At 30.8% G+C, this 115,343-nt stretch carries 104 protein-coding genes, 3 tRNA genes, 1 other RNA gene and 2 pseudogenes (1 of these 110 running past the window's edge); 48 read left to right on the forward strand and 62 right to left on the reverse strand.

Annotated elements, in window-relative coordinates; all coding sequences use genetic code 11:
* From P8H50_RS07980 to P8H50_RS08015, 8 genes and pseudogenes are all read left to right on the forward strand, one after another.
* Positions 1–185: pseudogene (locus P8H50_RS07980) on the forward strand (bifunctional pyr operon transcriptional regulator/uracil phosphoribosyltransferase PyrR); the annotation flags it as partial.
* A complete protein-coding gene (locus P8H50_RS07985; protein WP_300207549.1) occupies positions 182–1,120 on the forward strand; it encodes an aspartate carbamoyltransferase catalytic subunit in 939 nt (312 codons plus the stop codon). The pseudogene P8H50_RS07980 and the gene P8H50_RS07985, both read left to right, overlap by 4 nt.
* Positions 1,117–1,434 carry a hypothetical protein gene (locus P8H50_RS07990; protein WP_300207551.1) on the forward strand — a complete coding sequence of 106 codons (318 nt, stop codon included), beginning with the start codon at positions 1,117–1,119 and terminating at the stop codon, positions 1,432–1,434. The genes P8H50_RS07985 and P8H50_RS07990 overlap by 4 nt, the downstream gene beginning before the upstream one ends.
* Before the next feature lie 2 nt (positions 1,435–1,436).
* The gene (locus tag P8H50_RS07995; protein ID WP_300208237.1) at positions 1,437–2,342 is read left to right on the forward strand and encodes a ribonuclease Z; all 906 of its coding nucleotides are present in this window, start codon (positions 1,437–1,439) and stop codon (positions 2,340–2,342) included.
* Positions 2,343–2,370: 28 nt separating this feature from the next.
* On the forward strand, positions 2,371–3,021 hold the full coding sequence (pdxH, locus tag P8H50_RS08000) for a pyridoxamine 5'-phosphate oxidase (protein WP_300207553.1): 651 nt from the start codon (positions 2,371–2,373) through the stop codon (positions 3,019–3,021).
* Between the two features lies 1 nt (position 3,022).
* A complete protein-coding gene (locus P8H50_RS08005) occupies positions 3,023–3,508 on the forward strand; it encodes a histidine phosphatase family protein (RefSeq protein WP_300207555.1) in 486 nt (161 codons plus the stop codon).
* Position 3,509: 1 nt separating this feature from the next.
* Positions 3,510–5,567 (forward strand): polyphosphate kinase 1, encoded by a 2,058-nt coding sequence (ppk1, locus tag P8H50_RS08010; RefSeq protein WP_300207557.1) that lies wholly within the window; start codon positions 3,510–3,512, stop codon positions 5,565–5,567.
* Positions 5,564–6,448 carry an exopolyphosphatase gene (locus tag P8H50_RS08015; protein ID WP_300207559.1) on the forward strand — a complete coding sequence of 295 codons (885 nt, stop codon included), beginning with the start codon at positions 5,564–5,566 and terminating at the stop codon, positions 6,446–6,448. The genes ppk1 and P8H50_RS08015 overlap by 4 nt, the downstream gene beginning before the upstream one ends.
* Positions 6,449–6,537: 89 nt before the next feature.
* On the opposite strand, the gene P8H50_RS08020 is transcribed toward P8H50_RS08015, so the two are convergent.
* On the reverse strand, positions 6,538–7,089 hold the full coding sequence (locus P8H50_RS08020; RefSeq protein ID WP_300207561.1) for a hypothetical protein: 552 nt from the start codon (positions 7,087–7,089) through the stop codon (positions 6,538–6,540).
* Between the two features lie 134 nt (positions 7,090–7,223).
* Positions 7,224–8,300 carry a DNA polymerase III subunit gamma/tau gene (gene dnaX, locus P8H50_RS08025; protein ID WP_300207563.1) on the reverse strand — a complete coding sequence of 359 codons (1,077 nt, stop codon included), beginning with the start codon at positions 8,298–8,300 and terminating at the stop codon, positions 7,224–7,226.
* A gap of 84 nt (positions 8,301–8,384) precedes the next feature.
* On the opposite strand from dnaX, the gene rnpB reads away from it, so the two are divergent.
* Positions 8,385–8,681, forward strand: an RNA gene (gene rnpB / locus P8H50_RS08030) — RNase P RNA component class A.
* 22 nt (positions 8,682–8,703) lie between these two features.
* Here the strand turns inward: rnpB and P8H50_RS08035 are convergent.
* The 3 genes and pseudogenes from P8H50_RS08035 to P8H50_RS08045 form a co-directional block, all read right to left on the reverse strand.
* Positions 8,704–9,210: pseudogene (locus P8H50_RS08035) on the reverse strand (RsmD family RNA methyltransferase); the annotation flags it as partial.
* The gene (locus P8H50_RS08040; RefSeq protein ID WP_300207565.1) at positions 9,210–10,010 is read right to left on the reverse strand and encodes a DUF3822 family protein; all 801 of its coding nucleotides are present in this window, start codon (positions 10,008–10,010) and stop codon (positions 9,210–9,212) included. The pseudogene P8H50_RS08035 and the gene P8H50_RS08040, both read right to left, overlap by 1 nt.
* Positions 9,970–10,626, reverse strand: coding sequence for a hypothetical protein (locus P8H50_RS08045; RefSeq protein ID WP_366900971.1), 657 nt, complete (start codon positions 10,624–10,626; stop codon positions 9,970–9,972). Before P8H50_RS08045 ends, P8H50_RS08040 begins: the two co-directional genes overlap by 41 nt.
* An 87-nt stretch (positions 10,627–10,713) precedes the next feature.
* Between P8H50_RS08045 and P8H50_RS08050 the strand changes: the two genes are divergently transcribed.
* Positions 10,714–12,144, forward strand: a complete 1,431-nt coding sequence (locus tag P8H50_RS08050) for an AAA family ATPase (RefSeq protein WP_300207567.1) — start codon at positions 10,714–10,716, stop codon at positions 12,142–12,144.
* 41 nt (positions 12,145–12,185) lie between these two features.
* Positions 12,186–12,689: a 1-acyl-sn-glycerol-3-phosphate acyltransferase gene (locus P8H50_RS08055; protein ID WP_300207569.1), complete on the forward strand. Its 504-nt coding sequence runs from the start codon at positions 12,186–12,188 to the stop codon at positions 12,687–12,689.
* Here P8H50_RS08055 and P8H50_RS08060 read toward each other — a convergent pair whose 3' ends face one another.
* From P8H50_RS08060 to P8H50_RS08090, 7 genes are all read right to left on the reverse strand, one after another.
* Entirely contained in the window at positions 12,690–13,406 is a 717-nt protein-coding gene (locus tag P8H50_RS08060; RefSeq protein ID WP_300207571.1) for a YebC/PmpR family DNA-binding transcriptional regulator, read from the reverse strand.
* Between the two features lie 157 nt (positions 13,407–13,563).
* Positions 13,564–14,370 (reverse strand): sugar nucleotide-binding protein, encoded by an 807-nt coding sequence (locus tag P8H50_RS08065; RefSeq protein ID WP_300207573.1) that lies wholly within the window; start codon positions 14,368–14,370, stop codon positions 13,564–13,566.
* Positions 14,371–14,373: 3 nt separating this feature from the next.
* Positions 14,374–15,459 (reverse strand): glycine cleavage system aminomethyltransferase GcvT, encoded by a 1,086-nt coding sequence (gene gcvT / locus P8H50_RS08070; protein ID WP_300207575.1) that lies wholly within the window; start codon positions 15,457–15,459, stop codon positions 14,374–14,376.
* A gap of 262 nt (positions 15,460–15,721) precedes the next feature.
* Positions 15,722–17,035 carry a threonine synthase gene (gene thrC, locus P8H50_RS08075; RefSeq protein ID WP_300207577.1) on the reverse strand — a complete coding sequence of 438 codons (1,314 nt, stop codon included), beginning with the start codon at positions 17,033–17,035 and terminating at the stop codon, positions 15,722–15,724.
* Positions 17,036–17,039: 4 nt separating this feature from the next.
* On the reverse strand, positions 17,040–17,960 hold the full coding sequence (locus tag P8H50_RS08080) for a homoserine kinase (protein ID WP_300207579.1): 921 nt from the start codon (positions 17,958–17,960) through the stop codon (positions 17,040–17,042).
* Between the two features lies 1 nt (position 17,961).
* Positions 17,962–20,412 carry a bifunctional aspartate kinase/homoserine dehydrogenase I gene (gene thrA, locus P8H50_RS08085; protein ID WP_300207582.1) on the reverse strand — a complete coding sequence of 817 codons (2,451 nt, stop codon included), beginning with the start codon at positions 20,410–20,412 and terminating at the stop codon, positions 17,962–17,964.
* Positions 20,413–20,562: 150 nt separating this feature from the next.
* Entirely contained in the window at positions 20,563–23,106 is a 2,544-nt protein-coding gene (locus P8H50_RS08090) for an ATP-dependent Clp protease ATP-binding subunit (RefSeq protein ID WP_300207585.1), read from the reverse strand.
* A 214-nt stretch (positions 23,107–23,320) separates the two neighbouring features.
* Here P8H50_RS08090 and gyrA point away from each other — a divergent pair, with 214 nt between their 5' ends.
* Both gyrA and P8H50_RS08100 read left to right on the forward strand, forming a co-directional pair.
* A complete protein-coding gene (gene gyrA, locus P8H50_RS08095; protein WP_300207587.1) occupies positions 23,321–25,876 on the forward strand; it encodes a DNA gyrase subunit A in 2,556 nt (851 codons plus the stop codon).
* Positions 25,877–25,903: 27 nt separating this feature from the next.
* On the forward strand, positions 25,904–27,139 hold the full coding sequence (locus tag P8H50_RS08100) for a tetratricopeptide repeat protein (protein ID WP_300207589.1): 1,236 nt from the start codon (positions 25,904–25,906) through the stop codon (positions 27,137–27,139).
* 86 nt (positions 27,140–27,225) lie between these two features.
* On the opposite strand, the gene P8H50_RS08105 is transcribed toward P8H50_RS08100, so the two are convergent.
* The 17 genes from P8H50_RS08105 to P8H50_RS08185 all read right to left on the reverse strand — a co-directional run bounded on the left by P8H50_RS08105 (position 27,226) and on the right by P8H50_RS08185 (position 40,993).
* On the reverse strand, positions 27,226–28,530 hold the full coding sequence (locus P8H50_RS08105; protein ID WP_300207592.1) for a deoxyribodipyrimidine photo-lyase: 1,305 nt from the start codon (positions 28,528–28,530) through the stop codon (positions 27,226–27,228).
* 1 nt (position 28,531) lies between these two features.
* Positions 28,532–28,993, reverse strand: coding sequence for an SRPBCC family protein (locus P8H50_RS08110; protein WP_300207595.1), 462 nt, complete (start codon positions 28,991–28,993; stop codon positions 28,532–28,534).
* 1 nt (position 28,994) lies between these two features.
* On the reverse strand, positions 28,995–29,456 hold the full coding sequence (locus tag P8H50_RS08115; RefSeq protein ID WP_300207598.1) for a TspO/MBR family protein: 462 nt from the start codon (positions 29,454–29,456) through the stop codon (positions 28,995–28,997).
* A complete protein-coding gene (locus P8H50_RS08120; RefSeq protein ID WP_300207600.1) occupies positions 29,456–29,995 on the reverse strand; it encodes a glutathione peroxidase in 540 nt (179 codons plus the stop codon). The genes P8H50_RS08115 and P8H50_RS08120 overlap by 1 nt, the downstream gene beginning before the upstream one ends.
* A 3-nt stretch (positions 29,996–29,998) precedes the next feature.
* A complete protein-coding gene (locus P8H50_RS08125; RefSeq protein ID WP_300207603.1) occupies positions 29,999–30,682 on the reverse strand; it encodes an SDR family oxidoreductase in 684 nt (227 codons plus the stop codon).
* A 59-nt stretch (positions 30,683–30,741) separates the two neighbouring features.
* Entirely contained in the window at positions 30,742–30,963 is a 222-nt protein-coding gene (locus tag P8H50_RS08130; RefSeq protein WP_300207606.1) for a hypothetical protein, read from the reverse strand.
* Positions 30,964–30,965: 2 nt separating this feature from the next.
* Positions 30,966–31,667 (reverse strand): GTP cyclohydrolase I FolE, encoded by a 702-nt coding sequence (gene folE / locus P8H50_RS08135; RefSeq protein ID WP_300207609.1) that lies wholly within the window; start codon positions 31,665–31,667, stop codon positions 30,966–30,968.
* A gap of 8 nt (positions 31,668–31,675) precedes the next feature.
* Entirely contained in the window at positions 31,676–31,981 is a 306-nt protein-coding gene (locus P8H50_RS08140) for a TIGR03643 family protein (RefSeq protein WP_300207613.1), read from the reverse strand.
* Complete coding sequence (locus P8H50_RS08145) at positions 31,956–32,381, reverse strand: hypothetical protein (protein WP_300207615.1); 426 nt, start codon at positions 32,379–32,381, stop codon at positions 31,956–31,958. The genes P8H50_RS08140 and P8H50_RS08145 overlap by 26 nt, the downstream gene beginning before the upstream one ends.
* A gap of 101 nt (positions 32,382–32,482) precedes the next feature.
* Positions 32,483–33,970 carry an FAD-binding domain-containing protein gene (locus P8H50_RS08150; protein WP_300207618.1) on the reverse strand — a complete coding sequence of 496 codons (1,488 nt, stop codon included), beginning with the start codon at positions 33,968–33,970 and terminating at the stop codon, positions 32,483–32,485.
* A gap of 32 nt (positions 33,971–34,002) precedes the next feature.
* Positions 34,003–35,535 (reverse strand): cryptochrome/photolyase family protein, encoded by a 1,533-nt coding sequence (locus P8H50_RS08155; protein WP_300208241.1) that lies wholly within the window; start codon positions 35,533–35,535, stop codon positions 34,003–34,005.
* Between the two features lie 4 nt (positions 35,536–35,539).
* Positions 35,540–36,850, reverse strand: coding sequence for a DASH family cryptochrome (locus P8H50_RS08160; RefSeq protein WP_300207621.1), 1,311 nt, complete (start codon positions 36,848–36,850; stop codon positions 35,540–35,542).
* Positions 36,820–36,972 (reverse strand): DUF2256 domain-containing protein, encoded by a 153-nt coding sequence (locus P8H50_RS08165; RefSeq protein WP_300207623.1) that lies wholly within the window; start codon positions 36,970–36,972, stop codon positions 36,820–36,822. The genes P8H50_RS08160 and P8H50_RS08165 overlap by 31 nt, the downstream gene beginning before the upstream one ends.
* Positions 36,965–38,389 (reverse strand): SDR family oxidoreductase, encoded by a 1,425-nt coding sequence (locus tag P8H50_RS08170; RefSeq protein WP_300207625.1) that lies wholly within the window; start codon positions 38,387–38,389, stop codon positions 36,965–36,967. The genes P8H50_RS08165 and P8H50_RS08170 overlap by 8 nt, the downstream gene beginning before the upstream one ends.
* A 3-nt stretch (positions 38,390–38,392) precedes the next feature.
* Complete coding sequence (locus P8H50_RS08175) at positions 38,393–39,007, reverse strand: flavin reductase (protein ID WP_300207628.1); 615 nt, start codon at positions 39,005–39,007, stop codon at positions 38,393–38,395.
* Positions 39,008–40,318 carry an AarF/UbiB family protein gene (locus P8H50_RS08180; RefSeq protein ID WP_300207630.1) on the reverse strand — a complete coding sequence of 437 codons (1,311 nt, stop codon included), beginning with the start codon at positions 40,316–40,318 and terminating at the stop codon, positions 39,008–39,010. It lies immediately after the preceding gene.
* Between the two features lie 18 nt (positions 40,319–40,336).
* A complete protein-coding gene (locus P8H50_RS08185) occupies positions 40,337–40,993 on the reverse strand; it encodes a TetR family transcriptional regulator C-terminal domain-containing protein (RefSeq protein ID WP_300207633.1) in 657 nt (218 codons plus the stop codon).
* A gap of 335 nt (positions 40,994–41,328) precedes the next feature.
* On the opposite strand from P8H50_RS08185, the gene P8H50_RS08190 reads away from it, so the two are divergent.
* A complete protein-coding gene (locus P8H50_RS08190; RefSeq protein WP_300207635.1) occupies positions 41,329–42,276 on the forward strand; it encodes a tetratricopeptide repeat protein in 948 nt (315 codons plus the stop codon).
* Between the two features lie 19 nt (positions 42,277–42,295).
* On the opposite strand, the gene P8H50_RS08195 is transcribed toward P8H50_RS08190, so the two are convergent.
* Both P8H50_RS08195 and P8H50_RS08200 read right to left on the reverse strand, forming a co-directional pair.
* Complete coding sequence (locus tag P8H50_RS08195) at positions 42,296–43,045, reverse strand: C40 family peptidase (protein WP_300207638.1); 750 nt, start codon at positions 43,043–43,045, stop codon at positions 42,296–42,298.
* Positions 43,046–43,059: 14 nt separating this feature from the next.
* A complete protein-coding gene (locus P8H50_RS08200; protein WP_300207640.1) occupies positions 43,060–44,238 on the reverse strand; it encodes an acetyl-CoA C-acyltransferase in 1,179 nt (392 codons plus the stop codon).
* Positions 44,239–44,373: 135 nt separating this feature from the next.
* Here P8H50_RS08200 and P8H50_RS08205 point away from each other — a divergent pair, with 135 nt between their 5' ends.
* The 5 genes from P8H50_RS08205 (at position 44,374) to P8H50_RS08225 (ending at position 47,008) form a co-directional block, all read left to right on the forward strand.
* The gene (locus P8H50_RS08205) at positions 44,374–46,419 is read left to right on the forward strand and encodes an HDIG domain-containing metalloprotein (protein ID WP_300207643.1); all 2,046 of its coding nucleotides are present in this window, start codon (positions 44,374–44,376) and stop codon (positions 46,417–46,419) included.
* 95 nt (positions 46,420–46,514) lie between these two features.
* Positions 46,515–46,598, forward strand: a tRNA-Ser gene (locus tag P8H50_RS08210).
* Positions 46,599–46,619: 21 nt separating this feature from the next.
* Positions 46,620–46,694, forward strand: a tRNA-Pro gene (locus P8H50_RS08215).
* A 15-nt stretch (positions 46,695–46,709) separates the two neighbouring features.
* Positions 46,710–46,783, forward strand: a tRNA-Arg gene (locus P8H50_RS08220).
* A gap of 66 nt (positions 46,784–46,849) precedes the next feature.
* Entirely contained in the window at positions 46,850–47,008 is a 159-nt protein-coding gene (locus tag P8H50_RS08225; RefSeq protein ID WP_300207645.1) for a hypothetical protein, read from the forward strand.
* A gap of 8 nt (positions 47,009–47,016) precedes the next feature.
* Here P8H50_RS08225 and P8H50_RS08230 read toward each other — a convergent pair whose 3' ends face one another.
* The 8 genes from P8H50_RS08230 to tsaD form a co-directional block, all read right to left on the reverse strand.
* On the reverse strand, positions 47,017–48,201 hold the full coding sequence (locus P8H50_RS08230) for a class I SAM-dependent methyltransferase (RefSeq protein ID WP_300207648.1): 1,185 nt from the start codon (positions 48,199–48,201) through the stop codon (positions 47,017–47,019).
* 8 nt (positions 48,202–48,209) lie between these two features.
* Positions 48,210–49,298: an AI-2E family transporter gene (locus tag P8H50_RS08235; RefSeq protein ID WP_300207651.1), complete on the reverse strand. Its 1,089-nt coding sequence runs from the start codon at positions 49,296–49,298 to the stop codon at positions 48,210–48,212.
* Positions 49,299–49,318: 20 nt separating this feature from the next.
* The gene (locus tag P8H50_RS08240; RefSeq protein WP_300207655.1) at positions 49,319–49,819 is read right to left on the reverse strand and encodes a TrmH family RNA methyltransferase; all 501 of its coding nucleotides are present in this window, start codon (positions 49,817–49,819) and stop codon (positions 49,319–49,321) included.
* A gap of 45 nt (positions 49,820–49,864) precedes the next feature.
* Positions 49,865–50,536: a DUF4159 domain-containing protein gene (locus P8H50_RS08245; protein ID WP_300207658.1), complete on the reverse strand. Its 672-nt coding sequence runs from the start codon at positions 50,534–50,536 to the stop codon at positions 49,865–49,867.
* 619 nt (positions 50,537–51,155) lie between these two features.
* Complete coding sequence (locus tag P8H50_RS08250; RefSeq protein ID WP_300207661.1) at positions 51,156–51,686, reverse strand: GNAT family N-acetyltransferase; 531 nt, start codon at positions 51,684–51,686, stop codon at positions 51,156–51,158.
* A gap of 105 nt (positions 51,687–51,791) precedes the next feature.
* Positions 51,792–52,496 (reverse strand): 16S rRNA (uracil(1498)-N(3))-methyltransferase, encoded by a 705-nt coding sequence (locus P8H50_RS08255; RefSeq protein WP_300207664.1) that lies wholly within the window; start codon positions 52,494–52,496, stop codon positions 51,792–51,794.
* Positions 52,496–53,131 (reverse strand): peptidylprolyl isomerase, encoded by a 636-nt coding sequence (locus tag P8H50_RS08260; protein WP_300207666.1) that lies wholly within the window; start codon positions 53,129–53,131, stop codon positions 52,496–52,498. The genes P8H50_RS08255 and P8H50_RS08260 overlap by 1 nt, the downstream gene beginning before the upstream one ends.
* A gap of 497 nt (positions 53,132–53,628) precedes the next feature.
* Positions 53,629–54,651: a tRNA (adenosine(37)-N6)-threonylcarbamoyltransferase complex transferase subunit TsaD gene (gene tsaD, locus P8H50_RS08265; RefSeq protein WP_300207667.1), complete on the reverse strand. Its 1,023-nt coding sequence runs from the start codon at positions 54,649–54,651 to the stop codon at positions 53,629–53,631.
* Between the two features lie 130 nt (positions 54,652–54,781).
* Here tsaD and P8H50_RS08270 point away from each other — a divergent pair, with 130 nt between their 5' ends.
* From P8H50_RS08270 to P8H50_RS08290, 5 genes are all read left to right on the forward strand, one after another.
* Positions 54,782–59,173 (forward strand): translocation/assembly module TamB domain-containing protein, encoded by a 4,392-nt coding sequence (locus P8H50_RS08270; protein ID WP_300207668.1) that lies wholly within the window; start codon positions 54,782–54,784, stop codon positions 59,171–59,173.
* A gap of 146 nt (positions 59,174–59,319) precedes the next feature.
* Entirely contained in the window at positions 59,320–60,306 is a 987-nt protein-coding gene (pfkA, locus tag P8H50_RS08275) for a 6-phosphofructokinase (RefSeq protein ID WP_300207669.1), read from the forward strand.
* Positions 60,307–60,365: 59 nt separating this feature from the next.
* Positions 60,366–61,370 carry a type I glyceraldehyde-3-phosphate dehydrogenase gene (gene gap / locus P8H50_RS08280; RefSeq protein ID WP_300207671.1) on the forward strand — a complete coding sequence of 335 codons (1,005 nt, stop codon included), beginning with the start codon at positions 60,366–60,368 and terminating at the stop codon, positions 61,368–61,370.
* 89 nt (positions 61,371–61,459) lie between these two features.
* Positions 61,460–62,323 (forward strand): N-acetylglucosamine kinase, encoded by an 864-nt coding sequence (locus P8H50_RS08285; protein WP_300207673.1) that lies wholly within the window; start codon positions 61,460–61,462, stop codon positions 62,321–62,323.
* On the forward strand, positions 62,323–62,685 hold the full coding sequence (locus P8H50_RS08290; protein WP_300207674.1) for a methylglyoxal synthase: 363 nt from the start codon (positions 62,323–62,325) through the stop codon (positions 62,683–62,685). The genes P8H50_RS08285 and P8H50_RS08290 overlap by 1 nt, the downstream gene beginning before the upstream one ends.
* On the opposite strand, the gene P8H50_RS08295 is transcribed toward P8H50_RS08290, so the two are convergent.
* A complete protein-coding gene (locus tag P8H50_RS08295) occupies positions 62,678–63,058 on the reverse strand; it encodes a Rid family detoxifying hydrolase (protein ID WP_300207675.1) in 381 nt (126 codons plus the stop codon). The two genes, P8H50_RS08290 and P8H50_RS08295, sit on opposite strands and share 8 nt — an antisense overlap.
* 16 nt (positions 63,059–63,074) lie before the next feature.
* The gene (locus tag P8H50_RS08300; RefSeq protein WP_300207676.1) at positions 63,075–65,846 is read right to left on the reverse strand and encodes a putative LPS assembly protein LptD; all 2,772 of its coding nucleotides are present in this window, start codon (positions 65,844–65,846) and stop codon (positions 63,075–63,077) included.
* An 87-nt stretch (positions 65,847–65,933) separates the two neighbouring features.
* Between P8H50_RS08300 and P8H50_RS08305 the strand changes: the two genes are divergently transcribed.
* The 11 genes from P8H50_RS08305 to P8H50_RS08355 all read left to right on the forward strand — a co-directional run bounded on the left by P8H50_RS08305 (position 65,934) and on the right by P8H50_RS08355 (position 79,123).
* Complete coding sequence (locus P8H50_RS08305) at positions 65,934–67,043, forward strand: N-acetylmuramoyl-L-alanine amidase (RefSeq protein WP_300207677.1); 1,110 nt, start codon at positions 65,934–65,936, stop codon at positions 67,041–67,043.
* 54 nt (positions 67,044–67,097) lie between these two features.
* Entirely contained in the window at positions 67,098–68,060 is a 963-nt protein-coding gene (locus tag P8H50_RS08310; protein ID WP_300207678.1) for an MlaD family protein, read from the forward strand.
* Between the two features lie 15 nt (positions 68,061–68,075).
* The gene (locus tag P8H50_RS08315) at positions 68,076–69,389 is read left to right on the forward strand and encodes a 4Fe-4S dicluster domain-containing protein (protein ID WP_300207679.1); all 1,314 of its coding nucleotides are present in this window, start codon (positions 68,076–68,078) and stop codon (positions 69,387–69,389) included.
* A gap of 93 nt (positions 69,390–69,482) precedes the next feature.
* The gene (locus P8H50_RS08320) at positions 69,483–69,827 is read left to right on the forward strand and encodes a hypothetical protein (protein WP_300207681.1); all 345 of its coding nucleotides are present in this window, start codon (positions 69,483–69,485) and stop codon (positions 69,825–69,827) included.
* Positions 69,828–69,846: 19 nt separating this feature from the next.
* Positions 69,847–70,638 (forward strand): (Fe-S)-binding protein, encoded by a 792-nt coding sequence (locus tag P8H50_RS08325; RefSeq protein ID WP_300207683.1) that lies wholly within the window; start codon positions 69,847–69,849, stop codon positions 70,636–70,638.
* Between the two features lie 4 nt (positions 70,639–70,642).
* Positions 70,643–71,260: a hypothetical protein gene (locus P8H50_RS08330; RefSeq protein WP_300207684.1), complete on the forward strand. Its 618-nt coding sequence runs from the start codon at positions 70,643–70,645 to the stop codon at positions 71,258–71,260.
* A 222-nt stretch (positions 71,261–71,482) separates the two neighbouring features.
* Positions 71,483–71,968 carry an ABC transporter ATPase gene (locus P8H50_RS08335; protein ID WP_300207685.1) on the forward strand — a complete coding sequence of 162 codons (486 nt, stop codon included), beginning with the start codon at positions 71,483–71,485 and terminating at the stop codon, positions 71,966–71,968.
* 32 nt (positions 71,969–72,000) lie between these two features.
* Complete coding sequence (serB, locus tag P8H50_RS08340; protein ID WP_300208245.1) at positions 72,001–73,224, forward strand: phosphoserine phosphatase SerB; 1,224 nt, start codon at positions 72,001–72,003, stop codon at positions 73,222–73,224.
* 168 nt (positions 73,225–73,392) lie between these two features.
* Complete coding sequence (locus P8H50_RS08345; RefSeq protein WP_300207686.1) at positions 73,393–76,356, forward strand: glycoside hydrolase family 3 N-terminal domain-containing protein; 2,964 nt, start codon at positions 73,393–73,395, stop codon at positions 76,354–76,356.
* Positions 76,357–76,493: 137 nt separating this feature from the next.
* Positions 76,494–77,639, forward strand: a complete 1,146-nt coding sequence (gene bshA, locus P8H50_RS08350; protein ID WP_300207687.1) for an N-acetyl-alpha-D-glucosaminyl L-malate synthase BshA — start codon at positions 76,494–76,496, stop codon at positions 77,637–77,639.
* 80 nt (positions 77,640–77,719) lie between these two features.
* Positions 77,720–79,123 (forward strand): Gfo/Idh/MocA family oxidoreductase, encoded by a 1,404-nt coding sequence (locus P8H50_RS08355; RefSeq protein ID WP_300207688.1) that lies wholly within the window; start codon positions 77,720–77,722, stop codon positions 79,121–79,123.
* On the opposite strand, the gene P8H50_RS08360 is transcribed toward P8H50_RS08355, so the two are convergent.
* The 4 genes from P8H50_RS08360 to P8H50_RS08375 form a co-directional block, all read right to left on the reverse strand.
* Entirely contained in the window at positions 79,106–80,203 is a 1,098-nt protein-coding gene (locus tag P8H50_RS08360; protein WP_300207690.1) for an aminoglycoside phosphotransferase family protein, read from the reverse strand. The two genes, P8H50_RS08355 and P8H50_RS08360, sit on opposite strands and share 18 nt — an antisense overlap.
* Positions 80,197–81,090 (reverse strand): sugar phosphate nucleotidyltransferase, encoded by an 894-nt coding sequence (locus tag P8H50_RS08365; RefSeq protein WP_300207692.1) that lies wholly within the window; start codon positions 81,088–81,090, stop codon positions 80,197–80,199. The genes P8H50_RS08360 and P8H50_RS08365 overlap by 7 nt, the downstream gene beginning before the upstream one ends.
* A 79-nt stretch (positions 81,091–81,169) precedes the next feature.
* Entirely contained in the window at positions 81,170–81,688 is a 519-nt protein-coding gene (locus P8H50_RS08370) for an OmpH family outer membrane protein (RefSeq protein ID WP_300207694.1), read from the reverse strand.
* 101 nt (positions 81,689–81,789) lie between these two features.
* The gene (locus P8H50_RS08375; RefSeq protein WP_300207696.1) at positions 81,790–82,275 is read right to left on the reverse strand and encodes a hypothetical protein; all 486 of its coding nucleotides are present in this window, start codon (positions 82,273–82,275) and stop codon (positions 81,790–81,792) included.
* A 111-nt stretch (positions 82,276–82,386) separates the two neighbouring features.
* On the opposite strand from P8H50_RS08375, the gene P8H50_RS08380 reads away from it, so the two are divergent.
* Entirely contained in the window at positions 82,387–85,293 is a 2,907-nt protein-coding gene (locus tag P8H50_RS08380; protein ID WP_300207708.1) for an FAD-binding and (Fe-S)-binding domain-containing protein, read from the forward strand.
* 20 nt (positions 85,294–85,313) lie between these two features.
* On the opposite strand, the gene P8H50_RS08385 is transcribed toward P8H50_RS08380, so the two are convergent.
* Positions 85,314–86,177: a hypothetical protein gene (locus P8H50_RS08385; protein ID WP_300207710.1), complete on the reverse strand. Its 864-nt coding sequence runs from the start codon at positions 86,175–86,177 to the stop codon at positions 85,314–85,316.
* Between the two features lie 119 nt (positions 86,178–86,296).
* Here P8H50_RS08385 and aroC point away from each other — a divergent pair, with 119 nt between their 5' ends.
* The 8 genes from aroC to P8H50_RS08425 all read left to right on the forward strand — a co-directional run bounded on the left by aroC (position 86,297) and on the right by P8H50_RS08425 (position 93,425).
* The gene (gene aroC, locus P8H50_RS08390) at positions 86,297–87,355 is read left to right on the forward strand and encodes a chorismate synthase (RefSeq protein ID WP_300207713.1); all 1,059 of its coding nucleotides are present in this window, start codon (positions 86,297–86,299) and stop codon (positions 87,353–87,355) included.
* Positions 87,356–87,385: 30 nt separating this feature from the next.
* Positions 87,386–87,649 carry a hypothetical protein gene (locus tag P8H50_RS08395; RefSeq protein ID WP_300207716.1) on the forward strand — a complete coding sequence of 88 codons (264 nt, stop codon included), beginning with the start codon at positions 87,386–87,388 and terminating at the stop codon, positions 87,647–87,649.
* Positions 87,650–87,727: 78 nt separating this feature from the next.
* Positions 87,728–89,056: a dicarboxylate/amino acid:cation symporter gene (locus P8H50_RS08400; protein WP_300207719.1), complete on the forward strand. Its 1,329-nt coding sequence runs from the start codon at positions 87,728–87,730 to the stop codon at positions 89,054–89,056.
* Positions 89,057–89,116: 60 nt separating this feature from the next.
* On the forward strand, positions 89,117–90,154 hold the full coding sequence (gene gshB / locus P8H50_RS08405; RefSeq protein ID WP_300207722.1) for a glutathione synthase: 1,038 nt from the start codon (positions 89,117–89,119) through the stop codon (positions 90,152–90,154).
* Positions 90,155–90,257: 103 nt separating this feature from the next.
* Entirely contained in the window at positions 90,258–90,998 is a 741-nt protein-coding gene (locus P8H50_RS08410; protein ID WP_300207724.1) for a sulfurtransferase, read from the forward strand.
* Between the two features lie 92 nt (positions 90,999–91,090).
* Positions 91,091–91,426, forward strand: a complete 336-nt coding sequence (locus tag P8H50_RS08415; RefSeq protein WP_300207727.1) for a hypothetical protein — start codon at positions 91,091–91,093, stop codon at positions 91,424–91,426.
* Positions 91,427–91,434: 8 nt separating this feature from the next.
* Positions 91,435–92,265, forward strand: a complete 831-nt coding sequence (locus tag P8H50_RS08420; RefSeq protein ID WP_300207729.1) for an N-formylglutamate amidohydrolase — start codon at positions 91,435–91,437, stop codon at positions 92,263–92,265.
* A complete protein-coding gene (locus tag P8H50_RS08425; protein ID WP_300207731.1) occupies positions 92,265–93,425 on the forward strand; it encodes a tyrosine/phenylalanine carboxypeptidase domain-containing protein in 1,161 nt (386 codons plus the stop codon). The genes P8H50_RS08420 and P8H50_RS08425 overlap by 1 nt, the downstream gene beginning before the upstream one ends.
* A gap of 378 nt (positions 93,426–93,803) precedes the next feature.
* On the opposite strand, the gene P8H50_RS08430 is transcribed toward P8H50_RS08425, so the two are convergent.
* From P8H50_RS08430 to P8H50_RS08445, 4 genes are all read right to left on the reverse strand, one after another.
* Positions 93,804–94,235 carry a thiol-disulfide oxidoreductase DCC family protein gene (locus tag P8H50_RS08430; protein WP_300207734.1) on the reverse strand — a complete coding sequence of 144 codons (432 nt, stop codon included), beginning with the start codon at positions 94,233–94,235 and terminating at the stop codon, positions 93,804–93,806.
* Between the two features lie 172 nt (positions 94,236–94,407).
* Entirely contained in the window at positions 94,408–96,573 is a 2,166-nt protein-coding gene (locus P8H50_RS08435) for a DNA mismatch repair protein MutS (RefSeq protein WP_300207736.1), read from the reverse strand.
* A gap of 187 nt (positions 96,574–96,760) precedes the next feature.
* Entirely contained in the window at positions 96,761–97,891 is a 1,131-nt protein-coding gene (locus P8H50_RS08440; protein ID WP_300207738.1) for an FAD-dependent monooxygenase, read from the reverse strand.
* 19 nt (positions 97,892–97,910) lie between these two features.
* On the reverse strand, positions 97,911–99,404 hold the full coding sequence (locus P8H50_RS08445; RefSeq protein WP_300207741.1) for a YfcC family protein: 1,494 nt from the start codon (positions 99,402–99,404) through the stop codon (positions 97,911–97,913).
* A gap of 62 nt (positions 99,405–99,466) precedes the next feature.
* Here P8H50_RS08445 and P8H50_RS08450 point away from each other — a divergent pair, with 62 nt between their 5' ends.
* Complete coding sequence (locus tag P8H50_RS08450) at positions 99,467–100,132, forward strand: uracil-DNA glycosylase (protein ID WP_300207744.1); 666 nt, start codon at positions 99,467–99,469, stop codon at positions 100,130–100,132.
* Here the strand turns inward: P8H50_RS08450 and P8H50_RS08455 are convergent, their stop codons facing one another.
* The 6 genes from P8H50_RS08455 to P8H50_RS08480 form a co-directional block, all read right to left on the reverse strand.
* A complete protein-coding gene (locus P8H50_RS08455) occupies positions 100,133–100,729 on the reverse strand; it encodes a hypothetical protein (RefSeq protein ID WP_300207747.1) in 597 nt (198 codons plus the stop codon).
* A 54-nt stretch (positions 100,730–100,783) separates the two neighbouring features.
* Complete coding sequence (locus tag P8H50_RS08460; RefSeq protein ID WP_300207749.1) at positions 100,784–101,638, reverse strand: substrate-binding domain-containing protein; 855 nt, start codon at positions 101,636–101,638, stop codon at positions 100,784–100,786.
* Positions 101,639–101,720: 82 nt separating this feature from the next.
* The gene (locus P8H50_RS08465) at positions 101,721–102,590 is read right to left on the reverse strand and encodes a nucleoside phosphorylase (RefSeq protein WP_300207751.1); all 870 of its coding nucleotides are present in this window, start codon (positions 102,588–102,590) and stop codon (positions 101,721–101,723) included.
* Positions 102,580–103,521: a DUF1835 domain-containing protein gene (locus tag P8H50_RS08470; protein WP_300207753.1), complete on the reverse strand. Its 942-nt coding sequence runs from the start codon at positions 103,519–103,521 to the stop codon at positions 102,580–102,582. The genes P8H50_RS08465 and P8H50_RS08470 overlap by 11 nt, the downstream gene beginning before the upstream one ends.
* 5 nt (positions 103,522–103,526) lie before the next feature.
* Positions 103,527–103,853, reverse strand: coding sequence for a translation initiation factor (locus P8H50_RS08475; RefSeq protein WP_300207755.1), 327 nt, complete (start codon positions 103,851–103,853; stop codon positions 103,527–103,529).
* 53 nt (positions 103,854–103,906) lie between these two features.
* On the reverse strand, positions 103,907–104,854 hold the full coding sequence (locus P8H50_RS08480; protein ID WP_300207758.1) for a 2-oxoglutarate and iron-dependent oxygenase domain-containing protein: 948 nt from the start codon (positions 104,852–104,854) through the stop codon (positions 103,907–103,909).
* Positions 104,855–104,984: 130 nt separating this feature from the next.
* Here P8H50_RS08480 and P8H50_RS08485 point away from each other — a divergent pair, with 130 nt between their 5' ends.
* Positions 104,985–106,988 carry a dehydrogenase E1 component subunit alpha/beta gene (locus P8H50_RS08485; RefSeq protein ID WP_300207761.1) on the forward strand — a complete coding sequence of 668 codons (2,004 nt, stop codon included), beginning with the start codon at positions 104,985–104,987 and terminating at the stop codon, positions 106,986–106,988.
* Between the two features lie 93 nt (positions 106,989–107,081).
* Here the strand turns inward: P8H50_RS08485 and P8H50_RS08490 are convergent, their stop codons facing one another.
* On the reverse strand, positions 107,082–108,410 hold the full coding sequence (locus tag P8H50_RS08490) for a dipeptidase (RefSeq protein WP_300207764.1): 1,329 nt from the start codon (positions 108,408–108,410) through the stop codon (positions 107,082–107,084).
* 102 nt (positions 108,411–108,512) lie between these two features.
* Positions 108,513–108,647, reverse strand: a complete 135-nt coding sequence (locus P8H50_RS08495) for a hypothetical protein (RefSeq protein ID WP_300207767.1) — start codon at positions 108,645–108,647, stop codon at positions 108,513–108,515.
* 608 nt (positions 108,648–109,255) lie between these two features.
* On the opposite strand from P8H50_RS08495, the gene P8H50_RS08500 reads away from it, so the two are divergent.
* Both P8H50_RS08500 and P8H50_RS08505 read left to right on the forward strand, forming a co-directional pair.
* On the forward strand, positions 109,256–109,951 hold the full coding sequence (locus P8H50_RS08500; protein WP_300207771.1) for a hypothetical protein: 696 nt from the start codon (positions 109,256–109,258) through the stop codon (positions 109,949–109,951).
* 96 nt (positions 109,952–110,047) lie between these two features.
* A complete protein-coding gene (locus P8H50_RS08505) occupies positions 110,048–110,500 on the forward strand; it encodes a cold-shock protein (protein ID WP_300207774.1) in 453 nt (150 codons plus the stop codon).
* Between the two features lie 63 nt (positions 110,501–110,563).
* On the opposite strand, the gene P8H50_RS08510 is transcribed toward P8H50_RS08505, so the two are convergent.
* The 4 genes in view from P8H50_RS08510 to P8H50_RS08525 are tightly spaced (at most 3 nt apart) and all read right to left on the reverse strand, a layout consistent with a single transcriptional unit that may run on beyond the window.
* Complete coding sequence (locus P8H50_RS08510; RefSeq protein ID WP_300207777.1) at positions 110,564–111,955, reverse strand: TolC family protein; 1,392 nt, start codon at positions 111,953–111,955, stop codon at positions 110,564–110,566.
* 3 nt (positions 111,956–111,958) lie between these two features.
* Entirely contained in the window at positions 111,959–113,311 is a 1,353-nt protein-coding gene (locus tag P8H50_RS08515) for a biotin/lipoyl-binding protein (RefSeq protein ID WP_300207780.1), read from the reverse strand.
* 1 nt (position 113,312) lies between these two features.
* A complete protein-coding gene (locus P8H50_RS08520) occupies positions 113,313–114,980 on the reverse strand; it encodes an ATP-binding cassette domain-containing protein (protein ID WP_300207782.1) in 1,668 nt (555 codons plus the stop codon).
* Positions 114,981–115,343: the 3' portion of a TetR/AcrR family transcriptional regulator gene (locus P8H50_RS08525; protein ID WP_300207785.1), read on the reverse strand. It continues 315 nt past the right edge of the window; only the last 363 of its 678 coding nucleotides appear in the window; the start codon falls outside the window, past its right edge; it ends in the stop codon at positions 114,981–114,983.

The following is a 115,343-nucleotide window of genomic DNA, read 5'->3' on the forward strand; positions in this document are numbered from 1 at the left end:
CTTACGGAAGACCTAGGTCAATAGAATTATTGGTTTTAGTAGATAGAAGATTTAGCAGACATTTACCTATACAGCCAGACTATCTTGGAGCTCAAATTGACGCATTACAAGGCGATAAGGTTAAAGTTGTATGGTCTAAAAAAGAAACAGAAAATATAGTTTATCTAGAAAAGTACATTGAATGAAAGCACTAAGTGTTTCACATCTTTTGGGAATTAAATACCTTAAGATACAAGACATAAACTTGATTTTTGAGACTGCTAAACATTTTAAAGAAGTCATTAATCGGCCTATAAAAAAAGTTCCAAGTCTACGAGATATTACCATTGCAAATTTGTTTTTTGAAAACAGCACTCGTACCAAGCTATCTTTTGAATTAGCTGAAAAAAGACTGAGCGCTGATGTACTTAACTTTTCAGCTAATCAATCTTCATTAAAAAAAGGAGAAACTCTGGTCGATACAGTCAATAATATATTGGCCATGAAAGTTGATATGATTGTAATTCGACATCCAAATCCTGGTGCTGCTCATTTCCTTTCAAAACAAGTTGATTCATGTATTATAAATGCAGGAGATGGTACGCACGAGCACCCATCTCAAGCCTTATTAGATGCTTTTTCTCTCCAAGAAAAGTTTGGAGAGCTAGTTGGAAAAAGAATTGCTATTGTAGGTGATGTTTTACACTCCAGAGTTGCATTATCTAATATATATGCTTTAAAAATGTTAGGTGCTGAGGTGAGTGTGTGTGCTCCAAAATCTTTAATTCCAAAACATATTGATTCTCTTGGAGTTAAAATATCTACAGATTTATCTAAGACACTTAAATGGTGTGATGCACTAAACATATTACGTGTTCAAAATGAGCGCATGGATTTGAATTATTTTCCATCAACAAGAGAATACACTCAAAATTTTGGACTTACTTCTAAACGGTTAGAAGCAGTAAAAAAGGATATCGTGATTTTGCATCCTGGACCGATAAATAGAGGTGTAGAAATTAGTAGTGAAGTTGCTGATTCTGATCAATCTATTATTTTAGATCAAGTCGAAAATGGTGTAGCAATTAGGATGGCAATTATATACCTTCTAGCTTCCAAACTGAATATTTCTATTACATGATTTTAATTGATAAAAATGATATAGGAACTGTTTCCACAGACCAATTTATTAAGCAAAAAATGAGTTGTTTAAAGCAGCTAAATTTTGAATTAAGTTTTGATTTAATTCTTGACTGCACTAAAGCTCTCTTGCCAATTGAAGATTTGATTGAGTTACAGTCATTGTTAAAAAAAAAGTCTAGATTACTTGTATTAATTCTTCCTCACGATGAAATTGATATTTTACCAATTGAATTTAATATAGCACCAACACTTGTAGAGGCAAATGATTTTATTTCTTTCGAACGGATGCAACGCGATTTAGGCTTTCAATAATGATGAAACTTACAATTTTAGGATGTCATTCGGCTACACCAAAGGAGAACAAACATACTACATCTCAATTGCTAGAGGTAAAAGGTAAATTTTTTTTAATTGATTGTGGAGAAGGAACACAAATTCAATTAAGAAAATTGAAGATAAAATTTTCTTTAATTCAACACATTTTTATTTCTCATTTGCACGGAGATCACTTTTACGGTCTCATTGGTTTGATAAGTACATTTCGTTTACTTGGTCGTACAACTCAACTTAATATATATGGACCAAAGGGAATTAAAGAAATTATTACATTACAGCTAAAAATGTCGAATTCTTGGACAGATTATTCTTTACATTTTCACGAATTATCTTCACCAAATAGTGAAAAAATATTCGAGGACGATACTATTTGTGTTTCTACGCTGCCTTTAGATCATCGTATTTACACAAATGGTTTTCTATTTACTACTAAAACGGTCAAACGTAAAATAAATTCTAAAGCCACAGAAAGTTTGAATTTAGAACCTTTCCATTACTCTCAATTACAAAACGGTCTTGATATAGAGCTAGCGAATGGAATCTTTAAAGAAAATAAAGAGCTTACTTTAAATCCAGAACCCTCAAAAAAATATGCATATTGTAGTGACACAGCATACAATAAGAAACTGATTTCACTTATAAAGGGGGTTGACTTATTATACCATGAAGCTACATTTTTAGAAAAACATGCAGATTTAGCAAAAAAAACTAAACACAGTACAGCACTTCAAGCTGCAAAAATTGCAAATTCTGCAAATGTAAAAAAACTATTATTAGGTCATTATTCGAATCGTTATTCTGATAAAAAGGACTTTATTAAAGAAGCTTCTACAGTTTTTGAATCAATTCTTTTATCTGAAGATTTAAAAACTTATTCTATTTAAATAAAATCAATTGTAAATTGCATAATATATGGATAAAGAAGATTTAGGACAACTAAGAAAGTCATACGATAAAAGTTCATTAGACTTATCTGATGTTGGCGACGATCCTATAGGTTTTTTTAAAAAATGGTTTGATGAAGCATCTAATCATTCTGAAATTGAAGAAGCTAACGCGATGTCCCTAGCGACCCTCGGGATAGACGATTTTCCAAAGTCTAGGGTGGTTTTGCTTAAAGCTTTCACAGATAAAGGCTTTGTTTTTTATACAAACTACCAAAGTGAGAAAGGGTTAGCAATTGCTCATCATCCAAAAGTTGGATTATCTTTTTTTTGGCCTCCTCTTGAGCGTCAAGTAATTATTAAAGGATTGATTCAAAAAACACCTTCAGACCTGTCAGATGAATATTTTAATTCAAGACCAAAAGGAAGTCAATTAGGAGCTATTGTATCTGATCAAAGTAATGTAATTTCAGATAGAACAATTATAGAAGCTAAATTAAATGCTTTAGAGATTCAATATAAAAATGAAGAAATTCCTCGTCCAGATAACTGGGGTGGTTATCTGGTCATTCCTAAATCTATCGAGTTTTGGCAAGGTAGACCTAATCGATTACATGATCGAATACGTTGTCATTTACGTCAAACAGGATTGTGGGATTTAGAACGATTAGCACCATGATATGAAAAAATTAGTTTTAATACGTCATGCTAAATCTTCATGGGAATTTAATTTAGAAGATCGTGACCGACCCTTAAGTAAAAAGGGAATAAAACGAATTAAACAAATGGCAATGCATAACCCTGAAATTTTTTCATCATCTGAAATTATTTTTTCAAGTACTGCAAATAGAGCTACACACACAACATTAATCTTGGTTAATAGCTTATTAATTTCTTTTAAAACAGTTAATCTTGTTGAGGACCTTTATACCTTCGAAGCCTCTAAATTGATAAATTTTTTAAAAAAATTATCAGATAAATATGATAGTGTTATTTGTGTTGGTCATAATCCTGCATTTACTGATGCAGCGTCATATCTTAGTAATACAGAATTAGATTATTTACCAACTTCTGCGTGGGCAAAATTAGAATTTCAACAAAGTAAGTGGACTAATATAGCAGATGGAGCATTAACTTTAGGAATACCAAAAATAATTTTAAAGTAGTATGAAAAAGCAAGAAAGGTATATCAACAGAGAATTAAGTTGGTTAGACTTTAATGGCCGTGTACTTCAAGAAGCAGCCGACCCAGATGTTCCACTTTTAGAGCGCCTTCGATTTATAGGAATTTTCTCTAATAACTTAGATGAATTTTTTCAGGTCCGTTTTGCAACTGTCCAGCGGATTGCTCAATCAGAAAAATCAGGGAAAAATATTTTTGGAGGTTTGACAGCTTCAGATTTATTGAAAACTATTACTCAAAAAGTAATTAAACAACAAAAAGAAAGTACACAGATTCTTAGTTCTATTGAAGTAGAGCTAGAAAAAGAAGAGATTTATTTTATTAATGAAAGTGAAGTTTTAAAGGAACACGAGACTTTTCTAAAAGAATATTTTATTCAAAAAGTAAGCCCTTCATTAATGACGATTATTGTTTCTGAAGATGATAATCAGGATTTTTCAGATAATAATGCATTTTTAGCAGTAAAGTTAATTTTTGATGAAAAAAAAGAGATTAAGACTCAATTTGCTTTAATTGAATTGCCAACTGATTTAGATCGTTTTATTGTTTTACCAAGTATTAACAACAAGAAATACGTTATGTTTCTTGATGATTTGATACGATATCATTTTCATATAATTTTCAATTTTTTCGAATATACTCATATAGAGTCTCATATGATTAAAGTCACTCGTGATGCAGAATTAGATATGGAAGGTGATGTGTCTAAGAGTTATATAAATAAAATTGTTAAAAGTGTACGGGATCGTTTTCTTGCAGAACCTGTTCGTCTGGTTCATGATAAAGATATTTCTAAAGAAGCTATTAATATGGTTAAAAAAATTCTTGGTGTTGGCACTAACGATAGCCTTATTCCTGGAGGTCGTTATCATCATCGAAGAGATTATATGAACTTTCCACAATTAAATCGAAGTGATTTACAATATGAGCGAAAAGAAGCCCTACCAATAAATGGCCTTTCTTTGGAGAAAAGTATTTTTAAAGCAATAAAGCAAAAAGATTATCTAATATACACTCCATATCATAGTTTTTCTTTCGTTATAAAATTTTTGCGTGAAGCTGCTTTAGATCCAGAAGTAACAATTATAAAAATAACAATTTATCGTCTTTCTAGACTTTCGAATGTTGCAAGTTCTTTAATTAATGCTGCCAAGAATGGAAAAAAAGTTTTAGTTCAAATAGAGCTTCAAGCACGCTTTGATGAAACCAATAATATAATATATGCTGAACAAATGCAGGCTGCTGGGGTAGAACTTATTTTTGGTATTCCTGGTTTAAAAGTCCATTCTAAAATATGCGTAATTGAAAAGTCAACTCAAGGAAAAAAAAGACGATATGGCTTTATAAGTACTGGTAATTTTAATGAAGACACAGCAAAAGTTTATACAGATTATACCTTATTTACATCAAATCAAAAAGTACTTAAAGAAGTAAATAAAGTTTTCAACTTTTTACAAGTACATTATAAGCTTAAAGCTTATAAACACCTTATAGTATCTCCTCATCATACTCACAATGCTTTGGTTAAAATGATTAACAAGGAGATTGAAAATCATAAAATAGGACTTCCAAGTGGAATTCGTCTTAAGTTGAATGCAATTACTAATTTCTCAATAATTGAAAAACTTTATCAAGCAAGCAATGAAGGTGTAAAAATTCAAATGGTTGTCAGAGGTATTTGTTGTTTGATTCCTGGTATTAAGGGAATGAGTGAAAATATAGAGGTTTTAAGTGTTGTGGATAAATTTTTAGAGCACCCTAGGGTATATGAATTTATAAATGGTGGTTCTCTAATTACGTACATATCTTCAGCAGATTTTATGACAAGAAATATTGAAAATCGATTAGAGGTTGCAGCTCCAATATACGACCCAGAGTTACAACGTCAAATTAAAGATGTTTTTGATATTATATGGAATGACAATGTTAAAGCTAGAAGATTGAATGGTCCTATTCAAAATAATTTTGTTAAAAATAATTCAAAACCTAACCGCTCTCAGTTTAAAATTTATGAATACTATAAAAAAGAGGTAGATCAATGAAAATTAGGAAGTACGGAGCAATAGATATTGGCTCCAATGCTGTTAGATTACTTGTTTCTAATGTGATTGATTATAAAGGTCAAGTTTTTTTTCAAAAAAATGCTCTCGTAAGAGTTCCAATCCGTTTAGGGCAAGATGCCTTTACTAAAGGTGAAATTTCAAAAAAAAATATAGGACGTATTATTAAATCAATGAAGGCTTTCCGATTGCTTATGAAAGTTCATGGCGTAGAAGATTATCTTGCCTTTGCTACTTCTGCGCTTCGAGGTGCAAAAAATTGCTCACAGGTTGTAGAAAGAGTTTTTAATAAATCTAAAATTCAAATCGAAATAATTGATGGAAAAAAAGAAGCTAAAATCATTTCTAATACCAATGTTTTTGAAAATATTGATATTGAAAAGACTTTTCTCTGCATAGATGTGGGAGGTGGAAGTACTGAAATAAGTATCTTAAAAGGAGGTAAAAGACTAAATTCAAATTCTTTTAAGATTGGAACGGTTCGATTATTAAACAAGGATTTTGATCAGCGAATTTGGAATCAATTAGAAATATGGGTAAAAAAACATACTAAAATTTATTCTAAAGTTTATCTTTTAGGAACAGGTGGGAATATTAACAAGTTGCATAAAATTTCTAATGTAAAAGATAATCGTCCCATTACTTTTTTAACATTAAATCTTATTTACAATAAGTTAAATGAGTTAACTTATGAAGAGCGAATTATTGATTTGGGATTAAATCCAGATAGATCTGATGTTATCATACCAGCAACTAAACTTTTTTTAAAAATATTTGAATGGAGTGGAGCAAAAGTTATTTATGTGCCAAAAGTTGGTCTTTCCGATGGAATGATTCGAGAGTTATATAAAAATAAAAACTAAACTGATTAACCAATATATATTGATATAATAATAGATGCTAGATCTTAAAAAATAATATATTATTGTTTTTGTTGAAACGAGAAAATTTTTCAAAAATCTAAATCAAATCTGTCCCTTAGCTCTTCTAATGAAGGGTTTAGTTTTTTAAGGTATTTATATTTTTCATTAACAGAATATACTAATTCTTCTTTAGTGGCTTCTGAAATGAGAATTTCTACTTTTATACCATAATTATTTAATCTTTTTCTCAAGAAGGGAAGAAGATTATCCATTTCTTTTATCATTTCGACTTTGTTCATTTCACTAGGAACTGTTAAAGAAATTTCGTTACCCCCTTTTAAGTTAATACTACTGACTCCAAATATTGATGCTAGATTCTTCTTCCCTTTTTTTTTCAAGTTTAATATATATTCTTTCCAAAGAGATTCAAGTGTTTTAAATTCAAAATCATGTCTTGGCTTATCAAAGTCTTTTTCTTTGGAACTATTTATATTGCTTGCAGCTTTTTTAAGTGCAATGCTTGAAAGTGAAAAACCAGAAACAGGAGTTTTTAAATTTATATTTTTAGATTTAGGAAGTTCAAGATCTTTATCACTGATATTTGAAATGATTTTTTTATCGTCAAGAGCATCTACAATCAATGTTTCTTGATTCTCTTTTTCTATAGCTAAGCGAGATTTTTTATTTTCATTTAATGAATTTTTAGAGTGTGGAACTGAAAATGAAGAGCTTAAATCGGAATTTATTACTAGTCTATCATTTTCATTGGGTGTAATTATATATCCTTTTTTTTTTCTTCATTAAAATGAAGTGAGGCTAGTTGCATTAGGGTTAATTCTATGTGAATCCTTTTATTTTTGACATTTCTAAAATTTATTTCACAAGAATTAATTATTTCGATCCCGTCCATGAGATAATCATTAGAAATAGTTTGGGTAATTTCTGTATAGGATTTACGAATACTTTCTCCAACTTCAATTAAAGCCGCTGTTTTAGGGTCTTTAGCAAATATTAAATTCCTAAAATGATCTCCTAATCCTTTAATTAGTTGTATACTTTCAATCCCACGTTTAACTAATTTATCATAAGACATAAGTATCTGTGGGACTTTTCTTTGAAAAAGGAGTTCACCTAATTCAAAATAAGTTTGATGATCTAATAAATTTAAGTTGTCTGCTACTGCGGATTCTGAAAGATTTCCTTTAGTAAAACTTACCATTCGATCAAATATAGAAAGAGCATCTCTTAAAGCTCCTTCAGCCTTTTGAGCTATTAAGTAAAAAGCATTTTCTTCGAATTCTAGCTTTCTTTCTTTTGCAATTTTAACTAAAAATGACTGAATATCCTTAACCGAAATACGCTTGAAGTCATATACTTGACAGCGTGATAGAACAGTGGATATGATTTTATTTTTTTCTGTAGTTGCTAATATAAAAATCGCATGTTTTGGTGGTTCTTCAAGTGTTTTCAAAAAAGCATTAAAGGCTGCATTGGAAAGCATGTGTGCCTCATCTATGATATAAATTTTATGACTTCCTATTTGCGGAGGAATCCGAACCTGCTCATTAATCTTTCTAATATCTTCTACTGAATTATTTGAGGCGGCATCAAGTTCGAAAATATTGAAAGCAAAATCTTTAGAAGTATCGCTATTATTTGCATTAATTTGTTTGGCTAAAATTCGTGCACAAGATGTTTTTCCTACCCCTCGAGGTCCACAAAAAAGAAGTGCTTGAGGGAGCTGATTAGTTTTGAGGCTATTTCCTAAAGTCTTTGTTATACTATCTTGTCCTACTACCTCATCAAAAGATGTAGGTCTGTATTTTAATGCTGAAACTAAAAAAGATTCCATATACAAATATAAAAATCAGATTATTCTTTTGTTCTTTCCATACCATATATTCACTTTTAATTATCAACAAATGACTAGCTTTGCGAAGCAGGCCATCTTATCACTCATGCCATTTTGGTATGGGAGGAAAGTCCGGACACCGTAGAGCAGCATAGCGGGTAACACCCGCCCTTCTTTGAAGCGGACAAGTGCAACAGAAAGAAAGTACAGTTCGGCTGTAGTGAAATCAGGTAAACTCTATGTGGTGCAACGCCAAGTAAATCTACAATTAAGAGTAGCTCGTTCAATGTAGAAGGGTAGGCGGCTAGAATGTAAGAGTAATTTTACATCCAGATAAATGATAAGACTAGACAGAATCCGGCTTATAGGCCTGCTTTTTTGTATAATTAAAAAAAGAGAAGACATTATTTCCATAGACACGATCAAAAGAAAATCCTTGAATTTCTGAGAGCTTTATTTGTTTAAAATGCTCAATTATCACAATGCCTTTTTTAGAAAGGCTTTTTTTTGAAAGTAGAATAATCTTTTTATAGTCATCAATTTCAAAATTATATGGAGGATCAGCAAAAATTAAATCGTATGATATTGAGTTTTGTTCAAGAAAACGAAAACATTCTTCCTGAATCGCTATAATTTTCATTTCAAGGTCAATAGACACTTTTTTAATAAACTGAACACAACTCCTGTTTTGATCAATAGCTGAAACATGTTTAGTACCACGGGAGGAAAATTCATAACTAATACTCCCCGTCCCGGCAAAAAGATCAAGTACCTGAATGCTTTTGAAATCAAGGCGATGCTGGAGAATATTAAAAAGTCCTTCTTTAGAGCGATCAGTTGTTGGACGGACCGGTAGATTCTTTGGAGCTTGAATTCGTCTACCTTTGTGTACCCCTGATATAACTCTCATTAACTAAAATATTTGGCTAAAAAAGGGGCATGATGAACGGCGGTATCTGAAATATGATTAATGTCTTTATCAATAAAATTAATATTAGTGTGATATTGTTCTACAGCTTCATAGAATGGTGTAAAAGACTTCATTTTACCTAAAAAATTCAATTCTAAATTGTTAGTATCGATATCGAATTGTTCTACTACAAAAAAGAGATAATACAAAAAGTCATCCGTATTTGAAACTTTAAAACAATTATTGAATTTTAAGCATTTCTTTTGGAGAAGAAAGACATCCATTGCTCCGAACTGTAAGTGAATAAAAATTTTATAATCAAATTTATTTGAAGAATTTAGGCTTAGTATTTTTTTATAAAGTAGAGTGTTATAATGATGAAAACCAAAGTTAATTTTAGATTTCTTTAAAACCTTACTAATAAATTGTGGAAAGCTATATAAATTAACTTGCTTGTAATCTTCCAAAGTGTCATAAGATGCTATTTCATAATCTTTTGTTTTTTTATAAAGACATAAATAATCTTCACAGAAAGATTTATTAAAAAACGATAAGGGTACGAATGTTGAAGGGTTGTGAAAAGAAATTAAACTAAAAGCATTAAAGTTTTCCTTGCTATGATAATCCAGATATTCCGTTAAGGTTTTGTGAAAATCTTGAGGATCTTCAACTAGTGGTATGTATTCAATTTTAGATTGGGTACAGAAATAAAATCCATCCGTAAAAACGTGAATGGATAAATCTTGATTTTTAAGAATTTTATTCTTGTTTGGCATCAAAAATGGTTGGCCAGTTTCCATTTGTACTAACATTTGTTAAGGAACCAAGTATAATTTCAGGTCCATTTACTCCATCTACAGAAACAGTTTCATTCTCTTGTTTTACAAGATCTTGATCTTGATCAAACAACAATGTGTTTTTTGATACCTTTACTTCAAAAACAGGTACTTTATAACCATTTTTATTTATGATAGATGACGTTATTTTAAAAACACTGTCCTGAAGACCTTCAATTGGGATATTAGACATTTTTTTGTATCGATCAGATGTTTGAAATAAGGAATCTTTTACAGCGACAAACCCTAGGGTATCGGTTACTATAACCTCTCGAAGCATATCAATTCTATAGGTTCTATCATATTCTAAATAAGAGGAGTCGCGTTTTTCTAAAAGTGTAAAGATGCCTTCATCTATAAACTTTATTAAACTATCAAAATTATTAGCATAAACACCCTTGACATCTTTATGAGCTATTTGTGCAGTTCTAATATCCTTCATTACATTAATAACTTTGGAGTAACGTTTAATTTTTGTCTGGTTGAAAGTTATTGGACCACTTATTGAGTCATATATTTTGTAAGCAAAAAAGATTGATGCAATCCATAGAACAACTTGAATACCTAATTTCATTGTCATTTTTTATTTGATAAAAACAAATCTACAATTTTTTTTGAATCACAAAAGTATTTAAAATGATTTATATTTATCCTAATAAATCATTAAATGACTTCTGAAAAATTTCGTTTACAACTAAAAGATAACTTTCCATTTGAACCAACAGATTCCCAAAGAAACTGGTTTAATAAAGTAGCTGATTTTATTCTTTCAAATTCACCAAATACTGCTTTTCTTCTAAAGGGATACGCAGGGACAGGAAAAACAACTTTAATTGGGTATTTAATTCGTCAATTAAAATATGCTGGATATAAAGGAGTACTTATGGCTCCAACAGGTCGGGCAGCAAAAGTAATGGCTACATATTCAAAATTTTCTGCCTACACAATTCATAAACAAATATATTATCCTAAAACCGAAAGTTCAGGAAAAATAATATTTCAATTAAAACCTAATAAATATCGAAAAACAATTTTCATTATAGATGAAGCTTCTATGATAAGTGATGACAGAAAGCATTCTAAACTTTTTGAAAACGGATCTTTACTCCATGATTTAATTCAATATGTAAGTCAAGGAGATCAATGTAAGTTGATTTTTGTTGGAGATCCTGCACAATTACCGCCAGTTCATCTAAACTTGAGTCCAGCTCTTGATTTAAATGAACTAGAGCAATATCATTTTGATAATGTATATTGTGTCGAATTAGATAGTGTTGTTCGTCAATCTCTTGGTTCAGGAATATTAAATAATGCAACTCAATTAAGGTTTCAGCTTAATGAGGAGAATTATGATCAGTTTCAATTTGATGTCGATGGGGTTAAAGACATACATTACTCCAATAGTGGCATGGATCTTTTTGATTCTTTATCTAATGCTTTTGATAAAGGTGGAATTGATCAAACGATTTTTATAGTTAGATCAAACAAAAGAGCAAATTTATTCAATGAACACATTCGTAATCGTATTCTAGGGTGGGAGGATGAATTATGTGTCGGTGATCAATTGATGGTTGTAAAAAACAACTATTTTTGGCTTGCTTCTGACTCCAAGCCTGGTTTTATTGCAAATGGAGATGTAATTGAAGTCCTTGCAATTCATGCTAGAAAAAATATTTATGATTTTTCTTTTGCTGAGGTTCGTGCTCGCCTGGTGGATTATTCCGATGAGGATCCCTTTGATACAGTAGTTTTATTAGATACTTTAAAATCAGAAACTCCCTCCTTATCTTTTGAAGAAGGAAATCGACTTTATCAAAAGGTAGTTGAAGATTATTCATCAGAGAAATCAAAGTATAAAAAGTTCTTAAAAGTTAAAAAAAATCCTTTCTTTAATTCATTACAGGTTAAGTATTCTTATGCAATTACCTGTCATAAGTCACAAGGTGGTCAGTGGGAAAATGTTTTTGTTGAAAAACCGTATTTAAAAGAAGGACCTAATAAAGAATATTTTAGGTGGCTATATACAGCTATTACAAGAGCAAAAAAATCCTTATATCTTATAGGGTTTCCAAATGAAGATTTTAAATCAATTCACTAATTATGTTTCGCTTTCTTTCAAAAAATATTTATTTCAACTTAATGAATTGGTCAATAGTTGGGACTTTCCCTTCAATTCCAAAGTACATTGTAGCTGTGGTTCCTCACACAAGTTGGTTAGATATTTTCATAGGCTTATTGGTTCGAAGTATTTTAGGAGAATCGATAAATTTTGTTGGGAAAAAGGAATTATTCACCCCCTTAACAGGCTGGTTTTTTAGAACTTTAGGAGGTGCTCCAATTGATCGTTCTGGGAATAAAGACTCAGTAGAGTCAATAGCAGCTGTATTTGAAGCCCATGAAAAATTTAGATTAGCATTGGCGCCTGAAGGAACTCGTGGAAAGGTAGATAAACTCCGAACAGGATACTACTATATCGCCAAACGTTTAAAAATACCTATTATACCTGTTTCTTTTGATTATGAAAATAAAAAAGTTATTGTCCATTCAAATTTCTATACATCAAGTGATGAACAAAAAGATTTAAAAACACTGGAGACTTTATTTAAAGGAGTTTGTGGTTACTCTAAAGAGAAAAGTTTTTGATTAATTTTTAATTTCCATTGAGTGGTATACGTTTTGGACATCTTCGTCGTCTTCAATTTTTTCGATTAGTTGTAATACTTCTTTTTGCTTATCTATACTCAATCGTTTAATTACCTGAGGTATCCTTTCAAAATCTGAAGAAAGTATTTCAAAGTTTCTTTTTTCCAACTCTTTCTGGATTATGCCATAGTATTCGAAAGGAGCATATAAAACAATACCATCTTCATCTTTAAAAACTTCCTCTACTCCATAATCAATGAATTCTAATTCAATCTCATCTACTTCATGATCATTTGGATTTATTCTAAAATTACAGCTGTGATCAAACATAAATTCTACAGATCCAGTTGTTCCTAAACTCCCATTTAACTTATTAAAATAGGAACGAATATTTGCAACAGTTCTGTTGTTATTATCAGTAGCAGTTTCTACCAAAACAGCAATACCATGAGGCGCATAACCTTCAAAAAGTACTTCTTTAAAATCACCCGTATTTTTATCTGAAGCCTTTTTAATAGCACGTTCTACATTTTCTTTAGGCATGTTAGCAGCCTTGGCATTTTGAATTACAGCACGTAGTCTAGAATTATTATTTGGATCTGAACCTCCTTCCTTTACGCTCATGACGATGTCCTTTCCAATACGTGTAAAGGTTTTGGCCATAGCTGACCAGCGTTTCATTTTACGGGCTTTTCTAAATTCAAATGCTCTTCCCACACATATATGTTATGAATTTATAAAGATAAAAAACTTTCAGATTTTGAAGGGACTACATTTTTAAGTAATAATAAATAATATTGTTAATTCAGTTTGACTGTTAAGTAAAAGTAAAATCAATAAGTATTTACTTTTACTTAACAAAAGAGATTTATTACTAACTCAATTCGTCTAAGATGTCATTATATGAAGGTTGAATATACTGAGGTAACTTATTTTCTTTTGGAAGGGTAGCTAAATATCTAATATTATTAGTACTAAACACATGTTTATACTTACCAATCTTTGAATGTCTTTTTTCGACTAATGTTTTAATAAAGTCAAAATGAGAAATTAAATCTGTACTTCCTAGGTGAAAAATACCTGTTTTTTTATGATTTATGATATAATGAATCTGTTGACTTAATCGGACGTCACTATTAACATTGATTATAGTATTTGGAAAAACTTCTATTGCTTTATTTTCAATTATTGCCTTATCGATATCTTGAGTTCTAGGCGCATTTATTCCAAAAATCATTGGTAATCTAATAATAATGAATTTACCAATTGGAAGATTCATCAGTTGATTTTCTATCTTTATTTTAAAATGACCGTAAATGCTCTCAGAGAGAGTTTTGTCATATTCATATGACGGATAATGCCTAAAAGAATCAAAGACATTAGCTGAAGACAAAAACATAACTCTACAGTTATTAAATTTTACATATTCAATAATACAGGAATGTGAATCTAGTTGAGCATTAAATCTTCCTCTTAAAGCTGATATTATAAGTTTGGGTTTTACCTCGTTTAGAATGTCATTAAGTCCTCCTTTTTCAATATCATATTGAAAAAAATGTTTATTATCCCTAAATTTTAAATTATTATTAAAGGTCCCAAAAGTATTAAAATAGGGCCCTAATTCTTTGTATAGGGCATTGCCAATGAATCCACTCCCTCCTAAAATTAGTATGGATTTCAAAGATTAAGTTTTTATAAATGGTAGTTTTACAACATGTGCAGGACAGTTTTTCTCACGAATTAAAATCCCAATTTTAGTACCAACCTTCGAATAAGATTTTGAAATATAACCAAGTCCTATGCCAATCGATAGTGTAGGAGATTGAGTACCGGAAGTGACAACTCCAATTTGATCACCATGAATATTAACAATCTTATATCCACTTCTTGGAATTGCTCTTGCATCCATAATAAAACCAATTATTTTTTGATGGGATCCGGTGACTTTCTCCTGATTGATATTTTCTGAATTAATAAATTTAGTTTCATTTTTACTAATCCAGCTTAATCCTGCTGAAATTGGTGATGTGTTTTCGTCAATTTCATTTCCATATAGAGAGTATCCCATTTCTGTTCTAAGAGTATCTCTTGCGGCAAGTCCGGCTGGAATAATTCCATGTTCGGCTCCAGCTTTTAGGATATTACTCCATATGTGTTCTGAGTAGTTTGAAGGAAAATAAATTTCTATACCACCAGCACCTGTATATCCTGTAGTCGCAATTAAGATATTTTCAATACCTGAAAAATCAGCAGTCGTATGAGAATAGAAGGGAAGAGTTTCCAGAGGATAGCTAGTTAATTTTTTCATTGCAATTATCGCTTTAGGGCCCTGAATTGCAAATAAGCCAGTATTTTCAGAAACATCTTCCAGTTTAGCCTTGAATTCATGATTGTGTTTTTGAATCCAACTCCAATCTTTATTAATATTTGAGGCATTAACCACCAGAAGATATCTTTCTTCCTCCAATCTGTAAACAATAAGGTCGTCTACAATTCCACCTGTTTCATTTGGAAGATAGTTGTATTGTGCTTTTCCGGTAGTTATTTTTGAGATATCATTACTACATATATATTGAAGTAGATTCAATGAATTCGGTCCAGAAACATAAAATTCCCCCATATGCGAAACATCAAAAACTCCGAGCTTCTCCCTTACTGCTAGATGTTCATTTTTAACACCTGTATATTGAACGGGCATCTCATATCCACCAAAAGCAGTCATTTTTGCATTTAGATTTAAATGAGTATTGTAAAGTGTTGTTTTTTTCATAAGCACACAAATAAATTATTTACAACGCTATATATAAAAACGTATATTTCCTACCTATATGTATTTTACGTTTTTACAAATAATTAAATCTAAAGATAATGTATAAAAGGCAAAAATTTCTATTGATTTTAACAGGAATAAGGGAATAGAATTAAGAAAAAATATAAATCTTATTTAGTATTATTATTTCATGGATTGGAAATAAATTTATCAAGAGACAAATTTTAATAAACGGTGTAGTTTAGAATACCCCATTAAAAATTTATTTATTTCTTGAGAGGAGTAAAGATTTAAGTTCTGAATACTTACTTAAAGGAGAACGTATTTTTTTGAGGTTTAAAATACCCCTAAGACGAGTAGGTGTCTCAATCTTTGTTTTAAGAATATTCTCCACTGTGTTTTTAAATTTTATTGGATGGGCTGTTTCTAAAAAAATGCCTTGATATGCTTCTTCATTTTTTAGAGAAGCCATATATTGTTTTAATCCTAAAAATCCAATTGCACCATGAGGATCAGCTATATATCCATTTATTTTGAAAATTTCTTTTAGTGCTTTTTCTGTAAGCTTATCAGTGTATCCAAAACCACTCAAGACTTTCTTGAGTTTGAAAAAATCATTATTAAAGATTTTCTGAATCCTAATGAAATTACTTGGATTACCAACATCCATTGCGTTTGAAATAGTTTGAATGGATTTTTTAGGAGTATAGCTACCTGATTTCAAAAATTCTGGAACTGTATCATTGATATTAGTGCTTGCAATAAAATGATCAATTGGAAGCCCCATCTGTTTAGCAATTATTCCAGCACAGATATTACCAAAGTTTCCGCTTGGAACAGAAAATATAATTTTTTTGTCTGGATTTGGACGATTTTTATAAGCTATAAAATAATAAAACATTTGAGACAACCATCTAGCAATATTTATTGAATTTGCGGATGTTAACTTTATGTTTTCTTTTAACTCCGGATCAACAAAAGCACTTTTAACCATTTCTTGGCAGTCATCAAATGTACCATCAACTTCTAAAGGAATTATGTTTTCTCCAAGAGTTGTCAATTGACGCTCTTGAATATCACTTACCTTTCCTTTTGGATAGAGAATAATCACATCAATACCTTTTACTTTATAGAATCCATCTGCGACTGCTCCACCAGTATCTCCTGAAGTAGCGACAAGTATGGTTAAGTCCCCCTCTTTTTTTATATCGTTATTATAGGATAAACATCGAGCCATAAATCGGGCACCAACATCTTTAAATGCCAAAGTAGGACCATGAAATAATTCAAGTAAGGCAATTTTATCAGTTATTTCTATGATTGGAAAATTAAAGCTTAAAGTATCCTGAATAATTTTTTTTAAGTCATTGCTGTAGATGTCGTCTCCTACATATTGCTGTATAACTTCATATGCGATTTCGTGATCTGAATACTGATCAAGATTATTTATAAAATCGTGCTCTAATTTTGGGATTTGCTTCGGAAAATATAATCCACGATCTGGAGCAAGACCTTTTGTAACAGCCTCTAAAAAACCTACATCCCTTGCATTATAATTTAAACTGAAATATTTCACTTATTTATAAGATCTTTATACCTTCATTATTAATGCGTGAGTAGTGAACTTCATAATCAAGTCCAATTTCATCATAATATGTTCTTATAGCTTGACCTACTTTTTTGGCTTTAGCTTCTCCTTTTGACAATGAGTAAACAGATGGACCTGATCCAGAGATGCCACTTCCTAGTGCTCCAGCATCAATTGCTGCATGTTTTATATCATTAAATTTAGGAATTAACATAGCTCTTATTGGTTCAATTATCTTGTCTTCCATGCTTCGTGAAAGCAATCCATAGTCATTCGTGTAAAGCGCACTTATAAATGCTCCTAAATTCCCCCATTGTTCAACCGCTTTTTTCAGTGGAATTTCATTTTTAAGAATAGCTCTGGAATGAATTGTTTTTAATTCAATTTTTGGATGTATTATTGTAGCAACTAAATCTTTAGGAGAAGGAAGTTTAATTATGTCTAGAGTCTTATTACTTCGAACTAATGTAAAGCCACCCAGTAAAACTGGGGCAAGATTGTCTGCGTGAGCAGCACCGCTAGCAAGTGATTCACCAGCCATTGCAAATTTTACTAATCCATTTCTTGAATAGGGCCTCCCCAATAATTCATTAATAGCAAAAACAGCTCCAGCTGCACTTGCTGCACTACTTCCAATTCCGCTTCCAGGCTTAATTCTTTTTTCAATATCAATACGGAAGCCATTATTTGATGAGTGAGCTTTTAAAAGTGAAGAAGCTGCAACACTTGCTACGTTCTTTAAAGGATCTTTGGGTAATTCCTGTCCTGTAACAGCTCCTATAGTTACACCTGGATTCTCGGTTTTAGACACCTTCATTATATCTCCAACTGTATCTAGGCAAAAACCTAATACATCAAAACCACATGAGACGTTTGCAACACTAGCAGGTGTAAAAATCTTAATCTGATCCATTTTATTGTTTTCCAATTCTAATAATATCCCCAAAAATCCCTCCAGCGGTTACATCTGCTCCAGCACCAGCTCCTTTTACGATCAAAGGTTGGTTTTTGTATCTACTTGTGTAAAATAAAATTATATTATCGCTTCCTTCCAAATTATAAAAATCATGACTTGATTCAATTTCTTGAAGTCCAACAGAAGCCTTTCCTTGCTCCAATTGAGCCACATATTTTAATCTTGCTCCCTTTTCTTCAGCATTTTTTAATATGTTTTGAAAATGAACTTCATTTTTATCAATTGCATTATAAAATTCTTCATTAGATAAACTATCCAATACTTCTAACGGTAAAAAGTTTCTATTAACAATATCTTTCAACTCTAATTTAAAACCGCTTTCACGAGCTAAGATTAATATTTTTCGTGCTACATCTACACCGCTTAGATCGATCTTAGGATCAGGTTCGGTAAACCCTTCATTTTGTGCACTTTGAACTACTTTTTTAAAAGTTGTTTTTGAATTAAATTTATTAAAAATATAATTTAAACTCCCCGACAATATGGCTTGAATTTTATGAATTTTATCTCCTGATGCGATTAGATTATTTAAAGTATCAATTACTGGTAGTCCCGCACCTACATTCGTTTCAAAAAGGAAAGGTGTATTATATCGCCTAGAGATTTTTTTTAAATCTAAGTAGTTTTTGAATGAGCCTGCACAAGCAATTTTGTTGCAAGTTACGACACCTATATTGCTTGCTAGATAACGCACATATTCTTCTGAAATAAATTCACTTGCGGTGTTATCGATGAAAATACTATTCCTTAAATTCAACTTTTTCACATGATCAAAGAAAACATCTCTATCAGCTTTAGTTTTACTTGTGACCAACTGTTTTTTCCAATTATTCAAGTCAATAGGGCTATCACTTAAAAACATTTTTTTTGAATTTGAAATTGCAATAACACGTATTTTTAAGCGCAAGTTTTCCAAAAGATATTTGAATTGTCTATGAATTTGCTCCAAAAGTTTACTTCCTACATTACCTACACCGGTTATGAAAAGATTCAACTCTTTAGTCTGAGCTTCAAAAAAACTTTCGTGTATTGAGTTTAGTGCTTTTTGAGTATTTTTTTTATCTATAACAATAGAAATATTTCTTTCTGAGGCTCCCTGAGCTATAGCACGTATATTTATATTATTTGCACCTAAACTACTAAATAGCTTACCACTAATGCCTTGATGATCCTTCATTCTATCTCCAACAACAGCAATATTTGACATATTAGATTCTATTTTGGCAGCGGTAACTTTTTGGACACTTATTTCAAACGTAAAATGATTGTCGATAGTTTTTTTTGCTAGAGTAGCATCTTCTGAACGGACACCTATGCAAATTGAATGTTCTGAGGAAGCTTGAGTAATCATTATAATATTAATATGTTTTTGAGATAAACACTCAAAAAAACGTTTTGAAAAACCTGGAATACCAATCATGCCACTTCCCTCTAGACTAATTAACACAACATCATCTATGTGACTTATTCCTTTAACAATTGAACCTTCTCCTTTTGGGTTACCTTTAGCATTAATTAGGGTACCCTGAGCCTCTTTCTCAAAAGTATTTTTAATTATTACAGGAATATTTTTATCAATTAACGGTTGTAGAGTAGGAGGATAGATTACTTTGGCTCCGAAATGGGAAAGCTCCATTGCCTCGTGGTATGAAAGTTTTGAAATAGGAATTGCTTGACTTACAAGTTTTGGATGGGCTGTATACATACCGCTTACATCTGTCCAAATCTCTAAGTGTGATGCATTACTATAATTTGCTATTAAGGATGCAGTAAAATCAGATCCTCCACGACCTAAAGTTGATGTATTTCCCTCTTCGTCTTGAGCAATAAATCCAGGTATTAATATAATTTTAGAATTATTTCTTTTTAAGAATGCCTTTGTCGCTTTTTCACTTTGTTTTTGATTTACAATCTCTCTATCATCAATTGAATACGTAAAAATCAATTCTCTTGAATCTTTTAATACTGCATCACATGCTTTATACTTGAGAATATTATAAATAATAGTACTTGAAAGAATCTCACCGTAACTTAAAATTTTAGCAAGGCTTTTAGAGGTAAGTTCGTTTAAGGTAAATAATGATTCAACGACCTCTTCAAGTTCATTTAGTTGAGATTTTAAAAAACTAATTATTTCACTTTGATGTGTTAATGGGATGAAATATTCAATGGGGTTTAAGTGGCGATTCTCAAGTGTTTCAAGGTGTTCTTTATAATTATTTTGGCCCATACTAGCCCGTTCTGACATTTCAACAAGTAAGTCGGTTATCCCACCTAAAGCAGAAACTACTACTACTACTTGATCTTTAGATTGAGTAATAATATCTATAACATTGATCAAACTTTTAGCATTAGCTACAGACGTACCACCAAATTTTAAAACTTTCATATAAATTTAACACCAACATGCCCGAAAATGGCACATACTTAATAATTAAACAAGCGCAAAAATAACACTTATTGGATGGCTATGAACTATTTTTTTGGAAAAAAAGATTTAAGAATCTATATGTTAAGAAACCTTTTTAATCTGGTAATTTTATGAATTTTCAATTTCTTGACTAAGTTTTAGATTTAAAGAGTCATCATCTCTATTTTTGTCTATCGTGATTTTGTCTCCTTCTTTTATAGAATTATTTACTACATTCTCAGCCAATAAATCTTCTAAATGCTTTTGAATGGCTCTATTTAAGGGTCTTGCGCCATACTTACTATCATAGCCTTTTTCAGACAGAAAGTCCTTCGCTGATTCTGATATTTCTATTTCATATCCCAATTGCTTAACCCGTTTAACAAGGTGTACCAATTCAATGTCTACAATTTTCCTAATATCATTTTTTTCAAGATTATTAAATACCACTATATCATCAATTCTATTTAAAAACTCTGGAGAAAATGTCTTTTTTAACTCTTTTTGGATAACTCCTTTTTCAATTTCTTTTGACTGAGATTTTTGTGATGCAGTTTCAAAACCTAATCCTCTTCCAAAATCTTTAACTTGTCTTGCACCAATATTAGAAGTCATAATTATTATAGTATTTTGGAAGTTAATTTTTCTTCCTAAGCTGTCTGTTAAGAAACCATCATCAAGTATCTGAAGCATCATGTTGAAGATGTCTGGATGAGCCTTTTCAACTTCGTCAAGTAAAATAACTGAATAGGGTCGTCTTCTAACTTTTTCCGTCAATTGTCCGCCTTCTTCATATCCAACATAACCTGGAGGTGCACCGACTAATCTTGACACAGCAAATTTTTCCATGTATTCACTCATATCTATCCTAATCAAATTCTCCTCTGAATCAAAAATCTCAGAAGCTAAAATTTTTGCTAGTTGAGTTTTTCCTACACCTGTTTGTCCTAAAAAAATGAAGGAACCAATTGGTTTATCAGGAGCTTTTAATCCAGCGCGATTACGTTGAATTGCCTTAACTACTTTTTCTACTGCCTCATTTTGTCCAATAAGCTTAGAGTTAATGACTTTAGCTAATTTTGATAGCTTATTTTTTTCAGATTTAATAATTTTATTAACAGGAATGTTAGTCATCATGGAAACTACATCAGCAATATCATTTTCATTCACAGTTACTCGATTGAGTTTTGATTCCTCCTGCCAACGCTCTTGAGCTTCAATTAAAAGGCGCTCTACTCTTTTTTCATCATCTCGAAGTTTAGCAGCTTCTTCGTATTTTTGCTTTTTTACAACAGAGTTTTTTGATTCTCTAACTTTATCGAGTTGTGCCTCAAGATCAACCACTTCTTTAGGAACACTCATATTATTAATATGGACTCTAGAACCAGCTTCGTCCAACGCGTCAATAGCTTTGTCAGGTAAAAAACGATCTGACATGTAACGATTGGTTAAATCTACGCATGCACTTAATGCATCCTCAGAATAATTGACATTATGATGATTTTCATAACGCTCTTTTATATTTTTTAAAATTTCGAGCGTCTCAACAGTATTAGTTTGCTCAACTAAAACTTTTTGAAAACGCCTTTCTAAAGCACCGTCTTTTTCTATATTTTGACGATACTCATCTAATGTTGTAGCTCCTATGCATTGGATTTCACCACGAGCTAGAGCAGGCTTGAACATATTAGATGCGTCTAGGCTTCCAGTAGCACCTCCTGCACCAACTATAGTATGAATTTCATCAATAAAAAGAATTATATCATCATTCTTTTCTAATTCGTTCATCATTGCTTTCATTCGTTCTTCAAACTGCCCTCTATACTTAGTTCCAGCAACAAGGCTTGCTAAATCTAAACTAACTACACGCTTATTGTAAAGCACTCGTGAAACCCTTTTTTGAATAATACGAAGTGCTAATCCTTCAGCGATTGCAGATTTTCCAACACCCGGTTCTCCAATTAATAATGGGTTATTTTTCTTTCTTCGACTAAGTACTTGAGAAACCCTTTCAATCTCTTTTTCTCTTCCAACTACAGGGTCTAATTTTTCTTGTTCAGCTAATGCAGTGATATCTCGACCAAAATTGTCCAAAACTGGAGTTTTAGATTTTTTAGATGTTTTTGAGTCAGAAGTAGGTATAAATGGATTTTCTTTTGCTTCGCCTTCGTTGTCTTTTTCTTCAGCGAAGGATGATGATGGGAGTTCTTCGTAAGAATTCGAATCGTTTGCCAGCATGAGTTTAAATTGTTCTTTTACGATATCGTAATCTACATTTAGTCTTGTAAGTAATTTAGTAGTAGGATCATTTTCGTTTCGAAGAATACAAAGTAGTAAGTGGGCAGTATTAATTAAATCACTTTGGAATAATTTTGCCTCTAAAAATGTAGTTTTGAGTGCACGTTCAGCTTGTCGGGTTAAATGTAGGTTTTTTTTGTCATTTAATGTTTGATCACCATCAATCATAGCAGGATTTAATATTTCAACTTTGCGTCTTAATTCTTCGAGATTTACTTCAATTGCATTTAAAATCGCCATAGCTTTTCCACCCCCGTCCCTTAAGATTCCAAGCATTAAATGTTCAGTGCCAATAAAATTATGTCCCAACCTAAGGGCTTCCTCCTTACTAAAAGAAATTACATCTTTTACTCGAGGTGAAAAATTATCATCCATAGATTTTTTAAAATAAGTTTTTGCAAAAAACAGACCATAGTTTTAAGCTCAATGCTAATAGACAAAAAAATATTAATATTTCAAAAGATGGGATGTAATTATTTACCACCAAAACAGCTTATAATTCTGTTAATAATTTTAAAAATTATGACTTAATAATTATTTAATATTGTGCACTGATTGTCTATTTTAGCTACTAATATAAAATTAAGCCATGAACGAAGGAGACAAGCTCATTCCTATAAAAATTGAAGACGAAATGAAATCGGCTTACATTGATTATTCAATGTCAGTTATTGTATCACGTGCTTTACCAGACGTAAGAGATGGTTTAAAACCAGTACACAGACGTGTACTTTATGGTATGCATGAACTTGGTGTTAGAGCAAATAGTGCTCATAAAAAGTCTGCAAGAATAGTTGGTGAGGTTTTAGGTAAGTATCATCCACATGGTGACACCTCTGTTTACGACGCTATGGTTCGTATGGCTCAAGAATGGAGTTTACGTTATATGCTTGTAGATGGGCAAGGTAACTTTGGATCTGTAGATGGTGATAGTCCAGCAGCAATGCGTTATACAGAGGCTAGAATGCGAAAAATATCTGAAGACATGTTGGCAGATATTGATAAAGAAACTGTAGATCATAAATTAAACTTTGATGATACGCTTGAAGAACCAACCGTTTTACCAACACGTATTCCAGGTTTACTCGTTAATGGTGCTTCTGGTATTGCTGTAGGTATGGCAACAAATATGCCTCCTCACAATTTAACAGAAGTTGTAAATGGTACCATTGCTTTTATCGATAATAATGATATTGAGATTGATGAGCTTATTACACATATTAAAGCGCCAGATTTTCCAACAGGTGGAACTATTTATGGATATGATGGTGTAAAAGAAGCTTTTCATACAGGACGTGGACGAATTGTTATGCGTGCCAATGCAAATATTGAAGAAGTTCAAGGTAGAGAATGTATAATCGTAACAGAGATTCCATACCAAGTGAATAAGGCAGATATGATTAAAAAAACTGCCGATTTAATTAATGATAAAAAATTAGAAGGCATATCTACCATTAGAGATGAGTCTGATAGAAACGGAATGCGTATTGTTTACGTTTTAAAGCGTGATGCAATACCTAACATTGTTTTAAATAAATTATATAAGTACACTGCTTTACAATCATCATTTAGTGTCAACAACATTGCCTTAGTTAATGGACGTCCACAATTATTAAATTTAAAAGAATTAATTCACTATTTCGTAGAGCATAGACATGATGTGGTTGTAAGGCGCACAACATATGAATTACGAAAAGCAGAAGAACGTGCTCATATTTTAGAAGGGCTAATAATAGCCTCAGATAATATAGATGAAGTTATTAAAATTATTAGAGCTTCGGCAAATGGAGATGAAGCACGAACTAATTTAATAGAGCGTTTTAAACTTTCAGAAATTCAAGCCAAAGCAATAGTCGAAATGCGTCTACGTCAATTAACTGGACTAGAGCAGGATAAACTTCGCAGCGAATATGAAGACATCATGAAAACTATTGAAGACTTGAAGAGTATTCTTGATAGTAAAGAGCGCAGAATGTCAATAATTAAAGAAGAGTTAGTTGTTATTCGTGACAAATATGGAGATGAGCGTCGTTCTGTAATAGAATATGCAGGTGGCGATTTAAGTATTGAAGACATGATTCCTGATGCTCAAGTTGTTATTACAATTTCGCATGCTGGTTATATTAAAAGAACGTTATTAAGCGAATACAAAACTCAACATAGAGGAGGTGTAGGCCAAAAAGCGTCAACTACTCGTAATGAAGATTTCTTAGAACATTTATTTGTAGGTACTAACCACCAATACATGTTATTTTTTACTCAAAAAGGAAAATGTTTCTGGATGCGTGTTTACGAAATTCCAGAAGGTAGCAAAACCTCTAAAGGAAGAGCCATCCAAAACCTTATAAACATTGAACAAGATGATAAGGTAATGGCGTTTATTTGTACTCAAGATTTAAAAGATGAAGACTACATTAACAGTCATTATGTTATTATGGCCACTAAACAAGGGCAAGTAAAAAAGACCTCTTTAGAGCAGTATTCTAGACCAAGAACTAATGGAATTAATGCCATTACTATTAAAGAAGATGATGTTTTATTAGAAGCTAAATTAACAACAGGCGAAAGCCAAGTCATGCTAGCATTAAAATCTGGTAAAGCCATTAGATTTGAAGAAGCTAAAACAAGACCAATGGGACGTAACGCTTCTGGTGTTAGAGGTATTCGTTTGCAAGACGAAAAAACCGATGAAGTTATTGGTATGATTGCAGTAGATGATATGGATAGTAACATCTTAGTCGTTTCAGAAAATGGTTATGGTAAGCGTTCTAGCTTAGAAGATTACCGCATTACGAATAGAGGAGGAAAAGGTGTTAAAACAATTTCTATTACCGAAAAAACTGGAAATTTAGTTTCTATCAAAAACGTAACAGATGAAGATGATTTAATGATTATAAATAAATCTGGTATAGCTATTAGAATGGCAGTTGCAGATCTTCGTGTAATGGGTAGAGCAACACAAGGTGTTAAATTAATTAATTTAAAAGGTAAAGACTCTATTGCAGCAGTAGCTAAAGTGATGCGTGAGGACGATGAAGACACAGTAGAACTAGATGAAGAAGGAAATGTAAAACTTCCAGAAACCGCTGAGGAAACTACTGATTCAGACAATGGCATGACTCTTGATTCTAACGAAGAAGAATAAATTTTAAAAATTAAAACTTAAAAACTAATGAAAAAACAACTAATCCTAGCCTTAGCTTTATTTGTTTCAGTTCTTTCTTTTGCTCAAAAAAAAGAATTGAAGACTTTAGAAAAAGCTATTAAAAATAACAATTTTGCTGAAGCTAAAGCTACTGCAACACAACTAGAATCTATGCTTGATAGTATGGATGATAAAATGAAATCTAAATTCTATTTTAATAGAGCAAAAGCACTTTACGCAAATGGAGCAGGTAGTTTTACCGATTTTGATACTGCTTTTAACGACTTAACAAAAGTAGATAGTAAATATGTTAGTGAACTAAATGATACAAAACAATTTGTAAGAAACGAATTATTACAAAAAGCCAATAATTTTTACAAAAACGAAAAGTATAAAGAAGCCTCAGGTTTATTTACAATGCTATTTAAATTGGTTCCAGAAGATCAATTTTATTTATATTTTGCTGCTGTTAGTGCCATACAAGGTGAAGATTTAGAAACGGCTTTAAAACATTACATAGCTTTAAAAGATTTAGGTTATACAGGTGTTGAAAAAGAATATTTTGCCATAAATAAAGAAACTGGTAAAGAAGAGACTTATGATAAAGCAACACGTGATTTATATGTTAAAGCTAAAACACATATTAAACCAGGTGAAAGAATGTCTGAGTCTAAAGCACCAGATATAGCTGTCAAAATTGCATTAATTTATGATAATCTTGGTAGAAATGAAGAAGCATTAGTAGCCTTTAAAGAAGCAAGAGCAATTGATCCTTCAAACTCAGAATTAATTGTGTCTGAAGGTAATGTACAATTAAGGTTAGGAAATACTGAAGAGTATGAAAAGCTAATTAAACAAGCTATTGCTAACGATCCTAATAATGTTGAATTATTATTCAATTTAGGTGTTATGTCTGCAAAAGCGGGAAATATAACTGAAGCAAAAAAATATTATGATAAAGTTATCGGTTTAGATTCAAATCATATAAACGCATCTACTAATATGGCTGCTATGATTTTAAAAGAGGATAAAGAAATTTTGAAAAAAATGAATTCATTATCAAATTCGAATGCTGATACTGTTATATATAATAAATTACAAGACGATAGAAAGTTAGTTTATAAAAGAGCAATCCCATACTTAGAAAATGTAATAAATAGTGGTAAGGCAGATGCAGACATCGCAAAAACACTTTCAAGTCTTTACAGTGCGATAGACGAAAACGAAAAAGCTAAAGAATTGAAAGCTAAATTTGGTCTATAAATTTTATTTTATACAATTAAAAAAACCACTTCTTTAAGTGGTTTTTTTTGTTTTAAATATTAAAGTATACTTATAATTACAAGCAATTAAGAAACGGCTGTTTTGTAAACCTTCAAACAACGTTCTCTAGCAGTTTTATGGTCGACAATTGGAGTAGGATACGTCAATTCTTGGTAATCTGGAACCCATTTTTTTATATAGTTGTGTTGCTTATCAAATTTATCTATTTGAGTCGTAGGATTAAATATTCTAAAATATGGAGCAGCATCTACACCACAACCAGCAACCCATTGCCAGTTACCAATGTTACTAGACATTTCATAGTCATGTAATTTTAAAGCAAAGTAAGCTTCTCCTAAACGCCAATCTATTAATAAATGTTTGCATAAAAAACTACCTACTAACATGCGTATACGATTGTGCATAAAACCTGTTTGGTTTAATTGTCGCATTCCAGCATCTACCAATGGATAACCGGTTTTTCCTTCACACCAAGCTTTAAATTCGGTTTCGTTGTTACGCCATTCTATTCTTTCATATTTTGGTTTAAAGCTCTCTTCGGCAGTGTGTGGAAAGTGCCATAATATTTGCATAAAAAACTCTCTCCAAATTAGTTCTTTTAAAAAAGTAATATTTTGTTGTTTTGAGGCTTCGTTTACCATTTTTCGAACACTTACAGTTCCAAAACGTAAATGTGGTCCTAATTTTGAGGTGTTATCTTGAGCAGGAAAGTTTCTTGTGGCTTCATAGTCTGCAATTAAAGTAGGTGTTACTGTATAAGGTGCAATTTTAACTTTAGCTTCCTTAAAACCAATATCTTCTAAAGTTAGATTTTGTAATTCAGAAGATTTAAAGGTGTTATTAAGTCGTTCTTCCGAAGGATAATAAGTAATCCCATTTCTTTTGTATTCATCTAACCAAACACGAGAAAAAGGTGTATATACTTTATAAGCCGATCCATCTTTTTTTACAATCTCATTACGCTCAAAAACAACTTGATCTTTAAAGGCTTTAAATGTTATACCTTCTGACTCTAGTAACGTTTTTATTTTTTTATCTCTAGATATTGCATAAGGTTCGTAATCACTGTTTGTATATACAGTATCAATTGTATAATTTTCAATTAACGCTTTGTAAATATTTTCTGGTGTACCATGATATATAGCAATAACAGAGTTGTATTTGATTTCAAGAACCTCTCGCATTTCTTGTAAACTTTCATGAATAAAAGTTACACGTGCATCATCCTTTGGAAGTTTGCTTAATATGGTATTATCAAAAATAAAAATAGGCAATACTGGTTTGTCACTTTTTAAAGCTTCAAAAAAACCATGATTGTCCTCCAAACGTAAATCTCTTCTAAACCAGAATATGTTAATAGTTTGTTTCATTTTAATATTTACCAAATAGTTCTTCTAACTTCTGTGTGCGATAATTAAAAATCTCTTCTAATTTTGGCTTTACTAGAATAGGATGCACTAGCTGACCTAAAATGCCCAATGGTACTTTATAATCTATAATATCTTCCATTTCAACACCTCCATCAATTTCGTTAATAAAGTGTTTATGATGCCATAAAGCATATGGTCCAAAACGTTGCTCATCCACAAAATATTTACCTTCTTCAACATGTGTTATTTCTGTAACCCATTTGGTTTTAATACCTAAAATTGGAGTGACAATGTATTGAATAATCTGTCCTGAAAACATTGGTCTATCTGCACCAGAGAGAATATTAAATCCCATGTAATCTGGTGTGATGGTTTTTAGATTTTTAGGACTAGATAAGAATTCCCAAGCTTTTTCTTTAGTTATTGGTAAATTCTGTTTTTTATGTAATGTATAAATTTTCATTTTAATTATTAAATAATATAAAAGCGTTTAAAGACGTAGCAATTAGTAGCCAAATCATGTATGGTAATATTAGGTAGCTTTTCGTTTTTATGCTTTTAAAATTGCTAAAGAAAAAAGTAAAAAGAACAATTGTTAATGCAGAGATAATAACTAAACCAAAGGCAACTAAATGTTGATTGAAAAAAACATAATTCCAAGATACATTTAATACAACTTGTAAGGCAAAAGCTAACTTAAGTTTTGTACTGTCTACTTTTATAAATAAGTGTGCTAAATAGATAGAAAAGCATATCATTATTAATGTCCATGCTGCACCAAAAACCCAACCTGGTGGTGTCCAAGGTGCTTTATTAAGATTTATGTACCAACTAGTTTGTGGTCCATTATTCATTAATAAATTACCAATATATAAACCTCCAAAATTTATAATTAAAAAAAATAAGAAGTGTTTAAAAAGCTTCATTATACTTTTAAGTATTTTGTTATTTTAGAGCTTGTAGGTTTAGTTGTAGAAAAAAAATAATCTATTAGTTCTCCGTTGGTATTTACTAAATACTTTTGAAAATTCCATTTAACAGTCGAGCTTGAAACACCATTTTTACTTTTTTGAGTTAACCACTTATATAGAGGATGCGCATTACTGCCTTTCACATCTAATTTTTCTGAAATTAAAAAAGTTACACCATAATTTACTTCACAAAAAGACTCAATATCTTTAGCATTACCTGGTTCTTGTTTACCAAATTGATTACAAGGTAATCCAATGATTACAAGATTATCCTTATATTTATCATGTAATTCTTGAAGGTCTTTGTATTGCGGTGTAAAACCACATTTTGAGGCTACATTAACAAATAAAAGGTGTTTTCCTCTAAATTCTGAAAGAATAATAGGCTTTCCATTTAAACCGTTGAGCTTTATATCATATAAGGGTTTAGGATTGATTGGATCGTTATTTTTTTTTGAAAACAAGGTTTGAGCAAATATTTTAAATGGGTTCATTTTTTATATTTTAAAACTTACAATACCACAATCCATTTCGAATATTTGACCAGAGATAGAGGCTGCATTTTCTGAAGTTAAAAATACTGCCATATTGGCTACTTCTTCAGGATTTAAGAATTTTTTTAGAGGATGACGTTCTTTTATATTCTCAACCATCTTATCGTTCCTTAATAACTTAGCAGCTAATGTGGTGTCTGTAACGGTTGGAGCAATGGCATTTACACGAATGGTTGGTGCTAATTCTGCTCCTAGAGATTTTGTTAATCCTTCTATAGCAGATTTTGAAGCTGCAACACTTGCATGATAAGGCATTCCTAATTTTGAGGCTACAGTACTAAATAGTAGGATAGAAGGTGCGTTTCCTTTTTTTAATTTTGGTAGATACTGTTGTATTGTTTTAACAGCACCAATAACATTAATTTCGAAGTCCTCTCTGAAGTCTTCAAGAGATAATCTTGAGATTGGTTTTAAATTAATACTTCCAGGACAGTATATTAAAGTATCTATAGCTTCAATTTCTGGCAAATCGTCTGTTAATACATTACAAGAGTAGTGTATTAAGTTTTGATGTGAATTTTCCGGAGAAGTTCTACTAATGTTAAAGACTCTGTTTTCTGAAACAAGACTACAAACAATAGCACTACCAATGCCTTTGCTTCCGCCTATAACTACAATGTTTTTCATTTTTTATTAATGATTTTTTTAAGAGAATAGACACAATATTAGCCAAAGGCAAGTCTATTCTATGATGATGGACGACCTTTTAGTCGTTTTTCAATTTTTTGTTTAATAACAGTAAGGCGCTTCATGACTTCCATTAATTCAGGATCCTTACTTTCTTTATAAATTTGATTTAAACCAAGTATTATTTCCTTAGCTTTTCTTGAAGCTACTATTCGTTCGTTTGTAGATTTGAAAGATGTTCCTTGTTGTTCGAACTCTAGTGCTTCTTTTAAAATATCCATTTTTAATCTTTTAGGTAATTCTGCAATTCAGTTATTTTAGCTTGTTTTTTAAACGCGCCTCCATAATAAGAAGTTACAGTTGCAGAGGTTTCGTCTTTAATTCCTCGAGACGAAACACATAAATGTTTTGCATCTATTATAACAGCTATATCTTCAGTATTTAGAATTGTTTTTAATTCGTTTGCTATTTGGTTTGTTAAACGTTCTTGTACTTGTGGTCGTTTTGCGAAATAATGTACTATTCTGTTTAACTTTGATAGACCAATAACCTTGCCAGAAGAAATGTATGCCACATGTGCTTTACCTATTATTGGAACAAAGTGGTGTTCGCAATTAGAATAAAACGTGATATTCTTTTCTACAAGCATCTGGTTGTATTGATACTTATTGTCAAATAAAGCAATTTTTGGCTTATTTTCAGGGTTTAATCCAGAAAATATTTCTTCAATGTACATTTTCGCAACTCTTTTGGGAGTTCCCTTGAGAGAATCGTCTGTTAAGTCTAGACCTAAAACATCCATTATTTCTTCAAATAGAATGGCTATTTTTTCTTTCTTTTCGGTGTCTGAGAGATTAAAAGCATCTGGTTTCATTGGCGTTTCTAATCCTGTAAATAGGTGGTCGTCACCAATGTCTTGTACTGAGTAACCATTTAAATTCATTTTGTTTTCTTGTGTAAGTAATTCTAAATTAGTCTTTTTCATAGCAATATTTATCTTTTACTTATTTTGTTGTGTGTAATTTGTTTTTGTCTTGAACATTTAAAGCGTCCTTCTTCAAAATTTCTATTTTTAGAATGTTTCGTTTTTCTGCCTTGAACTCTAGCTCTCCACATTCTAAAACTGCTAGGTTTCATTTCTTTTCTCATGAGCTCTATAACTTCTTGTTCTTTAATGTTGAACTGAAAGGTAATAGCATCAAAAGGAGTTCTATCTTCCCAAGCCATTTCTATTATTCTGTCGATATCTTCGGTAGTGAAGTTATCTGGTTTGTTAGGTTTGGAAATGATATTGCTCATCAAATTTTATTTTTTCATTTAAAAGTTTATCAAAAAACAACTTATTCTCTTTAAACATTCTATTGTTTTTAAAATGAATAAATTTACCTTGTGCATGAATACTAGAAGCATTTGTTCTATATATTACCAATTGGTAATATGGTATTGCCCAAGTAAAGTTTTGTAGGCCTTTTATTATATGAATTAAAACGCCCTTTGGTCTAAGTTCTAAGTTAGCATAATTAATATCTGAAACTGTGTTGAGATATTGTTTTAAATTAGGACTCACATTATCTATTACCATTCGTTTAGAACCAATTCCTTTTAATTTAATACTTTCTATGAAACCATAAGATTTACCAACAAATTCGTTGATTGATTCTTTATTTTCTTTGCTTGAATGTGTTGTATTAAATATCATTAAAAAAATGTTTATTTCTAAACTTATATTCAAATCTACAAAATGTTTAACGTCTAAAACAAAATGATAAACAAAATTAACAAAATATTACAGTTTTGGTATTAATTATTGTTCATCAAACTATTTCTATTGCTTAATGTATGACGTTTAAGAATGCGTTTTGACTCACTTTTTACCATTTTATTGTCTTTTAAATCCCACAATATAGTACTTGCTGTTTTTCTTGATAATTTTTCATTAACAATCGGAAATGGATAGTCTTTGCCAAGTTCGAAGCCTGTTAACTGTTGGTCGAAGTAAGACATTGTTTGTGGTTCGTGTATATATGGTGCTTGTAGTTTTTGTAATTCTGGAACCCATTTTTTTATAAAAGTACCATTAGAATCATGATCAATACTATTTTTTATAGGATTATATATACGAAGCATGTTAATACCAGTTTCTCCAGCTTGCATTTGTATTTGAGGATAATGTATTCCTGGTTCAAAATCTAAAAACATGGAAGCTAAATGTTCACTCATATCTTGCCAAGGCTGCCATAGATTATGAACAAAGAAAGAAACCACCATTGCTCGCATTCTAAAATTTAGATATCCAGTTTCGTTTAAACAGCGCATGCAAGCATCTATTAAAGGATAGCCCGTTTGTCCAGTCTTCCATGCGTTTTGAAATTCTATATTTAAAGGTTTATTTAAATCATGATAGCCTTTATTTATACTTTTAAATTCCATAGTATGTTCCATTTCAAATTTTTGAATGAAATGTGCTTGCCATCTTAATCTGGAGATAAAAGCATTTAAATGTCTTTTATGTTTGCCTTTATTTCTAACCTCTGCAGCAACATTAATAACTTGTCTAACAGAGAGATTTCCCCAAGAAATATAGGGAGAAAGACGACTACAGCCTGTTCTTGATTCTAATGGTTTACTAATATGAAACATGTAATTTGGATAACGTTCTATAAAAAAGGAACGCATATATTTTAATCCAGTAGTAGTACCTCCTTTTTGAAAAAGTTTGTTATCTGAAGTTTTTAGATCTACTATTTTAAAGTGTTTTTCTAATGTGTTAATTTTAGATGTATGTAATAATTGGTTTTTTTTAGGATTAAAGACGTGGTCGTTTTGCATCATATAAGTATTCCAATCATTAAACCAAGTATTTCTATTTTTTAAGCCACGAATAATGGCATTATTAATATTTTCCTTCCAAATTATACTGTGTTGTTTACAAAACGAAGCAAATTTAAGATCGCGTTTATACGTAGAAAGTATTCCTGTTTCTTGATGAGAATAAATATGAGTAATAGAGTAGTGCAGCTGTAATGTTTTAATAACAACTTCTATGGTATGGTTTACAACAAGCACTTTAGAATTAAAAGCTTTTAAGTTGTTGTTAATATCTTCGAGAGACTGTTTTATAAAGTCCCAATGTCTTTTGTTATAGTGCTTGTCTTGAAAAAGAAAATCTTCAAATACATAAAGTAAAAGTACTTGTTTGTTAGATTTTAGAGCATGTTCAATGGCTTCATTATCTTTTAAACGAAGGTCTCTTTTAAACCATACGATTTGTAGTTCTTCTTTTGGCATTATTAACAATGGAAGACTTAAGATTTCAATTTTTAAAAAAGATTAGGATTCTCTATAATAGTTTGTGCTCTTAATTTAATATTGTGCAAATCTTCTGGTTTCATTTTGTTAAGTAAACTGTACATCATCTTCATTCTAAAATTATCGCTTAACTGTTTTCTTTTATCATCTAAAAAATTCCAATATAAACTGTTAAATGGACAGGCTTTATCTCCAATTTTTTCTTTTTTATTATAAAAACAACCATCACAATAATTACTCATTTTACTAATGTAGCTTCCACTAGAAACATAGGGTTTTGTAGCTATTTTTCCACCATCTGCAAATTGACTCATGCCTCTAGTGTTAGGTAATTGAACCCATTCTACAGCATCTATGTATATACCAAGGTACCATGCATCTACTTCGTCTGGATTTATTTGCGTTAATAAGGCAAAGTTTCCAGTAATCATTAAACGTTGAATGTGGTGCGCATAACCATTGTCTAAAGAGTTGTTAATTGTCTTTTTTAGGCAATTCATTTTTGTATTACCTGTCCAAAAGAAATCTGGTAATGTGTTAGAGTTCTCTAAATAGTTTAATGTTTTGTATTCTGGCATTAATGCCCAATACATGCCACGCATATACTCTCGCCAACCAATAATTTGCCTTATGAAGCCTTCAACTTGAGAAATATCAATGGTTTCGCCATGTGTTCTCCAATAGTTTAAAACAGTTGTTACAATGGCTTTTGGTGAAATTATTTTGCAATTCATCGCAAAAGAAAGACGTGAATGAAAAAGGTAAGCTTGTTCTGTATGCATTGCATCTTGGTAATCACCAAAATGAATTAATAAATGCTCACAAAAATATTTTAATTGATCAAGTGCTTGTTCTCTGTTAATAGGATACTCCAGATATTTAGTATCAAAATGACCAATGGTGTTAATGTTTTGAGAATTTAAGAGTGCAACAATTTCTGAAACCTCATTTTTGTAAGCTCTGTATTTTGGAATCCTGTCTTTTTCTTTCCATTTATTCCTATTGCTTTTGTCGTAATTCCATTTACCACCTTCAGGTTGGTTGGCAACCATTAAGATATTGTGCTTTTTGCGCATATCTCGATAAAAACTCTCCATTATCCATTGCTTTTTGTCTTTGAAAAAACGAGATAAGTCTTGTCGATCTGTGTAAAAGTGTTCAGTAGAAAATATTTTTGTTTCAATATTAAGCGTATTACTAAAATTAGAGAGTTGCTTATCTAATCTATACTCGTCTGGTTCTTGATATTCAAACCTTTTTATCCCTAGTTTTTTAATTAACTGCTCAAGGTTATCTGTAAGGTTTTGCGTGTTCTCTTTTGTATCTAATTGATAATAGATAACCTCACAATTTTGAGATTCTAATGTTTTTGCAAACGAGCGCATAGCAGCAAAAAAACTTATAATTTTTTGAATGTGATGCTTGACATAATTGGTTTCTTGTTGCATCTCGAATAAACAGTATACGTAGTTGTCTTGATTGCCTTTATACCAAGAATGTTTACTGTTAAGTTGGTCTCCTAAAATTAATCTAAGTGTTTTCAAAATATTAAAATAAGGTGTCTTGAAGCCATAAACGTTGATACTTTCTATCAGCATCATATCGTTGAGCTTGTAATTTTACATTAAACGTTCTATCTCTTGGATCGTTACCAACTCCTGAAACATACATCCAGTTTCCATAGTTACTATGCACATCGTAATCTATAAGTAAAGACTCAAAATAGGCAGCACCAATACGCCAATCTAGCATTAAATTTTTCGAAAAATAACTAGCAACATTTTGTCTACCACGATTACTCATCCATCCTGTTTTTTTAAGTTCTAACATATTTGCATTTACAAAAGGTTCTTTGGTCTCCCCATTTATCCATTTATTAATGTCTTTTTGATGTGTGTTCCATTGGTAGTCCTTTTTTAATATACCTCCAATTTTAAAAATATTATTTTTATGTTTTAAGGAAACATATTTAAAATAATCTCTCCATATAAGTTCAAAAATAAGCCAATAAGTCGATTGGTTTTTAAAGTGAAGTGCTTCAAACTCTTTTACTTTCCAATAGATTGTTCTGGGACTTAAGCTGCCATTTGCTAACCATGGAGAAAATTTTGAACTAAAATCTATTCCTATTAATCCGTTTCTAGTTTTTTTATAAAAGCCGAGTTTTTTAGTTTCAAAAAAATAATAATTCAAGTGTTTTAAAGCTTCCGTTTCACCACCTTTTAGTGGAAAGGCAGAGTTTTTATGTGGTTCGAAACTATTAAAACCCAAGTTTTCTAGGCTTGGTATTGTAGTATTATTTTTTACAAGATGCGTTTTTGTTAAATATTTATCTGCTTGTAGTTTTCTTATTTCACTTTGCTTTTCTAATTGTTTTCTAAAGTTTGTAAATACGTTTGGTAATTCTTCTATATTAAAAGATATATCTTCTGGATGGTATAAAAACTGATCGTATTCTTTATAAATTGGAAACCCTTTATTCCTGATATTACATACTTGCTTGTAAATAGTTTCTTCTTCGCTAGTCCATTCGTTTTGAAGATAAAGCGCATCAAAATTAAATATAGAATTTAAAGTAGCGATGCTTTTTTCAGTATAGTCATTATAAACAAATAGCGGAATACCAATATTTTCTAATTGTTTTTTTAAATCAGTAACTGTCTCTATTAGAAACTGAGCTCTATATTTTTCAGTCTTTTTAAATCCAAAACAATCTTTTTCAAACTCCCTAACATCAAAACAATAGACAGCAATTACAGTCTCACTATTATTTATTGCATTAGTTAGTGTTTTGTTATCGTGGATTCTTAAGTTATTTTTAAACCAAATTAAGCTGGTTTTGTTTTGTTTCTTCTGCATTTTTCGCTGCAATATTTTATGTGTTGCCAATTTTTTGACCACTTCTTTCGCCAAGTAAAGCTTAAGTTACAAGTTTCACATTGTTTAGAAGGTAAATTTTCTTTTTTAACGCCTTTAGGCATTTGCGAGTTTATTAATCATGCCTTTAAAAATAAAACCATGAAATGGTAAAACACTATACCAATATAGTCTTCCAGCTAAGCCTTTGGGTCTAAAAACAGCACGCTGATATACTTTCCCTTTTGCAACTCTAAATTCTAGCCAAGCTTCTCCTGGTAATCTCATTTCGGCAAAAAGCAATAAGCGTTTCTCTTTTTTATCTACTAAAAGTACACGCCAAAAATCTAATGCATCACCTGTTTTAATATCGTTTTTATTTGTTCTACCTCGTCTTAAACCAATACCTCCAACTAGTTTATCCATAAACCCACGAATTTTCCATAGAGTGGTCCCATAATACCAACCATTATCTCCACCTATGGCACAGATTTTTGCAAATGTGCGTGTTTCGTCTTTTACTTTACGTTCTTTAACATCTTTAAAACAGCCGTATTTTGGAACATTAATATATTTTGCAGATATACGTTTTTTTTGTCTGCTACTTGCAAAAGAATCTTTCCAACTAGATATTATACTATTCTGCTTGATTTTTACAAAGGCTAATTCTAGAGCTTTATCATAACTCATAGGTTTAACATGTAGTAAAGTATTAATATTACTAGGTTTTCCAATAATTTCAACTCCCATACTATTTACAAGTGTTCTTGCTAATTTGTATGATGTAGACGTTACAAAATACAGCCAGTAGCTTGATAACTGTGGAGTCATTAAAGGAAAAGTAATAATGTATCGCTTTAAATGTCTTGATTTAGCAAAACGAAGTAAAAGTTCTTTGTAGGTTAGTATTTCTGGACCAAAGATATCGTAAGATGTATTGTATAAATCTTTATTTCCTAAACTGCGTGTTAAAAAAGTTAATACATCTCTAATCGCAATAGGTTGTGTTTTAGTGTTTAACCATTTAGGTGCTACCATTACTGGTAATTTTTCTACAAGATCTCTAATAATTTCAAAAGAGCTACTTCCCGAACCTACAATAATTCCAGCTTTAAAAACCGTTAATGCATACTTAGTAGATGCCAAAATATTTTCTACATTCTTTCTAGACAATAGGTGTTTAGATAGTTTAGTGTCATTAGTAATGCCGCTTAAATAGATAACTTGCTCGCAGTTGGTTTTCTCTATTGCTTGTTTAAAATTAATTGCACAATCGTTTTCCATTTGCTGAAAACTAGAAATGGAATTTGACATTGAGTGTATTAGGTAAAACGCAGCATCTATATCTTTAGGTATGTTTTTTAGGGTGTCTTTGTTTAAAAAATCGACTTCAATTACTTTAACATTAGCTTCTTCAATGTATCGTTTTTCAGTTCTTAATTTACCTCTTAAAGCACATATAACAGTGTGTCCTTGCTCTAAAAGTAAAGGAATAATTCGCTTTCCAATATAGCCTGTGGCACCTGTAACTAATATTTTCATAATTTATTTTGGTCTTTGGTAAGCTAATCTTTCTTTTAATTTAGGAAAAGCATAACCATCTAATCCATTAATAGTTGCAACATTAGCATCCGAAAGATTGATAAAACCATCTTCAGTTAAAATATCTTGATTTATGTACAATCCTTGAATTTCACCTAAAACTAAAATAGTATCATTTTCTTTAATTTGGTATTCTCCAAGATACTTCATTTCTAATTGAATTGGAGCATCTTTTACAAAAGGCGCAAAGCTATCGTTTTTGTATTCTGATTGTAATTGTGTTTTATCAAACTCAGAAATAATGGAATTGTATTTAGCAGATGTATGATGCGCTTCTTTAAAATTTGACTCTTGAATATGGTTTATAGTGTAAAATCCTGTCTCTTTAATATTTGTATAGGTGTCTCTTGTAACCTTTGTTGGCCTACAAAAAAAGCCTAAAATTGGTGGATTTGAACCTACATGAGTAACAGAACTAAACACAGCAACGTTTTCTATACCATCTTTGGATTTTGTACCAATTAGGTTTGCAGACTTAAATCCCGAACAACTATTAATAAGATTAATTTTGTATAAATGCTTAAGGTTATTAATGTCTTCTAGGCTAAAATAATGCATTTATAAAGTATTAAAATTGTTGATTTTTATATCTTTCGCGTTTAAATCGAACATTAAATTATACAATCCAAAAAACGTACGATTAATATAAATAAAGTGTTTAGAACCTCTATTTCCATTCATTTTTCGCAATTCGGTACTTTTACTATATTTTTGCCCAAGTTCGGTTATTTTACCAAAAAATTCTTTGTTAGAAAAGTCGAACGTTTCTACATGAAAAGGTTGTGTAAATAAACTTAGCATTTCATGAAACATTTCAGAAAAGAATTCTAATTCCTCAGGAGAATCGTCTGTTCTTAATATTTCTAATTCATACATTTTTTCTCTAAAAGTAATAGGATTGTTTATACTTTCAGCCTTTGCTAATTCAAAGTAAGGCACATAAAACTCGTTTGGAATAGTCTTCATACAACCAAAATCTAAAGCTATTAACTCAGTCTCTTTGGAAATTAGAAAATTACCTGGATGAGGATCTGCATGTACTTTTTTAAGCACATGCATTTGAAACATATAAAAATCCCAAAGTGCTTGTCCTATTTTATTAGCTTTTGCTTGATCTTTGTTGTGCGAAGTAAATTCAGAAAGGTGTTCACCTTCCATCCAATCCATAGTAATGATGCGTTCAGACGATAATTCTTCATAGTATTCAGGAAATTTTAGATGAGGAATATGTTTACATGCAGCAACTATTTCATTACTTTGTGCAACTTCAAGTATGTAATTTGTTTCTTCAACAAGTTTATCTTCAACTTCTTGAAAATATTTGTCTTTATCTTTTCCTTTAATATTAAACATTTGAATAGCAATAGGTTTAACCATTGCTAAATCACTAGAAATACTATCTGCCACACCTGGATATTGAATTTTCACAGCAAGTTTTTTCCCATCTTTTTCTGCTAAATGTACTTGCCCAATACTGGCAGCATTTGTAGAAGTAGAGTTAAAGGTGTCGAAGATCTCAGTTGGTAATTTACCAAAGTATTTTTTAAATGTTTTTGTTACTAAAGGCGCAGAAAGTGGTGGTACTGAAAATTGCGATAAAGAAAATTTTTCCACGTATGCTTGTGGTAAAATACTTTTTTCCATACTTAGCATTTGTGCTACTTTTAGCGCACTACCTTTTAGTTTTTTAAGGCCATCGTAAATATCTTCAGCGTTATTCTCGTTTAAACGCGATTTTGCCTCGACTTCTGTTTTTGTTAATTTATCTCCATAATATTTAAGATAATTAACACCAACTTTAGCACCAGTTTGGACTAATTTTGAAGCACGCTGAATCTTTGATGTTGGTATTCTGTCTATGGTTTTCAATAGTTCTCTATTTTATTTTTAATTCATCTTAATTTTTTCTTTGAAAATGAATTTCCCAAAGTCTATTAAGCTTTTTAATGGTGCAATGTTTAAAACATCGAAACTTGTATTTACAGATTTTTCAATAAAAATATCTGTTTTTTCGAAGCTTGAAGAGGTATCATCTATCCAAAATTTCATGATCAATAAAAGTTGCAGCCAAGCTGTTTCTTGTAAGCCACGATTTTGAATTTTGTCTAAACGGTCTTCTTTAATATCTATTAATTCTATACCTAATTCTGAGATATAATGCGTAAAACTAGATTTTAAAGCCGCTAATGCTTTAAAAGATTTTAAATTGTTTTTATGTTTGTTTAAAGCATAAACAACATAACTTCTGTTAGCGGTAAGGTTTTCAAAAAAAGTAAAATAATAGCTTAAAAGTTTATCTCTAGGTTCAAATTCTGGATAGTCTTCACTTTTATGTAGAGTAGCTGTAGAATTATCATGAAATGCCTTGAAGACATGCTTTTCTACTGCTTCAAAGGTTCCAAAGTATTCGTAAAATTTTGTTTCTTCAAAGTTGTTATGTTTTGCAAAACTGTAAACCGATTTTGGTTGTTGGTCGTGCTCTAAAACATAATCCATGTAAAATGAAATGATATCATTTTGAGTAATGTTTTTCTTTTTTGCCATTGTATTAGATTTATAGTATAAAATTACAAAATGTTTAACTAATTAATAGTATTGTTAAACAAAATTAACATGAGATTGTGATATTAAATATTTTAAAAAAGAAAAATTTGTAGTCATTAAAAGTTTTTGTTTAAAATTTACTCTTAATCAATTGTTATAATCTAGTGGCTCAAACAAGGACAGTAGAAATTGATTTTAATTATTGTAGTGTAAAAACCTACTTTCAAGGAAAACAGTATTTAAAAAACTATTGAACAGGTGAAAACTTTATTAAAGTATTAGAGTTAGAAAGCAAACACCAAATTTATAAATACACAAAAGAAGTTAAACCTCTTTTGGAAACAATAGTAAGTGAATTAGTTGATAATGCAATTTCAGCTCAAAAAGGAAAAGCCTACAAGAGCGCTTCAGAAATTTTATATATTGCTTATCAGGTACAACCAGAAAACCTTGACTTTTTATATTTTGCTGCATCAAATTCTATTACAGCAAAAGACTATATTAAAGCTCTAAAACATTATGAAGAATTAAAAACTTTAAATTATACTGGTGTAAGAACTAAGTACTTTGCTACAAATAAAGCTAATGGAGAAAAAGAGCCTTTTGCAGATAAAACAATAAGGGATTTGTCTATAAAATCTGGTACTCATTCAAGTCCAGTTGAAATAAATACAGAATCTAAACTTCCCGAAATCACTAAAAATATTTCTTGGATTTACACAAATATAATTGGTGATTACAATAAAGCATTAATCGCTACAAATGAAGCTATAAAAGCTAATCCTGATGATGCTTCTCTTTTATTAACGAAAGGAAATATTTATTACAAACTAGGAAATTATGATAAATTTAAAGAGATGATGCAGGAAATTATATCTATTAATCCTAACGATGTAGATTCTTACTATAATATTGGAGTAATTAGTGCAGAACATGGAGAAATAATTGAGGCAAGAAAAGCTTATAAAAAAGTTTTAGAATTAGATTCTACTTATGTAAATGCAGCAATAAACCTATCTAAAACATATATAGATGAAGCTTCTCAAATTGCAGATAAAATGAACGCACTAGGAACTACAATTGAAGATAATTCAAAGTTTGAAGCTTACCAAAAGCAACAAGCTGACTTATATAAACAGTCTTCTATTATTTTAGAGGAAATACTTATTAGTACACCTAACAATATTAGTATTTTAAAGCAACTAAAAGGATTATACTCTTTTTTGCAAGAAGATGTGAAATTTAATATTATTAACGCTAAACTTATTGAGTTAGGTCAATAAAAAAGTTTATTAAGAAGGTCTAAACAATTTTCTTAATCACACGAAGTTTATGTGTATGCATGCATTTATCAACGTTATAAATACCAGAATGGTCTAATCTATCAATACGTACTTTGCCATGCGCATGAATAATGTAGTTGTCTTTCATAATTATTCCTACGTGTACAATATTACCTTCTGCATTATCGAAAAACGCTAAATCTCCTGGTTCACTTTCTTCAATAAAACTTAATGCCTCACCTTGTGTGGCTTGTTGAGATGCATCACGCAGTAATTTATAACCATTCAGTTTGTAAACCATTTGTGTAAACCCAGAACAATCTATCCCAAAAGGTGTTTTTCCTCCCCAAAGATAAGGCGAATTAAGATAATTAAAAGCTGTAGTAACTAATTGGTTTTTAGGCTTTTTGTCTTGAGTAATTAAGCCATCAAAATGGTGTTCTAGAATAGATAATCCGTTGAGTTGTGAACCTAAAGGAATAGCGTAGAGTTGTTGGTTTTTATCTTGAATAAACTCTATTAAATCTGAAGATAATTTTGGTTTTTCATGCCTTAAATCATCATACATTTCTTTGCTTATTTCAAAATACTGTTTGGTATCTATCCAGCCTTCGTATTTATCGAAAGCCAAACGAATTTTACACCAAGACTTTCGCATTTCAATAATTTTAAACACATCTCCATACAAAACTTGCGATACCATTTCACTGGTATCACTAGCTTCAAGTCTTAAAGGGACAATGCTTAAATTACAAATGCCGTATTGCATTAATTGTAGTTAAATTAATTTCTTTCTAAAATTAATGCCGAAGCACCACCACCACCATTGCAAATAGCAGCTGCACCAATTTTAGCATCATTTTGTTCTAAAACGTTTAATAATGTAATTAATATTCTAACACCAGAGCATCCTAATGGATGACCTAATGAAACAGCACCTCCATTTACGTTTACATTACTATCATTTAATCCTAATATTTTCATATTTGCTAATCCAACAACAGAAAAAGCTTCGTTAAACTCAAAGAAATCTACATCTTTTAAATCAACACCAGCACGTTTTAATGCTTTAGGCAAAGCTTTTGCTGGAGCTGTTGTAAACCATTTAGGTTCGTGAGCCGCATCTGCATAACCTTTAATAGTTGCTAAAGGTTTAAGACCTAACTCTAATGCTTTTTCCTTGCTCATTAAAACCATAGCACCTGCACCATCATTAATAGTAGAGGCATTAGCTGCGGTAACAGTTCCATCTTTAGAGAAAGCAGCGCGTAATGTTGGAATTTTATCCATTCTTACGTTTTTGTATTCTTCGTCTTCCGATACTATAATATCATCACCACGTCTCTGCGGTACAGCAACTGGTACAACTTCGTTATTAAATTTTCCAGTTTCCCAAGCAGCTGCAGAGCGCTTGTAAGACTTTATTGCATAAGCATCTTGATCTTCACGAGAAAAAGTGTATTCTGTAGCACAAGCATCTGCGCAAACACCCATAGCTTCTTGGCTGTAAACATCTACTAAGCCATCTTTTTGCATACCATCTATTAAACTTGCAGGTCCAAATTTAGTAGCACTTCTTGCATGAAAATAATGAGGTATTAAGCTCATATTTTCCATTCCTCCAGCAACAATAATGTCTGCATCTCCAAGCGCAATGGCTTGAGCAGCTTGCATTACGGTTTTCATTCCAGAAGCACAAACTTTATTAATTGTAGTACATGGTACTGTATCTGGAATACCAGCAAATATTGCAGCTTGTCTTGCTGGAGCTTGTCCTGTACCAGCTTGTACAACATTTCCCATTAAAACTTCCTGAACCAACTCTGGCTTTAAATTTATTTTATCTAATGCGCCTTTTATAGCTATTGCTCCTAACTTTGGAGCAGATACAGTTGATAAAGCACCTAAAAAACTTCCAATTGGTGTTCTTGCTGCCGATACAATTACTACTTCTTTATTCATTTTATGAGTCTTAAATTTTACGTGATGCAAAAATAATCAATTTTTAGGAAAAATAAGAGTGATATACCTATTATAAGCGATATTGAATTCATAATTTATTACATTTGAACTTAAAGAATAAATCTAACTTTAATAATGAAGGACTTAGTAAATAAATTTTATAAAAATCATGCTTTAGTTTACAAGGTGCTTCTGTTTATTGTTACAACTTTTTTAATTGTTTATTTGTTTCCTAAAAGCGGAAAATTTAAATATGATTTTGAAAAAGGCAAACCTTGGCAATCTGAAACTTTATACGCACCTTTTGACTTTGCTATTCAAAAAACATCTGAAGAATTAGCTTTAGAAAAAGAAGAAATTGAAAAAACCGCAACTAAGTATTTTAGTATTGATACTACTATTAAATCAAATGTTTTAAAAGCCTACAACAAAAATTTTAATAATTCATTTCCAGATTCTATTTATACATCTAAAGATGAAATTAAAAAATTTGGTTTAACACTTCTTCAAAAACTTTACGAATATGGTATTACAAATGAAGATGAATTAAATGAAAATAAATCAGTCGTTGTTATTTTAAAAGATAGAGTAGAAGTTAGCAAAACAGATTTTTCTAATATCTACAAGCAATCTCAAGTAAAACCAAATATTGATGAAGAGTTAAAAAAGCAGAATCTTGAACAATATGCTAAGCCATTATCTATATTGTTTTTTAATATTGTTGAACCTAATTTAGAATTTAACAAAACCCTTTCAGATAGAGCTCTTGAAGAGCGTTTAAACTCCATTTCTTACAATAGAGGAAGTATTGAAAAAGAAACACTAATTATTTCTAAGGGAGAAGTAGTAGAAGGAAATAAGTTTTTAATACTTAAGTCTTTAGAATCAGAATATGAATCTCAAGTTTGGAACGAATCTAATTACAACTTAATAATATTCGCTTATACTTTGCTAGTAGCTTTAGCGCTTTTAATGCTATTACTTTTTTTAAGAAAATACAGATTAGATGTCTTTAATAACAACACTAAAGTCACCTTTATATTTTTTAATGTTTTTTTAATGGTTTTATTAACAACTCTAATTGTTAACTACAATTCAAAATACATTTATATTGTGCCAATAGCAATATTACCATTAGTTTTAAAGGCGTTTTTCGATGCACGCTTAGGCCTATTTTCACATGTAATTACAGTTTTACTTTTAGGTTTTATTGTTCCTAATAGTTATGAATATATGTTTTTACAAATTATTGCAGGAATAGTAACTATATTAACAGTTTCAGAGCTATATAAACGCGCAAATTTATTCATATCTGTTGGACAAATTACACTTATTTATATCATTGCATATTTTGCTTTTTTCTTAATACATGAAGGGAGTATTGATACTTTAAAATGGGACACTTTTGGACTTTTTGTATTATGTGGTTTGGCTACTCTTTTTGTACAACCATTAATATATATATATGAAAAACTCTTTGGATTAGTTTCGGACGTGTCGTTATTAGAATTATCAGACACTAACACAAAGCTTTTAAAACAATTGTCTAATGAAGCGCCAGGAACTTTTCATCATTCGCTTAACGTTGCTAATTTAGCTGAAGCTGCTGCCAACGAAATTGGTGCAAATGCTATGTTAATTAGGGTTGGAGCACTCTATCATGATATTGGTAAAATGAAAAACCCAACTTATTTCACCGAAAACCAATCTTCAGGACTAAATCCTCACGATGAGTTATCACCAAAAGAAAGCGCAAAAGTAATAGTTGATCATGTTATAAACGGAATAGAAATAGCAAAGAAAAACAATTTACCAGATCGTGTAATCGATTTTATTAGAACGCATCATGGAGACAGTAGTGTTTATTATTTCTATATGAAAGAGAAAGCTTTAAATGAGGATATAAACATTTCAGATTTCTCTTATCCAGGACCAAAGCCATTTAGTAAAGAAACTGCAATTTTAATGATGTGTGATAGTGTCGAAGCTGCATCAAAAAGTTTAAAAGAACCAACATCCACAAAAATAGATAAATTTGTAGAAAACATATTAAATAAACAAATGGATGATGGTCAATTTCTAAATGCTAACATAACTTTTAAGGAAATTCAAGCCATAAAAAAAGTGCTAAAACGCAAGCTTGCAAATATTTACCATTTAAGAATAGAATATCCAGAATAATTATTAGAAAAAATTAATTAAAATTGTTGTGTTATATAGGATGTTATCTTACATTTGCATCCGCAATTTATTGCTAAGTTCTTGTATAATTAATTGGAGAGGTGCCAGAGTGGTAATGGAGCAGATTGCTAATCTGTCGACGGGTAACTGTCGCCAGGGTTCGAGTCCCTGTCTCTCCGCAATTATTAGATAATTATTTTCGGGGTGTAGCGTAGCCCGGTTATCGCGCCACGTTTGGGACGTGGAGGCCGCAGGTTCGAATCCTGCCACCCCGACTTTTTAAATGCTACGGGCTCGTAGCTCAGCTGGATAGAGCACCTCCCTTCTAAGGAGGCGGTCACAGGTTCGAATCCTGTCGGGCTCACAGAATCCTTTTCATTTAGTTGAGAAGGATTTCTTGTTTTTAATAGTCTCAAAATATAAATTTTCTATGGCAAAATTGGGTAGTGCAAAAAATACAAAAAATAAGGCAAAGCATTCTAAGCTCATGGATAAGAAGAAAATTAAACTTCGTCAAGAAAAAATAGCTAGAAAAGAGCGATTAAAGACTATAATTGCACTTTCCAAAAAAGATTCAGAAAATAAGTAGAAAAGAGATTATAGTACTTTTTTACAAACGATTACAATTTTTATATTATTACAATTTGTTGTAAAAAACAAATAATTACTTCCGCCATCTTTTAAATTTAGTTTTTTACGGATTTGCTGAACAGTCTCAGGAAAATTTCTTGTAGTTACATTGGCTTTTTCGGCTGTAAACTCTCGCTTAAACTTTTTTTTATTGTATTCTATTATGTTAACTATTTTTAAACTACGACCAGGAAACTCTATAAGTTCACTAGAGGTGTATAAATGTGAATGCTTATGTAATTTAAAGAGATTAAGTTTTTTTGCAAGTATTTTAAAAGCCCCAGATTTTAAAATAGCTGAGTTTGGCTCGTAGATATAGGCTAATGCATTACCAATTAAAGCATTTGCTGTTGATTCATCTTTTAAATTAAAATTAAAAACCTGTTTGGTTTGTTTGGAAATATTAATTGTTTTTATTTCTATTTCACCTTTAAAATCAGCCTCTAAAATCCAAAGCAACTCTTTAACTTCATTATCTACTGCAACACAATGTATAGTTTTAACATGTTTTAACTCTGAAATACCAGATGTTATATCTAGCAAAGGAGATGTTTTTATCATTATATTTTTAGAATGCATAAAAAGCAATTCTAAGTGCTCTGGAACACTAGGTAGGCAATCTTTAAGTAAGAATACTTTTCCTTTAATATCGTCGCGCCTGGAAGCATCAATATATATCCAATTGTAAAGTTTGTTTTCTTGTTGTAAGATTTTTATTCCGTTTTCTGGAATACAGCTAATATTTTCTACTTTTAGTTGTAGGTAATTATGCCTTACAATTTGTGATAAATTTTCGTTAATCTCACAATGATAAACTTGTTTAATACGTTTTGAGAAGTAAAAACAATCTACACCAAAACCTCCAGTTAAATCGATTAATGTTTCTCCAGAAACTAATTCTGCTTTATACTGTGCAGTAATTTCTGAAGATGTTTGCTCTATATTTAGCTTGTTTGGATAGTATATATTATGTGTAGAAAACCAAATAGGTAATTTTTTTTCACAACGTTTTTTAGCTTCAATTTGTTCTATTAACTCTATACTACTTGCTGTAGCAGTTGCGATGCCTTTTAATAAAAACTCACTACTATTAAAATTTAAATAGTTTTTTATAATAGTTTGATTTTCAATATTTAAAATAGTATTATTCAAACTAATACTTAAATGTGTTTAGTGAGTTTTTTAACAACTTTATTTTCAGATAAAAACTCTTTTAAAATCACTTTTATAGCAGTGTAAGCTGGAACTGCTACTATTAAACCAACAATTCCAAATAAAACTCCAGCTATTAAAATAACCAAGAAAATCTCTAATGGATGTGCTTTTGTTGCTGTTGAAAATATTTTAGGCTGACTTATAAAATTATCAATTAATTGCCCAATAACAAAACCAACTACAGCCCAAATTGTAGCAGGCAACATAACCTCATTAAAATTTTCTCCAAGATTACTAGTCATACTTAATACTATTATTAATACACCACTTATTACTGGTCCTACGTAAGGTATTAAATTAAGTAAGGCACATAAAAAGGCAATAATTATAGCGTTTTCTGTTCCAGAAATAAGTAAGAAGATGGTATAGATAATAAATAAAATAAGGATTTGAAAAATTAAACCAACAAAGTATCTAGAGAGTAGGTTCTTTATTTTTTCTGATGATTTCTTTAAACGTAACTCATTATTATCTGGGATAAAAGTCATGATTCCGTTTTCAAATAATTTACTGTCTTTTAAAAAGAAAAATGAAATAAACAAAACCGAAAACAAACCTATACTAAAGCTTCCAAAACCACTTATTAGTGAGTTTAAAAAATTAGGAATCACAGAATAATCTATCATACCTAACAAATTTGAGTCTTTTATAGATTGTTCTACATAAATGTGTTTAAGGTCGAAATACGCCACAATCTCCTTGTATAAGCCTTCAACATTACTTTGTAATTCATTAATATTTAATAGCGATAAGTTTTGACCTTGCTCTAATATTAAGGGAATAAATAATAAAATTAAACCTATCAACAAACCAATAAGAATTACCATTGTAACAATTACAGCGATTGTGTTTCTAAATTTTAACCTACGTCTTAAAAACAGCACAATAGGCCTACCTATTAAAGATATTACTGCTGCAATAGAAATGTAAACGATAATAGATTGAATTTTATATAGGAAAAATAGTAGTAAAAAAATACCAAGAATAATACCTAGAGATTTTAAAATACCATTAGAAATTGTATTCGAGTTCATTTAGTAAATATATAAACAATTTATAAAATTTGCTTAGTTATTTCGTAAAGTGCAATATTTGTGGCTTGTACAACATTCATACTACTGTTTTGTCCAAACATATTTATATGAATAGTATGATCGCAAGCTTTTAATGTGTGCTCCGAAACTCCAAAATTCTCATCACCAATAAGTAGTGCTATTGGTTTTTTAGCTGAAAATCTAAATGTATGAATAGGCTCACTATCTTCAGTTATTTCTAAAGCAATACATTGGTAATCTAATGCTTTTAAGCCTGAAACCACATCTGAAACTTTACAATTAACGTCGTGTTTTACTACTTTTTCTGTAGCACGAGACGTTTTAGTCATTTTTCTGCCTAACGTAATATTATCACCACAAAATATTATTTTTTCTACTCCAAAGGCATCTGCAATCCGAAATAAACTGCCAATATTTGGAGCATTAGTTACGTTCTCGCAAACTAAAGTGATTGGGAATTTTTTTTTGTTAAAGTTAGTGGTGTAGTGGGTGAGTTGCATTTTTTCAACTATCGGTTATTAGCAATTATTGATAATTGATTACTGCTAATTTTCAAAAGCATATTTAACAATATTTGCGCCCATTTGTAATGCTTTTAGTCTTGTTTCTTCTGGATCGTTGTGTACTTCTTGGTCTTCCCAACCATCGCCTAAATCGCTTTCTACTGTAAACACAAGTACTAATCTGTTTTCATAAAACAAGCCTAAAGCTTGTGGTCTTTTACCATCGTGTTCATGAATTTTTGGTAATCCTTTTGGGAACGCAAATGCAGTTTTAAAAATCTCGTGGCTTGAAGGCAATTCTTTTAACTCCTGATTTGGAAACACTTTTTTCAATTCTTTTACTACATATTGTTTCATGCCATAGTTATCATCAATATGTAAAAAACCTCCTGAAATTAAGTAATTACGTAAATTCTGGGCTTCATCGTCACTAAAAAACACATTGCCATGACCTGTCATGTGCAACAAAGGATATTGAAAAATATCTGTACTGCCAACTTCTACTGTTTCTGGCTTTTCGTTCATTTTTGTAGCAATAGTTTCGTTACAAAATTTAATAAGGTTAGGTAAAGCAGTTGGGTTAGAATACCAATCGCCTCCACCTTTATACTTTAAAATGGCTAAATCTTGAGCTACAGTAAACTGTATACAAAAAATAGCTAAAGCAATTGGTGTTAGAAAAAAAGTATTTGATTTTTTTAAGCTAAATATCATATTTCAAAAATATAAAACAAACCAATGCAAATGGTATTTATCTTGCTATTTATATGCTTTGCTTTTCCAATCTTATCCGTAAGCCTTTCTTAAAGTTATTGGTTGAATATTTATAAATCATAGTTAATGATAATATCATATTCACAATCCAAATAATCAAGCCTACAAATAGTAATTGCTCTGTTTTATTATTAAATTCAGCGAATTCATTGAATTCCGAAATTAAAGCTCCAAGGAAATACAAATTGATTAAAAAGAAAAGAATTCCTAATGATATTCCTGAAATCTTGTTTTTAAAAATAATTTGGAGAGTAAAGATTCCTGCAATTACAATAAAAATAGGATTAATTTAAAATGGTGGTGAATATCCAGCTAAAATGGCTAAAACTATTAAGTAGTATTCAGGTAATTTAAATAATATTTTTTTCATTCTTTTTCAATTATGATTACGTTCCGCAATGAAATGGCACATCATTGGTTAGTGTATTAAAAGCAAGTAATTTTGGAGCACTTAACTTTCGGTTAAGCCCAAATTTATACTAGCCAAAAGCCTTAATTTCACTACTGTTTCTCCTATTTTTCATATACATTGTCAGCGGTTCGTACTTTTTTATAATCCTCATTTGTTTTTATTACTAATATTTAGTCGAAATAAAATCAACTTTGAATTTGTCTCATCAACACTATCCATTCTCTTAAATTTCAATTTTTTAATAAAATTGATTGAACTTTCATTGTCCTTGTGTGTATAAGCATCAATTGTTTTGAGTCCAAGCGTTTGATTTGAATATTTAATTATTTTATTCGCTGCCTCTGTCATAATTCCTTTTCCTTGATATTCCCTTAAAAGTTCATATCCAATTTCACACTTTTTTTGTTCTTCTGAAACATCAAAAAGACAAATTGTACCTACAAGTTTTTCATTTTCTTTTCGTGTAATTGCCCAATAAGTAAGGCTATTGTTTTTTATATTCTCAATAAATCCCAATGCGTCTTTCAGTGTTTTACTGGGCTGTCTGTCAAGATATTTGTTTATTAAAGTGTTAGAACGGAGAAGAAATATTTCCTGAACATAGCTGTCCAACAATTGTCGGAGAGTCAACCTTTCTGTCGTCAATATAGGGAACATTTTTAAATTTCTGTGTTCCATAAAATCGTATAATAATTTATGATATGTCTGATTTTTGTCACACGTCTTACCACTAAATAGTAAATAAATTTTTAATATACTATTCTCCAAAAAATAATAACAACACTACTCATTAACAAAAGCAACAGAGTGGCAAGCTACTATAGCAGCAGTTTCTGTACGTAAACGTGTGTTTCCTAAAGTTACAGGAATGTAATTATTTTCTAATGCTAATGCTATTTCTTTACTACTAAAATCGCCTTCAGGACCTATTAAAATCGTGGTGTCTTGGTTTAGTTTTAAAGCTTGTTTTAAAGCTGTTCTATTGTTTTCTTCGCAATGCGCAATAAACAAATCGCTTTTAAAATCATGAGTTATAAAGTTATTAAATGCAATAGCTTGGTTTAATTTAGGCAAATAACAACTTAAAGACTGTTTCATTGCAGATTGCAAAATCTTCTCGAAACGCTCTGGCTTAATAACTTTACGTTCACTATGGTCGCAAATTATTGGTGTAATTTCTTGAATACCAATTTCTGTTGCTTTCTCCAGAAACCACTCATAACGATCATTCATTTTTGTTGGTGCCACAGCCAAATGCAAATGGTATTTTGGTTGGTCTTGAAATTCCTTATTTGTAACTTGTGCAACACAGTTTTTTATATTATCGCTACTAATTTTGGCAGAAAACAACCAACCTTTACCATTAGTAATGTGCATAGTGTCTCCAACTTTTTTACGCAATACTTTTATAATATGTTTGCTTTCTTCTTTTGAGAAAGAAAATTGTGAGGTGTTTTCGTTAATTTCAGAATTATAAAATAATTGCATTAGTCTATTGTTTCTTGCACTTTTAAGACATAAACTTCTTTAATAATTTTTAGTCTGTGTGTTTTTTTAACAATGTAAAAACCATTGTCGTCTGTTATACCAACATCGAAAATAGCGTCTAGTTCATGTTTTAAATCGTTGGCCTCTTCTTCAATTTCTATTGGTAATTGTCCATCTTTTACCCAACCAGAATCGCCTCCTTTTCTGGCATTAGTTGCCATAGAGTATTTTTTTGCAAGGTCACCAAAATCGACACCTCTATTGTATTTTGCCATAATGGTTTTGCGCAGTTCGTAAATTTCGCTAACAGGCATTTTGTTACCATCAAAAAAGATATAGCTTATTCTGTAATGCGGCTCGTTTTCTTTTTTTACAATTTTATAGTGTGTTTTTTTAAACTGCGTCCTATCGGTTTTTGTGAAACCTACAGGCATTTCTAAAAGCTCTTTTGCCAGTGAAGTTTGGTGTTTTTCGGTATTAAAAACTAATATTTTTTTCTTTCTAGTTTGCTTTTCGCCTATGTAGTCTTGTGCTTGCTCTAGTGTTTCTATAGCCTTAAGTTCTTTTTTAACATTGGTTTGCGCTAATGCAGCACAGGATACACAGAGATAAAGTAAGACTAATAACTTATTCATTTTGAAGAGATATTTATTTTAAATACAAAAAAACAAAAAAATAACGTGCTTATTGTAATTGATGATAAGGTTATTAACAAGGATTTTAACAAGACAATTTTTAAAACAACTCAAGTCTAACTATAAAAAGCTCATATTTAACTTATTATAAATAGAACACTAATAGAAAGAATAGAAAACATTGATATTTATTAAGAAATTAGTGCCTTTCAAAGAGACGCTATTACTAACTTCTAATCCACTTAATTCCAATATTAAATAATAAACAGATTAAGAAAATTGCAATTAATAACAAAAAAATATTATTTAGAACAAAATCCAGAGCAAAAGCATCTAGGTTGTCTATTTTATAAAAAATAGTATTGATTTTTTTTGGCATTTGAGAAATAATACCCAATAAAATAGCTAAAGCAACAATAATAAAGATTATACCAAATGTTTTTTTTAACACGATACTTTCGTAATTAAATTAGGGCACATAAAATATTTACTAGTCATTATATTTTTAGTCGAGAAGATGCCATAACATTATTCTTCGAAAAATCGCTTTCTAAATACTTTAAATAGCCAACAATACCAATCATTGCAGCATTATCTGTGGTGTATTCAAATTTAGGAACATAGGTTGTCCATCCAAACTTATGTTCTCCATCTTTTAAAGCTTTTCGAATTCCAGAATTTGCCGATACACCACCACCAATTGCTATTTGTGTTATTCCAGTTTCTTTAGTTGCTGTTTTTAATTTATCTATTAAAATACCAATAATGGTATATTGAATAGAAGCACAGATATCGTTTAAATTTTCGGCTATAAAATTAGGGTTCATTTTTACTTCTTTTTGTATAAAATACAAAACAGCAGTTTTAAATCCAGAAAAACTAAAATTTAAACCTTCAACTTTAGGCTTGGTAAACTGGAATGCTTTTGGGTTTCCTAATTGTGCACGTTTATCTATTTCTGGTCCAGCAGGATAACCTAATCCTAAAATTTTTCCGCTTTTATCGTAAGCTTCACCAACAGCATCATCTATAGTTTCGCCAATAACTTCCATATTAAAGTAGCTCTCAACTTTTACAATTTGAGTATGACCTCCAGAGATAGTCATGCCTAAAAACGGAAATGTTGGCTTTTTAAAACCTTCTTCTGTAATAAAATGGGCAAGTATATGAGCTTGCATATGGTTTACATCTATTAGTGGAATATTTAAACCATAAGCAAAAGATTTAGCAAAACTAGTACCAACTAAAAGCGAACCCATTAATCCTGGTCCTCTTGTAAAGGCAATAGCATGTAATTGCTCTTTTCTAATATTTGCTTTTTTTAGTGCTTGATGCACAACAGGTACAATATTTTGTTGGTGTGCACGAGAGGCTAATTCTGGTACAACTCCACCAAATTCTTCATGTATTTTTTGGTTAGCAACAATATTACTTAAAACAGTGTCGTTGCACAGTATAGCAGCAGAAGTATCGTCGCAAGAAGACTCAATAGCTAGTATATAAATATTTTGTGATGACATATGTGAATATTCGGCATTATAATTGTTAATTTTGATTTGAAAATAAATCAATAAACAAAGGTAGTTTTTTAAACTTAATTTTCTCATTAAGAAATTTCTAAAAATAGCAGGAAAACTAATAGCAATATTATTGCTACTCTTCATCATTTTGGTGCTGGTTTTATCTATTCCTGCAATTCAAACAAAATTAGGAACGTTTGCTACTGACTTTATTAATGAAGACTATGAAACTGATATTACCATTGGAAAAGTAGGTCTTCAATTTAATGGTGATGTAGAGCTAAAAGACATATTAATTTTAGACTTTAAAAAAGATACTCTAATTAGCGCATCAGAACTTAACACTTCAGTCATAAATTTTAGAAATCTTATTGATGGAACACTTAATTTTGGAGATATAGATATTGAAGATCTTATTTTTAATGTTGTAACCTACAAAGGAGAAACAGATACTAATCTTGATTACTTTGTAGCCAGATTTGATGAAGAGAATCCAAGTTTAGAAAAAAGTACTTTTCTATTGTCATCTAGTGATGTATCTATATACAGTGGTTTGTTTAGATTAATTGATGAGAACAAAGAAACACCAAAAATTATAGAATTCGATAAATTAGATATTAATGCCACTAACTTTCTTATAAATGGAAGCGATGTAAGTGCACGAATAAATACCTTATCCTTTTTAGATAGTCGAGGACTAATTATACAAAACATGTCTACCAATTTTGAGTACACACTCGAAAACATGGTGTTTAATAATTTAAATTTAAAAACAAAAAACTCAGCACTAAAAGGAAATGTTACTTTTAATTACAACAGAGAAGATTTTAAAGATTTTGAAAATAAAGTTCAAATAGTAGCACATTTTAACGATGCAAATATAGCTTTAGACGAGTTAAATGTTTTTTACAACGAGTTTGGTGTAAACCAACGTGCACGTTTTAATACTGATGTATCTGGTACTTTAAACGATTTAAAACTTTCAAATCTAAAATTAAACACCAGTACGCGCACTAAAATTTATGGTGACATTACTTTTAAAAACCTTCTTAATAGCGAAGAGAATAATTTTGCCATGTTTGGCACTTTTTCAAACTTAACCTCTAACTACAAAGATTTAAAACGCTTACTACCCAATGTGCTAGGAGCATCAATTCCTTCTATTTTCGATACGCTTGGTGACTTTACCATACAAGGAACAACAAACATAACACCTTCAAAAATTAATGCAGATTTAAAAATTAATACTTCATTAGGATTTGTAAAATCTAATTTAAGTTTAACAGATGTAGATGATATTGATCTTGCAACCTATAAAGGCAATGTAATTTTCGATCAATTTAATATTGGTGCTTTTTTAGAAGACCCAAATTTGGGTGAGATTTCTTCAAACTTAAACGTAGATGGATTTGGTTTTAAAAAAGAAAACTTAACTTCCGCTATAAAAGGCGATGTTTATGCAATAAATTATAATAACTATAATTACCAAAACATTAAAGTTAACGGTTTATATAAGCAAAGTGTTTTTAATGGAAATCTACTTGTAGACGATAAAAACTTGAAGTTAGAATTTAATGGTCTAGCAGATTTGTCGACAACAATAAATACGTTCGATTTTTCAGCAAATGTAGCATATGCAGATTTAAACAAAATAAACCTTTACAAAAGAGATTCCTTATCTATTTTTAAAGGTTTTGTAGAAATGAAAATTAAAGGAACTAACGTAGATGATACCTATGGAAATATCAATTTTAAAAAAACAAGTTATAAAAATCAAACAAGCGATTATTATTTTGAGGATTTCAGTATAGCATCAAGTTTTGAAGGTAAAGAGCATATAATAAACATAAACTCACCAGATATTGTAGAAGGTACAATGCGAGGTGAATTTTTATTTAAAGATGTCCCAGATTTATTCGAAAACTCTATTAAAAGTATCTATACAAATCAATCACCAAACACTATAGAAACAGATCAGTTTATAAATTTTAATTTTAAAATTTATAACAAAATTGTAGAAGTATTTTTTCCAGATTTAAAATTAGGAACGAACACTTTTATTAGAGGTCGTGTAGAAACCGATGAAAACGAATTTAACTTAACCTTTAAATCGCCAAAAATCGAATGGTTAGATTATTTTGCAAACAAGATAGAAGTACAAGTAGATAATAAAAATCCATTATATAATACCTATGTTGAAATAGATAGTTTAAACACTAATTTTTATAATATTTCAAAATTTAACCTTATTAATGTAACCTTGAATGACACGTTGTATATGCAAAGTGAATTTAAAGGAGGAAGTGGCAATACAGACGATTATAGTCTTAGTTTTTACCATACTATTAACGAGAGAAAAAACTCTGTAGTTGGTTTTAAAACTAGCGAAGTAACCTTTAAAGATAATCTTTGGAAACTTAATGAAGCATCAGACAGGTTCAATAAAATTGAGATTGCTAACGGTTTTAGCGATTTTAATATTGAAAAATTTGTTTTGAGTCATAAAAATGAAGAAATAAGGCTAAATGGTATAGTAAAAGACTCTTCTTATAAAGACATAAAACTTAACTTTAAGGATGTAGACCTAGCTAAAATAACACCAAGAATAGATAGTTTAAGTTTGGTTGGTAATGTAAATGGTAAGTTAGATTTATTGCAAAAAAATGGAAGTTATCTACCAAGTTCTTCTATTACCATAGACGATTTAGAAATAAACAACACCTATTTTGGTTCTTTTGATGCTAATATAAAAGGAAATCAATCACTTACTAACTATAGTGTTAAAGCTAAAATTAAAAATGACGATAAAAACGCTTTTGAAGCTGTTGGAGATATTGATGTTTCAGAGAAAAACGCAGCAATTGCTATAGACTTACGTTTTAACGATTTTAATATTAATATTCTTTCACCATTATTAGAACCAGTACTTAGTAATATAAGAGGAGAAGTTACCGGAAAAATAGCAGTTGTTGGAGATTTAAAACAACCAGATTTTAAAGGTGCTTTAAAAGTAAATAAAGGAGGTCTTAAAGTACCATATCTAAATGTAGATTATGACTTTGCAGAGAACTCATCTGTTACATTAGATAATCAGAATTTTAATTTTAATGATATTAGTTTAACAGATGTTAAATATGGAACAAAAGCACTTTTAGATGGTATTGTAAGTCATGTTAATTTTGGAAATTGGAGATTAAATTTAGGTATTGAAACAGATAGACTTTTAGTTCTTGACACCAAAATGGCAGAGGAGTCTTTATATTATGGCACAGGATTTATAGCAGGAAATGCTAATATTTTTGGACCAACAGAAGCACTTAGAATTACAGCTGAAGCAGAAACAAAGCCAGGAACAGAATTTTATATTCCTTTAAGCGATGTAGAATCTTTTGGTGATAATTCGTTTATTCGTTGGTTAACGCCAGAAGAAAAACTCGCAAAATCTGAAGGTAAAATAATTGAAACCGAAATTATTTCTGGCTTAGAACTCTTTTTCGATCTTAACGTAACAGACGATGCTATTATTGAAATCGTAATGGATAGAGAGTCTGGAAGTACCATTCGAGGACGAGGAAATGGAAGTTTGCTATTTAACATTAATACAAACGACAAATTTCAAATGTTTGGGGATTTTATTGTACATGAAGGTGTATACAACTTCCTGTATGGTGGAATAATAGAAAAAAAATTCACGGTAAAACCTTATGAAAGTATAATAGAATGGAATGGTAACCCTTTAGATGCAGAACTTGATATTCAAGCCATTTACAAAACAAGAACAAATCCGTCTCCATTATTAGATAATCCTATTAATAGAACTATTCCTGTTGAATTAATGATTAATTTATCTGGTAAATTAGAAAGACCAGAACCTGTTTTTGAATTCGAATTTCCTAACGCAAGTTCAACCATAAAATCTGAGTTAAATTACAGACTTGACTCTAAAGACGTAAGAGACAATCAAGCACTTTATTTACTAACAACAGGAGGCTTTAACAGACAATTACAAGATATTAATTTTACTGGTACTATTGCAGAACGTATAAACGGTCTTATTAATGGTATTTTTACAGATTCTGATAATAAAATTAAAATAGGTTTAAATTACGAAGCAGGACAACGTCGTCCAGATTATAACACAGACGATCGTGTAGGTTTTACTTTACAGACTAAAATTACAGATCGTGTATTAATTAATGGTAAAGTAGGAGTACCAGTTGGTGGTGCATCAGACTCTGTAATTGCAGGTGATGTTCAAATAGATTTTTTATTAAATGAAGAAGGCACTTTAACAGCAACAGTTTTTAATAGAGAAAATAGCATTAGAAATTTTGGTGAAGAGATTGGTTATACTCAAGGTCTTGGTATAGCATATTCTGTTGATTTTGATACGTTTGGTGAATTACTTAGGAAAATTTTCAGTAAAAAAGAAGCAGACGATAAAAAAGAGCAAACAGCACCTAAAACTGAAGAAAAAGAAACACCATTACCATCTGGTTTCGAACTAAAAAAGAAAGATTAAAACACTCCAAAACTAAAAATTAAAGCATCTTTTCAACAATCTTACTAACTAAAACGTTATAGTGAAACTGTGCTTGTTAAATTTTGTGAAATCCTTGTTATTATATAGAAATACTTTACTAGTTTAGCTAGAAACAAGGGAATTATATGTCTAAAAAAATACAAAAAATTGGAGTTATGACCTCTGGAGGAGACTCTCCAGGAATGAATGCTGCAATTAGATCTGTAGCTAGAACTTGCGCCTTTCATAATATAGAATGTGTAGGGATTTATCGTGGCTATGAAGGCATGATTGAAGGAGATTTTACAGATTTAACGGCTAGAAATGTAAAAGGAATTGTTAATAAAGGTGGTACAATACTAAAATCTGCTCGTTCTAATGCATTTAGAACTCCTGAAGGGAGAAAAAAAGCGCATAAAGCATTAGTAGAAAAAGGTATAGACGGTCTAGTTACAATAGGAGGAGATGGTACTTTTAACGGAGCTCTTATATTTAATAAAGAGTATAACTTTCCAGTTATGGGAATTCCAGGAACTATAGATAACGATATTTATGGAACCTCACACACACTAGGTTACGATACTGCTTTAAATACAGTTGTAGATTGTATAGATAAAATTAGAGACACTGCCAGTTCACATAACAGACTGTTTTTTGTAGAAGTTATGGGAAGAGATGCTGGACATATAGCTTTAAATGTAGGGATTGGAGCAGGAGCAGAAGAAATCCTAATTCCAGAAGAAGACCTAGGTTTAGATCGCTTATTAGAGTCTTTAAGACGTAGTAAAAAATCAGGAAAATCTTCCAGTATTGTAGTCGTATCTGAAGGTGATAAAATTGGCAAAAACGTTTTCGAACTAAAAGATTATGTTGAAGAAAACATGATAGAATATGAAGTTCGAGTTTCAGTTCTTGGGCACATGCAACGTGGTGGATCACCATCGTGTTTCGACCGTGTTTTAGCAAGTAGAATGGGAGTAAAAGCAGTGGAAAGCTTAATGGAAGGACAATCAAATTTCATGGTTGGATTACTTAGCGATAAAATTGCATTAACACCTTTAGAGAAAGCCGTAAAAGGTAAATCTAAAATAAACAAAGAATTAATACGTGTGTCTGATATAATGACCACATAATATAAAAAATAATAGTATTTCCGTTCTTTCGGAAACCAATAAAAAACAAATATAAAATTATGTCAAAATTAAAATTAGGAATTAACGGATTTGGTAGAATAGGTCGTATTGTATTTAGAGCGACAGTAAAACGTGATAACGTTGATGTAGTAGCAATAAACGATTTATTAGATGTAGAACATTTAGCGTATTTATTAAAATATGATTCTGTTCATGGAAAGTTTGATGGTACTATTGAAGTAAAAGATGGAAATCTTGTAGTTGATGGTAAAACCATTAGAGTGACTGCAGAAAGAGATCCAAAAAACCTGAAATGGGATGAAGCAGGAGCAGAGGTTGTTGCAGATTGTACAGGGATTTTTACAACTTTAGAAACAGCAAACTACCATATAATAGGTGGCGCAAAAAAAGTAGTCATTTCTGCACCAAGTGCAGATGCACCAATGTTTGTAATGGGTGTAAATGACCAGAAATTAAAAGCATCAGATACAATTGTATCTAACGCCTCTTGCACCACTAACTGCCTGGCGCCTTTAGCTAAAGTTCTTGAAGATAATTTTGGTATAGAAGAAGCATTAATGACTACAGTTCATGCAACAACAGCGACTCAATTAACAGTAGATGGTCCTTCTAAAAAAGATTGGAGAGGTGGACGTAGTGCTTTATTAAATATTATTCCAGCGTCTACTGGTGCTGCAAAAGCAGTAGGCAAAGTTATTCCAGAACTTAACGGGAAATTAACTGGTATGGCCTTTAGAGTTCCTACAGCTAACGTTTCTGTAGTAGATTTAACAGTTAAAACTAAAAAAGAAACATCTTTAGCAGAAATTAAAGCTGCATTTAAAAAAGCGTCTGAAGGCGCAATGCAAGGTGTTTTAGGATATACTGATGAGTTGATGGTTTCTCAAGATTTTGTAAGTGATGATCGTACTAGTATTTTTGATGCTGCAGCTGCAATAGAACTAAATTCTACATTTTTTAAATTAGTATCTTGGTATGATAATGAATTTGGTTATTCTAATAAATTAGTTGATTTAGCAGAAAAAATAAACAATTTACAATAGTCTTTTTCTATTCTAAAAGCGCATTAGAATTTTCTTTCAAAAGTTTTACTGCGCTTTTTTTATTTAAATAATTAAACTAAATTTAAATCATGATATTAATTGTTGATAGTGGTTCCACAAAATGCGATTGGATTGCAATAGATAAAAATGGCAACCAATTACTTGAGAAAATTAGAACTAAAGGCTTAAATCCTGCTATACTTTCTGAAAAAAAACTTAGAAAAACCATAAATAAAAGTAAAGAACTAACAGCTAATAAAGATGTAGTTACTAATGTCTATTTCTATGGAGCAGGTTGCGGTACAGAAAACCCAAGAATAGCATTAAAAATTGTATTGCAACAGTTTTTTCCAAATGCATTAGTAGAAGTTAGTGAAGATACTATGGCTGCTGTTTATGCAACAATAAATACGCCTAACGAAGCTGCTGTAGTTTGTATTTTAGGAACAGGATCTAACTGTAGTTATTACAATGGTAAAACCTTAGAGCAACGTGTAGACTCATTAGGTTATACATTAATGGATGATGCCTCAGGAAACTATTTTGGAAAACAACTTATTCGCGATTATTATTTTAATCATATGCCAGAGAATATAAAGATTGCTTTTGAAGATAAATATAATCTAGATGCAGATTATATTAAACATAATCTTTACAAACAACCAAATCCTAATGCATACCTAGCAAATTTTGCTGAATTCATGATTTTGAATAAAGATTCTGAATATATTCGAGAATTAATAAAAAATGGAATTCGCCTATTTTCTAAGAATATGATTCTTCAATTTAAAGAAGAAATAAAAACAGTTCCTGTACATTTTGCTGGCTCTATTGCTTATTTCTGTAAAGATGAAATTAAGCAAGTAGCTAAAGAATTGGGATATAAAACTGGTAATTTTGAACGCAGACCTATAGAAGGTTTAGTGTCATTTCATACTAAACAACATAATTAATGGAAATAGCAATTATTGCTCATGACGGAAAGAAAGCAGAAATGGTTCAGTTCTTAAATGAGCATAAATCTATTTTACATCAAAAAAATATAACTTTAATATCTACAGGAACAACTGGCGAAAAAGTTAAAAAAGCAGGATTTCAAGTCCTTAAAATGCTATCAGGACCATTAGGAGGTGATGCGCAAATTGCTGCTAGAGTAGCCGAAGGCAAATGTAATATGGTTATATTTTTTAGAGACCCATTAGAAAAGCATCCTCATGAACCAGATGTTTTAATGCTTATGAGACTATGCGATTTACATGAAGTACCATTAGCAACAAATGCATCTAGCGCTGCACTTTTTATGAAAGCTATTTAATAGCAATCATACTAATCTCTACATTTACAAACTTTGGTAAATTTGCAACCTCCACGGTTTCTCGCGCAGGAGCTGTAGCTTCATTAAAATAACTTGCATAAACTTTATTAATAGCGTTAAAGTTATGCATATTACTAATAAAGATAGAGCTTTTAACTACGTTTTCAAAAGTCATATCTGCAGCCTCCAAAACAGCTTTCATATTTTCCATAACTTGTTTTGTTTCCCTAGTTATATCATCAAGAACTAATGCTCCAGTTTCTGGATGTAAGGCAATTTGTCCAGAAGTATATAAAGTGTTCCCACTTAAAACTGCTTGATTGTATGGTCCTATTGGAGCAGGAGCATGTATTGTTTTAATTATTTTTTTCATGAAAAAAGAGTCTAAATTAAAGTCTTTGGTCTGGTTGTAAACGTTGCTCGTATTTTAAATCTTTTAATACATTGGCTTTAATACCAATAAAGAAATTCCAAGAACTTCTAGGACTAAATGGAATCCAACTAAAATTCATGCGCCAGCTTAGTAAATCTCGTGCAAAACGTAATTGAGTATATGAGAAACCTTTGTTTTTAAAATCGTATCCAGAAGATGCGCCAACACTCCAACGTGGAGAAACTTCAATATCTCCAGAAAACATTAAAGAATGTGAAGATATTTCATTTTGTCGTTGTGCATTAGAATAATTAACAGCATATGCCAAGCGCAAATTCCATGGAATTGAATAATTGTATAAATCTCCTACTTCTTCTTCTTCATCGTCGTCTTCTGTAAAACGTTGGTCTGCAAAATCTTGAGATCTACCAAATAAATCATCATCACGTCCTCCACTATCTAGAGTTTCAGTTCTACTTCTATCACTAGTTTTAGAATTTCTATCATTACCTTTACTATTTAAGCTATAACCTATTGTTAGGTTTGCACTTGTCATTCTAAATAAGCTTCCTCCATTTTTAATATTAAACTCATCTATTTTTCTATTATTATTATCTAAGGCATAAGGATCTAGAGTTGCACCAAAATTCACATTCATTTTATTATCGAATAATTGTGTGCCACCACTCATTCTAACAGGACTTATACGTAGGGAATCACCTGCAAGATTGTATGAAGTAGAGAAATTTAAATTATTTAATAATATAATTTTTTTTGGTTCTATTTTTGTACTGTCTTTGTCTCTTACTTTAGCTTCAATATTATTACTGAGTCCTATACCTATAGAGCTAGAATAATTTTGGTTTGGAGACCCAAATAGGCTGCCTTCAAAACGAGAAAACTCATTTTCACTAATGCTATTTCCGTTTATATCTGTTACTTCATAAGTGTCATAATACCTATCAAAAGCAGGATTAACATTGTAACTTATGCTAGGTCGCATGACATGCCTAATGGCTTTAATTTTTTTATCTTCACCTTCATCTTCAAAATTAAAATTACCATAGACTGTTGTACCAATACTTGATGAAAAGTTATATGTTCTGTAAGAATCGAAGCCTTTTATGTCTTCTGTTACTGTAGTATTATTAGCACTGTCATAAAAACGATCGATAGTATTTAACGTCCAAGTTTCATCAAAATTTGCATTAGCACTTACACTAAAATAATTAAAGATTTTAAAGTTGGTGGTTATAGGAATAGAGTGTTTCATTCCTATTTTAGCATCATCAAACATTTCACTTTTAAAGAATAAAGAATCTGTAGTTTGGATTCTGTTTTCTGCTCTAACATTATATTGTAAGTTTATATTCTGAATAATTCCTTTTTTAGAACCTACTTTAGGAGCAAAAGGAAAAACACGACCAACACTAGCTTGAAAGGTTGGTAGAGTTAGGTTTATTTGCTCGGTTTGGGTGTTTTGAGAATGTGTAGCTGTTAAACTCATATTCACTTGAGGCTCACCTTGAAACGTTTTAGAATAAGAGACAGAAGATGCTAAAGTATTATTTAAAAAACTAGCCGTGTTTACTTGGTTTAGCGATTGCTGGTAATAGTTACTACTTCCTAAGTTTACAGAAGCAGAAAATCTTGAACTTGGATTTGATTTTGTATCCTGATTGTGAGACCAACGCAAATTGTAGATTGTAGTTTTAGAATAGTCTGGAAAACCACGTTCGCTATTTATTAAATTCTCGTATCTAAATCCTAATCGACCATTAAATTTATAGCGTTTTTTGTAGTTATTTTCTAAACGCAGTCCATAACTTCCATTAGTATAATAGTCTCCTAACACAGCTAAATCTACATAATCATTTATAGCAAAATAATAACCTCCATTTTGCAAAAAATAGCCTCTGTCATTTTGCTCACCAAAACTTGGAAAAATCACTCCTGAAGTTTGTTTTTTATTTAGAGGAAAATAAGCGAAAGGGACAACAAGTGGAGTAGGCACATCGTAAATAAACATTTGAGCGCTACTGGCAATTATTTTTTTGTTGGGTACCAATTTTGCTTTATTAACATCAAACCAATACTCAGGATCCTCTTCGTTTTTAGACGTCGTTATTCGCATATTACCTAAATAATAAACAGAATCGTTTTCTTTTTTTGAGTATTTAGATAAAACTTTCATTTCACCTTGTTCGGTTCTAGAATTAAAAATTAAAGCTTTTTTATTCTTAAAATTAAAAATAATGGAATCTGGCTCAACAATATTTTCGCCTTGCTTAAATACAGGTCTTTGAGAATATACACCAGCTGTATCTTTTAATCTTCCTGCATATACTAGATTTTTACTGTAATCTATAACAATAGTACCTGCAGTGATTTCCATATCTAGGTAGTTTACTTGGGCTTCATTGTATAGGTATGCCTTTTTCTCTCGTCTATCAAAAGCATTATAATCTTTTGCTCTAGATGTTACTGTGCCTTGTAAAAGTGCTGGTTTAGGTTTTATAGAATCTGTAGCTGTAGAGTCAGATTCTTTAAGAGTCATAGCTTTTTCAATTGGCAAAACAATAGTATCATTAACTATTGGTTTAGCAACAGTTTCTTTTTCTAAACTTGGAGTTATTTCTATACTTTCGCTTTTAGGGTCTACTTGGGCAAAGCTAAAAGTGTTGATAAACACTGTAAAACTTAAAACAAAAAGTATATGGATTCTATTTGTATGCAACGCTTTTGTATGTATTTTTGCTAAAGTATGGCTCGGTTTTTGAATTCCCAAAATTACATATATTTTTTATGATTAATTTATCAATTTAACATAATTTATAAATCCATACTAAACACCATTAAAATCGCTTATATCACTATGCAAACGAGATTAAAAACACTTTTCGTATCAATTATAATAACATTAACAGTAGCGCTTTCTGCAAATGCTCAAAAAAAAGCAGAACAATTTATTGTTGTTCTTGATGCTGGACATGGAGGAAAAGATCCTGGCAACCTAGGAAATGGGTATGAAGAAAAAACAATCGCATTAAATATAATATTAAAAATTGGTGCTGCTTTAGAGAAAATGCCAGATTTTAAAGTTATATATACTAGAAAAACAGATGTATTTATAGAGTTAATTGAAAGAGCAGCAATAGCAAATAGAGCAGATGCAGATTTGTTTGTTTCTGTACATTGCGATTCTTACACCAACCAAGCGCATGGAGCAGGAACCTTTGTTATGAGTTTGAGCAAAAGCTCACAAAACTTAAATACCGCAAAAAAAGAGAATGAAGTCATTTATCTAGAAGATAATTATGAAGAAAAATACTCTGGATTTAATCCAAACAAGCCAGAATCTTTAATTGGAATAAGTGCAATAGCTGAAGAAAACTTAGACAATAGTATTTTACTTGCAAATATTATTCAAGAAAACATGGTGAATTTAAATCGTAAAAACAGAAAAGTAAAACAAGATGTTTTTTGGGTATTACACAACACCTATATGCCAAGTGTTTTAGTAGAGACAGGATTTTTAACCTACAAAAAAGAAGGAGCGTATTTAAACTCTAAAAAAGGGCAAACAGAAATGGCTAAAGCCATTAAAGATGGTATTGTAAGCTATAAAAATCAAATATTTGGTAACATTGTAGACAGCAATTTTATTATTCCTAACAAAGAAGAAGTTAACCAAACAGTTAGTGAAGACAAAATAATACCTAATACTATCTTTAAAGTTCAAATTGCAGCATCTTCAAAAAAACTAGAGCCAAAACCTTTTAATTTTAAAGGCCTGAAAGAGATTTCTAGAGAGAAAGAAGGTGATTTGTATAAATATTTTTATGGATATTCATCAAATATTAACAAAATACAAACAATGCAAAACGAAGCTAGGCAAAAAGGCTTTAAAAGTGCATTTATAGTTGCTTACAAAGAAGGGAAGCGTATTAGTTTACAAAAAGCCCTAAATAGTGTAAGTAATTAGACCTATTCTAAGTATATTTATTTTATTTTTGTTACCAAATCAAACACTTTTATTTTGAAAATATCCAGAGAAGTCAAAACTGCTATACTTGCCATTTTAGGAATTGTACTATTTATTTTTGGTTTTAGTTATTTAAAAGGCAATAATCTTTTAGAAGACTCCATGATTGTATATTCTAAATATAACAATGTTGAAGGGTTAAAGCCATCTACACCAGTTACCATTAATGGTTATGCCATTGGTAAAGTTTTAGATATTTATTTCGAAGATGAAAACTCTGGAGTACTAGTAGTTAAAATGAGTGTAGATACAGGTTTTAAATTCTCTAAAAATAGTAAAGCCGAGTTATTTCAAAATGGATTTATAGGTGGAAAAGAAATACAAATTATTCCAGCTTTTGATAATGCTCCAAATGCTAAAAATGGAGATTATTTAGAAAGCGCAACAAAAGAAGGTATTGTAGAGTTGGTAAACGAGAGATTAACACCATTACAAGAAAAAATAGAGAAAGTAATGAGTGAAACCGATACACTTTTAGTTAGTTTTAACACCATTTTTGATGCAAAGGCGCAATCCGATTTAAAAAACAGTATAGCTAGTCTTAATACTACAGTACAAAGTTTTAATGCTACAGCAAAATCCATAAATAGCTTAATAGATGCTAACAAAGCAAAATTAGACAATACACTTGCTAATTTCGAAACAACATCTGGCAATTTAACTACAATGACTAATAATATGGCAGAAGTAGATATTGCAAAAACAGTTAAAGAATTACAAGAAACCATAAAAAAATTCGATAATGTAATGGCAAGTATAGAAAATGGAGAAGGTTCTATAGGTATGCTATTAAAAGACGAAAAACTATACCAAAATCTTGCAGGTGCTTCAAAGCAAATGGAAGAATTACTTGAGGATATGAAACTTAATCCTAAACGTTATGTGCATTTTTCATTATTTGGAAAAAAAGCAAAACGTTATGATGCTGAAGGTAATGAGATAAAAGAAAAGAATTAAAACACAACTATTAACATGAACTATTTACCAAACATACTATTTGCTATTATTCTAATTGCTGGCATTGGTTACTTTGCTAGAAATGTAAAAAAACTTTTTCGTAACATAAAGCTAGGAAAAGACAAAGACATAAACGATAATAAATCACAACGCTGGAAAAATATGGCCATGATTGCTTTAGGACAAAGTAAAATGGTAAAACGTCCAGTATCAGGTTTTTTTCATATTATAGTATATGTAGGCTTTGTAATCATAAACATAGAGGTATTAGAAATTATAATCGATGGTCTTTTCGGAACACATAGAATAGGTTTGAGCATACTACCAGAATCGCTTTATGGATTTTTAATAGGAACCTTCGAAGTGTTAGCTGCTTTAGTGTTTATAGCAGTAATTATATTCTGGATTCGTAGAAACGTTATTAAACTAAAACGTTTTATGAGTAGTGAAATGTCAGGCTGGCCAAAAAACGATGGGAATATTATTCTTTATTTTGAAATGGTATTAATGACCTTGTTTTTGGTTATGAATGCAACAGACACATCATTTCAAGCCTTAGACTCTGGTAATATAATCAGTCAATATATAGCACCATTATTCTCAGGACTTTCAGAAAACAGTTTACACCTTGTAGAAAGAAGCTCTTGGTGGTTGCATATTGTAGGTATTTTAATCTTTTTGAATTACCTATATTATTCTAAGCATTTACACATATTATTGGCATTCCCAAACACCTATTATGGCAAACTAACACCTAAAGGACAATTTCCAAATAACGATGCCGTAACCAAAGAAGTTAAATTAATGATGGATCCAGATGCAGATCCTTATGCAGTACCAGCTGAAGATGAAGCAGATGTGCCACCAGCAAAATTTGGAGCCAGTGATGTGCAAGATTTAAGTTGGTTAAACTTACTTAATGCCTATTCTTGTACAGAATGTGGACGTTGTACTAGCGAATGTCCAGCAAATTTAACAGGTAAAAAATTATCTCCTCGTAAAATCATGATGGACACCAGAGACCGTCTAGAAGAGGTAGGTAAAAATATAGATGCTAACAATGGCGTATTTGTAGACGATGGTAAGCAGTTATTAAACGACTATATCACTACCGAAGAACTTTGGGCTTGTACTAGTTGTAATGCCTGTGTAGAAGCTTGCCCAATAAGTATCGATCCATTAAATATTATCATGGAAATGCGAAACTATCTAGTAATGGAACAAAGTGCAGCACCAATGGAATTGAATAACATGATGACAAATATTGAAAATAATGGAGCACCATGGCCATATAACCAAATGGATAGACTAAACTGGAAAGACGAATAAAAATATAATTTGGGCATTACCTAAAGGTCGCGCTCTCTGCAAGGAGCTTCAACAAATGCCTCAATCGCTAATGCAAACCAGAAATAAATAAAAATGAAAAGTAAAACAGCAACATACGAGCTAACTATTATACTTATTATGCTATGCGCTTTTCAAAACATTTCGGCACAAGATTATAGAAAAGACTCCTTGCAAATAAAAGTCTATACAGAAATAGATTATAAAGCAGGAAAACCAATAGACATTACACTAAAAAAAGTGTTTTGTGATTACTGTTCTAAAAACCAATTAAAGTTGCTAGGTGAAGATGCTATTAGACGAACAGAGAACGAAAAAAACGACCCTAAAAACCAATTAATAGATGGCAAAAAGAAAATTGCTGTTTACATTAGAATAGCAAAAAAAGACTTTGCAGGAATAAAAGAAAAAGAGAAATAACTCATATAAAATAAACAACATGAGCGAACAACTTATTGTGCCAACAATGGCAGAACTTATAGCAGAAGGCAAAACACCAGATATTCTATTTTGGGTAGGTTCAGCTGGAAGTTACGACGATAGAGCAAAAAAAATAACAAAAGCATTTGTGAAAATTCTAAACAAAGCAAAAGTAAATTTTGCAGTTTTAGGAACCGAAGAAAGCGCAACTGGTGACCTTGCAAAAAGAGCAGGAAATGAATTCTTGTTTCAAATGCAAGCCGTTATGAATATTGAAGTGTTAAACGCATACAATGTAAAACGTATTGTAACCTGCGATCCACATTCTTTTAACTGTATAAAAAACGAATATCCTGGTTTAGGTGGAACTTACGAAGTTTTACATCATACCCAATTTATTAAAGAGTTAATTACAACTAATAAATTAAAAATAAACGAAAGTAGTTTTAAAGATAAACGCATTACATTTCACGACCCATGCTATTTAGGTAGAGCAAATTCAGAATACAATGCACCTAGGGATGTATTAAAAACGTTAAATGCAACGTTGTTAGAAATGAAGCGTAATAAGGCTACAGCACTATGTTGTGGAGCTGGAGGAGCACAAATGTTTAAGGAGCCAGAAAAAGGAGATAAAGACATTAATGAGTTGCGAACAGAAGATGCATTAGAAACCAAACCAGATATTATAGCCACAGGTTGTCCTTATTGTATGACCATGATGTCTGATGGAGTAAAAGTTAAAGAAAAAGAAAACGAAATTAAAGTTATGGATGTTGCAGAGTTAATTGCAAGTTCGCAAAATTTATAAAAAAATGATAAAAAATATTTTCACTTGTATTTGCATTCTAAGTTTCAGTGGTTTATTTGCTCAAATAGATTCTAAAGAAGCTTTATTAGAAGTAATAGCAAAAGAAACTTGCGACTGTATCTCTAGTAAAATTGAAGATGTCATGGAAGCCGGTGCAGCAAAAGTAGAGCTAGAATTTGGATTGTGTATAATGGAAAGCTATTCTAAACACAAGAAAAATGCAGATAAATATCTTAATATATCATTTTCTAACGATGCTTCTTTAGAAAAATTTGGAGAAGAAATAGGAATTACAATGGTTGGTTATTGTCCAAATGTATTTATGGCATTTGCAGGAAACCTTGAAGATGAAGAAACTATCATAGAAAGTTTTGACATCTATGGAGAGTTTTCAAAAATAAAAACTGAGCAATTTAATCTCGTGTACTTTAAAGATAACAATAATCGCGAACAAAAAATGTTATGGTTTGGTTATTTTGAAGGTTCAAATTTGCTAAACGATACTTCAGCGCTTAAAGGTCAAAAATTACATGTTATCTATGAAGAGATAGAGTTGTACGATCCTAATATAACAGATTATCGAAATTTTAAAGTTCTAAAAAAGATAGAAAAAGTAGAGTAGCAATGTCTTTAAGTAAAAACACAAAAGCAAAAATACTATTTAGTCTACTTGCAGGTTTATTTTTTGCAGGTTGCATGTATCTATTGGATGTATATAATAATAAACCATTTAACTTAAATACTTTTATTTTTAACTTTTTGATTTTTAGTACGCTTTTAGGTGCAAAAGAAATTTACCTTTTTTATAAAAGGAAGAAAAATAACAACAATAAGGAAAAATAAAATGTTAGTAGAATTCAATACACTTCCAGAACATTCTAAAGTTTGGATATATCAAGCCAACCGTTCGTTTTCAGAAAACGAATTAGAAGCGATAAAAGAAAAATTAAACATCTTTATTACGAATTGGACAGCTCATGGTAGTGACTTAAATGCAGGTTTCGATATAAGATACAAGCGTTTTATTATTCTAGCAATAGATCAAGATTCTCAGGCTGCTACAGGATGTAGTATTGACGCTTCAGTACATTTTATTCAACAACTAGAAAAGGAGTATAATGTGGATTTAATGGATAAAATGAATGTATCCTACAAACAAGGAGAATTTGTGGCTCATAAAACCTTAACAGACTTTAGAACCATGGCAAAACAAAAAGCAGTCTCTAAAAACACCATCGTTTTTAATAATTTAGTAACTAATATTGTAGAGTTAAACGAAAATTGGGAGGTTCCTGCTAGCGAGAGTTGGCACAATAGATTTCTTAGTTAATAGTTAGGTTTCAAAAATTTTCAATTTAAATGATGAAGAACGAAATCTTCTTATTAAACATTTCAGGACAAGATAAACCAGGTTTAACCTCAAGTATAACAAACGTTTTAGCATCATATGGTGCTAAAATTTTAGATATTGGACAAGCTAATATTCATGATACTTTGTCGTTAGGTATGTTATTCGAAATAGAATCAGGTGCTAGTGCTTCACCTGTTTTAAAAGATATCTTATTTAAAGCCTATGAATTAGGAATACAAGCAAAATTTACACCAATTACATTAGAAAATTACGAAAAATGGGTAACGCTTCAAGGTAAAGACCGTTACATTATTACTATTCTAGGAGAACGATTAACTGCAGAACAAATTTCTATGGTAACTCATGTTATTTCAGAAAAAAACCTAAATATAGATGCCATAAAACGTTTAACAGGACGTACTTCTCTTGTTGAAAAAGAAGAATACCCAAGAGCATCAATAGAACTATCTATAAGAGGCAAAATAGATAATAAAGCAGAGTTTACAGAAAAATTCATGCAAATTTCTAAAGACCTAAATGTAGATATTGCTTTTCAAGAAGATAATATCTATAGACGTAATCGACGTTTGGTTTGTTTCGATATGGATTCTACATTAATTCAAACCGAAGTTATAGACGAACTTGCAGAATTAGCAGGAGTTGGAGTTGAAGTTAGAGCAATAACAGAATCTGCAATGCAAGGAGAAATTGACTTTAATGAGAGTTTTAAAAAACGAATGAAACTTTTAAAAGGTTTAAAAGAAGAAGTGCTTCAAGATGTTGCTAAAAACTTACCAATAACAAAAGGTGCAAGACGCTTAATAGACACTTTAAAAAAATATGGTTTTAAAACAGCAATTTTATCTGGAGGTTTTACATACTTTGGTAACTATCTCCAGAAAGAATTAGGTATAGATTATGTTTATGCTAATGAATTAGAAATTATTGATGGTGAATTAACAGGTCATTATCTTGGTGACATTGTAGATGGCAATAAAAAAGCAGAATACCTTAAAGAAATAGCAAATAAAGAAGGTTTAAACATTAGCCAAACCATTGCTATTGGTGATGGAGCAAACGATTTAGCAATGTTAAATCTTGCTGGTTTAGGTATAGCCTTTCATGCAAAACCAAAAGTAAAAGATAACGCTCAAAGTGCTATTTCCAGTATAGGATTGGATGGTGTATTGTATTTGCTAGGATATCATGATAAACATATAGATTTATTAGAATAGAAATTGCATTCTATTATTAAATAAAAGTATAGTAAATAGTGAACATTAAAAGTGTACATTATTTCTTCATAAAACTATATTAAAATCTTTAATAAGAGCACTAAAAATAATAACTTGGCATAGTTTTTAGTTGTAGTTTACTATAGCAACTTTTATCCTTATAATTATATGCGCAAATTATTCTTATTACTTACTTTAAGTCTTATTTCATCTGCTTTTTATGCACAAGAGATTACTAATCCATTACTAACCAATAATGTTGAGGGACAAAAAAAATGGGTAGATAGCGTTTATAATTCATTATCATTAAAGGAGAAAATTGCACAATTATATATGGTGCAAGTTTTTTCTAGCCAAAACGAAGATGAAAAGGCTAAAGTTCTAAATCAAATAAAAAATAATAAAATTGGTGGTATTATTTATTCTAAAGGTGGTCCATATCGTCAAGCAAAACTAAATAACGAATTGCAAGCTGCTTCTCAAACACCAATGCTAATTGGTATGGATGCTGAATGGGGATTAAACATGCGTTTAGATTCTACTTATGCTTTTCCTTGGAACATGACGCTTGGTGCTATAAAAGATAATACTTTAATAGAAAGAACAGGAAAGCAGTTAGGAGAGCACTGTAAACGTTTAGGAGTTCATTTTAATTTTGCTCCAGTAGTGGACATTAATACAAATCCAAATAATCCTATTATAGGTAATCGTTCTTTTGGCGAAGATAGAGATAACGTTACCAAAAAAGCCGCTGCTTTCATGAAAGGTATGCAAAGTGCAGGTGTTTTAGCAAACGCGAAACATTTTCCAGGACATGGTGATACTGAGACCGATTCTCATGAAACTTTGCCAACTGTAGCATTCAGTTCTAAACGTATAGATTCTGTTGAGTTATATCCTTACAAAGCATTAATTAAAGAAGGATTATCTAGTGTTATGGTTGCACATTTAAACATCCCGAGTTTAGAACCAAAACAAGATTATCCATCTTCTATTTCAAAAAATATAGTCACTACTATTTTAAAAGAAAGATTAGGTTTTAAGGGTCTTATTTTTACAGATGCTTTAACCATGAAAGGTGCAGCAGACTTTGTTTTCGAAGGAGTAGACGGTAACACCGAAGATTCTAAAAACACCATAGGTAATATAGACTTAGCAGCTTTTTTAGCTGGAAATGATGTTATGCTAATGTCTGTAGATGTAGCCTCTGGAATTTCAAAACTAGAGTATGCATACAATAACGGAATTATCACAGAAGAACGTTTAGCGCATTCAGTTAAAAAAGTATTACAAGCAAAATATAAAGTTGGTTTAAATAATTATAAACCCATTTCACTTCTAAATCTAAGTGAAGATTTAAATCGATTAAATGACGACATGTTATATGAAGAATTAATGGAGCAATCTATTACTATTGCTCGTGATACTTCAAATATACTACCATTACGTCATTTAGAAACAAAAAAAATAGCTTATGTAAAATTAGGTGATGATGATGGCTCAACATTTTTAAATACTTTAAAAAAATATACACAAATACATGAAGTTAAAGCAGATGTGTTAAGCGATTTAATAGTAAAACTTCAAAACTACAATACTGTTATTGTTGGCTTTCATAAATCTAATGAGAGTCCATGGAAACCTTATCAGTTCTCAGACCAAGAACTAACATGGCTCTATGAAATAGCAAGAACAAATACCGTTATATTAGATGTATTTGCTAAGCCATATGCCTTATTAGACTTACAAACAGTTGCTAATATAGAAAGTGTTGTTGTTAGCTATCAAAATAGTGACATAGCTCAAGAGACTTCAGCCGAAATTATTTTTGGAGCGCTTCCTGCAAAAGGAACATTACCAGTATCTGCAGGACCAAATTTTAGGCTTGGTAAAGGTGTGCAAACAAATTCACTAAAACGTTTAGGCTATAGTATTCCTGAGCGTGTAGGAATAAATTCAGACAAATTAAAAAAAATAGATTCTATTGCTAATCATGCTGTTAATGCTGGAATGACACCAGGTATACAACTTATAGTGGCAAGAAAAGGCAGCATAATATATAATAAAAATTTTGGTCACCATACCTACGATAAAGATGCTGAGGTTGTTAAAGGAGATGATATTTATGATGTTGCATCTCTAACTAAAATTGTAGCCACATTACCATTATTAATGGAATTAGAGGAGCAAGGTATCGTGTCTTTAGATACTAAGTTATCTACTATTTTACCTTATTATAAAAAATCTAATAAAAAGAATATTACCCTTAAGAAAATGTTGTCGCATTATGCTCAATTAAAACCATGGATTCCTTTTTATTACGAAACCTTAGATTCGGTTACAAAACAACCTTCTCCAAAATATTACAGTAAAACACCAACAGGTAAATTCAATATTAAGATCGCTAACAACTTATACATGCGTGAAGACTACCAAGACTCTATTCCTAAAATTATTAAGGAAACAGATTTGTTGTCAACCTTGCGTTATCGTTATAGCGATTTACCATATTATATTCTAAAACAATACATTGAAGGTCATTATAACAAACCGTTGGACGAGTTAGCACAAGATCATTTTTATAAATCATTAGGTGCAAATAATACGCATTACAATCCATATAAAACCATTAGTAATTCGCGGATTCCTCCAACAGAGGAAGACGATTATTATCGTTTTCAAAAAGTACAAGGCTATGTAAACGATATGGGAGCAGCAATGCAAAATGGTGTAGGAGGTCATGCTGGCGTATTTAGCAATGCAAATGATATTGCTAAAATTATGCAAATGTATCTACAAAAAGGCTATTATGGAGGTGTACGCTATTTAAAACCAGAGACATTAGATAAGTTTAATACATGTTACTATTGCGATAAAAAAGTAAGACGAGGGATTGGTTTTGATAAACCACAACTAGCAGATTCTGGACCAACTTGTGGTTGTGTGTCTATGACAAGTTTTGGGCATTCAGGATTTACAGGAACCTACACTTGGGCAGATCCTGATGAGGAATTGGTATATGTGTTTATGGCAAATAGAACCTATCCAACTTCTAAAGGAAAAAATATGTTGCTTCGTGAAGATATTAGAACCAACATACAAGAAGCTATTTATGAGGCTATTATTAGATAAGTATTTAAAAGTTGAAATATATTGTAAGTATTCATACTTTTTACAACTAACATAAAAGTAAAATAAAGTCTTACAGTTTTAGGTTTGAGTTATTGACTCTAAATACTTATTACTTTAGACACTTTAAAACTAAAAAAATGAAAATAGGCATTGTTTGTTATCCTACATTTGGAGGAAGTGGAGTAGTAGCTACAGAATTAGGTTTAGAGCTTTCTAAACGTGGTCATACTATTCATTTTATAACCTATAATCAGCCTGTTCGCTTAGAACTTTTAGGAAATAATATTCATTATCATGAAGTTAATGTTCCTGAATATCCTTTATTTCATTATCAACCATACGAATTAGCCTTATCTAGTAAATTGGTAGATATGGTGAAGCTTCACGAAATAGAAATATTTCATGTACATTATGCAATACCTCATGCATATGCAGCGTATATGGCTCAAAAAATATTATTAGAAGATAATATTTATTTGCCAATAGTAACCACGCTTCATGGCACAGATATTACCTTAGTTGGTAACCATCCATTTTACAAGCCAGCTGTTACGTTTAGTATTAACAAATCTGATGCTGTAACAGCAGTTTCCCAGAGTTTAAAAGACGATACATTACGTTTATTTAATATTAAAAAAGACATAAGTGTAGTTACTAATTTTATAGACTTAAGTAAGTTTAATCATGGATTTACAGACTGTCAGCGTGCAATGATGGCAAACGACCATGAGAAAATTATAACTCATATTAGTAATTTTAGAGAGGTAAAACGTATTCCAGATGTTATCAATATTTTCTATAACGTTCAAAAAGAGCTTCCAGCAAAATTAATGATGGTTGGTGAAGGTCCTGAACGTGAACCTGCGGAGCAATTATGTAGAAAACTAGGTATAAGTGACAAAGTGGTTTTCTTTGGTAACAGTAATGAAATTGATAGAATTTTATGCTTTAGCGACTTATTTTTGCTTCCAAGTGAAACAGAAAGTTTTGGTTTATCTGCTTTAGAAGCTATGGCATCTGGAGTTCCAGTAATATCCAGTAATACAGGAGGAATTCCTGAAGTAAACGAAGATCATTTTTCTGGTTTTTTAAGTAATGTTGGAGATGTAGAAGCTATGAGTAAAAATGCTATTAAACTTTTAAAAGACGAATCACTTTTAGATAAATTCAAATTAAATGCTAGAGCGCAAGCTGAAAAATTTGATATTCATAATATAGTACCACAATATGAAGCTATTTATGAAGAAACACTCAAGAGCTGTATGCATACTCAAAAGGCCTAAAGTCTTTAAATATAAAAATTTAATAATTTATCCATTTAAAATTTATTTTTTAACTTTCTGTTCTAATTAACCAAAATATTATGAATAGAAAATCCTTTCTCAATCTTACTGCTAGAGCTGGCTTATTTTTAGGTGTAACACCTTCTTTAATTGCCTGTGCAAACGATGAAAAATCAGAAAAAGAAATCCTTGAAGAATTACTAAAAACTGAAAAAGTGCTTGGCAATGCAGTAAACTTAACAACAGAAGCCATAAGTAAAGTTCGTGTTGGTATTATTGGAATGGGAAATAGAGGTAGTGTGCTTATTCAAATGTTTGAGTATTTAATTAAAAATAATCATGCTGAAATTGTTGCATTATCAGATTTAAGAGAAGAAAAACTTCAGAAAAATCAAGACTACTTAAAAACGATTCAAGATAAAGAAGCAACCTTATATTTTAAAGATAAAGACGATTGGAAAAACCTCGCCAAACGTGATGATATCGATTTAATTTTAATTGCTACACCTTGGGAATACCACACAGAGATGTCTGTTTTTGGGATGGAAAACGGAAAACATGTAGCTTGCGAGCAACCAATGGCGATGACTTTAAAAGATTGTTGGAAGCTCATTGAAGTTGCAGAACGTACAAAGAGGCATTGTATGTATATGGAAAACTGCTGTTTTAATGGTGAAGAACTATGGGTTTTAAATATGATAGATCAAGGTGTTTTTGGCGATATAAATCATGCAGAAGGCGCTTACATTCACGATTTACGAAAACACATGATGCATGAAACGTATTACGAAGACCAATGGCGCATAAAACACCATGAAACTACAAATGCAAACTTATACACAGGACATGGTTTAGGACCTGTAAGTATGTATATGGATATTGGTAGAGGTGATAATTACGACCACTTAGTGAGTATGAGTTCTCGAGAACAAAGCCTAAGTTATGGTGCTAAAAAGGAGAATTTTAAAACACAAGAATTTGTTTGTGGAGATATGAATACCACATTAATAAGAACTAAAAAAGGAAAAACCATTATGCTACAGTTCGATACGCATACTGGAAGGCCATATTCGCGTTTAAATACTGTAACTGGAACAAAGGCTGTGCATCAAGGTTATCCATCACGTTTGTATGTTGGTCATGACGATTTACAATGGTCTCATGGCTGGTTAAAAGACGACGATTATAAAACGTATCGTGAAAAATACGATCCTCCGCTTTGGAAAAAACTAAAAGCGCAAATAGATGCTAATGCAGTTGGTCATGGAGGAATGGATTTTGTAATGGTTTACAGACTCATTCGTTGTTTAAACAAAGGTTTGCCATTGGATATTAATTTGTACGATAGTGTTATGTGGAGCGCAATTACGCCATTGTCTGAATTATCTGTAGCAAACCAAAGTGCAAGCATTAAAATACCAGATTTTACTGGAGGAACATGGGATAAACAACGTAAAGCTGAAGTCTTAAGAGATATCCTCTAGACCAAAAGCATTATTGGTTATTGCTGTAATTTCACTATAATTTTTAATAACACTATTTACTAATGCAAATTGGTTTTTTGCACGCACAAGGTTGTGAGTAGCATATTTGGTTTTATAGTATTTATCATTGTTTAGAAAATCGGTTAAAAAGCGTAAACCCATTATATATATAATCGTTTTTACTCCTAGAGGTAGATACTTGATTTCGGTTTTACTCAATAGCTTTTTAGTTGATTTTGCGTAACCTTTACAATACGCTTTATAATAGTCTAACTGAATTTCTAAAGACTCAAAATCATCATTGTCTTCTTCTGCATTAGAACAGATAGAGCGTACAGAATCTCCAAAATCGAAATGAACAATTCCAGGCATAACAGTATCTAAGTCTATAACAGCAAGACCCTTATTGCATTTGTCGAACAAAATATTAGACAATTTTGTGTCGTTATGTGTAATTCTTATTGGAAATGTATTTGCATTTTTTAAAGCGTCAATTTTACTCATCTCCAATTGATGCTCTAAAACAAAATCAATTTCTTTTTGCGCTTCTTCTTTTCGTGCTTGGGAGGCATTTTCTAGAGCCTCTTTAAACTGTTCAAGTCTAAATGGCACGCTATGAAAATCTTTCAGAGTTTCTTTGATTTCTAGAGCAGTCGCATTATTAGTTAATGCTATAAAACTACCATATAATTTGCCAGCTTCGAAAACAACTTCAGTATTTGGTACTTTATCAAAAGTAATTGCATTCGGAATATAATTTTGAAGGTTCCAGTATTCGTTATCATCACCTTTTACATAGAAATTACCGTTTTTAGCTTTGTAAAATTGAGTGCTTAATATATTTAAATGCTTAGATTCAATGTTTTTGCTAATGAGTTGAGCTACTTTTATTTTATTATCAATTAACCCAATAACATCTTTAAAGACATAGCTGTTTAGTTTTTGTAATACAAAACTATCACTAGTGTTTGTTGTTACTAAATAAGTGTCATTTATATGTCCAGATTGCAACGTCCTTATGCTTTTAATAGTAGCGTTTATGCAAAACTGATTTGCGATTGCTTCAAGTTTTTCTACCATAATTGCTCAGGATAAATAGTATTTTTGGTTAAAGTACGTATTGCATTTTTAACATCTAATGCATCTTCATTATATGTAATACCAAACCATTGAGAATCTGTTAGTAATACTTTAAAATACTGAGAAGTATTATTTGTACAGGTGTTTACTATTGTGGTAATATAAAATTCTTTGGTGTTATCGTTTCCGTGATTTTCTAAAAAAGCAATAAACTCATTTTCTGCAATATCAAATATTTTAGGTGTGAAACCCCAAAAATTCATAGATACAATTGTGTCTTCACTTATTTTAATTTCAGTATTACTTTCAACTTTATAATACAATGCTTTGTCTTTTTGGTAAATATGTGTTCTCTCTATAATATCTCTCAAATTATTTTCAGTATCCAAAAAACATTCACCTCTGGACACATACCCATTTTTAGATAAAGTATTTTTTAGTTTATAGCCAATACAATAGTTTTTCTGTCCTGGTGCATTAAACAAATTAGTATACATAAGTTTAAAAGTAGCGCGTCCATAAAAATCGTCTGCATTTATAAGCGCAAAATTTCCTTCAATGTGATTTTTTAATTTTAATAATGCATGTCCTGTACCATATGGCTTCTGCCTTTTTGGATATTTTAGAATGAGTTCTGGAGAATGTTGTACTACGAATTCTAAGCTAATATTTTGAGGTAATTTACCTAAATAACGCTCTTGAAAGACACTAAGTGTTTGAGAACTCACTATAATAACAATGCTATTAAAACCTGCTGAAATAGCATCAAAAATAGAATAATCCATTATTGAGTTATTGTTATTATTTATAGCATACAATTGTTTTAAACTTCCAAAACGAGAGCCTAAACCTGCAGCCATTATTGCAAGAGTTCTTTTTTTTGTCATTGAAAATAGATATTACAAAAACTAAATAAACAAAAAAACACCTCAATTGAGGTATTTTTAATAAAAATTATAAAAACGCTTACTTTTTAGCTTCAGCAATAACAAGGTCACTAATATCTGTTTTTTCTTCAGCATAGAGTATTACACTATTACCATCAATTTGAGAATTAATAACATGTGTATAACTATTTTGCTTTGCAACAACTTTAATTAAAACTCCAATTCTTTCATATATAGGTTTTAAAAGTTCATCTTTTTTAATGTTAATGGCAGTTTGAATATCAGCTTCAAAGCCCTGAATACCTCTTTCTATTTGTAATAACTTAACTTCTGTTTCTTTTTTCTTTTCTGGAGCCAAACTTGCTACATTTTTTTCATAGGCTTTTAATTGTGCATTATAATCTACAACCAAAGAATCTCTTGTTTTAACTAATTTATCTTTTACAATATCTAGATCTGCTTGCGCTTTAACGGTTTCAGGCATATTTCCTAAAATATATTCAATATCAGCATAACCAACTTTAAGGTTTGTTTGTCCAAAAGCTGTAAAAGCCATCATATTAAATAAAAAAATCGAAAGTATTAATTTTTGTTTCATTGTGTTTTAATTTATTTTTAAATGTAAAAGCAACAATCTTGCCGCAATAAAAAAAAATTCCAAGATTAGTTTGAAATGGTTTGTAAAAATAGTGTTTTTTTTTAAAATCTATATCTCAATCCTAATGCTAAGTCAAAATCTAAATCGTTTCTAAAATCTCCAAAACCAATCTCTGGTCTAACATCTAAAGAGAGCTGAATAGGAATATCAAAATTATACTCTATACCTACGTTTCCAGCTGCAAATAAGAATGTTTCACTTTCGTCTTTTAAAGGAGTAGGAAGCTCGTAGCTATAATTTCCTATTCCTCCACCAGCTCCAGCATAACAGTTAAAATCACCTTCTAATTGCCAAACCCACTGGTATAAACCAGTTAGTTTAAATCCATCATAATTGTTGCCAGATCTAATACCTAAATCTAATTCTAGTCGGTTATTTTTACCAAGAGCTCTTTGGAAAGAGATCTCTCCTCCAAAACCATCGTTATCTCCAATTCTTAATCCTATTGCATTTTTAGAAATTTCTTGAGCAGCAACATTTAATCCAAATCCAAGAGTAACTACTAATAATAAAAATTTATTTTTCATCTTTTTATGTTTTTATATCTTTTCGATTTACAATTATTGTAATTTTCTACTAAAATAATTGTACTAATGTATGGTTAAAAGTTATTAATAAATTATAAATTTAGCTTAATAATGAATGATAAAAAAGAAGCATTAAAAAATTTAGAAAAAAACATTGAAGGCGAATTGCATTATAGCGATTTAATGAAACGTCTTTATGCTACAGATGCTTCTGTATATAGACTTTTACCATTAGCCGTCGCTTTCCCTAAGTCTAAAAATGACATTAAGAGGCTTTTAGATTTTGCATTCAAAAACAGTACTTCTTTAATTCCTAGAACTGCAGGAACCTCTTTAGCAGGACAATGTGTAGGAAGTGGTATTGTTGTAGATGTTTCTAAATATTTTACAAAAATTTTAAATATAAACGAAAGCAATCAAACCGTTACAGTGCAACCAGGAGTGGTTAGAGACGAACTTAATAATTACCTTAAACCTTTTGGCTTGTTTTTTGGCCCAAATACGTCAACTTCTAATCGTTGCATGATTGGTGGTATGGTTGGTAATAATTCCTCAGGAACTACTTCTATTAAGTATGGAGTAACAAGAGATAAGGTTATTGAACTTAAAACTATTTTAAGCGATGGAAGTGAAGCTGTTTTTGGTGAATTGTCTGCAGTGGAACTTCAAAATAAAACCAAATTAAATACTTTAGAAGGTACTATTTATAAAACTATTTTAAGTGAATTGTCCTCTAATGAAGTAAAAAACGAAATCATCAACAACTTTCCAAAACCAGAAATACATAGAAGAAATACTGGTTATGCTATAGATGAGCTTATTAACACAACCGAAGCTTTTAACCTCTGTAAACTTTTAGCAGGCAGTGAAGGCACTTTGGCATTTACTACAGAAATAACGCTTAAATTAGATAAGTTGCCACCTCCTCAAAGTATTATGGTTGCTGCACATTTTAAGTCTATTAACGATTGTTTAATGGCAGTTACACCAGTAATGAAGCATAATTTGTTTACTTGTGAGATGATGGATAAAACCATTCTAGACTGTACAAAAAATAATAAAACCCAAACCGAAAATAGGCAATTTATTTCTGGCGATCCTAAAGCTATTTTAATGTGCGAAGTTAAAAGTCACACCATAGAAGATGTGAAAATACAAGCCAATAGCCTTATAAAAACACTTGAGAATAAAAGCTTGAGCTATGCAAATATTAGTCTAGAAAACGAAGCCATAGAAAAAGCCAACACATTAAGAAAAGCAGGATTAGGCTTATTGGGAAACATTATTGGAGATAAAAAAGCAGTGGCATGTATAGAAGATACAGCAGTCGCACTACCAGATTTAGCAAGTTATATCTCAGAATTCTCAGTTTTAATGGAAGGCTACAAACAAGACGCAGTGTATTATGCACATGCAGGAGCTGGAGAAATTCATTTAAGACCTATTTTAAATCTTAAAAAGAAAGAGGACGTTATTTTGTTTAGAAAAATCACAACAGATGTTGCTGCTTTAGTTAAAAAGTATAAAGGCTCTTTTAGTGGTGAACATGGTGATGGTATTGTTAGAGCAGAGTTTATAAAATATATGATTGGTGATTTTAATTACCAACTATTAAAACGCATTAAAACAGTATTTGACCCTCATAACATTTTTAATCCAGGAAAGATTGTAGATGCATTACCAATGGATGAAAATTTACGCTATCAAGTTGATAGAATAGAGCCAGAAATAGAAACATTTTTAGATTTTTCAGCTTCTGAAGGTATTTTAAGAGAGGCTGAAAAATGTAATGGCTCTGGAGATTGTAGAAAATTGCCAGAATTTGGTGGTACAATGTGCCCAAGTTATAGAGCCACTAGAGACGAAAAAGATACAACAAGAGCTCGTGCAAATGCTTTACGAGAATATTTAACACATTCTGATAAAGCGAATGCTTTTAATCATGAAGAATTAAAACAAGTTTTCGATTTATGCTTAAGTTGTAAAGCTTGCGCAAGCGAATGTCCAAGCAGTGTGGATGTTGCAAGTTTAAAAGCAGAATTTCAATACCAATACCAAAAAGAAAATGGTGTTAGTTTAAGAACAAAATTATTTGCTTACAACAACAAACTAAATACTGTTGGAAGTCATTTTCCACGACTATCAAACTTATTATTTTCTAATGTCTTTACAGCTTCAATACTTAAAAAAACACTTAAAGTTGCCAAAGAAAGAAACTTACCTTTAATTTCAAGTAAAAGTTTAAAAAAAGAGTTTCAAATAATTAAAAATGATATAGTTGAAAGAAATTTTATTAAAACAGTTTATTTATTTAATGATGAGTTTACAAATCATTTAGACACTGTAATTGGAATAGATACAATTACACTTTTACAAGCGTTAAACTATAATGTTAAGATGCTAAACAATAGCGAATCTGGTCGTGCTTTTTTATCTAAAGGACTATTAGAACAAGCCAAAAAAGTTGCTAATAAAAATGTAGAAATTTATAAAGATATCATTTCAATTAAAACTCCACTTATTGGCATCGAACCTTCAGCGATTTTGACTTTTAAAGATGAATATTTGAAATTAGCAGACGACAAAACATCAGCTAAAAACATTTCTAATAACACTTATTTAATTGAGGAATTCTTAAGTAATGAGATAGCTATTGGAAATATTAACGCTTCTCAATTTACATCTAAAGCAAAAACAATTAAATTTCATGGCCATTGCCACCAAAAAGCACAAAGCAATCAAATCTATAGTTTTAATGTATTAAACTTACCCAAAAACTATAAAGTAACTATAATACCTAGTGGTTGCTGTGGTATGGCAGGAAGTTTTGGTTACGAAATAGAGCACTATAAAATAAGTATGCAAATAGGAGAACAAACCTTATTTCCGGCAATTAGAAAGGCAGATAAAAGCACGATAATTTCCGCAAATGGTACCAGTTGTAGGCATCAAATAAAAGATGGCACAAATAGAGTAGCTTTACATCCTGTTAGCATATTAAAGGAAGCTTTAATATAATTACTCTTAAAAGTTATGATTTATTCAGCAAGAGAATAGTCTGCTAATGCTTGCAAAACAGAAGTAGAACCACTTGCGGGAATTGGTAAATTAACTCCTGCTGCTTCTAGTGCTGTAATAGCTGTAGCACTAATTTGGTAATTGGTATTCGAGTCTGCCTGAACCAAACCAATATCTTCTACATAATAATTTGTAGAAACTAAAATATCCTGTGCATTTAAAATAGATAAAGGAAAAGAAATACCTGCCACAGTTATAGTTGTTGAAACACTAAGATTTAAAGTCATTTTAGAAGAAACCACATTAGAAAAAGATGTTCCATTAAGGTTTAAGTTTTCAGAATGACCTAAGGCAGTAGACTTTAGTTGATAGGCTATGGTTAAAGGAAAACCATTAAAATCCTGTGTAATAGAATTAGAATTTGAAGCTAATTGGGTATTATTGTTTGCTTCTATGTTGTATAGTATAAAATTATTTAATGCAATATCAAAATCGATTAAATCTGTGATTTCTGCAGGTAATTCTAATGCACCATCTACAGCTAAAGTAGTATCAGATTTTGTTAAAGTTCCGCTAGCAAGCAATCCAATTATTGGTCCATTTGCAGCCAAACCATCATTTACATCTAGCATTGCAGTTGTTACAGTTTCTGCCACAACATACAAACTATCCAGACTAACAATATTTTGGTTGGTTGTATTATCTGTACTTGTTACATCGTACTTCCAATAATTATTTACTGTAGAAGGAAAATAATTACCTTCAATTATATTACCTCCATTGTTGTTGTTATTGTTTGTATTACTATCATTATTATCCTCAGAACATGAAACAATAAAAAGCATTGCAATTAATGGCAGAATGATGTGTTTTAAGTTTTTCATTGGGTTGGGTTTATTTTATCATTTGTAAAAGTAAAATTTTAAAGAAGAATACCTAATAAAGTATTATACAATTTTTGTTTCTGTGATATAACTTTTACATTAGCATAAATTAAATTTATATGGCAGGAAATACCTTTGGTAAACTTTTTAATATTACAACATTTGGCGAGTCTCATGGAGTTGCCATTGGTGGTGTAATAGATGGTTGTCCACCAAATATAGTTTTAGATTTTGAGGCTATTCAAAAGGAGATGAATCGACGTAAGCCAGGTCAATCTGCAATAGTAACACAGCGTAAAGAACCAGACGAAGTTAAATTTTTATCTGGAATTTTTGAAGGCAAAACAACCGGAACTCCAATAGGTTTTGTAATAGAAAATGCAAACCAGAAATCCAAAGATTATTCTCACATAAAAGAGTCTTATAGACCAAGTCATGCCGATTATGTGTACGATAAAAAGTATGGTCATCGCGATTATCGTGGAGGAGGAAGAAGTTCTGCCAGAGAAACAGCAAGTAGAGTAGTTGCAGGAGCAATAGCCAAGCAATTATTAAAAAATATTAAAATTAATGCATTTACCTCTTCAGTTGGAGAGATTTTTATTAATAAGCCCTATCAAGATTTAGATTTCTCTAAAATTGAATCTAACGACATTAGATGTCCAGATCAAGACGCAGCAGATAAAATGATTGCTCGTATTAAAGAAATACGTAAAGAAGGAGACACCATAGGTGGAACTATTACTTGCGTTATTCAAAATGTACCTGTCGGCTTGGGAGAACCTGTTTTTGATAAATTACATGCAGATTTAGGCAAAGCCATGTTATCTATTAATGCCGTAAAAGGCTTTGAATATGGAAGTGGTTTTTGTGGTGCCAAAATGAAAGGGAGCGAACATAACGATTTGTATAATAAAGATGGTACTACTAAAACTAATTTATCTGGTGGTATTCAAGGCGGAATAAGCAATGGTATGGATATCTATTTTAGAGTAGCCTTTAAGCCGGTTGCTACAATAATGCAAAAGCAAGAGACTATAGATAAAGATGGTAATAGTGTTGAAATGCAAGGTAAAGGACGTCATGATCCTTGTGTTGTTCCAAGAGCAGTCCCAATTGTAGAAGCAATGGCAGCATTGGTCTTAGCAGATTTCTGGTTGTTGAATAAAATGTATTAGATATTCTTGCGATAGCAGAAATTTCATAGATTGACAGAAGCAGAAAGAAATTTAGAAAATCGTAAAATTAAACCTTTATCAAAAAGTGAGTGGTTGACTTATTTCTTTTTTCCTTTAAAAAGTGAAAGTTATATTGGCTCTAAAACAAAATCGTTTAATGAGATTGAATATGAACGATTTAAAAAATTTAGTTTTGATAAAAAGCAGAAAGAGTCAGCTAATGCACAAGGTTGTGGATGTCTTTTTTACTTGTTTATTTTTCTAACACTTATCATTATTAAAATAATATACTAACATTTAATTCCTCCGAAAGTAGGAATTCACTATAAAAACTAACTAACAACAAGCTTCTCGCTTTCTTGAGAAAAACGTATGAAAAAACTAGCATTACACTGGAAAATAATTATTGGAATGGTATTAGGTATCCTCTTTGGCTTTGCTATGAATAGCATTGGTGCAGATGGAAGATTATTTGTTTCCAATTGGATTGCACCTTTTGGGACCATATTTATCAACCTTTTAAAGTTAATAGCTGTACCATTAATTTTAGCATCTTTAATTAAAGGAATTTCAGACTTAAAAGATATTTCTAAGATAAAAAGCATGGGTTTACGCACCATATTAATCTATGTTGGCACTACCTTAATTGCTATTATTATTGGTTTATCTATAGTTAATATAATAAAACCAGGTGCAGGAATGTCTCAAGACACTATTGAGAATATTAAGCTAAAATACGAAAATGATGCTGGTGTTACAGATAAATTAGCAAAAGCATCTGCACAAAATGATGCAGGTCCATTACAAGCTTTAGTTGATATATTTCCAAGCAATATTTTTACTGCTTTAGGCGAAGCAAAAATGCTTCAGGTAATTTTCTTTGCACTATTTGTTGGTATTTGTTTGCTATTAATTCCTGAGAAAAAAGCTAAGCCATTGATTAAGTTTTTCGATTCGCTTAACGAAGTTGTTATGAAGATGGTAGATTTAATAATGCTTTTTGCACCTTATGCAGTGTTTGCTTTGATGGCAAATGTAATTATTGCTTTCGATGATACAGAGATATTAATAAAGCTATTGGCATATGCTGGTTGTGTTGTTTTAGGTTTAGCTTTAATGATTGGTTTCTATTTAATTTTAATAAAAGTGTACACTAAAAAATCACCATTATGGTTTTTAAAAGAAATTAGTCCTGCTCAATTACTAGCGTTCTCAACAAGTTCAAGTGCTGCTACTTTACCAGTAACTATGGAACGTGTAGAAGAACATTTAGGTGTAGATAAAGAAGTTTCTGGATTTGTATTACCTGTTGGAGCTACAGTAAATATGGATGGAACCAGTTTGTATCAAGGTATTGCAGCTGTATTTATTATGCAAGTTATTTGGCCAGAAGGCTTAACATTTACAAATCAATTAGTAATTATTGCAACTGCTTTATTAGCCTCTATAGGAAGTGCAGCTGTACCAAGTGCTGGAATGGTTATGTTAGTTATAGTTTTAGAGTCTATTGGTTTTCCTGCAGAATTATTACCTATTGGTTTGGCATTAATATTCGCGGTAGATAGACCTTTAGATATGTGTAGAACAGTTGTAAATGTAACTGGAGATGCTACTGTTTCTATGATGGTTGCAAAATCTTTAGATAAATTACACGAACCAAAACCTAAAGAATGGGATGATAATTATGAAGCTGTTAAATAAATTTTATCTAACCAATTATTATCAATAAATTTATAAAAACCAATAATCAAAAATAAAATTATGAATATTTGCTTTATAATGTATCCTTGGAAAGAGATAGATCCAGAAAACGATACCAGTCTCGCACTTATTAAAGAATGTGTTAAAAGAGGTCATGGTGTTGCTATGTGTACTCCTGCAAACTTAACTATTAGAGATAGTGTTACCAATGCTTTTTGCAGAGTAATTAATAGAATGGAAAAAGTACCATCAACCCTAAAAAGCTTTTACGCAAAAGCAACTTTAAGAGAAGAAATGTTACCTCTTGCAGGTTTTGATGCCATTTTTTTTAGAGCAAATCCACCTTTAGATCCTATTATGCTTAATTTTTTAGACTCGGTAAAAGACGATGTTTTTATTATTAACTCGCTTCAAGGTATGCGAGAAGCAAATAACAAATTATATACAGCAGCTTTTGGTGATGCGCATAGTAACATTATACCAAATACGCATGTATCTAAAAATAAAGACTATTTAGTAAGACAGATAAAGGAATCTAAAGCAGATAAAATGATTATTAAGCCACTAAATGGTTTTGGTGGTTCTGGAGTTATTTTAATAGAAAAATCCGCTATGAATAACATCAATTCTTTATTAGATTTTTACATAAACAGTAGTGATGGTAGTTCAAATTACGTTATTCTACAAGATTATATAGAAGGTGCAGATCAAGGTGATGTAAGAATTTTAATGCTTAATGGAGAAGCTATTGGTGCCATGAAACGCGTACCAGGATCTGATGATCATCGCTCGAATGTTTCAGCTGGTGGTAGTATTGCAAAACACACGCTAACTAAAACGGAAAAAGCATTGTGCAAGCAAATTGGTCCTAAATTAGTTAAAGATGGCCTGTATTTTGTAGGTATAGATGTTATAGGTGGAAAATTGGTAGAAGTAAATGTTATGTCTCCAGGTGGTATAACTTACATGAATAAAGTATACAAAAACAAAGTAAAAATACAAGAGAAGGTTATTGATTTTCTAGAAAGTAAAGTTGTTGATAATTTACAGGCATTCGATAGACGTTCTAGATTACGTAAAAGAGTAGAAGATGCTTAATTATTGTTATATTTAATATCAATTATATATTAAATCTTGCACCTTGTTTTACAAGAAAACATGTCCTGATTTTTTTAAACATAAATTAAGAACCATATTAAAAATGTCTGAAATCACAGAAATAGACAATATAGTTTCTGTAGAATGGTTATACAATCATATACAAGATACAAACCTCTTAGTGTTTGACGCTACAATCTCTAAGGTTATAGGGGGCGTTTCGGCTTTAGAAACAATGAAATTGCCTGGTGCTCAGTTTTTCGACATTAAAAATAAGTTTAGCAATAGGAATGCAACTTTTCCAAACACAATCCCTAGTACTCAACAATTTGAAACTGCTGCTCAAGAATTAGGTATTAATAATAATTCTACTATTGTTATTTACGATAGTCATGGTATTTATTCTAGTGCTAGAGCTTGGTGGTTATTAAAAACCTTTGGTTTAAAAAATGCAGCAATTTTAGATGGAGGTTTACCAGAATGGAAAACTAAAGGCTATCCTTTAGAAGAAAAAACAACTAATAACAGTGTTAAAAAAGGCGATTTTAAAGCGCACTATAATTCTGATCAAGTTGTATATATTGATTCTCTTGACGCTATTACAAAAGATAAAAAATTTAAAATTATTGATGCAAGATCAAGCGATAGATTTAATTGTATAGTAGCAGAACCAAGAACAGGTTTAAGAAGTGGAACCATACCTTCGTCTGTAAACTTACCATTTAATCACGTTTTAAATGGTAATAAACTAAAGTCTAAAGAAGAGTTACATGCTGTTTTTAGTGCATTGGCACAACATAATCAACATTTAGTATTTACTTGTGGCTCTGGAATTACTGCTTAAGTTTTAGCTTTGGCTGCAACCGTTGCAGGATTTCGTAATAGCGTTTACGATGGCTCATGGACAGAATACGGAACTTTAAAAATCTCATAACTATGAATACTCCCAATCAATGGACTAAAAAAGAATTGGTCGCTTATATTTTATTGTTTATTTCAAATTCAGATTTACAGCAGTCTGTTGAGGAAACAAATTATATTCGCTCTAGAGTAGATAAAAAGACTTACACGAATGTTTACAAGCAGTTTAATAAAGATAATGATTACCAATGCATACAAAATATAATTAAAGCTGTTAAAACACATAATTATTACGAAAATGATTATGCCGAGTTATTTGCTGATATTAAATTAATGATTTATGCAGATGGCGAATCTAATGAAATGGAAGAAGCAACATTATCGTTTATCCGAAAAATTTTAAAAGAATAATCAAATAGATGGAAAGGCTAACAATCCAACAGATACTAGATAAAATAAATGCTGAAGAAACCTTTCATGCTGTTTCAAGCGATTATTCTTTTACTTTAAAAATAGATAGTTATGTACACTACGTTTGTGGTGCAGTACATGATGGACATCAATTTAGAAAAGATCTATGGGACAATTGTTTACATACCGAATATGAACGTTGGTATGAGGAAGATCCAGAAACTAAAAACATGGTTATTTCTCATCCTATTCTTATTGCTGGAATGGACTCACGTTTTGAATACGACTTAAATCGTGCTCCCGAAACTGCAATTTACGTTGATGCTTGGGGAAAACAATTATGGAAAAAACCACTACCAGACCAGGAGAGGCAAAAATCTTTAAATAAACATCATGCTTTTTATAAGGTTGTTAACGCTTTGATTTCTAAAATTGAAGAGAAATTTGGAATATGTGTGGTATACGATATGCATAGCTATAACTGGAAACGTTGGGATAGAGCAGTGCCAACATGGAATTTAGGAACAAGTAATGTAGACCAAACTCGATTTAATGAAGATATAAATTCTTGGAGTGAGAGCTTAGGTAAATTACAATTACCTGGTGGAATACAATCGACTTCTAAAATTAATGACACCTTTCAAGGTAATGGTTATTTCTTGAAATTCATTTCTCAGAACTTTCAAAACACTTTGGTTTTAGCAACCGAAATCGCAAAAGTATATTGCGATGAGTACGATTATATTATGTATCCTGAAGTTGTAGCATCGGTAGAAAAACAATTGAGAACGCGTTTAGTAGATCATGCAAATTCATTTTATAACAGACATAAAAAATAATGGTGACAGAAAAGCTAATAAAATCTTACCAAAACCTATTTGATATCGATTCTAATTTAGATCGTTTGGTAAAAAAAATTGAATTACTAAACTATATCAATCCATTAAATATCGAAAGTGAAAAAAAACATTTTTTCTCTTCAAAGTTTAATTATGAGCCCAATTTTAAGTACCCAAAAATTAGGTTTAATGGTTATAAGTTGCACAGACTCTTTTTTTCTCAACGTTTAGAACGCATAAAAGATGAAGACATTCGTAATTTATATAAAGATATAATTTATGAATACTCTGGTTTAATAGAGTGCATAGAAACCATAGGTCAAGGCAAAAAATTCTACTATAATAGTCTTAAAAGTTTTGGAACACCAACAGAGCGTGATATTGAAAACGCAAAATTTATACTGCGTTTCGATAATAGTGATTTTGAAGAAGACTTACTACCATTATACAATGTTGATGATGCTATTGACTATTTTGAAGCGTTTAGAACACGTTACGATTTTGACTTTACCATTAAAAAATCGACCAATATTGCAGCAGCAGCAATGGTTCAAAACAATACAAAAACCTTGCTTTTAAGAAAAAACCATAAGTTTAGTAAAAACCAACTTAAAGTTTTAGCAAACCATGAAATTGGTGTGCATTTAGTCACTACTTTTAATAGTATAAATCAACCATTAAAGATTTTTTCTAATGGTTTTCCTAACAATGTTGAAACACAAGAAGGCTTAGCTGTATATTCAGAATATAAATCTGGTTGCTTAACTATTACTAGACTTAAAGAATTGGCTTATCGTGTTATTGCTACAGATTCTTTGGCTAAAGGTTATAATTTCTCTGATACTTTTCATTTATTACATAATCAATACAAAGTTAACAGAGATAAAGCATTCTCGATTACTATAAGAGTGCATAGAGGAGGAGGCTTTACAAAAGACCATTTGTATTTAACAGGCTTAAAAAAGGTGTATAGATACGCTAAAGATGAAAACGATCTTGATGTGTTACTTACTGGAAAAGTAACCTTAGAATATAAAGAAGTGATTACAAAGTTGCAATCTTTAGGTCTTGCTAATACTTCTAAATATTACACAGATGCTTATTTAAATACAGATGCTTCAGAAAAAAATTTCGATTTTATATTAAACAGTTTAAAGTAGCTTTATATATTCAATTTTAGAAAAATTAAAAGTTTATGTTCTAAAGTCACTTACCTAAACACAGTTTAAAAAATAAAGTCTCAAAGTAAACACATATTCTGTTCAGTAACCATTAACTGAAGCTTCTAAAGCCTAGACTAAAAACTGTAAAAGAGCCTACTCGTTCTTAATTCACAGGAATTAAGGTAAACTAACTGTGTTATACTTTAAGACTTTAGTAATCTCTGCTTACATAAAAGTAAAAGCAATTTGGCTTGATATAAAACTACAATGAGTAAACAGCACTTTTTAATGCGTGAATGCAGTAATTATAATAGTTAACGCAATTTGTAACAGTATATTTTAATGTATATAAAGCTATAAAAAGAATGTGCTTGGCTAATTTAATTTGCCAATAAACTTAGCTTTTAATTCAGGTGTTGGTATCCAACACGACTCCTTCTTTCCATACCATTTATAACGGTTTTTTGCTATAAAATCGTAAACCCAATTACGAATAAAAGTAGGAATAATTAAAAATATAGAGAGGAGTTGTAATGGAAAATCTAAACTTTTTGCAGCATGTAATGCAGCAGTAGATTTTATTTTTAACGTCTCGTTTTGTGGTGAATAAAGTAAAATAGAATCTGTTTTTGAAGGATCTACATTAAAATGCTTTATTACTTGTTTACCAACGTCACTTTGTAAAGCAGCAAACATAAAAACATTGTTTTTATCATGATTAATAACATATTGGACAGATGAGCTGCATAGGTTGCAAACACCATCAAAAAGTATTAATTTTTTATGTTTTGGTATATCATTTATCACAATACAAAAATACGGATTTTGTTAGAATTTTAAGCATATAAGTGTGAGTTCGAAAGAAATTCTTCTTTAAATTTTGTTATTGAGATCTTTATAAAAAGTTTAAAGTAATTTACTTAGGTTTCGGAATCAATATAAGACGCGAGCTTACTAACACATAAGGAATTAATAAAAACTACTTAACTGCTTCAACCAACTCTAATAAATCAATATTAACATTGGTAGTAAACATACCATAATTAACAATTGCTTTACCTTTTTCTAATGCATCTATAGTTCCAATAGCTCTACCATCGTGCATTCTTACACGATCGCCTATTTTAAGAATAGGTTTTGGTTTCTCTATTGGAATAGCTTTTTTCTTAGCTTCTTTTTTCTTTTTTCTAATAACTTCAACCTTTTGTTCTGCTTCTTTTTTAATTTGAACTTCTTTAACTTTTTCGGCTTTAGCTTGTTTAGCAGATACTTTTTTACGTTTAGAATTCTCTATTTGTACAATACGAAACAACTCTGCCATAAGTTCACGTTTCTTATTATCTTTAAAAAATTTTTCAGAAATATCATTTACCTTTTGCCCTAAGTATATTAAGCGCTGATTACTATCATACAATTCTTGATAGCTCTCCAGTTTTTTTTGAATCTTTGTATTTATTTCTTCTAATTTATAGGCTTCAGATTGTTTTTTTTGTTCGTTCTTCTTTAAAGATTCACCAGTTTTTTCAAGTCTTGCACGTTCTTTTTGAAGTTTAGCAATGGTCGCATCAAAACGCACTTTTGAACGTTCTATCTTCTTTTTAGAACGGTTAATTAAACTGTAAGGGATTCCGTTTTTTTGTGCCACTTCAAATGTAAACGAAGAACCTGCTTGACCTAAAGCCAGTTTGTATAATGGTTCTAGTGTACGCTCGTCAAACATCATATTAGCGTTAATCATTTCTGGTTTCTCGTTGGCCAACATTTTTAAATTTGCATAATGTGTGGTTATAATCCCAAAAGCATTTCTGGCATAAAATTCTTCTAAAAACGTTTCAGCTAATGCACCACCAAGTTCAGGATCAGATCCTGTACCAAATTCATCAATTAAAAACAGCGTGTTTTTGTTTACTTTCTTTAAAAAGTAATTCATCTGTTTTAATCTATAACTGTAAGTACTTAATTGGTTTTCAATAGATTGATTGTCTCCAATATCTGTTAAAATGCGATCAAATAAAGTTACTTTACTACGTTCATGAACAGGAATTAGCATGCCACTTTGCAACATTAATTGCAATAAACCAACCGTTTTTAAGGTGATACTTTTTCCTCCTGCATTAGGTCCAGAAATAACAATAATACGTTTGTCATTATTAAGAGTGATGGTTTGTGGAAATGTTTTTTCTTTCTTTTCTTTATTGCTTAAATAGAGAAGTGGATGGTAGGCATCGCGTAAAAACAGCTCTCTATTCTCACTTATTTCTGGCAAAATACCATCCATAGATCTAGCATATTTTGCTTTGGCAGATATAACATCAATATCTATTAAGAATTTTTGGTATTGCGTTATTAAAGGTAAAAACTCACGTAAAAAATTAGTGACTTCTTTTAATATTCTAACCACTTCTTCACCTTCTTCGTACTGCAAGTTATTGAGCTCTCTGCTATATTGTAAGGTAGTTTCAGGTTCAATATAAACAATACTTCCGGTTTTACTTCCACCCATTATGGCTCCTTTAACCTTACGTCTATACATAGCTTTAACAGCTAGTACTCGTTTATTTTCGACAACCGACTCTCTAATATCGTCAAGGTAGTCTAGATTATGGTATTGGTTTAATGCTGAACTAAAACTAGAATTAATTTTACCTTTAAGTTTATTTATAGTTTGTCGAATCTCCTGAAGCAATGTAGATGCATTGTCTTTTACATCTCCAAATCTATCTACAACACTGTCAATTTTTTCTATAAGCACTGTAGTTACCTCTACACGTTTTGAAAACCTATTTAAGTTTGGGTAATATTCTTCAAACTTGATTAAAAATTTAACAATTTCGTTTGCTGTTAGCGAAATCGAGATAATTTTTTTTAAACTATGAGTTTCTAAATAGGTGTTTTCTATGCGCAGTAATTGTAATTCTTTGGTAATGGCATCGAAACCATGGTTTGGTATACGATTATCGTTATAAAACGAAGACACATACTCATTAGTTAATAATAAAGCATTAAGTAAGGTCTCTTTATCCTGAAAAGGCTCTATTTCAGATGCTTTTTGGTTGCCTAAACTTGTAACGCAGTACTTGCTTAATTGCTCTAAAACGGTAGCGAATTCTAGATCTTGTAATGTTTTTTTATGGATGTTAATCATGGTGTTTCCCAAAATATTGGGAATAATATAAAATGGTTCTTTTTCTTAGCAGAACAAAGTTAAGGAATAGAAGTGAGATTAGGAATTTTTTGCATTAATCGTCTAACCTAATTTAACCATTTAAAAACGAACCTAATATTTTAGAAATAAAGATTTTAACAATAAATATTAATTCCTAAAAGATTTTTTATTCATTTAAATCATAAACAGAATACATGTTTTTGTCAATTAGTCTTTTAGGAATTGCTCTAAAAACAGCATTTCTAATGTTCGCTCCTGTTTTTAAATTAGCAATTTTTCCGGTTAACCACGATTGTCTGACTATGCTATTTACACGCTTAAAGCGTTTTTTTTCAAATTTATTGAAAATATTTTCGTTTGGATATTTTGTAATTAACTTACCTAAATAATAAGCATCTTCAATAGCTTGCGCACCACCTTGTCCCATATTTGGAGTTGTAGAATGTGCAGCATCTCCAATTAAACAGATATTGCCTTTTTGCCAATGTTTCATTGGTTTTAAATCTGTAATATCATTTCTAATAATATCTTGAATTTCTGTAGTGTTTATGAGCTCTTGAACTAATGGATGAAAGTTTTTAAACATTTTCAAGAGTTCTTGTTTTAAAATAGTTTTATCGTCTTTTTGAAACGCTTTACTATTTTTTACAGCAAACCAAGACGTTTCATGTGCTGATAGTTGTGATAAACCAAACCGAACGCCCTTTCCCCACATTTCGATGCCTCGATCTTTAAACTCTTTAGGCAAAGCCTTTTTCATGACTCCTCTCCAACAGGTTTGACCAGAATAACGTATTTGAGATTTTGGAAATAGTTGAGAGCGCACTTTAGAGTTTATACCATCTGCACCAATAAGGTATTGACTTTGCATTTGTGTACCATCTGTAAAAGTAATTGTAACAGAATCTTTTGATTGTTTGAAAGATTTTATTGCTTTGTTCCAATGAATTTTCTCCTTTGGTATGGCTTCAATTAACGTTAATTGCAATTTAGCGCGATGTATTGCTAATGTGGAAAAACCATATTTTTCTTTTGCTGGTAATTGGCTACTATCTGCTAATGGTGCTAACTTCTCGTTGGATAACGTAATACGATTGATAACATTCCCAACTTTAAAAACAGGATTTAAAACACTTGTAAATTCTAAAACTTGCAAAGCATTTGGTGCTAACCAAATTCCTGCTCCCAAAGCACTTGGTGCTTTTGTTTTTTCGAATAGTTGATACTCAATATTTAATTTCTCGAAGACTATAGCAGTGGTTAGACCACCAATTCCTGCGCCAATAATGGTGTACATTTATAGTGAAAATTATGTGCTATAAATATACTGAAAGCGTCATAACTAATAGTGTAAATACTACCAAAATAAGAAACAAAGGCATAATAAATTTTAGCCATTTATTAAAGCCAACCTTTACAATTGCTAAAGATGCTAAAATTAATCCTGTTGGGTTTATTAAGTAAAATAATCCCATTCCATATTGGTATGCATTAACCACAATTTCTCTACCTACACCAACACCATCTGCTAAAGGAGACATAATTGGCATAGTTAGTACAGCCATTCCTGATGAACTTGGAATAAAAAATGAAAGGACTGCGTAAATTCCAGTCATTGCACTAGCAAATAAACCTTTATTCATTCCGTTTGTTACACCACTTGCATAATGTAACATGGTATCACTAATTAAACCATCTGCCATAATAACTGTAATTCCTCTGGCGATACCAATAATTAATGCAACGCCTAACAAGTCTCCAGCACCTTTTACAAAAGTGTCTACAAAGTTAGATTCTTTAATGCCAGTAATAAAGCCAATTAAAATGGCTCCTACTAAAAAAGTTGCTGTCATTTCTACAAACCACCATTCTAGAAATACCACACCATAAATCATAATTGCAAAACACATAGCAAAAACAAATAATGCCAACCTTAAACGCGTTGTGAATTTTACAATTTCTGTCGAGTTACCAGAAAAAAGTGCTGCTATTTGCTGCTGTTGATCGTAGATAATAGATTGTGTTGGATCTTTTTTAACGCGGTTTGCATAGCGTAAAATGTAAATAATACAAATCGTTAAACATGCCATTAACATTCCAAATCTTCCCCAAACACCTGTAGTCCAACTCATTCCTGCGGCATCACTTGCAATAATACTACTAAACGGATTTATAGTCGAACACATAGTACCGATAGACGACCCTATAAAAATACAAGCGACACCAACCAAAGCATCATATTTTGCAGCTAAAAACACTGGAATTAAAATAGGAAAGAAGGCTATAGTTTCTTCAGCAAAACCAAAAGTAGTTCCACCAGCTGCAACTAATAATGTTACTAAAATTATTAAAATAAACTCATAACCTTTTAATGCACTTGCCAACCAACCTATACCAGCGTCAAAAGCTCCTGTGCTATTTATTATTCCTATAAGACCTCCAATTATTAAAACCAAGAAAATAATATCAGCAGCTTCAATTATACCTTTTATTGGCGATTTTATAAATTCCAGAATGCCTTGAGGTTTAGCTTCTAACTTTTTGTAGGTGTTGGGAATATTAATGGCTTTATAAATATCACCATTGGTAAATTTATTTAATGGGAGTTTTATTGATAAAGCATTTAAAGTTTCTTGAGTCGCTGGAAGGCTCTTAACATCATCGTTTGTTGTTTGAGTAAATACTTTAGTGTCTTTATTATATGCTAATGTAGCATACTTTCCTGCAGGAACAATCCATGTTAGAAGCGTAACTAAAGCCGCAATAATTAATAAAATGGTTTGAGCTGAAGGGAATTTTAGGTTTTTCAAACTGAATAATTTTTATAGCATTAAAGATAGTATTATTTTTATTCTGAAATACAAAAACAACAATGGCCTTAAATATTCACAAAAGTTGGGAACCACATTTGCAAGAGCAATTTAAAAAACCATATTATAAGTCGTTAATGCTATTTGTTGATTCTGAATTCAAAAGCACGCAATGCTTTCCACCAAAATCAGAAATTTTTAATGCTTTTGAAACTTGCACCTTTGAAGCTTTAAAAGTGGTTATTATTGGTCAGGATCCTTACCATAACTATAATCAAGCCAATGGTTTGTGTTTTAGTGTTAGTAATGGAACTGTACACCCTCCTTCATTAATTAATATTCTTAAAGAGATTGAAACCGATTTAGGTATTGCATACCCAAAAAGCGGGAATTTAGAACGATGGGCAAAACAAGGTGTGTTTTTGTTAAATGCTACATTAACTGTTCGTGCACATGTAGCAGGAAGTCATCAAAAAAAAGGATGGGAAACGTTTACAGACGCTGTTATAAAAAGTATAAGTGATAATAAAGAAGGTGTTATATTCCTACTTTGGGGAAGTTTTGCGAAAAAGAAAGCCAAACTTATAGATGAAGAAAAACACTGTATTTTAACTTCAGGACATCCTTCTCCTTTAAGTGCAAATAGAGGTTACTGGTTTGGTAATAAGCATTTTAGTAAAACAAATGCTATTTTAAAATCTAAAAATTTAAAAGTTATTGAATGGTAATTAATTAACAAAAAACTCAAAACCGCCTTCACTATTTGCGTTTACAATTGTTGAATTAATATTTACAAAAGCAAATTCTGAGACACCACCATCTATATCTAACTGTCCATCGTTATTTTGAAGGAAACGTAATCCTGCTAAATAAAACGTTCCTGTTTCTGCTAAGGTTATACTTACTGTATTTGTGTAACTTTCTCCATTAAAAAAGGCTTCAACAAAAAGCGATCCATTAACTATCGTAGTATTTCCTTCTAATGGTGTAATGTTAGATTCCATTAAAGGTATCATAGAAATACTTCCAAATTCGTTTAACTTGTATAAAGTAATATAATAACGGTAAGCAGATTTTGGTTCTGAATAATCGTAATCTGAGAGAGATATAGTCTCACCGCTGGAAGTTGTTTGATTTAATGAAATATTAGTTTCAATAATTATTTCATCTCCAACACTATAAGTATTTTGATTGTCTTGAATTTGAACACTTGTATTATTTTGAATTGTTATTTGATTTGGAAAATCGTCATCTTCATCACATTGTGTATTTAAAAAGCATAATGATATAACAACAAAAAAACTTAAAGGTTTTAAAAATTTCATAAAAGCTATTTTTTCTGTAGATGAAGAAATGTTTAAAAGGTTGCGTTATAATTATTACAATTTTTCAACTAACTCATTATAATCCCATTTTTCAGGAATTATATCTAAAGCAAATAATTCGTCTTGAACTTTTGCAACAGTATCCTTAGAAATATTTTCTTGAGACCATTCTGTTAAGCTTAACCATTCTTGTACGTCTTCAATTTCTTGTTCATAACGATTCGCAATCATTCTGTCTATGCTAGGTATATCTTTAAATTCAGAAGTTGTTGCATTAACTATATTTAAAATCGTTTTTACATCTTCTTTGTTGGTCTTTAAAAAATCTTCACGAACTGCAATAACAAAACATGGCCAAGGAGAAGGACAATTACCAATTCTTCTAAATGTACTATTATCTACTAAGGGTTTAGTTGTAAATTTTTCCCACATAAAGTAATCTGCTTTGCCTTCTGTTAAGCCTTTTACAGCGCCATCAAGGTTTTTAATAACTTCAAAATCAAGATCTTCTTTTAAATCCCAACCATTATTTTGAGCATTTATATAGGCCATTAAATGTGATCCAGAGCCATAACGACTAATAGCTGCTTTTGTTCCTTTTATATCTTTTATGGTTTTATAATTTGAATCGTGAGATACATGAATTCCCCAAATAAGAGGAGACTCGACAAAAACCTGAACAATTTTAGATTTATTACCAGCAATAATATCTTTAATAATACCTTCTGTTAAAATAACTGCCATATCTATATCTCCATCACGAAGTCCTTTACACATAGCTCCTGTACCTCCAAAATAATCTTTCCAACGTAAATTAATACCTGAGTTTTTATATTCTGCGTTTTTAAGGCCTAAATACCATGCCAAATTAAAATGTTCTGGAACTCCTCCAATATTTATTGTCTTCATACTACTTGCCGCAAAAGCGTTAATCTTACTATTATTATTTGCTAAGAATAATCAAAATTTAATCTTCTAATTTCGAAACGTTTTATTCTACTAATTTGTCTAAGGTATATTGTATTAAATTTTCAACTACTTTTTTTGGATACTTACTAAACGTTCCATTCGCTCTATTAGCAATTATTGCGTTTAATGATAATGCATTGTGACCTAATAATTTTGAAAGACCATAGATTGCAGAGGTTTCCATTTCAAAATTAACTATTCTAAAGTCTTTATAGCAAAATGAATCCATTTTTTTATTTAATGAATCATCAAATAAAGGCAAACGTAAAACACGACCTTGAGGTCCATAAAAACCACCAGCTGTTGCAGTCATTCCTTTATGCACAATTGATTCATCGAAACGCTTCTCTAAAGCCTTGCTGTTATTTATAACAATAGGCCTTGCTTTATTGGTATCCCAATTAGTGAATTCTATAAATGCTTTTTCAACAGCTTCATTATTAATACCATCAGTTTTATAGAAGTGAAGCATACCGTTTAAATCTAAACCATGCGTGCTTAATACAAACGAGTTTACAGGAATATCTTTTTGTAAAGACCCAGAAGTACCCACTCTAACAATATTTAAAGATGTTAATGTTTTCTTGGGTTTTCTGGTTTTTAAATCGATATTAACAAGTGCGTCTAATTCGTTTAAGACAATGTCAATATTGTCTGGACCAATTCCTGTTGATAAAACAGTTAGTCTTTTTCCTTTATAAATACCAGTTTGAGTTTTAAATTCGCGTTTTTGTGTTGTAAATTCAATACTATCAAAATGCTTGGTAATTTTCTCTACACGATCTTGATCACCAACAAAAATAATGGTGTCTGAAATGTTTTCTGGTTTTAAATTAAGATGATATACACTTCCATCTGGATTTAAAATTAATTCTGATTCTTTAATTGGCATTCACTGTATTTTTAATCAATTTATTTGCTTTTTTATTAAACTGAAACTCTTGTTTATTTGCACCTCCAAAAACAAAATTACAATTTAGCTCTTTTCTAAAGTTTTTTTGATGCTCTAAGGCTAAATGTCCATCTCGATTTAAGGTTAAAGTATCCTCTGTTTCAGTATATAATATTTCAAGTTTGTCTATTAGTCTCACTATTTGCATATCTCCAAAGCCATAATAACCTTGATAGTGTAATACATAACCAACTAAATGACGACGTGACTTTATTGTATACTCTTTAATTAATTTCAAGATATTATACTCTAAAGTACTTAAACCACTTCGCATATCTGGAAAACGTTTTAAATGTGCTTTTAGACAAATGCTTAAATATTTAAAGTTTGAAGGCCTTGTAATTAAAGGTTTTAGTAGATTATGATCGTTTTCACAATAAATACGCCAAGCTTTTTGAGCTGTAGCAACATCATCTATTGTTAATTCTATTCGATTTTGATAATGTTCTTTAAGTTGTTTAGGAGTTAATTCTGCTAATCCTTTGAGTCCTTTTTCATTTTCAATACGTCCACTACAAACTAAAAACATTGGAACTCTTATTCCTTTTTGTTTTAACAAGCTAATTGCTGCAATAAGATTGATATGGCAAAACAAATCGTACTCAAACCAAAGGATCACTTCTTTATAATCGTTTACACTATTAAGTTTATTTATTTCTGACTTTATCTTAAATTCATCATATTCAACATTATAAACAGATTCTAAAAAGGCTTTGCGTTTTTCAAAAAAAGTAGGAGTATCTATTTCTTTTTCAGTTGGGCCTTCACACAACATTTCATGCCAAGTTAACATTTCACCCTCATAATTCTCTTTTTTAAGATAATTAGTAAGGCTTGTACCATTAGTAATATGGAGTGTTTGCTTAGACATAAAAATTAACCGCCAACACGTTTTACATTAAAGCCTTTTTCTTTGAGCATAATCATTATTTTATCGCGATAATCGCCTTGAATAATAATTTTATCGTCTTTAAAACTACCTCCAACACTTAGTTTTTGCTTTAATTCTTTAGCTAAAGCTTTGAAATCTTCAGTAGCACCTGTATAACCTTCTAAAACAGTAATAGGTTTTCCTTTTCGTTTTTCGTATTTACAAATAATTGGGTCGTCTTGTAACCAAAGTGTGTTAGCTTCTCCATTGGTTTCAACGTCTTTTTCTTCGTGTTCAGGAAAGAGATTTTTTAATTGATCTTTTAAATCCATCTTTTTAAGTATTCAATATTTAGATTGCGTTACGGTTGTAAACTGAATATTGCTTACTTTTTTAAACCAAGCTCAATTAAACGTTGGTCTAAAAATTCGCCTGCTGTAATATCATCAAATTGTTTTGGATTGTTTTCATCTATACAACTCTCTAAAACATCTAATTTCATTTCACTTATTGGGTGCATAAAAAACGGAATAGAGTAGCGGCTGGTTCCCCAAAGCTCTTTTGGAGGATTAATAACACGATGTATTGTAGATTTTAATTTGTTGTTTGTGTGCCTGGACAGCATATCTCCAACATTAATCATTAACTCATCTGGTTCAGCAATAGCATCAAGCCATTCTCCTTCATGGTTTTGAACTTGTAAACCACGACCTTGAGCTCCCATTAGCAAAGTAATTAAATTAATATCACCATGCGCTGCAGCACGTTCTGCTGCTTTAGGTTCTTCTTTTATTGGTGGATAATGAATTGGTCTTAAAATAGAATTACCATTGTGTATATAATTATTGAAGTATGTTTCTTCTAAATTTAAATGTAAAGCTAAAGCTCTTAAAACATACTTAGCTGTTTTCTCTAACATTTGGTAGGTTTCTTTGCCAACAGCATTAAAAGCTGGCAATTCTTTTACTTCAACATTTTCTGGATATTCTTTAGCGCGTTCGGGATCATCTTCTACATACTGTCCAAAATGCCAAAACTCTTTTAAATCACCTTCTTTTTTACCTTTTGCACTTTCTTTCCCAAAAGACACGTAACCACGTTGTCCACCTATTCCTGGAATTTCATATTTACGTTTTTCATCAACTGACATCGCGAAAAAATTCTTGATTTCAGAATATAATCTCTCCACTAGTTTTTCATCTAAAAAATGGCCTTTTAAAGCCACAAAACCTATGTCTTGGTAGGCTTTACCAATTTCGTCTATAAATTTTTGTTTTCTCTTTGGATCTTCAGAAAGAAAATCTTCTAAATTAACACTTGGAATGCTTGTCATTTATACTATTATTAAATATTCATCTATATACAAATGTAAAGAAAAGATTGGAGAATTAATAATCAATAATTTTTAGTAACCATAATCTATTTTTATCCAATATTGTTATATTTGGCAAACCTTATTAGTGATGTCAAAGACGCTTATGAAACCAAACATAAAGTATAAAACAACCAACTTATCATCAGAAACAAAAATTGAGCTTTATAAAGCAATGTTAAAGCCTCGCTTAATAGAAGAAAAAATGCTTATTCTATTGCGTCAGGGCAAGATTAGTAAATGGTTTTCTGGTATTGGGCAAGAAGCTATATCTATTGGTGTTACATTGGCTATGCAAAAGGAAGAATATATTTTACCAATGCACAGAAATCTTGGTGTTTTTACAAGCCGTGACATTCCTTTATACAGGCTTTTTAGTCAGTGGCAAGGCAAGGCCAATGGTTTTACAAAAGGTAGAGATCGTTCGTTTCACTTTGGTACTCAAGAGTTTAATATTGTTGGTATGATTTCTCATTTAGGTCCTCAATTTGGCGTAGCAGATGGTATAGCGTTAGCTAGTAAATTAAAAAACAAAAACCTAGTTACAGCTGTATTTACTGGAGATGGAGGCACTAGTGAAGGTGATATTCATGAAGCGTTAAACGTTGCTTCGGTTTGGCAATTACCTGTTTTATTTTGTATTGAAAATAATGGTTACGGATTATCTACACCTACAACAGAACAATACAATTGTAAAGATCTAGCAGATAGAGCTATTGGTTATGGCATGGAATCGCACATTATAGATGGAAATAATATTTTAGAAGTCTACACTAAAATTTCTCAAATTACTAAAGACATGAGAAGCAATCCTAAACCCGTTTTAATTGAATTTAAAACGTTTAGAATGCGCGGACATGAAGAGGCAAGTGGTACAAAATATGTACCTCAAGACTTAATGGATGCTTGGGAGAAAAAAGACCCAGTAGATAATTTTAGAGCGTACTTAATTGCTGAAAATATATTAACAGAAAAGCAAGACGACATTTTTAAAGCTGAAATTAAAGCTGAAATAGATACGCATTTAGACAAAACTAATGACGAAGAAAAATTAACTTCCTCTGTTAGTAACGAATTAAATGATGTGTACCAAGAATTTAATTATCAACAAGTTGAAGAAAATATAAATACTAAAGAACTTCGTTTAATTGATGCCATTTCTGAAGGTTTAAAACAAGCAATGGAAAAGCACGACGATTTAGTAATAATGGGACAAGATGTTGCCGAATATGGTGGTGTTTTTAAAATTACAGATGGTTTTGTAGAGCAGTTTGGAAAAGACAGAGTTCGTAACACGCCTATTTGCGAGTCTGCAATTATTGAAACAGCAATGGGATTGAGCATTTCTGGAATTAAAAGTGTTGTAGAATTACAGTTCAGCGACTTTATAACTTCTGGTTTTAATCCTGTGGTTAACTATTTAGCAAAATCACATTATCGCTGGAACCAGAATGCAGACGTTGTATTACGTATGCCATGTGGAGCAGGAGTTGCTGCAGGACCATTTCATAGTCAAACCAACGAGGCTTGGTTTACAAAAACTCCAGGTTTAAAAGTAGTTTATCCTGCATTTCCAAAAGACGCTAAAGGTTTATTAGCAACTGCAATTAACGATCCTAATCCTGTGTTGTTTTTTGAGCACAAAGCCTTATATAGAAGTATTCGCCAGGAAGTACCAACAGATTATTTCACTATTCCTTTTGGAAAAGCAGCGATGTTAAGAACTGGAGAACAAATAACCGTTATTGCTTACGGTCAAGCTGTTCATTGGGCATTAAACACTTTAGACAAACATCCAAGTATTGATGCAGATTTAATTGATTTACGTTCTCTACAACCTTTAGATATTGATGCCATTTATACATCAGCAAAAAAGACAGGAAAAGTAATTATTCTACAAGAAGATTCTCTGTTTGGTGGTATTGCTAGTGATATTTCGGCATTAATTATGGAAAACTGTTTCGAGTTTTTAGATGCACCAGTAAAACGTGTAGCCAGTTTAGACACTCCAATTCCTTTTATAAATCAATTAGAAGACCAATATTTATCGCGTGATAAGTTTGAAGGTGAGTTATTAGAGCTGGTTGCTTATTAAGCTATTAAATAATTTATATCAAAGTGAACTTATAGAGTATTCAAAAATCAAATCTTAAATTGAAAAGATAAAAAACATGATTAAACAGTTGAATTAATTTTCTTTCTTAATCTTCTTAGCCACAGCTTCGACTTCGTCTAAAACTCTTAACAAGTTTCCACTCCATAGTTGTTCTATATCGCTTTCTGTATAGCCTCTTTTAACAAGTTCTAACGTTACATTAAAGGTCTCGCTAGCATCTTTCCAGCCTTCAATACCACCACCTCCATCAAAATCGCTACTAATACCAACATGGTCAATTCCCATTTTTTCTACTAAATAATCGATGTGGTCTACTAAATCTTTAACACTTACTTTTTTAGGAAAGTCAGGATTTGCTTTAGATTTCTTTTCGAATATATCTAGAAGAATATTTAATGTTTTATTATTATTAATATCCTGTTTTTCTTGGTCTGTAAGCTTAACCCAATTGTCTTCTTTATACCATTGTTTAACAAAAAATGCATCTCCAGCTTCATGTAAAGAATCACCAATTTTTTCTAGTAATTCTTTTCTAGCTTTGTGATACATATCGTTTTTTTCGGTATTTAAATAACTCGTAAATGCTACAGTTTGCACAACTCCACCATTTTCTTTTAACCATCCTAATTGCTCATCGTCTAAATTTCGACTATGATTACACAATGCTCTAGCAGAAGAATGTGAAGCTATAATTGGTGCTTTACTCAACTCAATCATTTGTTTCATAGACTCTTTAGAAGGATGCGATACATCTATCATCATGCCAAGTCTATTCATTTCTATTATTACTGCTTTGCCTAAATCGCTTAAACCTTCATGAAGCCATTCGTCTTTCTCTTCACCTGTATTACTATCGCATAATTGGCTGTGACCATTATGAGATAAGGACATATAGCGAGCACCAAGATTATAAAATTTTTCTACATTTTTAATATCTAATCCTATTGGGTAACCGTTTTCTATACCAATCATAGCTACTTTTTTGCCAGATTTAATTATGCGTTCTACATCTCTAGAACTCACGGCTAATTCAATGTCGTTTGGAGCAATATCTTTAGTGAGTTTATGTATGGCATCAAACTTAGATATAGCATTATCATATGCTTTTTTATAGCCTTCCGTTGTTAAGCTATCTTGTCCTGTATAGACAATTAACCAAGCCACATCAAGTCCTCCAGAGTTCATTTTAGGCAAGGTGATTTGTGTTTCTAGATCTTGAGTATAGTTTAAAGAATCTGTAAAGTTTTTTACATTAATATCGCAATGCGTATCTAAAGTAATCACACGTTCATGTATAGCTTTTGCACGCTCCAAAAGCTCTGCTTCGGTTTCTGGTTTTATTTCTCTTTTACAAGAGAATAGGAGTGTAGCAATACAAAAACTTAATAGTAGTGATTTCATGTTTAGTAGTTTTGTTAACCTTGTGAAGTTACAAAAACTAGAATATAAAAAAGCCAGCAATGTAATATGCTGGCTTTCTTGTAAAAATTATTAAAGTAAAAATTAATGCGCATAACGTTTAACGCCATTCCATAATCCATCTTTTGAGTTACTGAATTTAAAGATTTCTCTACTAACATGTAAACGTTCTTCAGTAATACAATTTGTTTTTCTTAAGGTATTAATAATTGCTTTCATGTGTTTATTTTTATTTTATTTATATGACACATGCTGTTTGCTATTAATCATTTGCATAAATGATTGATATTTTTTGCATGCTCGATTCATAATCTTTGTTTTCTGTTACTGTAAGTCTTCAGTAATAATTGATTATTTTTAAAACTATCTATAACGCCTTCTTGAATTCCAAGTGTTACTTTTAGTACCTTCTAATGTTCCTGTTAATTGATTGTTGTTTAAAGTTCTCATGACTATTGGTTTTGATTTGATTGATGATTCTAAATTATCTAAAACGTCTTCTTGAATTCCAAGTGTTACTTTTAGTACCTTCTAATGTTCCTGTTAATTGATTGTTGTTTAAAGTTCTCATGACTATTGGTTTTAAATGTTGATTAAAATTATTCTGTTATACTTAAAAGACGACAAGAATTCAATTTTGTTACAGTACTATGTAAAACAAAGTACTATTTTAACACATTTTAACTAATTATTGGTTTTGAAAACATATAAGTTCTATAATAAAACAGTTTTATACTTTTGAAAATTATATATTTTTAAAGGATTATGAGAATTTTAATATTTAGGTATAGTTTTTGTTTTATTTTTGAAAATAGATTTATATATACATGAAACTTAACTTGTTTTTTCTTTTTACACTCTTTTTAGTGCTTACTTCAAACGCTCAAATTGATAGTGATAACAAATCTATAGCTATTCCTGCGGTAGAAGCAGAAGACCCTAAAGAAGACAATGAACTTATAATACAGCCTATAGAAAAAAATAATATAGAGCCAGAAGAAGCGGAAGAAAACAAAATTGTTTTACCAAAAAAAGAAGTACTTCCCGTAGCTAAACGTAAAGATTTTTCTATGATTAAAGAGAATAAGTTTAGAAATCCTGCAGAATTATACCAGAAGCAATTAAAAAACGCTTTGAAATTGAGACCTGATAATGAAATAAGTAATAACGGTAGATCTACAACACAGTTTTTTGGCGAATACAAAACCAATTCAAAAAGCTTAAACATTATATACAGAGATCATGGTGCTCAAGATGGAGATTTAATTAGATGTTATTTAAATGGTTATGTAGAAAAAGAAAGAGTTCTATTAGAAAGACAGTTTAAAAGTTATTTTACTACATTAAAACCTGGTGACAACGTAATTGAATTTGAAGCTTTGAATCAAGGCAGTAGTGGACCAAACACTGCTGAATTTAAAGTATATGATAAAGATGGTGTTTTAATTTTAGAGAGTCAATGGAACCTTTTAACAGGAGTAAGAGGAACCTTTACTGTTATATATACACCAGAAGAGGAATAGCAAACTTTATTATTTTCTTTAAATTACCAATAGAAAAACGTATTTTTACAAAAATTTAGCAATCCAGCTAACAATTAACATTACACAAAAAAAAGAATGGCAAAGTCGCAACAGACATTTAACAAATTAGAAAAAGAGAAAAAGCGTCTTAAAAAGCGTGAAGACAAAAGAAAGAAAATGGAGGCCAGAAAGGCTGAAAGGGAAGAAAATGGAACAGATGGTATCCAGTTTGCTTACGTAGATTTTAATGGAAATCTTGTAGATACTCCACCAGATCCTGAAGATAAAATTAAAGTAAAAGCAGATAATATTGTATTAGGAGTACCTAAAAAAGAAGATTTACCTGAGGTAGATCCTATTAGAAAAGGAAAAGTCTCTTTTTACGATTCTTCTAAAGGTTTTGGTTTTATTATTGATTCCGAAGATCAAGAGAAGTACTTCTGTCACGTTAGTGGTTTATTAGACGAAATTACAGAAAACGACAAAGTACAGTTTGAACTAGAAAAAGGCATGAAAGGCTTAAACGCTGTACGTGTAAAGAAAATATAACATGACTTTTAACGTGTAATCTCTATAAAAGCCTTGATTTAAATCAAGGCTTTTTTTATAGTGCTAATTCAATACTGTACCTAAGCTATTAAATAATTTGGCCTTAGTGTGGTAGAACTTGTTTCTTAATTTAAGCTGTTTTAATTGCGCGTCTATTAAGCTCGATTCTCTGTAATTTATTAAGAAAACAGAACTTTCGCCAAAGCTAAATTTTCGCTCTTCGGCTTCTAAAAGTGTTTCGTAATCTTTAACTACTTCTGCAATAATTTCATTTTGAGTAATGTAAGACTCAAGCTCTCTTTTTAAAGCTTCAACCTTGTTCTTTAAACTTAAAGAGGTATTTGTACGTTCAAACTTTGTTGCTTCAATTTTAATTTTTGCTAATTTTAAATCACCACGCTCTTTTCTTAAAAACAACGGAAAGGCAACGTTTAAACCCGCTTTATAATTTGATGTGTTAAAGCTATTGCCAATATCTGGATCTTGTGTAATAAAATTATATTGCACATCTACTTTTGGTAGTAACTTGTTAGCTTTTAGTCTTTTATCAACTGTTAAACCACTAATCTTACTATCTAAAGCTATTAATTTAGGATGCGCTTCGGCATTAAACTCTACTAATTCTTCCAATTGCAAAACACTGTCAACCTCAGATTTTTCAAGTGGTTTTGGATTTACATTTGGATTTATTTCCAGTGGCACATCGTTGTCTAACCAAAGAAAGTTAGAAACCATTAATGTGTTTTTCATTAACTTAACTTTAGATTGTTCTAAAGCTAAAGCTCTATTATTAATATTTATATTGGCTTCTAAACTGTCTATTCCTGCTTTGTCTCCAGCTAATACGCTCTCTCGAACGCCTTCAAAACGAATTTTTGCATTAGATAGAAAACGTTTATACATTTCTGTTTCGTTAAATGCTTGTACCCAATCAAAATAAGCCAAAGCTGCCTCATAAACAATGTTATTAGCCATTAAATCGCGTTCTGCTTTGGTTTGATTGTTAAAAAACCGAGCTTTCTTTAATGTAGCCATGCGCTCATTAATAAATAAGCCTTGACCTAAAGAAGCAGAAACTCCTGCAGTAAATAACCCATTATTGGGTACACTATTTTGTGGATTTAAAAAGTCTCCACTATTTTCTTCAAAATTAGCCTTAAAGTCAATACCATACCAAGTTGGCACTTTAAAAGTAGCATTAAATAAATTGTAATAATCTTTACTTTTAAAGTCTTTTCTATTATAATCTACTTCTAGTTTGGGATCAAAACCTCCACGCGCTTTCATTAAATTAGCTTGGCCTTCTTCAATTTTTAGATTAGCTTGTTTTGCTATAGGATGAAATAGTTTAACAAATCCCAAATATTCCTCGAACGAAAGTTCTTCTGGATTATCTAACTGTCCATATGTTGAATAGGAGAGTATGAAACAAAATAGTAATAGATATTTTTTCATGTATTAATACTTTTTTGCAGATTCTTTAGATGATATTGGCTGATAATAATTAGGAGGGAAGCCATTTAATTGTCTCCACAATTCGAACCAAATAGGCACATCTTCTAATAAACCAATAGCTTTAACACCAGAACCTATACGAATTGCACTTGGCCAATCATAATCCTCTTTATCTGGTGCTAATAAAATTCTGAATTTTCCGTTTTCACTAATAAAACTTTCCATTGCAACTACTTTAGCTCCATAGGTACCATAAGACACGTTTGGCCATCCACTAAATACAATTGCTGGCCAACCATCAAACTGAATTCTGAACGATTCACCAATATGAACCAAAGGCAAATCTATTGGATCTATATACGTTTCCACAGCCATATCGTAATTAGCAGGCATAATACCTACCAAACGTTCTCCTTCTTTAAAACTTTCTCCAATACCAGTTTTTATTGCTTTGTTTATAAAGCCATCTAAAGGTGCTTTTATATAGTACATGTTATTTCTAATTTCATAATTAGAACGATTATTTTCTAATTTTGAAACCTGTGCAACAGCATCAAATTGGTTTGATTCTGCAGTAAACTTATCGCTTTGAGCTTTAGAAATTTTTTCAATATATTCTGCTTTAACACGAGTTATTTCAACTTGAGCATTTAACACTTCGTTTTGTGCTGCTAAATATTTGTTTTCTTGAGATATAAGTTTGGCTTGTGTTTCTTGTAACTTCAAGCGTTTTTCTTCTACATCTGTTAACGACTTTAAACCTTCTTTTTCTAAGGATTCTGCACGTAAAAATTGTTTTTCTGCTATATTAAGGTTGGTTTTAGCAGCCTCAAAATCTATACTATCACTTTTTACTTTAAGCTTACTTTGTAATAATTTGTTTTCTGCTTGTTTAAGTTTTAAACTACGTTCATTACTTAAGGCTCCAATTTGATTATTTAAGGCATTAACTTTATAATCGTAACTTTTTACAGATGCATTTTTAGCATCTATTTGTTGTCCTGTTCTTTGAACTAAATCAGGATCAAAATAATCGCTTTTTACTTCAGATATAAAAAGAATGGTATCTCCTTTCTTAACAAAATCTCCTTCTCTAACATACCATTTCTCTATTCTTCCTGGAATTGGAGATTGAATACTTTGTGGTCTTTGAGCAGGAGTAAGAGTAGTAACCGCTCCTGTAGCTGTTATATTCTGTGTCCAAGGGAAGAATAATATAATAAAACATATTATTGCAGATATAATTAGCAATCTGTTAAACTGCTTGTAATGTCGTTTTTCAAAAGCTTTTTTAGAAGACTTAAATCCAGAAATATCAACCGTTGTATTTAATTTATTATGCGAAATATTTAACATACTATTTTGTGTTAATTATTTTACCATTACTAAGTGTAATCGTTTTGTTTGCTTTTGCTTTCCATAAATCACTCTGACTTACCACAACTAGAGTCCAATTATGTCTTGGGTCTGTTAAAAAGTCTATAATAATTTTTGCTTCTTCTGCCTCAAATTGATCTAAAGGTTCTTTTAAAAGTAACATTTTAGGTTGTTTAACTATGCTTCTAGCTAGCATTATCTTTTTAGAAATTGTAAACGAAATGCCTTTTCCTTCTGGATACATAATAGTTTTTAAACCCAACGGTAAAGATTTTACAAAATCTTTTAAGCCAACAACTTTAATAGCTGCATTAACTTGATCTGTTGTAACTGAAAGATCACCAAAAGTAATATTCTCTAAAAGTGTACCTTCAAAAGGTGTTTCTTCTGTTTGAGTTTGACCAAGATACGCTCTATAAGAATTTAAATTAATACCAATTAACGATTTATTATTAGCATAAATTTTTCCTTTTGTAGGAGAAATTAAGCCTGCAATTAACTTTAACAAACTCGATTTACCAGAACCACTTTCTCCATTAATTAATAAGGTTTGCTTAGGTTCTAATTTTAGCGAAATATCTTCTAATATAGGATTATCTCTATCTGAAACTTTAAAAGTTACGTCTTCTAGCTCTACAATAAACGCTTCATCATTAATATCTAATAATTCTCCACCTTGAGATTCTAAAGGTTTGTCTACAATTTTTGCAAGTTTTTCTATAGCTGTTAAAACATCATACATTGTTTCTAATCCTAGAATCAGTTTTTCAACAGAGGCAATAACTAATAAAATAATAATTTCTGCTGCAACAAATTGTCCAATATTCATTTGCTGATTTAATACAAGCAAACCACCAATAATCAATAATCCAGCAGTAACTAGTACTTTAAAACCTATTAATTGTATGAACTGTACTACTAATACTCTAAAGTGATTTTCTCTAGCTTCTAAATAATCTGAAACTAGCCTGTCATTTTTGTCCATTGCTAGAGTTGTTTTTCCAGATAGTTTAAAACTTAAAATTGAACGTGCTATTTCTTGTAACCAGTGTACTACTTTATATTTATTATCCGATTCATCTAAACTTGTTTCTAAACCTTTTTGTGCAGTAAACTTAAATACTATGTACACTAATATTAATAGAAAAAAACCATAGATAATAAAGAATGGGTGGTAAAAAGAAAGTAATAATAAACCAAAAATAATTTGCATCAGTGCAGCTGGAAAATCTATTAAAAGTTTAGATAATCCCTTTTGAACGGTTAAGGTATCAAAAAACCGATTCACTAATTCTGGTGGATAATAGCCTCTTAAACCATCCATTTTCATTTTTGGAAAACGGTAAGCAAATTCAAAAGAAGATCTTGTAAATATTTTTTGCTGTACGTTCTCAATAATACGTATTTGCATTAATTGAAGCACACCAACAAATATAACACCTAAAGTAACTAAACCTACTAATACCATCCATGAGGTGCTTATTTGTGCACTTTGTAAAAGGTTAATAATAGCTTGAATACCCAAAGGAAGCGATAGACTTACCAATCCTGCAAAAATAGCATAGAAAATAATTTGCTTGATGTCTTTTTTATCTAATTTTAAAAGTCCAACAAAACGCTGCCATGCGTTAATAACATTCTTAGCCATCTATTTATGAGTTAAAATATTAAACACTAAATCTTTAAAGAAATCAGTAGGCTGTAAACCTTGACTACATTCTGTAATAGATTGGAAGTGATTTTTTAAAAAGTGTTGATGCATTGCACCTTCAATTACTGTACTTGCCAAAGTTAAAGGGTATTTATAGGAAACATCTACATCTACAATCATATCTTTTAATCTATTTACCAATCGCTTGTAAACAGCAAAGTAGCCTTCCTTATTTTCATTATCTACCTCTTTGGTTAAATAAGATTTAGAATACTCGTTAATTACAATTTGTTTTAAAATAACCTCGTCTATATGACTAAAAGCAGAGTCTATTGTAGTAGTTTGCGTAAGCACTGCAAT

It is taken from the genome of Lacinutrix sp. (assembly GCF_029238095.1).
GTDB lineage: Bacteria > Bacteroidota > Bacteroidia > Flavobacteriales > Flavobacteriaceae > Lacinutrix.

Bases quoted from the DNA above. Each gene is read 5' to 3' on its own strand.
- P8H50_RS07985 (WP_300207549.1), top strand. From the start codon at position 182: ATGAAAGCACTAAGTGTTTCACATCTTTTGGGAATTAAATACCTTAAG.
- P8H50_RS07990 (WP_300207551.1), top strand. From the start codon at position 1,117: ATGATTTTAATTGATAAAAATGATATAGGAACTGTTTCCACAGACCAA.
- P8H50_RS07995 (WP_300208237.1), top strand. From the start codon at position 1,437: ATGAAACTTACAATTTTAGGATGTCATTCGGCTACACCAAAGGAGAAC.
- pdxH (WP_300207553.1), top strand. From the start codon at position 2,371: ATGGATAAAGAAGATTTAGGACAACTAAGAAAGTCATACGATAAAAGT.
- P8H50_RS08005 (WP_300207555.1), top strand. From the start codon at position 3,023: ATGAAAAAATTAGTTTTAATACGTCATGCTAAATCTTCATGGGAATTT.
- ppk1 (WP_300207557.1), top strand. From the start codon at position 3,510: ATGAAAAAGCAAGAAAGGTATATCAACAGAGAATTAAGTTGGTTAGAC.
- P8H50_RS08015 (WP_300207559.1), top strand. From the start codon at position 5,564: ATGAAAATTAGGAAGTACGGAGCAATAGATATTGGCTCCAATGCTGTT.
- dnaX (WP_300207563.1), bottom strand. From the start codon at position 8,300: ATGGAATCTTTTTTAGTTTCAGCATTAAAATACAGACCTACATCTTTT.
- P8H50_RS08040 (WP_300207565.1), bottom strand. From the start codon at position 10,010: ATGGAAACTGGCCAACCATTTTTGATGCCAAACAAGAATAAAATTCTT.
- P8H50_RS08045 (WP_366900971.1), bottom strand. From the start codon at position 10,626: ATGACAATGAAATTAGGTATTCAAGTTGTTCTATGGATTGCATCAATC.
- P8H50_RS08050 (WP_300207567.1), top strand. From the start codon at position 10,714: ATGACTTCTGAAAAATTTCGTTTACAACTAAAAGATAACTTTCCATTT.
- P8H50_RS08055 (WP_300207569.1), top strand. From the start codon at position 12,186: ATGAATTGGTCAATAGTTGGGACTTTCCCTTCAATTCCAAAGTACATT.
- gcvT (WP_300207575.1), bottom strand. From the start codon at position 15,459: ATGAAAAAAACAACACTTTACAATACTCATTTAAATCTAAATGCAAAA.
- P8H50_RS08080 (WP_300207579.1), bottom strand. From the start codon at position 17,960: ATGGATCAGATTAAGATTTTTACACCTGCTAGTGTTGCAAACGTCTCA.
- thrA (WP_300207582.1), bottom strand. From the start codon at position 20,412: ATGAAAGTTTTAAAATTTGGTGGTACGTCTGTAGCTAATGCTAAAAGT.
- P8H50_RS08090 (WP_300207585.1), bottom strand. From the start codon at position 23,106: ATGGATGATAATTTTTCACCTCGAGTAAAAGATGTAATTTCTTTTAGT.
- gyrA (WP_300207587.1), top strand. From the start codon at position 23,321: ATGAACGAAGGAGACAAGCTCATTCCTATAAAAATTGAAGACGAAATG.
- P8H50_RS08100 (WP_300207589.1), top strand. From the start codon at position 25,904: ATGAAAAAACAACTAATCCTAGCCTTAGCTTTATTTGTTTCAGTTCTT.
- P8H50_RS08105 (WP_300207592.1), bottom strand. From the start codon at position 28,530: ATGAAACAAACTATTAACATATTCTGGTTTAGAAGAGATTTACGTTTG.
- P8H50_RS08110 (WP_300207595.1), bottom strand. From the start codon at position 28,993: ATGAAAATTTATACATTACATAAAAAACAGAATTTACCAATAACTAAA.
- P8H50_RS08115 (WP_300207598.1), bottom strand. From the start codon at position 29,456: ATGAAGCTTTTTAAACACTTCTTATTTTTTTTAATTATAAATTTTGGA.
- P8H50_RS08120 (WP_300207600.1), bottom strand. From the start codon at position 29,995: ATGAACCCATTTAAAATATTTGCTCAAACCTTGTTTTCAAAAAAAAAT.
- P8H50_RS08125 (WP_300207603.1), bottom strand. From the start codon at position 30,682: ATGAAAAACATTGTAGTTATAGGCGGAAGCAAAGGCATTGGTAGTGCT.
- P8H50_RS08130 (WP_300207606.1), bottom strand. From the start codon at position 30,963: ATGGATATTTTAAAAGAAGCACTAGAGTTCGAACAACAAGGAACATCT.
- folE (WP_300207609.1), bottom strand. From the start codon at position 31,667: ATGAAAAAGACTAATTTAGAATTACTTACACAAGAAAACAAAATGAAT.
- P8H50_RS08140 (WP_300207613.1), bottom strand. From the start codon at position 31,981: ATGAGCAATATCATTTCCAAACCTAACAAACCAGATAACTTCACTACC.
- P8H50_RS08145 (WP_300207615.1), bottom strand. From the start codon at position 32,381: ATGATATTTAATACAACACATTCAAGCAAAGAAAATAAAGAATCAATC.
- P8H50_RS08150 (WP_300207618.1), bottom strand. From the start codon at position 33,970: ATGCCAAAAGAAGAACTACAAATCGTATGGTTTAAAAGAGACCTTCGT.
- P8H50_RS08160 (WP_300207621.1), bottom strand. From the start codon at position 36,850: ATGCAGAAGAAACAAAACAAAACCAGCTTAATTTGGTTTAAAAATAAC.
- P8H50_RS08165 (WP_300207623.1), bottom strand. From the start codon at position 36,972: ATGCCTAAAGGCGTTAAAAAAGAAAATTTACCTTCTAAACAATGTGAA.
- P8H50_RS08170 (WP_300207625.1), bottom strand. From the start codon at position 38,389: ATGAAAATATTAGTTACAGGTGCCACAGGCTATATTGGAAAGCGAATT.
- P8H50_RS08175 (WP_300207628.1), bottom strand. From the start codon at position 39,007: ATGCATTATTTTAGCCTAGAAGACATTAATAACCTTAAGCATTTATAC.
- P8H50_RS08185 (WP_300207633.1), bottom strand. From the start codon at position 40,993: ATGGCAAAAAAGAAAAACATTACTCAAAATGATATCATTTCATTTTAC.
- P8H50_RS08195 (WP_300207638.1), bottom strand. From the start codon at position 43,045: ATGCAATACGGCATTTGTAATTTAAGCATTGTCCCTTTAAGACTTGAA.
- P8H50_RS08200 (WP_300207640.1), bottom strand. From the start codon at position 44,238: ATGAATAAAGAAGTAGTAATTGTATCGGCAGCAAGAACACCAATTGGA.
- P8H50_RS08205 (WP_300207643.1), top strand. From the start codon at position 44,374: ATGAAGGACTTAGTAAATAAATTTTATAAAAATCATGCTTTAGTTTAC.
- P8H50_RS08225 (WP_300207645.1), top strand. From the start codon at position 46,850: ATGGCAAAATTGGGTAGTGCAAAAAATACAAAAAATAAGGCAAAGCAT.
- P8H50_RS08235 (WP_300207651.1), bottom strand. From the start codon at position 49,298: ATGAACTCGAATACAATTTCTAATGGTATTTTAAAATCTCTAGGTATT.
- P8H50_RS08240 (WP_300207655.1), bottom strand. From the start codon at position 49,819: ATGCAACTCACCCACTACACCACTAACTTTAACAAAAAAAAATTCCCA.
- P8H50_RS08245 (WP_300207658.1), bottom strand. From the start codon at position 50,536: ATGATATTTAGCTTAAAAAAATCAAATACTTTTTTTCTAACACCAATT.
- P8H50_RS08250 (WP_300207661.1), bottom strand. From the start codon at position 51,686: ATGGAACACAGAAATTTAAAAATGTTCCCTATATTGACGACAGAAAGG.
- P8H50_RS08255 (WP_300207664.1), bottom strand. From the start codon at position 52,496: ATGCAATTATTTTATAATTCTGAAATTAACGAAAACACCTCACAATTT.
- P8H50_RS08260 (WP_300207666.1), bottom strand. From the start codon at position 53,131: ATGAATAAGTTATTAGTCTTACTTTATCTCTGTGTATCCTGTGCTGCA.
- tsaD (WP_300207667.1), bottom strand. From the start codon at position 54,651: ATGTCATCACAAAATATTTATATACTAGCTATTGAGTCTTCTTGCGAC.
- pfkA (WP_300207669.1), top strand. From the start codon at position 59,320: ATGTCTAAAAAAATACAAAAAATTGGAGTTATGACCTCTGGAGGAGAC.
- gap (WP_300207671.1), top strand. From the start codon at position 60,366: ATGTCAAAATTAAAATTAGGAATTAACGGATTTGGTAGAATAGGTCGT.
- P8H50_RS08285 (WP_300207673.1), top strand. From the start codon at position 61,460: ATGATATTAATTGTTGATAGTGGTTCCACAAAATGCGATTGGATTGCA.
- P8H50_RS08290 (WP_300207674.1), top strand. From the start codon at position 62,323: ATGGAAATAGCAATTATTGCTCATGACGGAAAGAAAGCAGAAATGGTT.
- P8H50_RS08295 (WP_300207675.1), bottom strand. From the start codon at position 63,058: ATGAAAAAAATAATTAAAACAATACATGCTCCTGCTCCAATAGGACCA.
- P8H50_RS08305 (WP_300207677.1), top strand. From the start codon at position 65,934: ATGCAAACGAGATTAAAAACACTTTTCGTATCAATTATAATAACATTA.
- P8H50_RS08315 (WP_300207679.1), top strand. From the start codon at position 68,076: ATGAACTATTTACCAAACATACTATTTGCTATTATTCTAATTGCTGGC.
- P8H50_RS08320 (WP_300207681.1), top strand. From the start codon at position 69,483: ATGAAAAGTAAAACAGCAACATACGAGCTAACTATTATACTTATTATG.
- P8H50_RS08325 (WP_300207683.1), top strand. From the start codon at position 69,847: ATGAGCGAACAACTTATTGTGCCAACAATGGCAGAACTTATAGCAGAA.
- P8H50_RS08330 (WP_300207684.1), top strand. From the start codon at position 70,643: ATGATAAAAAATATTTTCACTTGTATTTGCATTCTAAGTTTCAGTGGT.
- P8H50_RS08335 (WP_300207685.1), top strand. From the start codon at position 71,483: ATGTTAGTAGAATTCAATACACTTCCAGAACATTCTAAAGTTTGGATA.
- serB (WP_300208245.1), top strand. From the start codon at position 72,001: ATGAAGAACGAAATCTTCTTATTAAACATTTCAGGACAAGATAAACCA.
- P8H50_RS08345 (WP_300207686.1), top strand. From the start codon at position 73,393: ATGCGCAAATTATTCTTATTACTTACTTTAAGTCTTATTTCATCTGCT.
- bshA (WP_300207687.1), top strand. From the start codon at position 76,494: ATGAAAATAGGCATTGTTTGTTATCCTACATTTGGAGGAAGTGGAGTA.
- P8H50_RS08355 (WP_300207688.1), top strand. From the start codon at position 77,720: ATGAATAGAAAATCCTTTCTCAATCTTACTGCTAGAGCTGGCTTATTT.
- P8H50_RS08360 (WP_300207690.1), bottom strand. From the start codon at position 80,203: ATGGTAGAAAAACTTGAAGCAATCGCAAATCAGTTTTGCATAAACGCT.
- P8H50_RS08365 (WP_300207692.1), bottom strand. From the start codon at position 81,090: ATGACAAAAAAAAGAACTCTTGCAATAATGGCTGCAGGTTTAGGCTCT.
- P8H50_RS08370 (WP_300207694.1), bottom strand. From the start codon at position 81,688: ATGAAACAAAAATTAATACTTTCGATTTTTTTATTTAATATGATGGCT.
- P8H50_RS08375 (WP_300207696.1), bottom strand. From the start codon at position 82,275: ATGAAAAATAAATTTTTATTATTAGTAGTTACTCTTGGATTTGGATTA.
- P8H50_RS08380 (WP_300207708.1), top strand. From the start codon at position 82,387: ATGAATGATAAAAAAGAAGCATTAAAAAATTTAGAAAAAAACATTGAA.
- P8H50_RS08385 (WP_300207710.1), bottom strand. From the start codon at position 86,177: ATGAAAAACTTAAAACACATCATTCTGCCATTAATTGCAATGCTTTTT.
- aroC (WP_300207713.1), top strand. From the start codon at position 86,297: ATGGCAGGAAATACCTTTGGTAAACTTTTTAATATTACAACATTTGGC.
- P8H50_RS08400 (WP_300207719.1), top strand. From the start codon at position 87,728: ATGAAAAAACTAGCATTACACTGGAAAATAATTATTGGAATGGTATTA.
- gshB (WP_300207722.1), top strand. From the start codon at position 89,117: ATGAATATTTGCTTTATAATGTATCCTTGGAAAGAGATAGATCCAGAA.
- P8H50_RS08410 (WP_300207724.1), top strand. From the start codon at position 90,258: ATGTCTGAAATCACAGAAATAGACAATATAGTTTCTGTAGAATGGTTA.
- P8H50_RS08415 (WP_300207727.1), top strand. From the start codon at position 91,091: ATGAATACTCCCAATCAATGGACTAAAAAAGAATTGGTCGCTTATATT.
- P8H50_RS08420 (WP_300207729.1), top strand. From the start codon at position 91,435: ATGGAAAGGCTAACAATCCAACAGATACTAGATAAAATAAATGCTGAA.
- P8H50_RS08425 (WP_300207731.1), top strand. From the start codon at position 92,265: ATGGTGACAGAAAAGCTAATAAAATCTTACCAAAACCTATTTGATATC.
- P8H50_RS08435 (WP_300207736.1), bottom strand. From the start codon at position 96,573: ATGATTAACATCCATAAAAAAACATTACAAGATCTAGAATTCGCTACC.
- P8H50_RS08440 (WP_300207738.1), bottom strand. From the start codon at position 97,891: ATGTACACCATTATTGGCGCAGGAATTGGTGGTCTAACCACTGCTATA.
- P8H50_RS08450 (WP_300207744.1), top strand. From the start codon at position 99,467: ATGGCCTTAAATATTCACAAAAGTTGGGAACCACATTTGCAAGAGCAA.
- P8H50_RS08455 (WP_300207747.1), bottom strand. From the start codon at position 100,729: ATGAAATTTTTAAAACCTTTAAGTTTTTTTGTTGTTATATCATTATGC.
- P8H50_RS08460 (WP_300207749.1), bottom strand. From the start codon at position 101,638: ATGAAGACAATAAATATTGGAGGAGTTCCAGAACATTTTAATTTGGCA.
- P8H50_RS08465 (WP_300207751.1), bottom strand. From the start codon at position 102,590: ATGCCAATTAAAGAATCAGAATTAATTTTAAATCCAGATGGAAGTGTA.
- P8H50_RS08470 (WP_300207753.1), bottom strand. From the start codon at position 103,521: ATGTCTAAGCAAACACTCCATATTACTAATGGTACAAGCCTTACTAAT.
- P8H50_RS08475 (WP_300207755.1), bottom strand. From the start codon at position 103,853: ATGGATTTAAAAGATCAATTAAAAAATCTCTTTCCTGAACACGAAGAA.
- P8H50_RS08480 (WP_300207758.1), bottom strand. From the start codon at position 104,854: ATGACAAGCATTCCAAGTGTTAATTTAGAAGATTTTCTTTCTGAAGAT.
- P8H50_RS08485 (WP_300207761.1), top strand. From the start codon at position 104,985: ATGTCAAAGACGCTTATGAAACCAAACATAAAGTATAAAACAACCAAC.
- P8H50_RS08490 (WP_300207764.1), bottom strand. From the start codon at position 108,410: ATGAAATCACTACTATTAAGTTTTTGTATTGCTACACTCCTATTCTCT.
- P8H50_RS08495 (WP_300207767.1), bottom strand. From the start codon at position 108,647: ATGAAAGCAATTATTAATACCTTAAGAAAAACAAATTGTATTACTGAA.
- P8H50_RS08500 (WP_300207771.1), top strand. From the start codon at position 109,256: ATGAAACTTAACTTGTTTTTTCTTTTTACACTCTTTTTAGTGCTTACT.
- P8H50_RS08505 (WP_300207774.1), top strand. From the start codon at position 110,048: ATGGCAAAGTCGCAACAGACATTTAACAAATTAGAAAAAGAGAAAAAG.
- P8H50_RS08510 (WP_300207777.1), bottom strand. From the start codon at position 111,955: ATGAAAAAATATCTATTACTATTTTGTTTCATACTCTCCTATTCAACA.
- P8H50_RS08515 (WP_300207780.1), bottom strand. From the start codon at position 113,311: ATGTTAAATATTTCGCATAATAAATTAAATACAACGGTTGATATTTCT.
- P8H50_RS08520 (WP_300207782.1), bottom strand. From the start codon at position 114,980: ATGGCTAAGAATGTTATTAACGCATGGCAGCGTTTTGTTGGACTTTTA.